Consider the following 115,343-nt stretch of genomic DNA (forward strand, 5'->3'; position numbering starts at 1 on the left):
CCCAAATGCTACACTTTATTACGCAGATTCCGGGGACAATGATCTCAGTTTTTCAGAGGCTATAGACAGCCTTGTAGCTGTAGGCAGTAACATTATTGTTGATGATGTCGGTCTTCTTGAGATTCCGTACTTCGAAGACGGGCGAAGTGCTGCACATCTTAAAGAAATTCTTATTCAACACCCTGATCTTCTCTACGTATCTGCGGCCGGAAACAATGGACAACTCCATTATCAGGGAATGTTTACCGATGCTGGTGGAGGGTTTAACTCATTTAATGGATCACCCGGAATTCCGATTGATATCAAGTCTGGAGGATTTTTCGGAACTATCCTTGAATGGGATGACTCCTATGAGCAGCGTGAAAATCCATATAGTCTGTATCTATATGACCGGCAGACAGGAGAAGAAATAGCGGTAAGTGAACGTACAGAAAGCGGAGAAAAACGCTCACTTGAAAAGTTATATTATCAGTACATCGGGGACAAACCATTAAATGCCGAGATAAGGGTGAAAAAGGCAGATGAGGCAGAACCCAAACTTCTGGAACTTATCCTGAAGACTGATAAAAACCTTGTATCTATTCCAGAAGAATACATGGTCTCTTCAGACTCAATAATCGGACAGGCAGCTATTGACGATGTGATATCAGTCGCAGCGGTTCCTGCCATTATGACACCAACCATAGAAAAATTTTCTTCCCAGGGTGAAGTTACCATCGCTCACCCATCATCTGAAGAGCGTAAAAAACCAGATATTACCGGAATTAACTCAGTAGATGTATCAGGAGCAGGAGGATTTTCAACACCCTTTACAGGTACAAGCGCAGCTGCTCCTCATATTGCCGGTCTTCTTGCCCTGGAATGGAGTCTCTTTCCCAAGACATCAGGTAAAGATATAAAAGAGGCCATGTTTGAGACAGCAACACCATTCGGACAGAAGGGATGGAATCCAGTGTACGGTTATGGCCTCCCTGACGCATTGAAGATGTATGACTATCTACTGAATGCCTCAATAACTGGTAATCAGACTCCAACAACTACTCCTTCATCAACTGTCACAGAATCTCCGTCTCCCACCCCTACACCAACAGAGGAGGAAGGAGCACCATTGGTAATCACGCATTCGGTTGAGATAACGAATCCCGGAGATTATTCACTTGGATCAGATATTCTTGATTCTTCAGGGACAATTATTAGAATCTCCTCATCAGATGTTACACTTGATGGATTCGGACACCAGATTGAAGGATTTGCAGTACAGTTCGGACTTGATACTCCTCCCATGCAACAGGGAATTGTGATAGAATCACCGGATAAGAGCAGGCTCAAAAATATCACAATTAGAAACCTTGCTGTGATGGGAACCTACCTGGGGATTGAAGCCAGGAATACAGACGCCCTCGTGATAGATACCTGTCGTCTTCCTTACAACTCAATCGGAATGATCCTTTCGGGTGTAACACAGGCAGAGATCAGGAAGAGTTCAATGAACGGGAATGCCCAGTATGGTATTATATTAGAAGGAGGAACCACAGACTCAGTCCTAAGTTCAAACGAATTGAAGAAGAACCTTGTCGGAATGGTTCTTGACGGTGTTATGGGAAATAGAATCACCGGGAACTCAGTAATCCTGAGTCATCAGGAAGGAATCCTGCTCAGGGGAGGCTCCACAACAAATACTATCGAGAAGAATACCTGTTCGGGGAACGGAAATGGAGGTATTGTTCTGAAATCTTCTCTGAAGAATTCGATCCTAAACAACACCTGTGAGCAGAACTCTCCACCCGGGATTTACCTGGAAGAGAGTTCTGAAAACATCATATCAGAAAATAACCTGACAGGAAATCTCAGAGGGATTAATCTCTATTACTCAGACACGAATACGATAACCGGTAATTCTATTTTCATGAACAAGATCACAGGGATCATGTTCCAGCCATCAGGGCGTAATATCATCAGTCAGAACAAGATTGTGGGAAATAATGGTGAAGGCATCCTCATTTCAGGCAGTGTCACACCTGAAAAAGTAAACCTAATCTCTGATAATTATCTTGAGAATGAAAATAATGTAAATATCCAGGAGGGTGGCAAGCCAAACTATGCATGGAACGGGAAAAAATCCGAAGGATCAAACATAGTTGGAGGACCTTATTTAGGAGGGAATGTCTGGGCATCATCTGATGGAAAGGGATATTCACAGACCTGTTCCGATATTGACGGAGACGGGTTGTGTGATGCTGCTTATGTTGTTTTACCCGATATTATAGATGAACTACCCCTAAAATATTCAGGGCCCTCCGTCACCCCTTCAGGCCCAATAAATACAGGAACCCAGACGAAACCTTTAAACGTTGAGGATCTGGTTACCGAAGGACTTACCCTCTTTGGAAAAGGGAAATATGCAGAGACCGCAGTCATAATGGACAAGGCAATCGAAAAGAACCCGACAAACTTCCTGGCATGGAGACTAAAAGTTCTTTCCCTTTCCAAAATGAAGATGGGTGATGAAGCCATAGCAACAATAAACAAGGCTTTGAATCTTTACCCAGATTCAATCATTCTATGGTACACCCTTGGCGACATCTACCTCCTTGATCTTACCGAATATGATAAGGCAATTCAGGCATATCAGAAAGCACTTACCATCGATAAAAATGATACGCATAGTCTGGTAAACCTTGCATTTGCAATCGATAAAACTGGTAGAAGTAATGAAGCACTAGAACTCTACCTACAGGCTGTCACCATCAATCCCTCACTCACAGATGCATGGGTAAAGGCAGGAAATATTGAGACACGCGCAAATCATTTCAACCAGGCCATTTTGTATTACGACAAAGCATTGAAATTGGATCCTGGAAATGCATTCACCTGGAACAACAAAGGATATGCCCTTTCCTTATCAGGAGACTATCAAGGAGCGGTTCAGGCATACCAAAATGCCATTCAGATTGATAATTCATATGAAGTTGCATGGACAAATCTTGGTAATGCATATGATGCGCTTGGAATGAAAAACGAGGCGAATGATGCCTTTTCACATACAAGAGTCTGATCATCAGACACATACATTTTTATATACATACTGATATTAACGGGTATGAAACGGTTGTGGGTATGTTTAGGAATTGCGATGATATTCATCGTATTGACTGCCAGTGGAGCATCTGCCGCATGGTGGTCACAGCAGGACAGTTATCAGTCATCATCTGGATGCGACTGGAACTTCTGGGGAGGAGGATGTTACCAGCAGCAGAGTGAATCCCATTCGTCTTCATCAGGAGGGGGGTGGGGTCCGAACTGGTTTGGAGGTGCATATTCGAATTATTTTAGTTCATACACACGGTCAAATTTCTGGACTGGCTGGTGGGCTAATGGCACCCAAATCGCTGATGTTTCCGGAGTATGGAAGACAGATCTGCTTGGAAACCTGACAGTTCGCCTAACTGGTGATGACATCATCCGTGCATCATACAAGGTGAAAGATAACAACGGATACATGCAGGGTAATTTCTCATCCAACAGTTCACCGGTTATGGATGGATTCTGGTGGGAGGCACCTGAATACAGACCACCATACCAGGCAGGTGCTGTTCAGATTACATTCGAAAACAGCACTGCTTTGACGGGTATCTTTGCATATGCTGACGGAACCTGGGGACCGTTCACCGGAACTAAAGTCAGAGCAAACCTGACTACTGAAGAGGATGATGTTCTCAAGGATATGCCACAGCTTGAATGGACCATTGATACCAGCCAGATCTCTGATAAGCGGGTGACTAATCCGGTTGACACCAACCCAATCAAAACCACCTAAATTCTTTTTTACAGATCAGATATTATATCAGCTCTATCAAAATCATTGTTAAAATCCATATTTTAAAGACTACTATACTCAACGCCATAGTAAATTATGAATGAAACTCCCTTATTCAAACATAAAGGGTTTCAGGATTAAATAGGTGCTAAATTAGAGATATTAAAAATTTGAGTTTCTGTCGCTGAGTATAGCAAGAATTAAACTGGTAAATAGCGCAGTATAGAAACCAGTTTTCTGATTAAATAGTTTTTACAAGATTAAGAAAACAAACGATATCAAATTGAATAAAATGAGAAATTCAAATATCTTTCTTATACAGAATCCCTGACTGTGCTGCCTCGCTGATGCCTCCGGTTGGAGTTGGTGTGGGTGTTGCTTTCTCACTCTCATCACAGATTCCATTCTTGTTACAATCCCTGCACAACCCATCTGGACATTCTGAGCATGGCACGAGACAGGGATCAGCTGCCTGGCTTTGACTGCTTTCAGAAGTGCCAGGTTCCGGACTCATGAATATCGTAGGAGATGGTGTCTGTTGCGGTTTACTAGTCGGCTTTGGAGTTATTGATGTCTGTAAAGTGGCAGGATCATAAACACCATTCTGGTTAATTGATATCTTTTCACCGGTTTTTATTGAATAAAAGACCACTTCAGCAGGATCATAGTAGTACTGCCGTAATAGTCGTGGGTTTACACCCGTTGTGTATTCACCGATAAGAAGCCAGCCTTTATCAGGAGAATAAAATTTCTTCAGGATCCGGTCAAATACCCACGATGTTTTAGAGAGTGGATCATAGTACACTCCATCCCGAACTCCCGGTTGCCATTGTTCAGGGATCTCATTTTTTAGCGATCCAGACGACTGGGCAGAGGAAGATCCAACAGAAGAAGAATCAGATGTACCTGTTGAAACAATATGAGTACTCGTTGAGAGTGAGAGACTCGAACTTATTGCAGGGTCTGAAGTACTTGAAGCAACGAGGCCGGTCAGACCTGGAATATTGCTGAATGGAAATGCGGTCACAACCGCACCAGCACAAATCAGGATGATGATGCCAGCAAGCATCATCACCATCTGTTTTTTTGTCATCAATGAACCCTCCACAGATACGAATAGTGCATAATACCGGTGGATAGTATTTAGATGTTAGGTGAAGATGTCAGAGATTGGATGGAGTGACTCTTCATTCGTATTACCGAAATTCTCATTCAAATCGCCCTAAAAAAAGTCCAGAAGAATACACCATGCGCCACAAACAAAAAGAAGACTAAATATTCCGATTTATTATAAAATAATGCCCTGTGCAGCAGGATTATAAAAATATTCCCTTATTTTAATCAAATAGTAATTTAATGCCAGATTCTATTGAATTTGAATGGTAAAGAGGAGGAACCTTTATACGGTGCTGCAGGCAACAGAAAGATGTAGATGAACTACCAGGTTCATTGAAAGTTCGAATAGAACGAGATGAATTTAATGTCAAAGAAGAACATGAAGAATGAGTCTGGAGCAAAGAATACCCAGTCTCCGGTTTCAGAACAGCAGGACGCAAAGTCAGCTTCAAATGCACCCAGTGCATCTAAAAACAGGCGCTGAACACCTGCAATAGTTTTCCACATTCACCAAATTTTTTTTTCACAATCCAATAACCTTCTTCTCTGTAAACCTTTATTCAGGCTTATCAAAACATAGAAGAAATTATAGGTTGAACCGTTCTCAAAAATAAAACAAGATACGGTTATCACTTTCAATAAAATGAAGATTATTTTGAAATAGGAATTGCCATCTGAATAGAGCCGGCAATCATTCCCAGAATATCAACACCGGCTTTGGCATCCTGCAATGATTTGTAAAAACCTGTTACTGTGATTACTTTTTTGTCAGTACTCATAATATAGATTCCAAGTGTTTTGTCTCCGCTTGTACCATAAACCATCACCCCACCGTTGTTAAGAAACTGTGGTTGATCACCATAGATCTGAGAAATTTTGGCCCCAAGCATAAATTTATCAAGGTACTGACGTGAGGCAGCAGGGTCAAGAATATGACCTGCCTGATTATTGCTTATCACTATAGAAACTCGAGATCTGGAATCACTTGGGTTGAATACATTGGTTATGGGTCCAATTGGAGTATCATCCATACGAATAGAATTGCCAGGAGGAATTTTCAATGAATAAACCGTAGATGAAGTGCTATTAATTGGTGCTTCATTGACTGACACCTCTTTCCATCCTGTATAATCAATGGCTAATACGGGACATATGAGGAGAAACACAGCACAAAGGAGTACCAGGATTCCAGATAGTAATTTCATAATAAACATTCCGATACTTGTTATTCTTCAATCCAGGGTTTTACCTCTTTCCATATCCAGAGGAAAAACTCGTAACTCGAAAATATATTAATTATTATTTTTTCTCAGCCACGGAGATTCCAATGGTAACTACAATACCTTCAACATCCCAGTCACGATCCAGCTGCCAGAGAGATGTATCCCGGGAGTTGTTGTCCTGATGAAGTGTAAGAGAGGTAGCCCTTACTTCTTTCCGGATGACTTCCTGCCACTCGCTGGTCAGAAGTTCATAGAGATGTGAATCCTGCACTATTGAATCAATTACAATCATCTCCTCAACATTCAGGTTCATCTGCTTTCGCATCTCCTGTATTCGACGAATGATCTCCCGGGTGTATCCTTCAGCTTCAAGATCAGCAGTCAGTGTAACATCTACAAAGACTGTTGCATCAGTCATACCAGCTGAGAAAATATTTTCTGGCATAACTTCGGTGAACATCACATGCTCCGAGGTGATTGCAATATCACCTTCCGGACCGACTATGGTAAATGATCCTTTTTCTGCGATCTGTTTTCGCATCTCATTTCCATCTGCCCCTTCGATTAAGGCCTTAACCTGAGGTCCAATCTTTCCAAAAGAAGGACCAATTTTCTTCATAATTGGTTCTGCTTTCCAGAGGATCTTATCGTACTGACCGGAAATTACCACGATCTCACGTGCATTAGCCCTCTGACAGGCCAGATCATACATGCTGTGGAATGCTTTTCCAACAATATCGTTGTGAGCAGCAACAGTGATGGTTCCCACAGGCCATCGGAGTTTTCTCTTTCCAGCCTGACGTGCATTTGCTACAGCCTCATCAAATGACCTGATAATGCCCATCCGGGTCTCTAAATCTACATCGATGAGCCTGTCTTCGCCTGCATACCAAGAAAGCATATGAATAGAGATTGGATCTCCTTCAAGTCTGAGGTTTCCATAAATATCTTCAGCAATGTGTGGGGCATATGGAGCAAGAAGTCTGCATATCGTCCGCATACAGTAGTAAATCGTTTCGTATGCGTACTTTTTGTCCAGTGAATCCTCTTCCTGCCACATACGTGGACGAACGATCTGCACATACCACCGGGAGAGATCTTCAAGAACAAAGTTCAGAAGCGACCTGCTCAGGCGGTGCAGATTATACTCTTTCATGTCAGCAGTAACCTGCTTTGCTAGAGTATTAATCCGCGAGATGATCCAGCGATCCTCGTCAGGCATCTCTCGCAGAGAGCGTGCAATGAAGTCGGGATTCCAGATCCCATCTTTGGAAGAGGGAGCAAAATCATCAAGGATCATATATGGGAGCGGGAACCGGTACACATTCCAGAGGATATTTACAGTCCGGTTCACTGTTGATAGATTTTCCCAGTTGAACTTGAGGTCTTCCCATGGTGCATTTGATGAGAGAAGATAGAGACGAAGTACATCCACACCGAATTTCTCAACAACCTCATCAGGACTTACCACGTTACCAAGACTCTTGCTCATCTTGCGGCCGTCGCCATCAAGCGAGAACCCATGCATGAGAACCTGCTTATAGGGAGATTTATTGAAGGCAATCGTTGAGGCTCCGAGTTGTGAATAAAACCACCCTCGGGTCTGATCCTGCCCTTCCAGAATAAAGTCAGCAGGCCAGAGTTTCTCAAACTCTTCAGTCTTTCCCGGATATCCGATGGTAGCCCACGAAGCCATTGCAGAATCAAACCAGACATCAAAGATATCCTCAACCCTGTGCATGGTCCCACCACAGGAACAGGGAATTGATATCTCATCAACATACGGCCTGTGAGGATCAGTGAGATTTGATCCGGCAGCCTTGTTCAGTTCTGCCATTGTTCCAAAGACCATCTGTTTCTTACATTCTGCACATTCCCAGACAGGTATCGGGATACCCCAGTACCGCTGTCTTGAGATGCACCAGTCACGGGCATCCGAGACAAAGTCATGGAATCTTGCACTTCCGGCCCAGTCAGGGTACCAGGTGGTAGACGCTATCTCTTTGAGCATCTGTTCTTTGATCTTTGGAATCGATATGAACCACTGTTCTGTTGCCCGGTAGATGATAGGAGTCTTGCATCGCCAGCAGTGACCATACCGGTGAGTGATCTTCTTACGTGCAAGAAGATAATCACCCAGGGCATCCACAATCTCATCGTTTGCGTCACGGACAAACTTCCCGGCAAAAAATCCACCATCATCTGTATAATGACCTGCTCCATCAACCGGACAGAAGATATCTAAGCCTTCCTGAACACCAAGAAGATAATCATCCCATCCATGACCGGGAGCGATGTGAACCATACCGGTATTGTCCATCTCAACAAAACCGGCCATGACAACACGGTGATCAATCTCTTTCTGTCTTGGGACCAGTTCTGCCAGGGGCGATGAGTATCTTGTGCCGGCTAGTTCTTTTCCGGTCTTCTTTTCAAGAATCGAAAAGTCCTGGTATTTTCCCTTCTTTAAAACATCTTCAGCAAGTGACTCAGCGATCCAGAGAAACTCAGTTTTACCTGCTTTCTGTGCAGAAACTCTGGCATATATAAAGTCCTTATCTACGGCAACCGCTACGTTCGCGGGAAGAGTCCATGGTGTCGTGGTCCAGATTACCAGGTATTCATCTGTTTTTCCGGTAATTGGGAATTTCACGAAGAGCGAGGGGTCCTGCTCATCCCAATATTCCACTTCAGAGTCCGCAATGGCAGTTTCACAACGAGGGCACCAGTTGACTACACGGTGTCCACGTTCTAAAAGGCCTTTCTCATGTGCTTTTTTAAGAGCCCACCAGGCTGCCTCAATATAGTCGGGGGTGATTGTCTGGTACGGGTTATCAAAGTCCATCCAGATACCAAGAGAGCGGAACTGCTCTGACATTGTATCTTTGTGAGAGATCGCAAACTGCTTGCATCGCTCAATAAACGTCTTGATACCGTAGGCTTCAATGTCTTTTTTGTTCTCAAAACCAAGTTCCTGCTCGACACGAACTTCAATAGGAAGTCCGTGCATGTCGTAACCAGCCCGGTCAGTAACATCATACCCAAGCATCCGATGATATCTGAGAATGCTGTCTTTGAGGATCTTATTCCAGGCAGTCCCCAGGTGAATGTTACCGGTTGTATACGGTGGACCATCCACAAAAAACCAGGGCTTTTTCCCTTTATTCTGATCTTTCACCCTGCTGTAAATCGAGTTCTTATTCCAGAATGAACGTACTGATGACTCGATCTCTTTTGCAACATAACTACTGGTGACTTCTCGCAAGGATACCCCTCAAAAATTCCTTTATTAATTGGACCTGACCATAGAAAGGTCTTTGCGGTCTCTTGTCTCTTTCAGAATAGAAAAATTAGAAAAATGGTTGATACAAAGAGGCGAGGGTAATGATTACCACCCGCCAGCTCCTCCTCCTCCAAATCCACCGCCGCCACCAAAGCCTCCTCCCCCGCCACTGAATCCGGATCCAGATGATGGCGGAGCATACGAAGTTACAGGCATAAATGCAGATGCAAATAACGCAGGAGCAAATATTGAGGAACCTGAAGAGGTTGAAAACTCTGGTAAGTTCACATCAAGATCCTTCATCGATCTGACTACACGGTCGCCTACTCCGAGTGCAGTTCCATATACGAGCCATTCACCCCACATAGAAATATCAGATGGTGCATAGCGTTTGATGAGAACTGCGTCAGACAGAAACGATCTAAACGAGTCCCAACGAAGTTTTTCTTGATACGTATCTCCTTTCCATCTCCCGAAAAGGGTTGCAGGAAAGAGCATACCCACAAGCCCCTGAAGAAATGCTGCTCCTGACAAAATGGTTGCATTAATTCCCAGGGATGCGTTGCTTCCTGCTATGGTAGTAAAAATTGAGAACAGGAACCAGATAACCGGAATTACCAGAAGTGGTACCAGGTATCCACGTCCATCCTCAATATAATGTGACTCGAGGTAAGAACTCGAGTAAGAAGTGAGTGATTTGAGTTCCTCCTGATAGGCAAGAAGGGTTGCCCGTACAGATGAATCTGAATTTGCCGCATCAGACATCGATGCCAGGGAACCGGTATCGATAACATTATCGGTTGCTATCCGCCTGAATACATTGAGAACAGTCTGTTCATATGCATCAGCAGATTGCTCTTTCAGAATTGTTATTGTCAAATCACTACTGTCAGGTTTCTGATCGATTCTAATGATCTTTTGCCTGTGCATATCAAGCAAAGTAGCATAAAGCCCTTCATTTCCGAATTCCTCAGGATCACCTTCAAAGATGAGATGCACCATCCATGGTTTTAGTGAAGGATCAGGGAGAGCACTGAGATGTTCAGGAACAACAAATGGTTTTTCTCTTCCTTTCAGGTAATAAATCAGGAGAAGAAGAATTGGGATGAAAATCAGAAGAAGGAGTGAAACCGTAAATGCAATATTGGGAGTAGAAGTAAGAATCGCAGAATACCAGGGATTTGCAGCATTGGTTTTCTCAAGTATATTCACCGATCCCAAATCACTGACTTTCCCATGAATCTGGTCTCCGGCACCACGTTCAAGAACTAACTCGAAACCGAGTGGTATGTCACTTAAAGCGCTCCCGGTAATGACAAATGAATTACCTGATTTTGTTACCTTCAATCCAGCAGGATGTGGAAATACTTCCTTAACCCGTTCTGCAGGGATAGTGATGGTAACAGACTGATACGCAACATGATCAGTTGCAAGATCAATGTTTATGTGGTCAGCATCTGAACCACGCTCAATCGGCGGAGTTATTAGCCAGGAATATGTAACAGGCCATGTTCCCGCAGAATAGTAATCAGGATCAAATGCTCCGGCTTCATTGGACAGGGCATGATTTTGAATGAGAGCCTGATAAGATTTATCTGCTCCATCCATGTGGACTACACCGGTATAATCCTTGAGATAAGAAAATGATCCATGAGGAACTGTAACACTGATTAATGAAACTGGTGCAATGACAGATGTTCCATAACTTACCGGGACGTTAAAGATCCTGTTCAGGCTCCGGTAGGCCTGATCTGTCTTGACAACATATTGATAAGACTCATTCAGACTCCCGTCATATGACCAGGAACAGTGGTAGTCAGATACAACAAGATCTCCCTGAATCAGTGTAGAGACAAAACCTCCGAGCCAGAATCCCACAATTCCAATAATTATGGCAGTGATTATCACAACTGCCAGCTGGCGAACTTCTCCCATTTCTTATTCTTCTCCCTCTTTGAAACGCCAGAAATAACATGAACCCCATTCCTGTTTTTCACCAGGCATCATTGAGATTAAAGTCTTTTCTGCATGATTACTACAGACCACTGACTGGCAGCACCCTAATATCTGCATTCCAATTGCAGGTTTTCCACAGACCTGACAAAAGGTGTTTTCCTGAATCATACCGTCCTTATGGAAAACTCAGTCTGTTCCGGCTATATATTTGACGGTCTTTAAAAAAAGAGAGAGAAAATTTCTGATAAAATCAGTCCAATGATTCTTCAGGGAAATATTCTTGTACAAATGTACTGATATCTTTGATAAACCCGGTTGCCTCTTCAGATGAACCGGTACTCCGGGCATATTCAACCATCATACATCGCTCCAGAATTGGAGCAATTATCTTAACATCCATACCGTGAGTTTTGGCGAGAGAGATGATCTCCTCTGTAGTATGAGAAGTTCCTGACCCTCTTGTTTGTGAGATAAAGAATCTGAGAGCCTGGCCGAAAAAGACGTAGGCATCCTTGATCCGATCTTCACTTATGGCCTTTTCAGCATTTATCAGGAGCTCTTCAGTTTTTGTTTTAACATCAACCGGTTCAACCAGAACAGGGAGATCTTCCTCAGGCTCGACACCTTGTTTCTGATAATACCGATACGCGGCCCAGCAACAAAGGCAGATCAAAAGGATGAGAAGAATAATTCCAATATACCAGCCTATCGGAGTCTCATCTTCTTTCTTCACCGTTACAGATTCAACAGTTCCATTTCTGATTATTGATGAAATAGTTGCATTTTTTCCATCTGGATTGTTATACTGTTCATTAATTACAGATTCATTGGGTGTTATGGTCTGTGTTCCACCCGTCTGATTATAGCCGACCTGCTGAAGGTTTTTCTTCTCTGCCTGGTACTTTGGGTCATTTGCTAATGTTGATGGAATTGGAAGAGATTCATTCGAACTTGCAGTCAGTTTTTCAAGTGAGCCATTCTGAATATCTCCTTCAAGAGAAACACCCTGGTTTTTATCATTTTGATACTGAGCTGATACAGATCCCGCACCTTTGCCTTCTGCAGAGATACTTCCATCTTTCTGCTGATACCCTGCATTCTTTAGATCCTGATTTACCTGACTCAGTAAGGGATCCTGATGCATCTTATCAGCAAGTTCCTGCTGATCTTTTTTATTCTGGCTTGTCTCTTGTGCTAACTGCTGCTGAAGAGCAGACGATTGTGCATTCATCTGATTATTCTGCAGTGTTTGTTGTGCATTTTGAGGCTGAGATCTGCTGCCTGATCCTGATGATGACATCCCCTTTCTGGATAGCATCTGTTGCATCATCTGCTGATTCTGCTGCTGTAATGCATTCATCTGCTGATCCATTTCATCAAAGGGATCAGAACTCTGACCCAGGCCTGCAGATTTCTCTTCACTCGTTGTTGAGGTCAGAGGAGAACCACTATTACCAGATTGCGATGACGTTGAGCCCTGTGAAGAGCCGGATGAACCCTGATTCTGTGATGTCTGATTGGAAATGAACTTCACGCTAAACGGCGGAAGAGCCGATACATAATCCTTACCACTGTCCCGGTAATGCATGTACAGGCTGACTTCAAATTCAGCCGGATCATCTGAACTCAATGTAATTGCATTTTGCGAACTGCCCGGACTTATTGGAAAAGATTGTGACTGAGAATTTGTCTGAGAGAAGGAGAATCCTTTCTGTGACTGTTTTCTTGTCAGAGTGTATTCAAGAGTTCCGACATTTGTCTTTGGAAATGAACTATCCACAACAAATGGAACCCGAGCTTCTTCTCCTGCCGGGAATGTATACTCACTCTGGCTAGTTTTAAGGGTGACATCATTTGCAAGGGCAGGATATATGGCAAAGGCAGCCAGGATGAGAATGGCTGCAAGTGTATACTTCATTGAATAATCCTCCTTCTTCCATATCTGAGCACAATCTCGGCCACCATGAGAATCATGGAAATAATAAAGAACCAATCCTTGATACTGGTTTCTTCTTTCTCACGCTTGATCTCTTTATTCAGATTGGAATATATTTCCGAGAGAGTTCCATCGTTAACCGATTTGTAGTATTTTCCTCCGGTGTCTGATGCAATCTTTTTAAGGGCATCTTCATCAAGATCTGCATATTGCGGGTTGCCAAACCAGTCATACCCGAGAACAACCGGTTTATCTGAACCGAGGCCGATGGTGAATACCTGGATTCCTTTGTCTTTTGCAAACTGTGTTGCCTGTTCAGGGGAGATAACTCCGGCATTATTCACTCCATCTGAAAGAAGAATAACTACCTTTTTTCGATTTGGAATCGATTCAGACATATCTATTGCAAGTGCAAGTCCATCTCCGATTGCGGTAGCTCCGTCTTTCTGTTCGATTGATTTTAATTTGGTGTATACCCGGTCCTTATCAGGAGAGAGATATGCAGCACTCGTTGCTCCTGATTCGAATGTTATGACACCAACATAATCTTTGTCATCGAGTTGGCGTATCAACTGCCCGGCTGAATTTTTAGCAGCCTCAAGCCTTGTAGGTTTGTAATCGGTAGCCTGCATACTGCCTGAATCATCCATGACCAGGATGACATTGACTCCCTCTTTGGCCTGTTCCAGAGGAATATGAGGATCTGCAAGTCCGATAATAACACAAGCCAGGGCAGCGAGACCAATCAAAAGAAGCACTCGCGGTCGTGCAGAACCCGATCTTCCGGCAAGAGCGGTCTTCATAAAACCGATATGCGAGAAGACCATCGCCTCCTGCTTTTTTCGTTTGGTTTCGCGGAGATACCAATAATATATTGCAGGTAATACTAGTAGCAAAATCAGCCATTCAGGATGATAAAAACCTGCCATTAGCGTACCCCCGCCATAGGACTGTCTGCAAAGAGCCGCTGCAGAGGGCTGAACCAGTCATCTGATGTCCGTACCTGCTCCATCGGAACATGGCATTTTTTAAATATTCCGGCAGTCCTTATTTCAGCCTCTTCAACAGCTCTCTGGTAATCTGCTCTGAACAGTTCATCAGAAGTATCGATGAGAATTTGTTCACCGGTTTCTGCATCCTCAAGTTCAATCAGACCGATATCTGGAAGATCTGACTCCCGGGGGTCTGATACCCTGATAGCATACACTTCATGATGCTGCCTGAGTTGACCAAGTTCACGCGAGAAATCTGACATATAAAAGTCAGATATAATAATAACAGAGGCCATTCTTCGGAGACGTGTCAGGATATGATGAAGTGCCGGTCTCAGATCTGAACCTGAGCTCTGCGGGGTATGGTTAATGACTTCGTGTATAAGATGGACGGCATGAGCCCTGCCGCTTCGAGCTGGAATAAAACGCTCCACCTTGTCGGTTACAATGATAAGACCTGCACGATCATGGTACCGAACAGCTGCAAATACGAGACTTGCATAAATCTCCAACATCATCCGATATTTACTGACCATGGTGCCGAAGGCGTGAGAACCTGAAAGATCAATAACAAAATAAAACGTTTGGTCTCTCTCTTCAGTAAATTCCTTGACATATGGAATTCCATATCTGGCAGTGACCTTCCAGTCAATTGCTCTGATATCATCACCGGGAATATATTCCCTGATCTCAGAGAATTCGATACCCTGTCCTTTAAAGAGGGAGATATGAACACCTGCTTTCTGTCCTGTCACCCTGGCACGTGTGATGAGATCAACCGACCGGATGAGCCTGACAAGTTCAACAGGATCTTCCCATGCTGGCATCTAATCTCTCTCCCTCATGGAACTGGAACACTCTTGAGAATCTGTGTAATTACAGAGTCTGTAGTGATTCCATCGGCCTCAGCCTGATATGTAAGAATGATCCGGTGCCGGAGAACTTCTGCTGCAATAGCCCTGACATCTTCTGGAACAACGTACCCACGTCCTCTTAAGAGGGCATGTGCCTTGGCACCAAGCACGAGAAAGATAGTTGCACGAGGTGATGCACCATATGCAATATAATCACTAAGCTGCAGACCATATCGGCCTGGACTTCGTGTTGCATCAACAAGTGAAGTTACATAATTCTTAATCTCAACATCTGCGTAAACCCGGGTAAGGAACTGTTGAATAGAGAGGATCGTATCAGCGGTGATGACAGCCTTTGGAATGATCTTAACCCCTTCTGTGAACCGGTCAAGAATCGTTACTTCTTCTGTTCGTGAAGGATATCCCATTATAATCTTGAACATGAACCTGTCCATTTGAGCTTCAGGAAGTGGATAGGTACCTTCATGCTCAATCGGGTTTTCGGTTGCAAGTACGAAAAACGGAGTTGGTAACTTGAATGTTTCTCCCTGTATCGTGACCTGACGTTCCTGCATGGCTTCAAGCAATGCTGACTGTACTTTTGGTGGTGCACGGTTGATCTCATCAGCAAGAACAAACTGGCTGAAAATTGGACCTTTTACAGTTGAAAACGAAGATGATTGTTGATTAAAAATTTTAGTTCCGGTAATATCAGCAGGAAGCAGATCCGGAGTGAACTGTATACGTGAAAATGAAGCATCGATAGCCTGAGCCAGAGTTTTAATGAGCAATGTTTTTGCAATTCCTGGAACTCCTTCAAGCAGAACATGACCATCAGCAACAAGTGAAATGACTAGACGATCTACGATATCATGTTGTCCGACTATTATTCGGGATATTTCATCCCTGAGAGGAGTGAGGAGGTCTGCGTATTGTTTCGCTTCTTTTGTAAGCGCAAGGATCTCTTCGTTCATGAATTCACCTGATATTCGATTTTGGTAGATTGATACCGATAGATTTGCAGGTAACTCTACAAAGTAAAGTTTGCATTACATATTGAAAACGTTTCCTAACATGCTGTACCGAATTTTCAAAAAAGAGTAGAAAAAATGTCTGAACAAAAAAGAGAGCGGTTATGATGAGTTGACAGCCATCGGTATAATACCGGTGGATCTGAGGTCAAGGACAACATCACTACCTGCAGTGAATGGATATGATTTAACCCACTGGCCGGTAGTCTGATCCTTCACTTCTGCAACATGCTCCTGTCCGGTTACTGCATCATAGATCTTGAAAGATATCGGTGAACCATCGGGAATATTACCCTGGACTGTAAGTTTTGTCTTATCACCGAATTTTCCGGGGACATTTACCTGGATTGGGTTGTTCTCCACTCCAATTTTCACACCACTCCCATCAGCAGTGATGAGAGAACCAGGTGCTACAGGCAAGCCATTGATCATAACAGTTCCAGACACTGTCATCGGAGTAGTTGGAACGGGAGGTTTCCCTCCGTCAGCCCGCAGTGATAGCCGGGTAAGTCCACCCTCGAAGTACGGGAATGAACTTGCCCAGTCTCCACCTGACTCAACATCCCTGACCTGTGCCTGGATTGCTTCATTGGATCCGGATGGTGTGACCCAGAAGGTAAGTGGTTGACCACCCTTCAGATCTCCCTGTGCAACGAGCCGCTGCAGTTTTTCAAATCCATATACACCGGGTGAGGTAACCGGAAGTGGGTTGCCTACATGTCCTTCGATGATATTGTCGCCTTTTACAGAGATGGTTGAACCGACAGGCAGCGGCTGGCCGTTGTAGGTAACCTCTCCGAAGAACTCATGTGGAAGGACCGGCATTGGTGGAATTCCTTCTCCACCTACACGAAGGTCAAGCCGGGTCTTTTCACCGCCACGGAATGGATATGAATCAGTCCAGTTTGCTTTTCCATAGAGGTCGTAACATTCTGCCTTAACGAAATCTGCTGATCCAGGAGTCTTCACCCAGAAGGTTACAGGCTCACCATTCTTGATGGTTCCCTGTACCTTCAGCGGATCCGGAATACCGTAATTTCCTACTTCAATTGTTGTTGATGGATTCCCTGCAATACCGGTCTCCACACCATTTCCACGTGCTTCGACTATGGTATTGCATGGTGCCTGGTCTCCGTCAACTGTAATGTGACCGTAGAACAGTGCTGGTTCTTTGGCTTCAGTGACAGTTACCAGATTCTGTTTACATGCCTTGGCTGATCCGAAGGCGTTGGATGCTTCCAGACATACGGTGTACGTTCCAGGTGTCTGGAATACATGAGTTGGATTCTGTTCAGCTGCAAACTGTCCGTCTCCAAAGTCCCATTTCCATGCTGTCGGGTTATTGGATGAGAGATCAGTGAAACAAACCGTCAGCGGAGCCTTACCGCTTACCGGAGAGGCTACGAAATCAGGTACAGGTGGCTTGCCTGCCGGATCGACATGGATGTACTGATATCGTATTTCTGTTGACCTGTCGTCACCTCTGATAGCAGTCAGCAGGACTGTGTAATCGCCAGGTTGTGTATAGACATGGTTCGGATTCTTATCAGTTCCATTGGTTCCGTCACCAAAGTTCCAGAGCCATGCTGTCGGGTTTCCAGTAGAGAGATCAGTAAATTTGACATTCAGCGGTGCAACACCTGCTGTTGGTTCACCCATGAATGCTGCCTTGAGTGGAACCGGTTTGTCAAGCACATGGATGTACTTCTCCTGTACCTTGGTGTTCTCACCAAATTCATTCTTGGCAGTCAGAGTTACGGTGTATTCACCGACTGACTGGTACACATGAACCGGATGCTGCTCTTCAGAGGTTGAACCATCACCAAAGTTCCACACCCATTTTGTCGGGTTACCGCCGGAAAGGTCAGTAAAGCTTACAGTGAGAGGTGCAATTCCGACTGTCGGAGAACCTCTGAACTGGGCGGTTGGCGGAGTGCCTGCTTTGGTCACATTGATGTAATCAGGAATTACCTTCCGGTCTGATCCTGCAATGTTTGTGACGACAAGTTCTACAGTGTACTTTCCTGGAGCATCATAGGTGTGTGTCGGATTCTTCTCTACTGAATCTTTTCCATCACCAAATTTCCAAGCCCATGTAGTCGGGTTGTTCTTGGAAAGATCTACAAAGGAGACCTTCAACGGAGCAGAACCGTTAGTCGGAGCTCCGGTAAAGTCAGCTATCGGACATGGAGTCGACTGGTTTGCAGTGATAAGATTTGGTTTTGTTATCTGATCTGAACCTGCAGTGTTGCTTACATTCAGAGTGACTGAATAAACACCTGGATTCGTGAAGACATGGGTTGGATTCTGCTGTGTTGCAGTCTGCCCATCTCCAAAGTCCCATCTCCATGCAGTTGGGTTATTCTTCGAAAGATCAGTGAAGTTCACCTGGAGTGGAGCATTCCCGGTGGTTGGGTTTGCATTGAAATCTGCCACCGGTTTTACAACATCAGGTAATGCATTGATGAACTGCGGCTTTTCTTTAGAGGAAGAACCAGCCTTGTTACTTGCTGTCAGGTTAACTGTGTAGGTTCCTGCAACAGTATATACATGGGTTGGATTCTGTTCCTGAGAACTGCCGCCATCTCCAAAGACCCATGACCATGCAGTTGGCTGATTGGTTGTAAGGTCATTGAAGACAACACTGAGCGGAATTACACCGGATTGTGGATTTGCATTAAAGTCAGCAACCGGTGGTTTTACCGGTTCACGGACTGTTATATAGTTTTCCTTTGTCTTCTTCTGACTGGACACAATGTTGGATGCAGTGAGTGAAACTGTGTAGACACCTGGTTTCTCATATACATGAACCGGGTTACGTTCAGTTGAGTTAGTGCCATCTCCGAACTCCCATGCCCAGGATGTTGGAATACCAAGTGAGGTATCATTGAACTGGACTGTCAGCGGAGCTTCTCCGTCTGTTGGGACACCGACAAAGTCGGTTACCGGGATCATGTCATGGTTGGATATAACTGCGACAAATGCATCACGGTCACCATCACCATAATTCTGTTGGTAAGGCCAGACCTTGGGGAAGTTTATTGAGGTGGTATATCCGGTCATATACGCATCTCCTTCACCAGTTACTGCAACCCCTCTGCCCTCATCAATATCTGACCCACCAAGATAGGTGCAGTACTCAATCTGACTAATAGTGGGGTTGAACTTGGTGAGCATCAAATCAGATTTTCCACCAAGCTTAGACTGGTATGCCAGAATGGTTGGAAGATCCGGGGAGTCAGAGGTTCCCACAATATAGATACTGTTAGAGGAGTCTTGTGCAACTGCACTAATGGAATCCACCATTGACCCTCCAAAGTACGTACTCTGGTTAAGAGAGGAACCATCTGGGGTCAGGGTGGCAATAAATCCATCCTGAAGTCCTTTAAGCTGTGGCTGAATCGGGTTTACTGTTGGGAAATCAGGAGACTTTGTTGAACCAACGACTGTAAGTGAGCCATCCGGATGTGCAATAATACCTTTTCCATCATCCCAGTTACTTCCTCCAAGATAGGTGGAATATGCTGCCGGATATTTTCCTTCAGGATCAAACTTGGTAACAAATGCGTTGAATGTTCCTTTCAGGGAGGACTGATATGGCTTAATTACCTGGAAGTTTGGTGATTCAGTCTGTCCAACAATACATGCGTATCCATTAGGATCAATGGTTACTGCACTACCGGCTTCCATCGCACTTCCCCCGATGAAGTTGGAATAGACAATCGAGTTACCTTCAGGAACCAGTTTGGTGATAAAAGCATCACTCATTCCACCGAACGGGGATAACTGGTACCGGTTTACAACAGGATAATCCCAGGATTTAGTCTCTCCGGTAATGAAAACATCTTTTTTATCATCTATTGCGAGACCATACGCAAAGTCATCAGATGTTCCACCAACATACGTGGAAAAAACAAGATTTTTACCACTTGGGTCAAGTTTGGCAACCCAGGCGTCATATCCACCAGATATCTTGTTTCTGAATGCATTCTTTACAGGGAAATCAGCAGAATTTGTACCACCGGCAATGTATGCATTACCTTCTTTATCAATGACAAGACCCGTTCCCTCATCTGTGCCACTGCCACCGATATAGGAGATGTATACGAGGTCGGTACCATCTGGATTGATCTTGATAATGAATGCATCCTTATCACCACCACCATAATATGGTTGGACACTGCCGGGTGCAAGTCCTTCAGCACTCATACCAGTGGCAATAGTCTGATTTTTTAGGTACTTCAGATGATCAGACCAGGTTGTTCCAATGAAATATGCATAACCGTCGTTATCTACAGCAATGCAATTACCCTGGTCTCTGCCATCTCCACCAAAGTATAATGAGTATCTCATCACCGGATCGATGACAAGTTCCTTTGATTTATCGTAGGACCCAAGTGTGAATGATACAGAATTATCTGATCCAATCTTGTATGAACAATTAACCTTGACTTTTGATCCGTTGATTTCCTGATAGGCAACAGGAGCCAGATCGACAATATCACGACCAGCGGTCTTGATGATAAGATCACCAGATTGATTCAGGCTGAGCGATTCCTGACCTGAGTACTGCAGTTTTATTACGGTCGGGTCTGCCCCTGCCTGAACTACATACTCGCTCTTTAGGTTTCCACCCTTTCCTGAAAGGTTAAGGGCAATACCCGGATAGAGTTCAGTATACTGGACACCGGTAGTCAGGTTTATTCCGTTTTTCCAGGCCGATGAATTAGTGCCGTAGTAATAGTTTGCGGTTCCGTTTATTGAATTCAGCCCAATAATCTTGGTGCTGTTATTAGCCCCGACAAGTTTTACCAGGACAGGTTGTACTGCCGTCGTGTTGTTGCCGGATGGGCTGAACTCAATTCCATCCTTGTATACAGTGATCACCTGTTCTGGTGACGACTGAGCCTGAAACGATACATTATCTTCGAATTGCCCTTCATTCGGAATGAACAAAATGGGCATCGAGGCAATAGTAGCCTCCCCTGCCGTTCTGTTTCCTCCTTCTGCCATGCCAACTACAGGGAGGATACCTGCAACCAGAAGAATGGTCAGAACGAGGCACCAAACTGGCTTAACATTCCCCATCATATGAATAACCCGCGTCAGAACATACGGTATACGCAGTTGTCTTAGTCAGATTCATCAAAGATTTCTCTGACATTCCCGCGATACTTAACCACTGGTTTTATCCGGCACATATATATAATTGTTGGAAATTATAGACGAGTTAGCCTCAGATTGAGATATCCCTATCCAAAATGCGTTATCAACAATAGAAAATATATTCTGGATTATAAAGTAGCGCAGATTTCACTTCTCGAACCTTCTATCCATCTTGAGAGGATAGATATTAATTTTCATTCCTGTAAGTCATTTTCAAAAAATGATATTTTTCATAATTTCACTAAGATATGTATCTGTTTAATGCCTATTAACTAAGAACTAATTCAAAATTCCTGTACCAAAGGTCGATATGTAATCCATGAATAATCCATCATATTCAATTTCAACATTAAATTCCTATAGCAGAGTGTTTGCACTGGAGATCCAGCAAACTGATCTTGTAATTCGGGGAAAAGAGAACAGGTCAGTAGAACTGGTCACCCCGTCAGGAGCACATATTGCAAAAATATACTGCTGTGGAGCCCTGACGGAGATAAATAAAAGTGGAAAGAACGGATGGATAATCAGAGTTGCTGACCCGACCGGGGTATTTGTTCTGTCAATCAAGGCAAGAACACCGGATTTAATCACTACATTGGATTCTCTATCTCCTCCAACATTTGTATCAGTTACTGCGACAATTGAAACCGACTCAACTCCGGGAGAAGGTGGTTTCAGGTTGGTTCTTGAAACAATCCACCAGTCAGACCGGCAGGCCCGGGACCAATGGATCTTAAGGACGTCACGTATCACTCTGGACAGACTGAAACGGGTTGCTGATCTTCTTGCAGGAGGAAGCCCTAGTGATGAAGAACGAAAGTTCATAACAAGATATGGGACGAGCCTAAGACAACTCAAAGTTCTCTCTGGAATTGTTGAACGTGCTACAAGCCAGGTCAAAATCCAGGAGGAGGAGATTGAAGAAGCAGATCCCAATCCTTCAACTGAGAAGAATACCTGTGAAACCGTGCTGCAACTCATCAAACAACATTCAGGGCCAAGAGGAATATCAATACAGGAATTGACTGGCTTTGCACAAAAGGAGAAAATTTCCGAGTCACTTTTGCTTGATACTATCCGGGCCCTGATTACTGAGGATGAATTATACCAGCCATCTTCGGGTTTTATAAAAATTCTCTGATGTAACTCATGGAAATTGAGTACTATCCATCCGGTCCAGCAATTCAGATAACAGGGGATCAGCGAATATTGATAGTAGCCGATCTACATATGGGCATTGAGTCTGATCTACTACTTCACGGAGTACACCTGCAAAGCAGAGGTGCTGAACGGATTGATCGACTGAATGCTCTTGTAAAAGATATTGCTCCAGATATTATCCTGCTGCTTGGTGATGTAAAACATCGGGTACCCGGGACCTCCTGGCAGGAGTTCCGTGAACTTCCATCACTCTTTTCTGATCTCCGAAAACACACAATAATTAAAGTAACTCCTGGAAATCACGATCCCGGAATTGAAGAATTTTTAAAGCCGGAAGAACTTCTTCCAAAAGAAGGTTCAATTCTTGATGGCATCGGGGTTATGCATGGACATACGCGTCCTGATTCATCTCTTGCAGGCCACCTGATTGTGGCTGGTCATCACCATCCGGTTGTATCATTATCTGATGAAGTGGGCATTGCCCTTAGATCTCCATGTTATGTCCTTGCTGAATTGCGCAACGAAGTATTTGAAAAACCACCATCCGAAGATCCTAAAACTCGTGTACTGATGGTACCTGCATTCAATGAATTCTCGGGGTACGGAATCGAGAAAACGTTCAGAAAACCATTCTCACCCATTTCACGAGCAGTGGTGATCGAGACTGCAGAGTGTCTTCTTGCTGATGGGACATATGGCGGTGACCTCTCTTCAATAATCAGGCATGAGCACACAGACTGTACTTGATCCACGAGTCGTCGCATGTATAGCGGAGCGTGGATTTGATGAATTCTCTGAAGTCCAGCAACGTGCGATACCAAAGGTGCTAGCCCGAGAACATCTGCTCCTTATTGCCCCTACAGGAACTGGTAAGACAGAAAGTGCAATGATTCCAGTATTCAACCAGATGCTTTCAGCTGGTGCTGGTGGAGGGAAGGGATTTACCACACTCTATATTACGCCACTCAGATCTTTGAACCGGGACATTCTTCGCAGAATGGAATGGTGGTGCAGCAGGCTCGGATTCACGGTAGGTGTGAGGCATGGAGATACCACCCAGAGTGAACGAAGGAAACAGACTCTTTCGCCCCCTGATCTTCTGGTGACAACACCTGAAACCCTTCAGGCTATCTACATGGGCAGGCGTCTTCGTGAGCATCTGAAACAGATACGATTTGTAATTCTTGACGAGATTCACGATCTCGCAGGGACAAAACGGGGAGCCCAGATGAGTATAGCTCTAGAACGCCTCGTACCATACGCAGGAGAATTTCAGCGCATCGGTCTCTCAGCAACGGTAGGAAATCCTGAAGAAGTAGCCCGGTTCATGACCGGCAGACGACCCTATACCATTGTTGAAGTTCCGGTCACAAAGCACCTCGCTATCACGGTAGAACTCACTGGTGAAAAGTTTGAGGATCAGGTAAAACTCATCAGAAAGCACATCAAAGAAGGTCCGCCAACACTTATTTTTGTCAATACACGTGCTACTGCTGAATCACTCGGGATGAACCTCCTCAAAGATGGCGGAATTGATGTGCATCACGGTTCTCTTTCACGAGACGTCAGGATAGAGGCTGAAGAACGTTTTAAGAATGGTGAAATCAGGGCACTCATCTGTACATCCTCAATGGAACTTGGAATCGATATCGGTCATGTTGATCATGTTATCCAGTTTGGTTCCCCCCGGGAGGTCAGCCGGCTGGTTCAGAGAGTCGGTAGGGCCGGACATCAGATTGGAAAGATATCCAGGGGCACCATCATTGCCAGTGGATTTGATGATCTTGCTGAGTCACTGGTGATCACAAGACGGGCTCTTGCCGGACAAGTCGAAGAAGTGGTCCCGACATACCAGGCCGGTGATGCAATTGCAAACCAGATAGCGGCGATGGCTGTTGAGTATGGAGAGATTTCAACAGATGATATCACCTCAATTCTTTCTGGCTCATCCATCTCTCTTGATGCCGAATCAATAGTCCCGGCAATAATTTCACAACTGGCAGAACATTACATCCTGAGACGGGATGGAACCAGGGTTATTACTACCGGCAGGGCTCGCAAGTACCTCTCCAATAATCTCTCGATGATCCCTGATGAACGGAAATTCCCGATCTATGATATGGTCTCAAGACGTACAGTCGGATCCCTCGATGAATCATTCGTTGTTACCTATCTACATACAGGTGCTGTGTTCATTGCCCGTGGTCATCTCTGGCGTGTTCTTGAGATGGAAGAAGGAAAGATCACTGTAGAACCCGCAAAAAGTGCAGAAGGGGAACTGCCATCTTGGGAAGGAGAGCAAATCCCAGTTCCCTTTGCGGTTGCACGTGAAGTTGGTGCTCTCAGACGAACCCGGCAATTTACCGATTACACATCAGATCAGGTAGTAACCAGATACGCAGAAGCATATCTTGTTGCAGTAGAGAATAACCGGGGTATCATTCCGACTGACGAGATTATTACCCTGGAGCAAATCCCAGAAGGTGTTGTCATTAATCTTTGTGCCGGTCACCAGACTAATGAAGCATTCGGCAGGGTTATTTCAATCCTAATTTCAGCACGTTGGGGGACAACCGTTGGAATTGAACTCGATGCATACCGGATCCTCCTGAGACTCCCAAGAGAGGTAGTTGCAGGTGATGTGCTGGAGATTATACATGGATTGGATCCAGAACATCTTCGGGCAATTCTGGAAGTTGCACTCAAACGAACATCTCTCTTTAAATGGAAACTCGTTCAGATCGCAAAAAAATTTGGAGCGATTGATGCTGATGCTGATTATGAACGTCTGAGTATGCACAGACTTGGGGAGCTCCTCTCAATGCCTGCAATCCAGGCTGAAACTTATCGTGAACTCTTCTCACGGTACATGGATGTAACTCACGCCACTGAGATCGTAAATGGTATAAAAGAAGGATCCATCACAATGGTACTTGGTCTGCCGAGCATGATCGGGGCTTCGGGGATCTTCTCTCATCGCGATCAAATTCCACCACCCACAGCTGATCAGGCTGTTATCGCCACAATAAAACACAGGCTGGCAAAACAGGAGGTGATTCTTGTCTGTATGAACTGTAGAAAATGGAAAGTCAGAACCATTGTTGACCGGGTTTCTGATCACCCGGTTTGTGGGCATTGTAATGCCAGACTTATAGCTGCACTCAAACCATACGAAGAGGAACAGTACAGCATAGCAAATAAAAAGACCAAAAATACCCAGGAGAAGGAGATAGAACGTCGTCTTATCAAAAACGCAAATATTGTGCTTTCGAGCGGGAAAAAGGCAGTTCTTGTTCTTGCAGCAAAAGGGGTCGGCCCTGATACAGCGTCTCGGATTCTGGCAACATGGACAGATGGTGATTCACTGTATCGTGAAATTTTAAAAGCCGAACGTAACTTTATTAGAACTCACAGATTCTGGCAATCATAAATAAAGAGAATAGAACCCGGCTTGCCGGTCACATTATGCTGCCAAGCTTCTGTTCAAGGAAGGCAAGTCCACGCTTGATGTCTTCCATGTTTTTCCCTCCAGTCAGAATGATCTTTCCAGAAGAAAAGAGCAGTGCAACGATCTTCGGATCTGCAATACGATAAACTAGACCCGGGAACTGCTCAGGTTCGTATTCGATATTTTCAAGGCTGAGGGTCATGACCACCTTGTTAAGATTGATCTTGTTGCCAATATCGTATGAACAGACGATGTTGGTTACGGCCACTCGTGGTTCATCATAACAGGCGATACCTGCCTCTTTCATCTTTCCGATGATTAATTTAAGTCCGACTTCAAGTGAATTATTATCTCTGATACCAGTCAGGACCACTTTTCCTGAAGAAAATATAAGTGAGGCAATCTTTGGGTTCTCCATCCGGTACACTGCCCCGGGGAAACGCTTTGTATTGAGTTCACAATTCTCGATATTATTGGAGATCACCTCAAGATCAATTGAATCAGCGATTGCCCCTGAAGCAACAATATTTTCGATCTTCAGGGATTCGTATTGTTTCTCTTCCATTGCAGATATGATGGGGTCTGACATATCATAATACTAATGGTGATTATCATCAAATGAAGCCCGTATTACTCGCCTTTCACAAAAAATGCAAACCTGGGATCTGGTGCGGATATTTATATCGATTCATATACTCATGTCCCATGATCCTTGTGTACAACATCCTGATAGTATCTTAAATACTCTCCACTAACGTATGGGAAGGTATGAAGCAGGAGATTGCACACCGGATGACCTCATATGAGGAAACGGTTCGTGATTTCAGGATTGATGTTCCTGAATTCTACAACTTCGGTTTTGATGTCATTGATCACTGGGCTGAAGTGGATCGTAACAAACTGGCAATGATATGGGTGAACCAGGAGGGCCAGGAAAAGAAGTATACCTTTCGTGATCTCCGTAACCTCTCTGTTGAAGCCGCCAATATCCTGATCAAATACGGGGTCAAAAAGGGAGACCATGTGATGCTCATGCTCCATCGTGTCCCTGAATGGTGGATATTTGTCATCGCTCTTATCAAACTCGGTGCAGTTGTTTGTCCATCACCCACAATGCTTACCGCAAAGGATCTCCAGTATCGTGTTAATGCCGGCAAGTTCAGCATGCTGATCACCGACATGGAAAATTCTGATAAAGTTGAGAAGATCTGCAGGTTCTGTCCCTCTCTCAAACACAGGATGCTGATTGACGGAGAACTTCCCAACTGGATTAGTTACCAGTACGAACTGCTATATCCGGCTCCGGTCTCCCGATCAGCTATAAGCATGCCATTTCAGCAGAAAACTCATTCTTCTGACCCGATGCTAATATATTTTACATCAGGAACTACAGGAGAGCCAAAGATGGTGCTTCATAATCATGGCTATCCTCTGGGTCACATCGTTACAGCACGTCTCTGGCAGGATCTCAACTCAAACGATCTCCACTTCACCTCATCAGATACCGGATGGGCAAAGTGTGCCTGGGGAAAAATTTTCGGTCAGTGGATAGAAGGTGCCTGCCTCTTTATCTATGATGCAAGGGGCAAGTTCAAAGCAACCGAACTGTTACCTCTGATTGAAAAATATGAGATAACAACCTTCTGCTGTCCGCCAACCATCTACCGGATGCTCATCATTGCTGATCTTGCGAAATATGATCTCAGATCCCTGAGGCACTGTGTGTCAGCAGGTGAGCCTTTGAATCCTGAAGTCATTCGAATCTGGAAAGAAGAGACCGGACTGCCTATCTATGAGGGATATGGACAAAGCGAGACATGTGCATGTATAGCAACATTTCCCTGTATATTGCACAAACCCGGGTCCATGGGTAAGCCATCTCCAGGATGGCAAATAGAACTTCATGATGATGACGGCAAACCAGTAGAACCTGGAGTTGAGGGAAGAATCGCAATTGGCCTTAATCCTCGTCCGGTTGGACTCGTGACAGAATACCTTGATAATCCTGACGCCAACGCGGAGTCATTTCAAAATGGGTTCTACTACACCGGTGACAAAGCATACATGGATGATGACGGGTATTACTGGTTTGTCGGGCGTAATGATGATGTTATCAAAAGTTCAGGGTATCGTATCGGCCCATTTGAAGTGGAAAGTGCACTCCAGGAACATCCTGCAGTACAGGAGTCGGCAGTAGTTGGATCTCCTGATCCGCTCAGGGGAATGCTGGTCAAGGCATTTATTGTCCTCAAACCTGGATATGAACCATCTGATCAGCTTACAAAAGATATCCAGAAGCATGTTAAGCGCGTGACGGCCCCATACAAATATCCCCGACTTATCGAATTTATGGAAGAGTTACCCAAAACTCTGTCCGGAAAGATCAAGCGTGCAGAGCTTCGGGACAAAGAAATGAAGCGATATCAGGAGTCACAATAAATCAGACTCCAATTTTCATATCCATCATGTATTACAAAAGATATAATAAAGGGAAGAGCACACCTGTAATGGCGCGAGGATCTCCGAGCCAGGTCAAAGGAGCTAGGTTCAGGGCCTAGTCGAGAAGTCGTTCGCCGGTTCAAATCCGGCTCCTCGCATCGTCCTTTTTTTATTAATTTTTAATATAAACGATGTTTTTCCTAAATACATTTAGAAAAAACTAACAACAATGCTGATCAACGAGAATCAAAGTAACACTTACAAAAAAGAGACAAAAAAATTAGATATATTTGTTCCGCTTTAACCAGTCTCGCTGAGGTGGAGTATAGCGGTATGAGATATCGCATTTGTCGTCCTGGAAACTCCATGGAGTTATGATAACAATATCTCCTTCTCTAATCCAGGCTCGTTTCTTGATCTTTCCCTTGATCCTGCCCATGCGGGTAACCCCGTCAAAACACCGGATCCTGATGTGGTTTGCCCCCATCATCAATTCTGCAAGACCAAACTGTTCTCGATTATTTTTTTTCGGCAATCGAACACGGATAGTCTCAACAGTCCCATCAGGGCGCTCATAATTCATGCTCCCTGAGTCGGGTGTATCACTTGTTCCAGGGGGGTTTTCTATAGGACTAATCCAACCAACTCCAGAATGATGATATATATCTGTGGCTATGTGCATTTAATATATCTGATTAGAATAATGGTTTTCACTATGATCAATCCCTGATTGTTCCTAAGATCAGAGAACTTATTGGATTTGAACAGAGATGATCATATACGTAGAATCAGAGGAAAAAATGCATTCCCAATTCAGTTTTCAACAACTTATTCTGATAAGCCTGCTTTTTATCATGAGTATTATCACAACCTGCTCTGCAGTGGATGTCAATTCATCGGGTATGGTGAATACTGTTGCCAATAATACCCAGAACAATCCGTTGGGTTCACCCTACATTTCACTAGTGCCGGAATCAACAAGTGTTGAAGTTGGTGATTCAATCGTCCTGCACGGGGTGATCGACAAGGCAATTCTCGGATTGAACCCTGGCAATGCAATACTTATCATAAAAACACCACAAAAAAGCAAATTTAATGCATTTACACAGGTACCAGTAAATAATAATGGCTCTTTCACATATTCTGTTCAGACTGATGTCACAGGTACCTGGACAGTATCAGTAAGGTACAGTGATGAGATCAGTGCATTAACTGATATTACAGTCTCGCCTCGCGCTATCTCTCTCTCCACAATAAATACCCTGAATTCATATGGTGCACCGGTAAGTGTGGGGGAAGAAGTAAATATGTTTGGATTTTTACGAGATTCAAAAGGGAAAGGAATTCCGGAGCGACAGGTAAAATACATAGTAGCCATACCTCCGTATGGATGTGACTTCTGCTCAGAAGATGAAGACTCAGATTACCTGATCTGGGAGACCTATGGTACTGCTACTACTGATTCTTCTGGAAAATATTCTATCTCAATCACTCCACATGACCGAGGAGAGTATAAGGTCAAAACATATTTCGGCGGAGATGAGGGATATCAGAGTTCAACCAGTGACATCAGGCGTATAAGGGTTAACTGATTTTGGGATTTAAAAAAAATCCTTTTTTTAATCATGGCATAACCTCATATCTGCCTGATTCAAATCATCTGCTATGAGGGTTCCTTCCAGGTTTTTGATATACCTTTCTTGTCTTGCGCTATACTTTTGTACCGCATTGATCGTTATCGAGACTGATAAAGGGGGAGAACCAATCTATACGATTCTTCGCATTGCCGGGCTATGGGGTTATATTTCATTATCCGGAGCAGTGATCATGAATCTCTTCAAACCTGATCTAAAAAGGATCTTGGGGAGACCATTTTTACAACTCCATCATCTGTTTGCAATATCCGGATTGCTACTTGTTACTCTGCACCCGGTCCTTTTTATTATTCTTTCAGGAGATCCTTCGTCCATTATTCCAGTTCTCTCGTCACCATTTCTTTTCTTTGTAAATGGCGGAAGGGTAGCGATTATTATTGTCTATTTTGCTTTTCTGGCAGGGCTTTTCAGATTGAAGATTGGTACCAGATGGAAAGTTATTCATCGCCTTGTATATCCGGCCCTACTTTTAGCCATCATTCACGCAAACCTTATTGGATCTACATTCCAAAATCCAATAATCCGGATAATCTGTAACGGTCTTGCTGTTGCAATTATCATTACCAGCATACTCAAAATGTTCAAACACCATAAAAAACACAAGATGGAAGCAAACAGAAGAATATCATAGTAAATTATCCCAAAATTTTCCAAGTCCACTTTAAAATAGGCATTATCAAATAATAATTTCAGAATCGCTATACATCCTGACATCATATAATTAACATGGATATCAGGGATTTCAGACTTGAGCGGTATATGGCACAACATGAATTTTCAGCGCCATTTCTACTCTGCTCTTCTGATTGCGAAACCTTGTCAATTCAGGATCTGTTAACGTTCGAAGATCAATCTTATGAGAACTTTTTAAACCTCAAACTCGGGTACACGGAGGCTCCAGGATCACCAGAACTCCGAGAAGAAATTTCCGCATGGTATAATGCAATCGATTCTAATGATGTGATTGTCACATCAGGGGCTGAGGAAACGATATTCATTGCAATGCATGTTTTACTCAGATCCGGAGATCATGTTATCGTCCAGATGCCAGCTTATCAGTCCCTACATGAAATTCCAAAGTCTATTGGATGTCATGTTTCTCCTTGGCATATGGTCGAAAAAAACGGGGCGTGGCATCTGGACCTCGAAATTCTGCACGATCTAATTACACCCAACACAAAGGTATTGGTGATAAACTCCCCTCATAATCCAACAGGGTACCAATTCTCTGCATCTGACTGGGCAGAAATCGAAAAGATATGCTCAGATCACTCAATATTTATCATATCTGACGAGGTCTACCGTGGAATAGAACATAATCCAGATACAGCACTAAACCCGATGGCAGATATGAGTGAGTCAGCCCTATCCATAGGAGTAATGTCAAAATCACTCGGTCTTGCAGGTTTGCGAATTGGATGGGTAGCTTCACAGAATGAAGAATTCAGAAAAAAATTTCAGGCCTTTAAAGATTACACAACAATATGTAACAGCGGCCCTTCGGAGTATCTTGCCAGGTTAGCATTAAAGTACAAGGATCAGATTATCAAGAATAATCTTTCGATCATCCATGAAAATATGGATATCCTTCACACATTTTTCAAGAGTTACGCTGACCAGGTTACCTGGTCAGCTCCTATTGCCGGGTCCACGGCATTTCCCAGGTTGGTATCAGACACACCTGTCGAAACCTTTTGTGATAAGGTCCGGAAGGATACGGGAGTACTCCTGCTTCCCGGGACAGTGTTCCATGTTGAAACACCCCACTTCAGATTAGGATATGGAAGAAAAAACATGCCTGATATTTTAGGCAGGTTTGAACAGTATCTACAATCCCGGATCTAATTTATATGAGATCGATATATCCCACAGATTTAATCAAGGTGCAGGGTCAAATAAGTTTAATCGAAGAGACCTAATCATGTCGGTAGAAATCCTAGTTGTTGATGATGAACCTGCTCTCAACGAGCTTTTTGTTATCGGCCTGAAAAAATACGGGTTTTCTACAGAGGGAGTACTCGGAGGCAGAGAATGTCTGGATCTACTCAAAGATGAATACAGGCCTGACCTAATTCTACTCGATATGATGATGGAACCTATGGATGGATGGGAAACTCTCCATCATATCAAGGCAGACCCGGATTTTCGTAAGATTCCGGTAATCATGCAGACCGGAAAAAACCTGACTTTTAAAGAAGCTGAACAATTTTCATACTATATTGAGGATTACATCATGAAGCCGATTACCCCCAAGCGTTGTGTCGACATTATTAATGAAATCCTTGAAAAGCAACGAATAATACAGGCACTTATAGATAAAGCACATGCGAAGGGATGCTCTGAAAGTGAGATTGATCACTTTGTTACAATTCATCGTGCCAATGATGTGTCAGGAAGGCTAATGCATCTACTTGAAGATCGATATGGTTCATCTACAGGTGAACAGGATCCTGATTCATACGGGCCTGAAGATTTCCAGATTTTTAGATCAAAAATCAAAGCAGAATATGATCTTCTCATTCAGAATATGGGCATTAATACCTGATTTCCTTTCAGGAAAATGCCCTTTTTTAAAGACCAGCAGCCTTAAAAATCATGGTGATGGTTTTGTGGGACTATCCAGATTACAGGATTCAAGGATTGCCCCAACAGTTCTGAATGCATCCTGAAGATCCTGATAATTTGGAATATGTGCTTCCCCAAGCATATCAATAGCTGACTTCATAGAGTCACCTCCGAGAAGACATCCAACCACCATGCTATGAGTAAACCTGGAGAGTCTGATCATCTCATGAGCAAGGTTTTTAGGATCCATCATAGCCACCGGTGCAGTGATTACTACAGCAATATCCCAGAGATGTTGGTACTTAATCATTACATCAAATACTCGGGCAAAACGTGAAGCATTACTATCCCCGAGGAGATCAACCGGATTTTTATGAGACCAGGAATCAGGGAGAATACTATTGAGTTCTTCAATAACCTGATCAGACAGTGTGATCATCTCCATCGCACTCTTTTCTGCATAGTCTGAAGCAAGTACTCCAAATCCTCCTGCGTTGGTGAGGATGATCGTTCTTTTCCCTTTGGGATAACCTTCAGAAACCACAAGACGGGCAATATCAAAGGCCTCCGCGAGAGAATAGGCAGGGATCACCCCACTCTGCTTAAAAGCTGCAATGTATGTTTCATAACTCCCTGCAAGGGATCCGGTATGCGACGAAGCAGCTTCACGACCTCTTACTGAAGAACCAGACTTAAGTGCGATCACCGGTTTTCTTCCCCTCATATTTTTGGCATATGCCAAAAATGCATGCCCGTCACGGATCTCCTCGACATACAGGATAACAGCATAGGTATGTGGGTCCTGATCAAGAACCTGCAAATACTCTAAAAATCCCATGTCGGTCTGGTTTCCTACACTAATGACAGATGAAAAACCTATGCGGCGGGAAATTGACCAGTCTAGAACCGTTGTAATGATGGCACCACTTTGAGAAATGAATCCAATTTGGCCAGAAAGTGGAGACTGTACATCAAAAGTTGCATTCAGGTCCAGTGGCGGGATAATGATACCCAAACAGTTCGGACCGACTATCCTTATTCCTGTCTCTCTGGCTACCTTAAGCAGTTCTTCTTCAAGTTCTCTTCCTGCATCACCGGTCTCTTTGAATCCGGCAGTCAGGATCACTGCAGATTTTACTCCCTTCTCTCCTGCTTCTTTAACAATATCAGGAACTGTTACTGCAGGGGTTGCAATAACCACCATCTCAACAGGGCTCGGAATAGAACTAATGGTAGGATAGACTTTTTTACCAAGAATATCACCAGCGTTCGGATTGACCGGGTAGAGTTCGCCCTGGAAGTTCAGAAGATTACGAAAGACAGCATATCCGACCTTCCCCGGAGTTCGTGATGCTCCAACTACTGCAATAGAGGAAGGATGGAGAAGGTCCGGAACCGGTGAAAGAATCTGTGGAGTGACCTGGGGTTTTTCAGGTGTAGATTTTATAAATATCCGGGCGTCTACTGCACATGCACCATTATCCCAGAGGACAAGCGGGTTGATATCAAATTCAACTATTCTTTCATCTTCAAGAAATAATCTGCCAATCTTTTCCAGTATATCCACGAGGGTCTGCTCATCAAGAGGTTTATGCCCACGATAACCAGATATCAGCCGGTATCCAGCCATCTCATGGATCATGGCTCTGTATTCAGGTGCGTCTACAGGCAGAACTCTCATTGAGAAATCATGAAGGAGTTCGACAAAAATTCCACCCATCCCCACAGTGAGTACCTTACCGAATGCTGAATCTATTTTTCCTCCGATGAGCAGTTCGGTTCCTGATTTCATTTCCTGTTCGACAAGATACCCGCTAATTACTGCTTGAGAATCATATGTAGCAACCTTTTGATCAATATCCAGAAGGGCTTCAACAAGTGCCTCATGACTGGCAATATGCAGAACTACTCCCCCTGCGTCTGTTTTATGGATAATTTGTCCAGAGACAACCTTTACAACAACGGGAAATCCGATGTCTTCAGCAGCAACTGCTGCCTCCTCATGGGTGGTCACAAACCGGTATGCCGGAACCGGAATACCATACCTGGTGAGTAGTTCGTACCCATCCTTTTCAGTAAGCAGCCGCCTATCCATTGTATCTCCTGCGTATGTGTCAGCATAGGCAACTCAATCAGATAAGCGTTGTGTGAAAAAATAAGATTCAGATATTCTGAAGAAGAGCTTGAAAAATTCCCTTACGAAGAACTTCTCTTGTAACTGGCAGATCCGTGGAGACAGGAGTGAGACTACCCAGTGATTTTGAATTGATGAAAAATTCTGATGAACCTGGTGCGATATCAGCGCTGATGGTATTATTGAAGAAGATCATTTCAACGCCTGATACAGCAAGATCACTGGAAAGGGTATGAATACATTCTTCAATCTCTTTCACTTTCTCTTCGGGAGTGTCTTTGTGGCGCCATTCAATCTTTAACGTTATCTTCTCAATACTACCGCCACACCCTGTGCAGGATTCACATTTATCCGGTGTACACCCGGCTTCGGCCTGTTCCATTATAGTCACCTGAATTTACTCATAGTAGTGTATGGCATTACATTTTGAAATTGTTCTCTATTCCAATCCAACGCTTTTCAAAATATACTATAGAATTTTTCCAGGTTCTGTTCTATAATCGTATTGCATTGCGTTATCAGGATGAAACGTCACTTATTTTTTTCGATAAGTGAGGGAATTTTGATAATGGTGATCCATCATCATGATGACGATAAGAAAAAGGGGGTTTTGTGTGCAACCTTCAGCCGGGCTTGGATGGATCAGGTATGTATATTGGGGGGGTTTTGGAGTTCTGATTCTGGTGACTTGTGCGCCCCGGCTTTGGGCTTTGCACAAGTATTCCTCACACTGAAGGATATTTGAACTTTACAGAAACAGGGCGAAAGTATTTTTCAATTTTATACATATTTCAGAATAAATTGCATGAAAGCCTCAATTTTAATTTAATCTCAAATTTTAATACATAAATAACATTCATCACTTTCGTCCTAAAAATTAAGTTAAAATTTAGCGAAGAAAAAAACCGGTTTTCACCCGTAAAGATAATTGGTTTCTCCCGGTGATCTTATCTGACAAACATCATGGAAAATCAGATTATCGCCCATCTTGACATGGATTCATTCTATGCTTCTGTTGAGATCCGTGATGATCCCTCTCTTACAGGACAACCGGTCGTAGTTGGCTCTGATCCTCAGGAGGGAAAAGGACGCGGTGTGATCAGCACATGCTCATATGAAGCACGAAGATATGGTCTCCATTCAGGGATGCCGATATCTCAGGCATGGCAACTCTGCCCCCATGCCGTATATATTCGTCCAAGTGGAAAATACAGCATTGTTTCTGCTCGAATTATGGAAATCCTGCAGTATTATACGCAACATCTTGAACAGGTTAGTATAGATGAAGCATATCTTGATTTTTCTGACTGTGGTTCCTATGATCAAGCAGAAGAACGAGCTTTTTTTATTAAAAAAGTTTTACAGGAACATGAAGGGTTGAGTTGTTCAATAGGGATTGCACCGGCCCGTTCCTACGCAAAAATTGCATCAGACCTACAGAAACCTAATGGCTTGACCATCATCCGACCAGATAATCTAAAAAAAATAATATCCTCTCTTACTGTCGATAAGATTCCAGGGATCGGAAAAAAGTCATACGCACTGCTACAATCGCGTAAATTATCTACATTTAAAGATCTTGCTGAAGCAGACATTCAACTTCTTCAGGAAATTTTTGGAGCATGGGCAGTGCGAGTTCAGGATATTGCATCTGGCAATGATATCTCCGGACTTAAGGATCAGGGACCACGTCAATCCATCGGGAGGGAGACAACCTTTGCCGAAGATACTACTGATCCGGATCTGATATCAACAACCCTCGATGATTTGGCACGGTCACTTCATGCAGAACTGCTTAGAGTTCACGCACGAACAAGGACAGTAGGTATTCGTATACGATACACAGGTTTTGTTACATACACCAGATCAGTCTCGCTATCCCATGCTGATGATAATCTGGCGTCAATCATGAAAGCTGCACATTCATTGATTGAAGAGTGTTGGGAAGGAAAACCAGTACGTCTGATCGGGATAAGACTCTCTGGTCTCGTGTATCATGATCCTAAACAGTGTACTCTGGATCAATTCTTCAGTTAAAAAACGTACAATACAAACTGGAAAAATCAGGGGTAAAAGTACTGGATCGCAAACGCGACCATGTACGTCAAGACCCCGAATATCACCTGGGGGATAGTGTAACGCTTAAAGACAGTCTTCACATCATCCCCAGTTGTCCGGTGAAGCAGCCAGAAATAGGGATCTGTAACAAAGCAGATGACTCCTGCTCCTGCGATGATCATCAGGAAAAGTGCCAACGGGTTCATCATCGGAGGAATACCAGTACTGGCAATTATCTGCGCGGTAAGTATCGAGGTGACGATACGGGATCCCTGGGCAGTCTGAATGAGAGCTGCCATTACAAAGGGAATCAAAATGAGCGGAACATTTTGTGCAAGCACTACCAGTGAATCCTGGGCAAATGTACTCTGGGTGATCACATATCCAAGTGCTCCGGCCCCGCAGATGTCAAAAATTACAACTCCTGCATGCTTTGCTCCGGATACAAATCCCGTCCATCTGTTTTCAGGTAGTGCTACCATTACAGCAGCAATCATTCCTGCAAACATAATGAACTGAACCAGTGTGAAATGCGAGAGATGAAGAAGAAATAGACCGACCGGTATTGCAGCAAATATTACCAGAAATGGCACCCAAGCCTTTGGATGAAATTTACCAGTGCAAAGACCCGAATCAATCTCACATCCGGGTTGTACATACTTTTGATCTGAATAACCACTCTCCTCAAGCCCCCATTCAGCACCTTCTGACCCTTCTGATATGATTTCGGATTCGGCCTTTTCAGTTTTCCCAGGAATCAGTGAACTTGGCTGAATATCCGATATTTGCTCTGTTACTTTAGGGGCCCTCCATTTGGTCCACCAAATCAGAAGACCCAGAAAAATCACCGAGAGGGTGATCGTTACCATGTCAAAAGTTAATGGGGTGAGGTGTTTAGGTCCAAAAGTGTCAAAGAGCGGAAAAGTGACTGGAGTAGGATAGACAAATGCTACACCAAGTGTACTACCTAGAGCTACCAGATACATAAGGCTAGACTGGCGCTTTTTATCAGGAGCTAAGTGAGAAAGCACTGGCTGGAGAATCATGTAAGCTGTGATCGGACAAGTTGAAGGAACAGCGATAATATATCCAGCAAATCCAGAAAGTGAGAGCGGGCTTTTAAGGACTTTTCTGATATCTGAAACGATCTGTTGAATATAACCCTGTTCAACAAGATATTTTGCGATAACTGAACCAGCAAGAATTGGTATTCCCAGACTATTAAAAACACTTGCGCAGCCTGTTGCAACCTGTGTAAAAACCGCATCGGGATTCCCACCAACTGCAAATCCGAATGCCACCGCACCACCAACAAGGGTGATAAAAGGAGGTACACGGAATTTTATCCCTATCACAGAGATAAGAATGATAATGATGAAAAATATCTGCAGGGTGTACATTGAATAATATCACTCCTGATATAATATCAAATACCGTTCAGAATGAAATCCGACCACCATACGCTTGAAGAAGCAATTTATATAATTATTAGGAGGTTGTTTCCGGATAAACAGGTGCGCAGAGAACAGGGAGGCTTACAGAGAAGAAACGAAAGAGTTGATAAATCCAAGAAGAAAAGAATACTACATAATGATGGGGGGTCAATTTGAGAAGGGGCGGTGGGTGGAAGAACCTACACAACAGGCATCTGCTACGGGATCACCGGATGATCTTACAGAAAGGCTTAGTCAAGCAAAGGCTTCATTTGGGAAAGGTTTAGATGAGCTTCTCTCAGTCGGCAAGGAACTACTGACAACTCAGGAAGGCCGAAAGCATATTGGCAGAAGTATGGATCAGACAGGTGCTGAGATCATGGGAACCCTTGAGGAGACTGCCAGAAAGGCAACAGAATACATCTCTAGCGTTCTCGAACAGAAACGCAAAGACTGAAATAACACAATACAAAACGCCATCTGCAGGCTTTCATAATACATTCATGCCTAAATGGTTAGATACCGGATCACAACTTCTTAATCTGGATTATATTGCCAAATTTCAGGTTATAGAGATGACCCGGGAAGTAAAGGGTCAGGTCATCGTGGAAAAGGCTGTACTGAAGGCCATGATGAAAGACGGGGAACAAATAAACATTGCAGCATTTAAGAACCGGATGGATGCGGTGACATGGATGAGAACCAGACTCCGTAACAGTGAAGAAAAAGTGATCCAGGTTCGATAATTACTACCATTTCTCATATTCTCTAGCAGAACGAGATAATCATCAGTGTTTTATTTGTTTTTTGGCTACCTTTGGGCAAAATTTATCTGCCTTAACTGTGAGTGAGATTGCATGAGTAAATCCATTTATGTACCTCTGGATGTACCAAAAGATCAACAGAAAACCTATACCAGCAATTTTAAAACTATTACCCATGAATCAGGAAGGCTCATGCTCTTTGCCGGGGATCAGAAGATTGAGCACCTGAACGCAGATTTTTTTGGTGATGGAATTCATAAAGACGACAACGATCCCGAGCATCTCTTTCGTATAGCTGCAAAAGCTAAGATCGGATGTTTTGCAACTCAACTCGGACTTATTGCGCGATATGGTGCAGACTATCCCGATGTTCCCTATCTTGTCAAAATTAATTCTAAAACCAATCTGGTTGGTACATCACAACAGGAACCGTCATCAGGCCTTTTAAACACTGTAGAACAAGTAGTCAGATTTAGAAAAAGCAGCGGTTTAAAAATTGGCGGGATCGGTTATACAATATATCTTGGATCAGAGGCTGAATCAGAGATGCTGTCAGCAGCTGCTAACGCAATCTTTGAAGCACACCAAAACGGTCTCGTAACTGTGCTATGGATATATCCAAGAGGAAAAGCAGTCAAGGATGAGAAAGATCCACACCTTATTGCAGGTGCCGCAGGTGTTGCAGCATGTCTAGGTTCTGATTTTGTGAAAGTAAACCCACCAAAGAAAGAGGGGGCATCATCTGTTGAACTGATGAAGGAAGCAACTCTGGCAGCAGGAAGAACCAAAGTAGTCTGTGCGGGAGGTTCAAGCGTTGATGGAGAAATTTTCCTGAAACAACTCTGGGAACAGATCCACATCGGTGGTTGTGCTGGTAATGCAACCGGACGGAACATCCATCAAAAAAGCCTTGATGAAGCCGTCAGGATGTGTAATGCAATCTATGCAATCACCGTTCAGGATGCATCAATTGAAGAAGCAGTAAAAATATACGAAAAAAAGTGAAGAGCAATCTCTAACCTTACATCTGATTTTTTTAATTTTTACGATTATTTGTTACTTTTTCTTTTAGCGGGGTTATTTCCCAATCTTCATTAAAATCTCTTCAAGTGACGGATATTTTGATTCAATACGCTCTACTACTCCACCATTATTAGAAATATCAGAGGTAAGGGCATTAAGATCAGGAACAGACCGGACTGTTGACATCCAGAGATTTCCACTTTTTTCAGTTCCAACAGGCAATGTCAAGGGACTTTCTCCAAGAAGATGGAACCATACCTCATATCTAATTGAACCAAACTGCTCTCTAAGTTCTGGCATGGTCCCTCTGATAACAACATCTCCCTGCTTTAATATCATTACCAGATCGCAGATCTCTTCAACCTGATTGAGATTGTGTGCAGATAGGATGATAGTCTTACCGCGATTCCGCAGATCTTTAAGGTATTCAATGATGAACCGACTGGTCATCGGGTCAAGACCAGAACCAGGCTCATCATAAACAAGGATTGCAGGATCATGAATAAGGGTTCGTGCAATTGCAACCTTTCTCTTCATGCCTTTGGATAAATTTCCAATCCGTTTCCCATCAGGATTTAATGATAATTGGGCAAGTAATATACCGGCACGGGAATCTACTGTCTCCCGATCTAGTCCGTAAATCTCCCCAAAAAAGCGAAGGTAATCTGGAACCGTCATGGTTTCATAAAGGCGTGATTCTTCAGGAAGATAGCCGAGCTGGCACTTGACCTGCATGGGATCGGAAAGAACATCAACACCACCGATGGTAAGGCTCCCTGAATCAGGCTTAATGAGGCCTGAAAGAATCTTGAGTAGGGTGGTTTTTCCTGCACCGTTATGCCCGATAATTCCCAGGATTTGCCCTTCCTCACAGGTAAAGGATACATCGTGAAGCACAGTTGCCTCACCATACTTCCTGGAGAGATGTGACGCATTGATCATGCTTCCTTTTCCTGTACTCTGCATTCCATAAAAGATACACGACCTAGAGGACTCATGATTGATATATGGTGGCGTTCAATTCTCACCATTATGCAGATGCTGCATCAGCTTTTTACCATCTCACGGTGGGAGGTCAAACGTTTCTTCACCACTATGAGCAGGGATCTGCTCCCTATTTCGGTAATACTCCTGATTCTCCTCGTCCTGGTGAGTGGATTTGCTGCACAACGCGGGATGCATCTGCAGGATGGACTGTATAGGATTGGGATTGACAGCCCAACATATCTTGAAATTATTGGAAATGATCCCAGATATACAGTTTATGATACGAGTAATCTTTATGGAGTGACCCCGCAGAAAGCAGGTACTGATCTAAAGATCCAAACAGGGACGATTCTTCGAACACCTGGAGAGAAAGGTAAAGCTGCTCAAAAAAGTTTTGAACGCGATTACCAAGCATACTCTGATAGGATATATCAACAACAAAAAGATCTTTTTGCCGCATATCCTCTCTGGATTCAAAATGAGTACGTTTCAAGTGAACTCAACTTTCTAGCAACGCAGACCGGACAGCAGATCGGTATTCCCGGGCAGGCATATAATGAGGCTCCAGAACCAGATCTTCCGGTTGAGGAAGTTACACCACCGGTCTCATCAGTTCCGGTAGATTCGGAAGAACTGCGGATGAGCCTCGCTGAACAGATGAGAAATGACCAGGAGCAGGTGAGTAGATATACGGGAATTTTTTCAAAGGCTGACACTACGCAGATTCCCTATAAAGTTCCCTCTCTCCTCTCTCCTCCACTTCCATTTGATACCATCATCTTCATTTTTGTCTTCATTTTTCCGCTATACTTCACATCTCAATTCTTCATGATGAGTATCATGAACGAGCGCACCCTGAGGCAGGGAGAAGCACTTATTGCCGCCCCAATTAAACCGGAAATCCTTATTTTTGGAAAAATGTTGCCATATGCCATCGGTATGATCCTATTAGCATCTGCAATCCTGTTTGCAGTTCATACAGATATCATAGCTATCCTGCCACTCATTCCTGTTATCTTATTCTTTCTCGCATTTGCTCTCTTTATTGGAATGGTATCCCGCAGTTTTAAAGAACTCTCATTCATCTCTATCTTCTTCTCAACAATTGCTACCTCATATCTTTTCTTTCCAAGCCTCTTTGCAAATGTTCACATTGTAAGCCTTCTTTCACCGGTCACTCTTGTTGTATATGTAATCCAGGGAACCGGTTACACACTAATGGAGTATCTGTATGCGACTTCTCTCTTCTACCTGACAAGTTTCATTATCTTTGGTATCTGTATAAAAAATTTCAGAGAAGAGCAACTATTTACAGAATCCAGTATGGTTTCAAAGGTAAGGCTCTATCTTGCCGGACTGATACAACCCCGTCACTGGTGGTTCTCACTTTTTATTATCGGGTTGATCAGTATACCTTTCGTTCTCATGGCCCAGATGATGTACCTGGTTCTCTTCTTTAACCTCCCAATGCCTTTTTCATTAATTTTGATAATGTTGCTTGCTGCTTTTACTGAAGAGATGGCAAAAGGGGCTGGAATTATAGCACTTATCACTGCAATGCCAGGATTTCTAAATGCACGTATACTAGTGATTGCCTCAGCCCTCATTGCATTAGGGTTTCTTGTTGGAGAAAAATTACTCCTTTTTGTTACCATTTCGCAAATATCAGATTCCGTTTTTGGTGCAGCCCTGTTCCTGAGCATCGGAATGCTCTGGATGCCATTCCTTTTGCATACAGTTGGAGTCTGTATAACCGGAGCTTTGGTTCTATACAAAGGGCCAAAAGCGTTGCCATTTGGTCTAGCCCTTGCCACAGCAGTGCATCTTACCTATAATCTGTATATGCTCAGGGGGTGGCTTTGGTGAATGTTCATAGGGTCTTGACAATTACAAAAAAAGAACTCCGCGGACTTGCAAATGAGAAAACTATCCTGTTAGCAATCCTTCTTCAACTCTTTATAGCACTCTTCTCATCGTTTCTAATGGTAGGTCTCTCTGCAATGTATGACCCAACCACATATGGAAGTATTTCCGGAGTAAAATACGGAGTAGGAGTGGTTGGAAATGATACAATCCTGAAAGGGTTACTTGATGAAAATCCATCATTTAAATCATATCAAATGAATCTTTCAGTGGCACTTGGGGCACTTAAGGAGAGAAAACTTGCAGCAGTAATCTGGACATCAGAAACTCCCCCGGAAAGTGTGGACCCTGTCAGCCTAACACTTTATACGATAAAAAATGATATTCAGTCAGCGGTTATCGAGGTAAAAATCAAGGAAGTATTTCTAAAATATGAGGACATCCTTCGAGATGTAAGAAGTGACCGTATTACGAAGCATCCCGTTACTATAACCTCGGCAAGACCTGTAAACTCAAACACTTTTTACGAATTTATTTATGCCCTGTTGATACCTCTCCTTCTTTTCATGCCTGCCATCATATCAGCAGGACTGGTTATAGATCTCATAACTGAAGAATACCAGCAACAGACAATTGATACCCTGCGTACTACCCCTGCTTCCATGAATGAGATCATATGGGGAAAGATAAGTGCCTGCATTCTTCTAGTACCGATGGAAGCAGGTCTTTGGCTTGTGCTACTAATACTGAACAGAATAAGAATCGGATCTCTTCCAGAAATCCTTCTGCAGGTTATCTTTGCCTCCTCTGCCCTCATTCTGGTCGCTGCTCTTCTGGCACTTTATTACCAGGACCGAACAAAATCACAATTTATCTTCTCAACAGCAGCTGTTATTCTTCTTCTGCTCACACTTGCATTTCCAGGAAATCCTCTCAATATTATTGCTCAACTTGCCTCTGAATCACCAGCTCCGCTCTTCTGGCCAGTTCTTTTCGTTTTTATCTGTTTCTGTATAATATTGACTCTGTTAATACGCGTAACCGTACGAAAGGCAACAGAAACATCGTAGGTTATAAACAAAACCTTTCATTTTTCGATAAGTTGATGCCTGATTTATCGCATATACCATACAGTGGCTGATACATATTCATCATCTGGTTGGGCAGATCTTATCAGGGGAAGTTCACAGGGTAGGGAACTTGCCGGGTTCTGGCGTCGTTTTGCGGCATCAATCATTGATCTGATAATTCTTTGTATAATCAATGGTGTTGCCGCGGCATATCTTGGCCTTGGTGAAGGTTGGAGAATGCTCATGATGATTATTCGAAGGCAGGCAATCGTGTCAGATGATGGAATTCCTACAACATCACTTGTTCCAATGCCGGTGGCAACATGTATTCTGGTTCTCTTTATCCTTATTCCATGGATCTATTTCGCCTCTCTCGAATCTTCACGAAACCAGGCTACACTAGGTAAGATGGCATGCAGGGTAGTCGTGTCTGACCTGCACGGAAAACCGGTCACATTCGCAAGGGCCACATTACGACATTTTTCTAAATTTATTTCTGGAATCTTGGTATTTACAGGATTTCTCTGTATTGGATATACAAAATACCACCAGGGTCTTCATGATGTAGTCGCAGCAACACTTGTGTGGTACCAGCGTGAAACAGTAGAATAATTCCGATAGCATAAAAATATAAGAAAAATGAAAGCCTCACACTGGATTGATCCCTCATACTTTCTTGATAAAACATTATCGTTTCAAGATTGATTGCCTTGAATAGACTACAGACTGCTCTAATACGCGTGTTTGTAGTATTTCAGAAACCGAAAAAATGCAAACCTGATATTAAGGGATTAGGATTTCCATGACAAATACTGTAGTCAAAGAAATTCAAAAAAGGGAATACAAATATTTACAATTTTTTTAAACTTTCGATGAATTCGTCGCAGCAGATACATTAATCGAACCATTGATCAGATGCTCATCAAATTCTGACTCGTTGGTTTTACTGTGGGCAATCAGGTTTGAATCAAAATCTGATGTGTTTATTTTGCTGTGGGCTATCAAATTTGAATCAAAATCAGAAGTATTCACTGAAGCATTAATCAGATGATTATCAAAATCTGATGTGTTGATCTTACTATGAGCAATAAGATCTGAATCAAATCCAGAAGAATTAATAGTACTGTCAGCGATCAGTTGCCTGTCAAATTCAGAAGTATTGAGCCCAACATCAGCATATACACAGACTATCCCTAGGACCAGAATAACCCCCGCACAGATACATTTTTCAACCAATCTCATAACCATATTATCTCTTTCTCGAAGGACAAAAGGCTATTGATATAACAGGATAAATCTGACAGAATCAGAAATTACACGAAATTATCAATTTCTTTACTCATCAGAGAATAAGCATATCGAATAATCTGTCAAGGGGTAAGAATTGCATCATATTCGATGTATTTAATCTCAACAACATTGAAGAACATAAAGTGGCACAAAGGTTTGATGCGAGGGAAGGGATTCGAACCCTTGAATTCCTGCGAAACCGGATCTTAAGTCCGGCCCATTTGGCCTGGCTTTGGTACCCTCGCTTCCATCATTGCAGTAATTAAATACAGACTACCAGCGCCACAGAAATGCTGTCTGTCAGATATGCCTTACCTTATACTCTTTGAAACTATTTAATTATCAGTCTCTTTTGTCATGTTCTTCATCACTAATTGCCCCATATTAAGCAACCCAGGTTCACATTGAGATCACTATCTTCCTGGTTTGTCCGAATATACTATATATTGTTCATCCTCCACCTTGACAAGACAGATGGAACTACGAGGCTGGGTCGAACTCGACGGAATTGTTCTTTCAACCGATGAAATCTCATCTATACTAAATGAGGAACCTGAAAAGATATCTTCATTTGGAGGAGAATTCTTCCTGAAATGGAATTCCTGTAGTGCACGTGATCATTATGGGATTATTCCAGGAGATTGTCCCGCAGGGGAAGTCTGGTGCAATGGGAGGAAGATCAGGACCATTGAACCAGAATCACGATCTTTGGATCTCCACGCCGCAATCGTTGATTCAATCAAGATGAGATCCAAAGAAGGTGTGACCGCTTTATCCGGGGGAGTTGACTCAGCACTTGTTGCTGCCCTTGCACAAAAACCCTGTATCTCTGTTGGTGTTCAGGATTCACACGACCTGAAACGGGCTGCAATAGTAGCAGGAGAATTAAATCTCCCACTTGAGATCAGAACTGTCACCCCCGGTGAGATAGAAGAAACCCTTCCAAAGGTAATGAAAATCCTCAAAGATCCAACACCGGTTGATCTCGCCATTGCAACTACCCTTTTCTTTGTTTCCGAGACAGCCCACGATCAAGGTTACGAGAGAATTCTAACGGGTCAGGGAGCTGATGAGGTCTTTGGCGGGTACTCAAGATATCTTGGGAAGAATGAAGAGGAACTTATCAATACTTTTTCTACAGATTTTTCATCTCTGTCCAGACAGGGTATACGTGATCAGACTATTGCCGGGTATCACGATACCTGGCTCTCGATGCCATATCTAGACATCAGAGTAGTATGCGCTGCATCAACTATTCCTGTGACAGAGAAGGTCAGTGAGGGAATTAGAAAAAGACCTCTCAGAGAGATTGCAGCCAAATATCTCTCATCTGATACCGCATATTATGAGAAAAAAGCTATGCAATATGGAACAGGGATCTGGAAAGAAATAAAACGTCTTGCAAGGCAGAACGGTTATCAGAACTCAGTTTCAGATTACATGCACCATATCAGGAAGGCATAAATATCCATGGTAAATTCAGAAGACGTCAGAAAGATTGCTAAACTTGCCGACATCGGAGTTGATGACGGCGAAATTGAAGAGTTTACATCCCAGTGCTCAGAAATTCTCACATACTTCGAGATGCTTGATACCCTCCCTCAGGGAAAAGGAGTAGATCGTGGTCTCATCAATATTTTCAGAGAAGATGAGGTCACAGATTCTTTGAGCCAGGAAGAAGCACTCAAAAATGCAAAGGAAACCGAAAACGGTTATTTCAAGGCACCGAGGGTGATGTAATATGTCAAAAAAACTCACCTTCTCAATTTCTGATACCATCAATGCCTTCATCACCACCATTCCGGAAATTGAATACACTGACGGGAATCTGAGCGGAACAACCGTAGCAATAAAAGACAATATTTCAACGAAAGGAATAGAGACAACCTGCGCCTCAAAAATTTTGAGAGGATATATCCCACCCTATGATGCTCATGTAGTATCGCTTCTTAAATCAGCAGGAGCTGCCATCGTAGGCAAGACAAATATGGATGAATTTGGGATGGGCACAACGACTGAGAATAGTGCCTTTGGTCCCACACTCAACCCATGTGACAATAACAGGGTACCTGGCGGTTCATCAGGAGGCTCTGCAGCAGCGATAGCGGCCGGGTACTGTGATATGGCACTAGGTTCAGATACTGGTGGTTCAATCAGGTGTCCAGCTGCGTTTTGTGGAATAGTCGGCCTGAAACCAAGTTATGGAAGAGTCTCCCGGTACGGACTTATTGCATATGCAAATTCTCTTGAACAGATTGGCCCAATGGCAAAGGATGTCACCGGAGTATCACGTCTCTTCTCAGTAATTGCCGGACATGACAAACGGGATTCAACCTCGGTAGACAGACCTTACACCCATACACCGGACCCTTCAATCAAAGGTCTTCGTATCGGTCTTCCATCCGAGTTTTTTGGTGAAGGAGTCGATCCTAAAGTTGCTGATACGGTCAAACAGGCAATATCTACTCTCGAAAAAGCCGGTGCAGAGGCTGTACCCTGCTCCATGCCATCTATGAGTCATGCCCTGGCGGCCTACTATGTTATCTGTACCAGTGAAGCCTCGTCAAACCTTGCACGATTTGATGGGATTAGATATGGTCCGGGTGGAGATCTTCGAAAGAGTTGGCATGAAGAATTTTCTGATAGAAGACAGGAACGGTTTGGAAAGGAAGTTAGAAGAAGAATAATTCTTGGAACTTTTTCTCTCGCAGCCGGATACTTTGGAAGATATTACCAGAAGGCACAGACCGCCAGACAGATGGTTCGTGATGATTTTACAAGGCTATTCAAGGAAGTGGATCTTGTTGCAGGTCCAACGATGCCATCTATCGCTTTCAAACTAAAAGAAAAGTCAGACCCTCTGCAAATGTACCTTTCAGATATTCTGACTGTGCCAGCGAATCTTGCGGGCGTTCCAGCCATATCAGTACCCTGTGGAAAGGTTGATGGTATGCCTGTTGGACTCCAGCTCATTGGAAAGCACTTCGAGGACGAGAAAGTTATTGATGCTGCATTTGCATACGAGCAGGAGGCAGCCTGATGGAACACGAAGATGTAATTATTGGTCTTGAGATTCATTGTCAGCTCAATACTAAGTCCAAACTCTTCTGTGGTTGTTCAACTGACTTCAGAGATGACGAACCGAATACACATACTTGTCCGGTATGTCTCGGACTGCCTGGAAGCATGCCAGTTGTCAATAAAAAAGTCATCGAATTTGCGATGAGAGTTGCAAAGGCTTTGAACTGTACCGTTTTAAAGGAATGCGATTTTTCCCGGAAAAACTACTTTTACCCTGATCTCAACAAAGCATACCAAATCACCCAGTACGATCGCCCACTTGCCGAGTGGGGAAAACTCATGATAGAGGGTGAAGACGGAGAGCGAGATATCAGGATCACCAGAATACATGTAGAAGAAGATCCGGGTCGGTCAGTTCATATGGGGACTACTGACCGGGGAAAATATACCCTTATTGACTACAACCGTGCAGGTATCCCACTCATAGAAATCGTCACCGAACCTGATCTCAGATCACCCAAGGAAGCACGGCGGTTCCTCAACAAACTTCGAGCAACACTTGAATATCTGAATGTTTTTGACAGTGAAAAGGAGGGATCTCTCAGAGTTGATGCCAACATTTCACTCAAGGGGTCTGGAAGAGTGGAAGTCAAAAACATTTCCTCATATAAAGGAGTGGAGAAGGCTCTCACTTTTGAGATTACACGGCAGCGTAACGTGATTCGCAGAGGTCAGGTTGTGGCACGGGAAACACGACATTTTCTGGAGGCCCGGGGAGTCACCACATCATCACGAAGTAAAGAGGAGGAGAATGATTACCGGTATTTCCCTGAACCTGATCTCATGCCGATGCAGGTTTCTGACTGGGTGGATGGAATAAAACTTCCTGAACTACCGGATGCAAGGCGTGAGAGATTCATGCAACAGTATGGCTGTTCTCTTGAGCATGCACGTACTCTTACCGGAGGGCTCAAGTTAGCAGAATTCTATGAGGGGGTTGCAAAGACTGATGCAGGTCTTGCAGCAACATGGACTGCCGATTACCTGCTTGGAGAACTCAACTATCGTGACTTTTCTATTGATGTCATGCCTCCGGCACATTTCATAGATCTCATTACTCTTCTGAAATCTGATACAATCACAGATAAGAGCGGTGTTGAAATCCTTCGAACAATTCTGGACCAGATTAAAGCCGGAGAAAAACCGGAGATGCCTACAAAAATTGTAGCACGCCTTGGTCTTGCAAAAACCGGAGGGGATGAGATATCCACAATGGTCAGGGAAGTAATAGCAGAGAACCCTCAGCCTGTTGCTGACTATCATGCAGGAAAAGGTCCTGCTCTGAACTTTTTAGTGGGTCAGGTTATGAAGAAGTGTCGTGGACGTGCAGATCCAGGTCACTTAAATGTACTTCTCAGAGAAGAACTTGACAAGTTGCAGGGCGTGGAATAAACAAAGGATTGGGATATCAATATGCATCTAATCATCGCGGAAAAGAATATTGTTGCGAATCGTATCGCACAGATACTTGCCGGCAAAGAGAAGATATCCCAGAAAAAAGAGGGAGGTGTCAATCTTTACCAGTTTGGAGATACGGCCACAATCGGACTTCGTGGTCATGTGGTGGAGATCGATTTTGTGGAAGGATACACAAACTGGCGATCAGAGACCCATCCTCCCCGTTCTCTCATAGATGCCGGTGTTCTTAAACGACCAACCGAACCAGCGATTGTAAAACTTGTCCAAAAATTATCAAAGAAAGCTGACCGGGTTACGATTGCTACTGATTTTGATACTGAAGGAGAACTTATTGGAAAAGAGGCATTTGAACTCGTCCGTGCGGTCAACCAGAAGGTCAAAGTGGATCGTGCCCGGTTTTCTGCCATCACTCCTGAAGAGATCAATCATGCCTTTTCAAATGCCTCTGATATTGATTTCGATCTGGCAGCAGCAGGAGAGGCCAGGCAGATTGTAGACCTGCTCTGGGGTGCTTCACTAACCCGGTTCATCAGTCTTGCTGCACGACGGGGAGGAAACAATATCCTTTCTGTAGGAAGAGTACAGAGCCCCACTCTCGCCATGATCGTAGATAGGGAACGTGAGATAGAATCTTTTATTCCCGAACCTTACTGGGAACTTTCCCTTGACACAGAAAAGGATGGGGAGACTTTCAGTGCACGCCATATCAACGGAAAGTTCACAGATAAAGAGCAGGCAGATACAGCATATGCTGCGACGAAAAAACCCCTGAAGGTGACCGATGTCAAAGAAGGAACGAGAGCTGACAAAGCACCAACACCATTTGACACCACCGGATTTATCGTCGCAGCCGCACGACTCGGGCTTTCTGCAGCAAATGCAATGCGCATTGCTGAAGACCTTTACATGAATGGATACATCTCGTATCCAAGAACTGATAACACAATATATCCCCCATCTCTGAACCTGGAATCCATTCTTGATACCCTTTCCAAGACTCAATTCAAAAAAGAGGTAGACTGGGTCAGAAAGAACAGACGTAAAACACCTACACAGGGAAAGAAATCTTCTACTGATCATCCTCCTATCCATCCGGCAGGGGCTGCTACACCAGAGCAACTTGGTGAAAACTGGAAGGTGTATGAACTGGTAGTACGCCGGTTCCTTGCAACACTTTCCCCTGATGCAGAATGGATGACGATGAAGATCAACCTCACTGCATCCAAAGAAGGATACACTTCAACAGGAAGCAGGCTCAAGGAAGCCGGTTGGAGAACGGTATACACGTACTCTGATGCCAAGGATTCTATTCTGCCAGTCGTAAAACCCGGAGAGGAACTTCCAATCAAGAATGTAAATCTTGAAGAGAAACAGACTCAGCCTCCACCGCGATACTCCCAAAGCAAACTTATCCAGGTAATGGAAGAACTTGGACTTGGAACAAAGTCCACCAGGCATGAGGTTATCCAGAAACTTGTTGGCAGGAAGTACATCGAAGGAAACCCGCTCAGGCCGACTCTCGTTGGAAGAGCGGTTACTGAGTCACTCGAAGGACACGCTTCTGAGATTACGAGTCCTGAAATGACCAGTACTCTTGAATCCGCGATGGAGGATATCAAGGTTAAGAAGCAGTCACGAGACCTGGTCGTCACTGATTCCAGGGTCATGCTGCATAAGGTCTTTGATGCGCTTGAGCCCAACAGTGAACTTATCGGTAGAGAGATTATGGATCAGACCGATGAGGAACTGACTATTGGTCCATGTCCGATATGCGGGAAAGACCTTCGTATCAGGCGTAAAGGTGTCTCTCAATTTATTGGCTGTACTGGATATCCGGACTGTACTTTCAATATCAGTCTCCCAAGTTCCATGTGGGGAGGTGCCGTCAGAACCAAGGCAGTCTGCGAGATCCATAATCTCAATCACATCAGTCTCATTGCCAAGGGATCGCGTCCCTGGGAGATGGGCTGTCCACTTTGCCAGCTCATCACTCAGCAAAAGGACATCTTTGCAATGATTCCTTCTATGACAGAAAAGATCAGAGAGGATCTTTTGTCAGCAAAAATTTACTCTGCTTTTGAACTTGGAAAAATGGATCCAGAAGCTCTTATGAAAGCAATAGGAGTCACAAAAAAGGCAGCAGAGCAACTTATCAAAGAGACTCTCGATGTGATGGCACTCCTAAAAAAGCGTTCAGAATGCAAAAAATTCATGAAGCAGTTCGTCCCGCCAAAACGGGGACGTAGTCACACCAAGGTGATGTCTTCATTCACAGCTTCCGGAATAAACAGTATTGATGATCTCTCAAAAGTCTGTGTTGAAGATCTCAAGAAAGCAGGGCTGACAGAAGAAGAAGCAAACACACTCAAAGCCGAAGCAGTTCTTCTTACAAGTAAAAACCAACTCAAAGAGATCGGAGTACCAACCACCTCCCTGCGGAAATACCAGGAAGCAGGGTTTATTGGACCTGAGGATCTTTTAGGATCACATCCTGCTTACATCAGCCTGAAATCAGGTGTTTCAATCGATACAGTAAGTAAACACGTTGCACTGGTTGCACAATATCTCAATAAAGAACAACCTGTAAAAATTACAAAGAAACATCTTGAAAAAGGTCGTGAAGAACTTCTCAGTCTAAAGGGTATTAGTGAACCTGTGCTTGAGCAATTATACTGTGCGGGAATCATTGACCTCAAATCACTTAGTACTGCAAATCCTGATAAGGCTGCAAAAATTTGCGGACTTTCAAAAGAGAAGATAAAACAGTTCAAGGCAGCAGTCCCTGTCTGAACTGCAATCTATTTCCCTTCTTACGGCGAGTCTTAAGAAGAATCCGAGGCTGGACCAGTTATGTATACAAAATGGAAGACCTGGGCTCATGTTACCAAACTCGATCCAGATAAGAACCTGAACGAGGATCAGCTGGCAGAGATAGCCACAAGTGGCACTGATGCCCTGATGCTCTCAGGAACCCTGAATATTACAAAAGAGAACATGCAGGAGCTTCGGGATCAGGTCAGGGAATATGGGCTTCCCCTGGTAGTTGAACCAGCCGGTCCTGAAGCTGTTATCGCAGAGGGGATTGATCTTCTCTATATTGCCAGCGTGATGAACACCAATCAGGCACAATGGATTGTTGGCAAACACAAAGAATGGGCCCTCCACAATAAAGTCCAATGGGACAGGGTCATTCAGGAAGCATACATTGTTCTCAACCCGAATTCATCTGTCGCGAAAGTAACAGGATCAGACTGTTCAATAGGAGCTCAGGAAGTTGCAGCTTATGCTGAAGTAGCTGACCATTTCTTCCAGTTTCCTGTTGTCTACATCGAATATAGTGGAACGTATGGTAACCCTGAAATTGTGAAAGCTGCAGCAGAAGCAATAGACAATGCTGTTCTCTACTATGGTGGAGGAATCGATTCAGGTGAGAAGGCAGCAGAGATGGCTCAATATGCTGATACTATCGTTGTTGGAAATGCAGTCTATGACAAAGGTGTCCAGACCCTGATAGAGACAGTTCAGGCTATTCAGTAATTTTTTTTAATGCCACGTATTAGGATTGTTCTGGTAGAACCTCTCTATGAGGGAAATGTCGGTTTTTCAGCACGGGTGATGAAAAACTTTGGATTTACTGATCTTGTTCTCATCAATCCATGTCCTCTTGGCATTGATGCATTTGCACGGGCATCACATGCAAAGGATGTCTTAGAGCAGGCTGTGGTTACAGATCTGGAAGATATTTTTGCTACGAGTAATATGATTATTGCAACTACCGGCGCTCTCTCTCATTCTGCGTGCCATCCTATAAGGATGCCATTTTACTCTCCTAAAGAACTGCGTGAGATGATATCAGATACTGAAGGAACCATATCCATACTCTTTGGAAGAGAAAACTGGGGACTCAACAACGAAGAAGTCAGAAGATCAGATATAATCTGCACTATTCCAACTTCAGATATCTATCCGATTGTCAATCTCTCACATGCGGTTGGAATTCTCTGCTATGAATTAGCGAATATTTCAAAAGGGGAAATCGCCCTTGCATCTCCTGAAGAAATGACACATCTGTATTCACATATCGATGAATATCTTGATCTCGTGGATCACCCACGATTCAAACGCGAATCCACAATGACCCTGATACGCCGGATTCTTGGAAGGTGTAATCTGACGTGGAGAGAAGCTACAACTATCCATGGACTTCTTCGAAGATCAGAATGGAGATTTGTTCCAAAAGATCATGACGATGGATGCCAGGATAGCAATAGAAAGACAGACAGTAAATACGATCCAGACGATACCGATAGTAATGATCCTTGTTGACTGGCAGATCGTTGATCGCATCAGGCGGGGCTTTATCACCGTTGATCCCTACAAACCTGAACTTGTTCAGCCAAATTCTCTGGACATTAGGTTAGGTAACCATTTTGCATGGTATGAAACCTGTGACGATGTTATTGACCCTTTTGACTGTGACTCTGTCACGAGTAAAACACAGGAGATGACAGCAGAGAGCATAGTTCTCCATCCGGGTCAGTTTATTCTTGCGGAGACTATGGAACTTATCGAACTGCCGGATAATATTGTTGCCAGTATTGAAGGAAAGAGTAGTATCGCAAGACTTGGAGTTGAACTTCATCAGACCGGAGGCTGGATTGACGCAGGTTTCAGGGGCAGCATTACTCTGGAGATGTGTAACGTAAATCATCGCCCGGTCAGACTTCATGCAGGAATGTCAATTGGTCAACTTGTGTTTTACAGCACAGAACGGGCTGAATGTCCATATAATTCAAAGCATGATGCAAAATACATGAACCAGCGCCAGGCCACCCTTTCACGATATTACGAAAACAAACAATAGGCTGTGTTTTATTGCCAATGAGCGCCAATAGATTCGGGTATTGATTCCGGAGAATAATTCATGCGCCTTCTTTTGATACATTCAGATCATATTGAATACGAAGCGAAGAAAAAGACAAAATTCGCTGAGGACCCTTGTAATCCATCTGATTCGTTTGATGAATCCCTCGTTGCGTTCTGCGCAGTAGAGGCACCAGACGAGGATGGAATTGAAGATGTTGTAACTCAGGCTGTTGCATCCATTGAAGAGATGTCAGGTCAGACCAAATGCAGGAGAGTAATGGTATACCCATATGCTCATCTGAGCAGCGATCTCTCTTCACCTGACATTGCAGTAGAAGCACTCAAAGCATTAGAGACTTCTCTTGCTGAAGCAGGCTTTGAGGTAAAACGTGCCCCATTCGGCTGGTACAAATCTTTCACTGTTTCATGCAAAGGTCATCCACTTTCAGAGCTTTCACGTACACTCACCCCGTCAGAAGATGTTGTCAAGGTGGAGAAATCTCCGGTCACCCACAAATTCTTTGTGATGACTCCTGACGGTTCCACACATGATTATCAGAAATTTGTTGATGATTCACCATTTGGCTGTTTGATCAAGAAAGAGACTGGCATTCCTGTACCAGCGGGAGGAGAGCCAATTCATGTCGATCTGATGAGAACAAAGGAGTTCGTGGATTATGAACCGGTCTCCGATGTTGGTCACCTCAGATGGATGCCACGTGGGAAACTTGTCCGTGATCTTCTTGCAGACTATGCACTTGCAATGGTTCTTGAACATGGTGCAAGTCCGGTAGAAACGCCTGTGATGTATGACCTTGCTGACAAGGCAATCTATGAACATGCAGACAAGTTTGGAGAGAGGCAATACCGGTTCAAGAGCGGTAACCGCAACATGATGCTCAGGTTTGCAGCATGCTTTGGAATGTTTACCATCATGCGGAACATGCACATCTCACCAAACAATCTTCCAATGAAGATGTATGAGCTCTCCACCTATTCATTCCGACATGAACAGAAGGGAGAGGTCATCGGTCTGAAAAGATTACGTGCTTTTACCATGCCTGATATGCATTCCCTTTGTAAGGACATGTCAGATGCCCTTCAGTGCTTTGAAGAGCAGCTTGCAATGGGATGGCAGACCGGAGTAGACTTTGGTACTCAGCTTGTAGCTGTGTTCAGGTGTACTGAAGAATTCTACAAAAACAATGAAGCATGGATCAAAAAGATTGTTGCCCAGTCAAAGGTCCCGGTTTTGATTGAGACACTCTCAGATCGTGTTCACTACTGGATTGCAAAGATAGATCTTGCTGCAATTGATGGACAGCAGCGACCAATCGAAAACCCGACCGTTCAGATTGATGTGGAAAGTTCACGGAGATTTGGAATCAAGTATCATCTCAATGATGGAACCGAGGTTTTTCCACCGATTCTTCACTGTTCACCTACCGGATCTGTTGAGCGTGTCTTTTGCGCAATTCTTGAAAATACCGCAAACCAGAAAGTTGCCCACCTTCCAACCTGGTTATCTCCAACCCAGGTACGGGTAATTCCGGTTGCAGAACGCCATGGACAGGCTGCTGAAAAAATAGCAAATACACTCACAGCAGCACGGATCAGAGCAGATTACGACAACCGGGAAGAATCAGTCGGGAAGAAAGTCAGAGAAGCAGGAATGGACTGGGTTCCTTACGTAGTAGTTATTGGTGACAGCGAAGCAGAGTCCGGAAACCTTACCGTTACTGTAAGGATGAAGTCTGAACCCAATAAACCGTTCAAGATCACCTGCACAGTTGATGAACTCATAAAGACTGTTCAGGATGAAATTTCCGGAAAACCTTACCGGCCTTTATATACCCAGAAATTACTATCCATGCAACCCCGATACATCTAACTCTTTTTTTCCGGGTGAGAAATATCCAAAATAGTATCCATCAGATAAATCCTTGATTACTTTCTGAAAAGATCACAAAAAAAGAAAATTCTGAAATCAGTGGATATTTAAACTACCGAACTTATTTTCTCATTCTCAAGATCCTCTACCCAGCGGTATACCATATGCTGCAGAACGATCCCAACTAATGCACAGACGAGTCCACCTATCGCTCCCTGGATGATATACGCAACACCAACATCAGGAGTTACCGGAAAGTTTCTAAGATTCAAGCTGGAGAGAATGTAGCTCGCTCCCCCAAATACAAGCACACCGATGGAACTTAAAAAGAAAGAAAAAATCACTGCTCGATTAAGAGATTCCCTTTCATACATGAAACTATCAATGATAGTTCCCAGTGATGTTGTGATTGCTGCTAGGGTAAACCAGAGAACAGCACTCCATATAAAGATCATTACCATTGGAAAGATGCCTGATCCGTCCCAATAGATAGCAAGGGATGAACTACCTTCCATTACCCCGATAACAGCGAAGAGCATGGCTCCGATATAGGTAACAAATGAGAAACGCCCACGGTACAGGGTCGAACGCATATCGGTAACCTGGGTACGCATGAAATCGTCCAGAGAAAATCCTTTGTACAGAAGATACCCCCCGATACCTGCTGCTATTATTATTGTAGCCACTTCCGGTTTGCTTAACGCATAGGATACAGCATACAGAAGGAGAGTAAGACCTGGAAGGACGAGAACCAGTTTTGAGATCTTTGGATCGCTCAGAAGTTTCTTGAGTATGTAAAAGGTTCCTTCTAGGTTTGGCATCTGGCTGACAACTACCCTTTGAATTGATGAGATTCGGATTTTTCCCTGAATAATTGGAAGAACATACTCATCTTCACCTCCATCAGTTACCAGAATGCACTGATCAGCCCCGCAGGAAGCGACAACCTCACCAACAAGTTTTGCAATTTTCCGGTCTCCTTCAATAAATCTGAAATGATTCCCCCCGATAACTGCGATCTCCGGGTTTTCCCCCTCTTCCCGGAGCCGGTCATACGTTGAGATCGTCTGGAAAATTGCATTGACATCAGAGTCTTCAGGATCAGCAAGAGCAAGCTTTACTGCAGCGTCAAGACATGCTGTTCTGCCAATCACCGGGCTCTCTATCGATGCCTTAAACCCGATATCGTCATCACGATCGATATTGAGTACTAGAGTTCGAGAAGATCCCATGAGGAGTTTTTCGTAGTATTGGTATTAATGGGTTCCTTTCTTTGAAAGGTGACCAAAAATCTTTGAATGAATATTGATAATATGATATCTTAAAAAAGGACTTCACATTTAAACGATAACTATCAGAATAAATTGAAAAAAAACTGAAAAGAGAGTCTGAATCAGACCAGTTTGGACCGCTGAAGGAGGAGCAGATCCTCGGTTGTGAGTTTCTCTCCTGCTTTGAACAAAGAGAAGACCTGTTCTGCTTCCTTGCGGACTTCCTTCTGTTCCTTTGTAGTCTTGGTCTTCTTGGTCTTCTTGCGCAGACCGCCGATTACCTTATCGTAGTCACGCAGTTCCTTCTGGCAGGAGATGAAGAGCTTGTGTTCGTTATCAGCTGCTTCCTGGGCCTCAACAAACTGTTTGTGTGCTGCATCAGCCTGCTCACGTGAAGAATCAGCCTTGCGGTAGCATTCGACCATCAGGTCGTGGTGCTTCTGAGCATCCTCTGCAAGCACAGTGACTCTCTCATGAATCTCTGATGCCTGACGGCGGTACTCCTTTGCAAGAGTTATTTTCTCCTTTACTTCCTTATTCTGTTCGATCTCAGCTTCCTGATCACGGAGTTGTTCCTTTAACAGCTTGATCTTTTCGATCAATTCACGCTCTTTCTCAGTCGTGAAGACTTCAGTCTGCTGCCTGAACTCCATATGTTCAATCTGCTTGTGCAGCTCCTTGATGCCACGGCTTTTGATACCACCGTGATCCTTTTTAAAGGAGTCTATGTCAGCAAAAAGAACATTTGCCTTCTCATTCAGCTCGTTGCGCTGATCCTTAAGATCCTGTACTTCCTTGTTAAACTGATCACGCAGTTCCTTGTGCTTCTGCGCTTCTTCAACAAACTCGCGGGTCTGATTGTTCAGAGTGTTTCGCTCTCTGGCAAACTGGCTTGCCTGCGCGTTAAACTCGTTCCGCTTGTTTTTATGATCTTCAGAACCATCGATGGTTCCTTTTCTTTTGTCAATCAGTTCGTTCAACATCTTTCACCAATCCTCGCTGAAAAAAGGCACGCCTGGTATCCCAATACCATGATAAAGGTGTGACACTACGCGAGAACAATACGGAGTACAAGATGGAGTAGGTGCGATAGTGATCAGAATCAGAATTACTGCCCGCATCAGAGATGTGATCTTGATGACAAATCCGTGCAGACGATTAAAAAGCATTTCTTCTGTTCGACAACGGTTCTTGTTCGCAACACGATCCACGTATATTCGACTCCCAATTCCAGAAGGCCCCGGGAGGTGAGACCTTCGTATCGTTCTTCGTGAAGGGAACCTCAGTGACCTTCTATCATTAAGAGAACTCTATATGCATTAAGAGTTTCGTAAAATCTGCAAGGAGAAGAGTTAGGAAGTAGATGAAAAAGTATTGTGAGGATCTTGGCAGACTGTTAATACTCTTTCTTATTTAAAGTAGAAGATATCGGGACCGCTTGCAAGATCACATGCTGCAGATGGCATACGTGGCTTAATCCGGCCAACGTCTGGTGTTTTGGGTGCACGAATCTTTTGATCCATCTCTTCGAGCCTTACACGGTATGGGTGCTTCGGTTGTGCGATGGCATCTCCATTCTTAACACCGGTCATGATAGCAAGCACGCGAACCTTACCTTCCATATCATTGCGGATTCTTGCTCCCCAGATGACATCCGCATGGGGATCAAGTTCATAGGTCAGGGACGATGCAATCTCTTCAGACTCTATCAATGTCAGATCACTGCCACCGGTGATATGGATAAGTGCACCAGTAGCGCCACGGTAATCAATATCGAGCATCGGATTTGAAAGACACTCACGAACAACACTTTCAGCCTTGTTCTGTTGTTTTGACTCACCGACAAGCATTGTTGCGACGCCACCCTTACTCATTATTGCCCTGACATCTGCATAGTCTATGTTTATCAGGGATGGTTCGGTGATTGTTTCAGTGATACCTTTGACAGTCTCTCCGATCAACTGATCCATAACAGAGAAGGACTGAGCCAGCGGGAGATTTGGAACAAAACTCTTGAGCCTGTTATTGTCAAGCAGAATGACAGAGTCACAGGACTTTGCCATGGCTTCAAGTCCGTCTTCAGCTCTTATCAGACGTGCTTTCTCAACATCGAATGGGTAACTGACCATACCAACAACGATTGCACCCTGATCTTTTGCAATCTGGGCCACAACTGGCGCTGATCCGGTACCGGTACCTCCTCCCATACCAGCGGTGATAAAACAGAGATCAACAGACTCGAGGAGAGTTTCAAGGGTCGGACGTGCCATCTCAGCAGCTTTTCTTCCGACATCCGGATATCCACCTGCTCCCAGACCCTTGGTAAGGCTCTTTCCGATCAAAATCCGCTTGTCAGACTGGATCATGTCCAGATGCTGTTTATCGGTATTGATCGCAATAGTCTCGGCTCCTGAAACCCCCATGTTATGAAGCCGGTTGATCGTATTGTTCCCTGCACCTCCACAACCTATGATGACAATTCTTGGCTGCCCGTCAAAATCATCTTCATAGTTCTGCATGGAACATTTCATTTCCTTCTCGCGTTCGGAATTTATTACCGCGGCATTAATGATACTCTGCATACTTAAATCCCCCTCAATCTAAAATGACAGTTGATCACTGTCTGAGAGAATGCGGTTAGCCCGCTTCTCGATGAGCTCTCGAACGGCATCTCTGATGGCTTCAGAGATGGTGGGAAACTCACCGGCATCCACCATCTTCTCAAGCACGCTGATCTGCTGCTCTGGTAGTCTGATGGTGATACGTTGCATGGTTGTTACCCTCAGTGATCTGACATTTGTCAGTCACATGTCGGCTTAACGTCAGACATATGGGCGACACCAGTCAGACACAACGAGATACACTTACTAGTATTCATAGATATTTAAATTTTACTTTTTGATTTTGGTTAAAAATCCCATACCTGTATATCTGGTTACAACCAGAGATCTGCAGATAGTGGCAATCAGATTCCCTTGTTTGAATAAGGCAGTTCATGGCGGCAAAGGCGTAGAAATCAAATCACACGAAAAAAAGCAAATATTTGATTATAGTACCAGCCTGAATCCAATGCCCCCAAAATTAACCTGGGATGTTTCCATTGATGCAATACGAGACTACCCTGATGATCAATATACACATCTCAAGGAAACGATTGCACATCACCATGGTCGAAAACCTGAAGAAATATGTGTAGGAAATGGCTCTGCTGAGGTGATACGGACTCTCTGCCATACCATGCTCAATGCGGGCAGCGTTGTAGAGGTTTCTCCCCATACTTTTTCAGAGTATGCGCTTTCCTCAAAACTCGCAGGGGCAGAAGTAACCGAAAAAAGATCGGCGCGAGTTGATCTGTCATTCGTATGTAATCCTGACAACCCTTCTGGCGTTCTGACACCACGGGATGAAATTTTAGAGCGATTAAATGATATAAAAGGGAGAGGGGGAATTCTTTGTGTTGATGAGGCATTCATCGATTTAGCTGATCCTCACGAGAGCGTATCAGACATACAGGATTGTGGCCTTTTTGTTCTTTGTTCCCTCACAAAGTCCTTCTCGATGGCAGGCGTCAGGTTTGGTTACGGAATTGGAGATCCGGATCTTATTGCGGCAATGGAAGTCATGCGACCACCCTGGACGATAAATGCATTTGCTGAAGCGATGGCACTTCAGGCATTTGACCTCTTCAAGGATCTTGAACTCTCGCGGGCATACATAGCAGAAGAACGTGCAAGAATTTGCAAAGAGGCAATCAGACTTGGCCTTAATCCCTCCCAGGCATCTGCCAATTATGTTCTCCTGGATATAGGGAGCGACAGTAAAGAATTCACCACCGCAATGTTCAATCAGGGGATTCTTGTCCGGGACTGTAGATCATTTGGCTTTCCAACATGTATCAGAGTAGCAATCAGAGATCACGAAACAAATAACCGACTCCTGGAGGCTCTATCTATTTGCTTGCGTTGATTATGGCAGGGGGAAGGGGAAGTCGGCTTCAAATGGGGGAAAAAGGACTTGTCCGGCTTTGTGACAGACCATTGATCGATTATGTCATAACTGCTCTGGAGGATGCGGGAGTTGAACAAGTGGTAGTGACAACACCCTCCACCCCATATACTGCCAATTACTGCAGAGTCAGGGGAATCGATCAGGTTTGCACGGAAGGCAAAGGATATGTTGAAGATATTATTGAAGCAGTGAATATCCTGAATGAAATAGGCCCAATTCTGATAGTTTGTGCTGATATTCCAGGTCTGACGAGTGATCATGTCAATTATATTCTATCCGGCTATAAAACCGGAGGAAAGCCTGCCTGTTCAGTCTGGATTCCTGCTCATTTGTTTGAAAAGCAGGGTTGTATTACCCAATTTACCCAGGAAACTTCCGGCATTCAGGCAGCTCCTGCTGGGATTAACATACTCCTCGGAGAATCCATAGAACAGGAACAGGAAGAACATTGTATTCTGATTGAAGATCCGGCACTCACGTACAATGTCAACACCCGGTCTGAACTAAAAGCAGCAGAAGAATTTTTTTCACATTTATAACAACTGATTTTAATTTTTCTCTCGTAATGACCGAATCATGATAAGCCCGCAGAGCAAAGATCTTTCATGAGTTTCTCCCGTGAGATTGAACTCGACGGGCATATTATCGATTCAGGAATCGTAGAGAATGTCCTTGACACCATCCTAGATATGGGTGGCGATTTTGAGTTCCTGGTATTTGAAGTTGGGAAGAAAAAGACTGATAAAAGTTATGCCAAAATTCGTATCAGTTCTGATAATTGCGACAAACTGGATGGAATTGTAAGCCGGTTGCACCGGCATGGTGCTCGTCTGGTGGAGGTTGCAGAAGTAAGTCTTGTTCCTGCAGAAGGCGAACGGATAGTCCCAAAAGGATTCTATTCAACAACAAATTATCCTACAGAAATCAAGTATTCCGGAGGATGGATCCAGGTTGAGAAGATCGAAATGGACTGTCTCATTGTGGTCAACCCGGATGAAAAACGGGCCATCTGCACACCAATGGATAAACTCAGGCAGGGCGATCTTGTTGTTATGGGAGAACTCGGAGTAAAAGTGTATCCTCCAGAGCGATCCCGTGACCACAATGAATTTGAATTCATGGGAGGAGGAGTATCATCAGAACGCCCAACCGAGACAATAATAGCCAAAATTGCTAAAGAGATGGTGGAACTTCATCAGCGGGGAGGAAAAGTAGCACTTGTTGGTGGTCCTGCCATTATTCACACCGGTGCGGCTGGTGCCTGTGCTGCATTAGTGCGTGAAGGATACATCAATGTTCTCTTTGCTGGCAATGCTCTTGCCACTCATGATATAGAGTACAGTTTATACGGAACTTCCCTTGGCATGAACATCAAGACAGGGGACCTAGTTTCTGCCGGCCACAAAAACCACCTGTACGCAATAAGTGAAGTTATGAGAGCCGGATCCATCCGTGCAGCAGTGGAGACCGGAGTTGTCCGATCAGGTATCATGTATGAATGCATCAAAAACAATGTTCCTTTCGTCCTGGCAGGATCAATCCGTGATGATGGGCCATTACCGGATGTAATTTCTGATGCTCGGATAGCACAGGATGAGATGCGGAAATATGTTCCAGATATCGGCATGGTGCTGATGGTTGCAACCATGCTTCATTCAATAGCAGTCGGAAACTGCCTGCCAGCATATGTCAGAACAATCTGTGTTGACATCAACCCTTCAACAGTCACGAAACTGATGGACCGGGGAACCATGCAGGCAATTGGAATAGTAAGTGATGCCGGAGCATTCATTCCGATGCTTCTCAGACAGATCAGGTTAATGACCGGTCAGTCGGAAGAATAAAAAGTTGTTTTTATCCAGTCAGAGGCATGGCATAAGGATGTTCATGTTCCATAATGAACTCCCATTCTTTTTTACACCCACATGACATTTCAAGGACTGAACGGATAAGTTCCTGATCTCCATTGAGATTATATTCGCGAATAGCATCAAGAATCATCTGATCACAGGTCCCGCAATTATGTGCTCCCCGTTTCTGTCCTCCTCCAAGTGGATCACATGTGATATGGACCGGAGCATCTGCTAAAACCTTAGCAACACTCCAAAGGTATGGTGGCCTGTATGAACCCTGACGCCAGAGTCGTTCAACGAGAGTATGGCGCTGAACAGAACAGGGATTCATTGATATTAGATCAGTATAGGGCAGGATCTCTTTTATCGAAGATACCATATCCTCGTATGCTTCACGTTCAGAGACATATGCGGGTTTATAGAGAAGATATGTCTTTACAAGCCCGCCTGCCCGCCTGATATCTTCTGCTGCAGTAATATACTGTGAAAAGGAAAGACCCTTATCAATACACTTTTCTCTGATAAGATCAGATGAAGTCTCAAGCCCGATTGCAATGATAAGGCCTCCCTGTCCGGATTCATTCTTTAACAAATCCACATAGGATGCAACCTTTTCATAATCCACATAATCCCCACGGCATTCTACTGTTAGAGTTCTACCCTTGCATAGATCAGCGATTCGTTCTCTAACAACAGGTGGGACCTCCTGATCATCAAAAAAAGTTCCCGAAGTATAGATCTTTACAAGTTTTGGATCATGTTCAGCGATGTTTGTAGCAAGAACTTCAATCTGCTCAATCATGGCACCTATCAGTTCTTGCACTGTCAGATCATGGTACCGTTCATGCCGGTACTGACACATCAGGCACCGGTTCCAGGAACATCCGCCTGATCGAAGGATAACAGTAACACTATTCAGAATTTCATCTAGAACACGGTCTGAGCCGGTCCATAACGCTATTGGAGTATTCTTCTGCTCTTTTTTCATAGAAAGAACCGATTAAGTTGTATTACTCCCGATCAAAACCGGAAAGTTATTACTCATACTATGTAAAGACCAACAATATATTAGGTCGTGCCGGTGAAATATATTCAGCTAATCATTTTGGAGGCGATTAGGACGTGATTCCCCGGCATTTTTACATAATATCAGTAGTATTTCTTGTTCTGGTCCTTTTCGGGACCAGCACTGTATCTGCATATTATCTCACTCTAGACGCTCCTGGAGAAGTGAGAGTAGGGCAGCCTATAACAGTAACTGGATCAACAAATGTCCCCCCACCCGATAAAATAGATGTGGTTCTTTCATTGTCATCGAATATTCCTGTAGAAAAGGATCGCAAATCAGTAGCAATTACAGATAAGGGTGATACCAGTTTTAATGTTACATTTCAAACAACCGGATATGAAAAAGGCAACTATAAAGTGGAAGCCCTTTCTCAAACCCTGCGGGATTTTTCAGCAGGGTCACGAAACCTGAGGGTTGTAAAACTTACAGATCGGTCTGACATTGTAAGGTTCTCTTCTCCGATGTTTCAGGATTTTGATGGTACTCTCAAGATTGAAACAAGGATACAGGGATACGAGGATAACGCAATCCAAATTCAGGTTCAGAAAGATAATACAACAGTGTTCGGTCCAGAATCAGTTCCTGTCAGCCGCGGGTTGATGAAGTATGAACTTCCAATCAAGGAACCTGGAACATATGTAATTACATTCAATGATTCGAAGGGATTCATTGGGACATACCCCGTGCAGGTTGGAGATGAAAAAACGGCTGTCACAGCAACACCAACTACAGAAGAGACAGAGGTACCCACAGTTCATCAAACAGAAAAAGCAACAGAGGCAAAAGTAAACCACACACCTACAACTCCTCAAGCTGAAAAGACTAAGAGTGTTGCTTCTCCTATTTCAGCAGAAACTACAATTCCTGATAATAAGTCAAGCGATAAACCGATTCCAATAGAAGGGATCAGTACAACTGCACCAGCATCACGTGATTCACCCGCATACATTCTGGTTACAGTAAAGCAGGCACCTGTCACAATATCAACATCCTCTGATGATGACTGGGTTTTGGAATATAAATTGAACCAGGGCTCAGCATCCGTAAAAGTAAACGATAAAGGAAGTGGATCACCTGAACAGGTGAAAATTACTGAATCTACACCGGAGATCTACCTTAAGGTATATCCCTACAGTTACAAGTCAACCGGTGATGTAACCATTACAGCCAGTAATGCAGAAACGGTTGGGCTCTCTGACAAGGCTGCACAGGCTTTTGGCGCTCCCCCGAGATATGGAAATACCGGAACCCAGGAAGAGAAGAAATCACCAGCTCCTCTTGCAGGGGTTGTCTTAGGTCTCATCAGCGCTGCCTGGTTATTGCGGCGGAAGTAAAATTTCTTTCCTTTTCTTTCTTATCTTTCAGCGTGAGAGTTTTTTTTGCAAATACAATAGGTCATTTTATTGCATTTCATGGTTTTTTTCTTTAAGTATTAGAATACCTTTTTAAGAGTGAACTGCGACCTACTAGAGGGAGCCGAGGTAGTCTAGTCCGGGAAGGCGGTGGTCTTGAAAACCACTGGTGTTTCACCTCAAGAGTTCAAATCTCTTCCTCGGCGTTTTAGTTCTTTTTTGGATAACTATGAGAATGAGATATCCTGTTTTCGAGGATCTTAATAGAACCGCAGGATATTAATTTTCTTATATTTCTATCAAAATTCAGCAACACCCACTACATATTTACCGGTATCTGCTGAACTCCCTGTATGAGGATTATTTTTTTTCTGATAATGGCAGCCAGTCTTTTATGTTCACCTTCATTGGCAGTTGACACATCGAACTGGATTAATGTAACATCTAATGCTGGATTTACATTTCAGATGCCATCATACTGGGCAAATGATCCCATGGGCCAGACCACGGAAGTAATCAGGACTGATAAAAGTGATGCAGTCCTGCTCATATCATATGAACCGTTTAATGTTACTGGCACTGATATTGCAGAAAAAGATTTGAAACAGCATATCGAGAATGAAATGGCCAATGTAAAAGTAAACAAAGTTGATACTATTGAAATTGAAAACCACAACATCACCGCGTCTGGAAATACATTAACCGGGACTATAATTACTGCCAGAGAGGAATTTTTAGATGATCATGTCAGACGATGGATCTGCGAATTCACTGATGAAAATGCGGTAACAAAATATAAAAATACCTTATTAACGATTATAAACAGCACCAAATTTAATTAAAAAAGAATTTTTTTTATTGATTCATCCCAGCGCTTAATTCATCAAGAAGTATCGCTTTGTCAAAGACCTCCAGAGCCTCGTCATATCTCTTGAGAAAATTTAAAGTATAACCTTTGTTGGTCCAGGCATCACTATATTCAGGATCTAACTCAATAGCCCGGTTACAGGATTCAAGTGCTTCGTTATATCGCTCCAGGCAATTTAACACATTTCCCTTGTTATTCCAGGCATCACTATAATCCGGGTTTATTGAAATTGATTTTTCACAAGCCTCAAGTGCTTCTTCATACCGGTCCAGATTAAAAAGACAGGACGATTTGTTATTCCATGCAATGAAATTTCCAGGATTCAGATGGATTGCCTTATTATCAACCTCAAGAGCCTCCTCATATTTCCCAAGAAGGAATAATATCATTCCTTTATCTGCCCAGAGATCTGAGTTGTCAGGCTCATCTTGTATAGTATTATTGTATTCCTGAAGCATCTCTTCATATTTTTCCAGTTCTCCTAAGATCTCTTTTTTCCTGCTTAAGAATTTAGAATCCATCTTTGAAAACGAGAACTTATCCATAAAGTAAGTTAGACAAAGAGAAGATTATTTTTTCCTTTTTGTATGGTAAAAAAATTCATGTATCATGCTATCAACTATTCCGGCCAGAGAAACACAATATAAAAAAATCATCTACTAATGCACTGCCTCAAATGCCGGTACAGCACATTTCTATAGGATAGTTATGCAGTACACGTTTGCATCCCGGATGGAGAATACCCCCCGGTCATTCATCAGGGAGATCCTCAAAGTGACACAGAAACCTGAAATTATCTCCTTTGCCGGAGGTTTGCCAAACCCTGAACTGTTTCCAGTGCAGGAACTGGCAGCGACTGCAGAGAAAGTCATTGCTGAGGAGGGAACTGCTGCACTACAGTATGCAACAACTGAAGGTCATCCCCCACTTCGTCAATGGATAGCAGATCGATACAAAAAACGTCTCGGCATAGAAATCTCTCCTAATGAAATTCTGATTACCAATGGATCCCAGCAATGTCTTGATCTGATTGGAAAGATTTTCATCAACAAGGGGAGTAACGTTGCAATTGAACGACCCGGGTATCTTGGTGCTATTCAGGCTTTTTCAATGTACGAACCGAACTTTTCCACGATATCACTTACATCAGAAGGTCCTGACATTAATGAGCTTGAAAGAGTGCTAACCCGCGACAAACCTTGTTTCTTCTATGGTGTTCCAAACTCTCAAAATCCTTCAGGAATTACATGGTCAAGAGAGAACCGAAAAGCAGTAGCTGAAACCCTTGAAAGATTCAGCACCATTTTCGTCGAAGATGATGCATACGGCGAACTCAAATTCAGGGGAAAACAGATGCCTTCCATAAAAGAGCTGATTCCAGATCTTACCGTAATGACGGGGTCATTCTCAAAGATTATTGCACCCGGTATGCGTATGGGATGGATCTGTGCACCAAAACAAATCCTCGAACAGGCAGTTACTGTAAAACAGGGTACAGATTTGCATTCAAACATTCTGAGCCAGAGAATTATTTCCCGGTTCCTTGCTGATTTTCCCGTAGATGCTCATATTTCCCGGATATCTGAGGCGTATTCAAACCAGTGCGACTGTATGTTATCTGCGATAAAGGCAGAATTTCCAGAAGGGGTAACCTGCACCAGGCCAGACGGAGGAATGTTTATCTGGGCAACTCTTCCTGAAGGATATTCCTCTATGGAATTATTCGAACGTGCGATAAAACAGGATGTGGCAATCCTTCCAGGTATCCCATTTTATACAGATGGCGGAGGACTGGATACAGTCAGGCTGAACTTCTCTAACTCAACTCCAGAACGTATCGAAGAAGGGATCTATCGCCTGGGTCAGGTACTCAAAGAATATCTTAAGGAAACTCCAAATCATCACGCAGCATAAAGATGGTTTTAAACCAGGACAGGTTTCAATCAGAACCTGCCTCTATGCGATACCGGGTTAATCCCTTTGACTTTTTTTCTGATCTTCTCTCATTGTTTTCAGACCAGATGATCCATTTAGTGGTCATGCTTGAAGGGCAAATCCACCCGGAGTCTCTTATAAGGGCTGCTAATTTGGCAATTAAAGCAGAACCTGTTGTCGGGTGCCGACTTGTCCAGGAAGATGACAAACTCTTTTGGGAAAAGATTCCTCAAATCAGGAATGAAGACTTTTTTTTTCAAATCGAAGATTCAAACCCGGTTTCTCGTCTTCAAAAAGTCCTGTCATATAAGATAGATCCATACCAGGGTCCCATGATCAGGATAAACCTTATTAAAAACACTGAAAACACAGGTGATATTCTCGTCATCAATGCCAATCATGCCTCTATGGATGGGAAAGGCATGAAAGATTTTGCAAGCCTGCTTTTCTCATTTTACCGGGGAGAGAGAACCGGGTGTGCATTTCATACAGAACCAGGATCAGTCAGTCAGAGAATTTTGCCAGATCTTTCATCACGTATTTCAAATCGGGAAAATACGAACTCTGATGGGGTGGATTGGTCAGATAAATTCTCAGTTCCTGCTCATTCAATGCATTGCGAAAAGCAGGTTTTTTCAGTTCTCTGTTTAAGCAGGGAACGTGTCAAAATTATTCATGAAGTCAGAAAGAAATGGAACGTTACTCTCAATGATCTGATGCTGGCAGCTGTGGGAGCGGTATGTTCCGGATTGACTCAATGGAGATTAAGAGACATTCACCTTCTCACTACCATTGACCTGCGAAGATACCTGAATCAGGTTCCTCAACGAACAGTTTTTAATTATTCAACGGCTTTCGAAGTCGCCATCCCGGTATTTCATGATGAATCACTTATGGAAACTTCTCTTCGTGCTCATGAAATAATGGATCAGATAAAAAAAAATAATCCTGGAATCGAGGGTGCAATAGAGGCAGAAGATCTATACAATGCAGGCTGCGTTAAAGCAAGATATGAGATGCAAAAACAATGGGATGAAGTTCGCATTAAAGGAAAGAGATCTCCTCTGTTTACCAATACCGGAATCATACATCCCGGAGATCTTGATCCAGGAATTCCGGTATCTCGTGCATTTCTTCTTCCCACACACAACCTTCCACCGGGATTTAGTTTTGCAATCTCATCTTTTGGTGATGTGATGACATTATCTTCCAGTTATGGATTGCCTGCATTTGATTCTGATATGGTTCGGGAACTCTATACTTCTCTTGATAAAATAATCCCAGGATATGATTCAGATCCCGGGGCATATATGACAATGTGACAGTGCAGTAAACCGGAAAAATTATAATTTATTCTTTCATCTGAGGGATAAGATCTGCAGTTAAAAGAACCTGTGCATACACACCCGATAACGCTGAAAGGAAGGACATGTGTACATATTTTGCAGGTACTGTCTCCCCTCCCCAGATCAGATCTCGTGTCGCACAGGCATCAGAAGCTAACTTGCACTGATACCCAAGATCAGCTGCTGCCCTGACAGTTGCATCTACACACATATGGGTCATCATGCCTCCAATTACAAGGTTTTCTATACCGGCCTTTGTAAGAATTTCCTGAAGATTTGTTTCCCTGAAACTGTTAGGGTAATTTTTCTGAACAACGATCTCTCCGGGCAAGGGTTTTACACAATTATGAATCATTACTCCCTGAGTTTCAGGGATGAAAAAGGGAGCATCCGGCATTGTTGACAGATGCTGAACATGAATTATTAAAATTCCATTTTGCCGTGCAGCATTAAGCAGACTACCTGCATTTTTCCCGGCATTTTCTGCACCAACCAATTCCATCTTTCCGCCTGGAAAGTAATCATTTTGAATATCAATAAGAATGAGTGCTGATTTCATGACTGTACCTCTGTTTTCCTGATGAGCAAATGACGCCGAAGATAAAATCCGAACCGTTCATAAAATCTGAATGACTGCTCATTACCTTCACATACCCGTACACGGCATTCGCTTACATCCATTTTTTTAAACCAGGTGAGTGCATTTTTCATAAATGTCGTTCCGATACCAAGAGAGCGGTATTCCGGAAGGACAAAGATAGATTCAATTTCTCCGTATGCTCCCGGAGAAGCTGAACTCACACAAAACCCAATATATGGCCCAGTACTGTTGACCTGCGCCAGGTGAACTAAAATCTCCCTGGCGGCATTGGTTTGCAAAATGTCATCACAACGCTCTGAGAATGGCCTGGCTGAGAGTTGATCTCTGAAATACCGGGCATTGCATACATGGTGAGTTCTCAGATGATTCCATAATTCTTCAATATATGGCAGGCCATCCTTGCCAAACTCCTTATAGGTGATATCGATTTGATCAAAACAACTTGATGCCTGGCCTTTGTCTGAGCCATCCCGATGTACTATTTCCGGTCTGAACGCTGGCACGCATATCGCGAGATATTCGGCTCCTTTTGGAGAACTATACTGAACCCACTCTCCTGCCTGAACTATCACTGCCTGTCCGCTTTCAACATCTACAGATCCGGTTCTGGTTAAAACAGTAAGTGTTCCCTTAAGGACGAGCGAATATTCATCAAACTCAGGAGTCTGGCCTGGTTCAGCCCATCCTGGCGGGCTCTTCATCATAGCGATGCTGACCTGGTCTGTTCCGGATACTTCCCTTCCAATAAATTCTGCGATGGTTTTCGGGGGAGAACCTGCTGCCGGAATCAGCCGGGGTGCGCCGATAACCCTGACCATACAATCAGGTTAGCTGATATCCGGGAAAAATGGGATCCCAACTGGACAAAAAACAGGAGGGCAGCCTTGAGAACCTGACTCTGTCCCGGGTGAGACTGCGGTGATCTTTACCTGCCCAAGGACCACAATAAAGGGTAACACATGGCAATCGATCAGATACCAATTGGGAGATTTTCTCTCATCAGTCATCTTTCACTTAAAGCACTCAGGATTTATGATAGAAAGGGACTACTAGTTCCCGCTGTTAAAGACCGGATTACAGGCTACCGGAGTTATACTGTTTCACAAATAGGAACCGGAGTGGTTATACGAACCCTCTCCTTGCTTGGATTCAGTCTTGAAGAAATCGCACTGATCTTAAGAGCAAAAGAATCAGGGGATGATGAGAAAGTCCATAGCCTTATTGCAAAGCGACGGGCAGAGATTGGAATTGAGATTGACAGGTTACAAAAAATAGAAGAGATTCTTCGTCATCAGGAGATCTCTCTGGAATTGATACCAATGAGTTGCACTGAACCGGTAATCAAGGATATCACCCCTATCAGAGTGATGAGCATTCGTGAAAAAGGGAGATATGAGGAAGTGTGTTCACGCCTGATCAATGAACTTTGTTCTGTCCTGGCAACTGAAAATTCTGGTCAGACCGGGCTTCGCATAGCAGGTCCGCCTATGAGTATCTATCATGATGGTGAATACAGGGAATCTGATGCAGACATTGAGGTTGCATTTCCAATTTTAGGGAGAATCAGTAAAGATACCAGCACAGGATCAGATCGTATCAACACATCAACCCTGAGTGGAGGACGGTTTCTTTCGCTTATTTACAAAGGACCATACATGGGAATCCATGAGGGATGGTCACGGGCATATGCATTTGCAACAGAAAATGGAATATCTCTGGGAATTCCAGGGAGAGAGTTGTATTTGAATGATCCCTGTGAGATCCCTCAAGAAGAATTAATCACTGAAATCCAGGTCCCGATAATTGGAGAAATTGAACTTCCCTGATATTCAGGGATGTTCAATCTTTTCAGAAGCACGTTTTCCATATGGACATGCATACAGGCACATGCCACACACTGCCTCTTTTCCCTGTGCTCGAAGGGATGCAAAAAACAGATCACATTTTCCTGCATCATATCTGATATCACGTGGATCTTCTTCTCTGAATGATTCTCCAGTGAAAGCATGAACAGGACAGGCATCTACACATTCATGACATAAGCCGCACCGTTCTTTGATGGGAGTTCCAGTCGGGGTAAGTGGTGCATTGGTGAGGATGCTCCCCCATCTGACCCTTGGTCCTGCTGATTCAGTGATCAGAAGACAACTCTTTCCTATCCATCCTAATCCCGCACAATGCGCCGCCAGTTTATGTGAAAAAAATGCTGATATCTTTTCATTATTTGTCCGCGTGGATGCAGGGACTGGGAAAGCTGCGTATCCTTCTTCCTGAATTCTCCCAGCCAATTGTGAGACCAGAATATCAAGTCTATTGTTTATCACATTATAGGCATAATGCCGGTACAGGAGTAATCCGGATTCTGACTTTTCTGGAAGTAAGTCAACAACCGGATGAACTAGGTTCATACCAACGGAAATTGCGATGGGGTACATGGCAATCTCATCACCACCCTGTTCACGGATTGCTTCGTGAGCATGATGAAGATCAGCAACCCCGTAATGATTTACCCCCGCCTGTCCGGCAATCTGGCGGAGTGCCTCGTCAAGAGACATGAGTACCTGTAATACACCCTGGCAGATACGTATGTCGATATGATATGACTATTTTTGATAAGGTAATACAAAAAATTTGATTAAAATTGTATACAGATACAATGAAAAAGAAAACCATTTATTAATTGGCCGACGCATCTTGAGATATGGCTGATACAATTGATGCATCAGAAGCAGAGGTTCTTGCCTGTGCTGGAACATTCCCATGGTGGAGTGTGCTGCTCTGGGGAATTTGTGCAGTAATTATTGGAATATTATTTCTGACAACCCCGGTGATCACGACAATTGCAATGATTACCATGATCGGAGCATGGTGGTTTGTTGGAGGGATTTTCTCACTTATCAGCCTTACAGCTGATCGATCTCACCTGGCTCTTAAAGTCATTACTGCAATATTAAGCCTCATTGCAGGTCTTGTAATTCTCGCATATCCGCTCTTTAGCACACTCGTTATTCTTCCGTTTTTTGTGATGATCATTGCAATCTGGGGTATACTTATCGGAGGAACACAACTGTTTCACGGATACTCTGCCAAAGATTGGGGATCCGCAGCGCTTGGTCTGCTCAGTGTAATTTTTGGTATCCTACTTCTGGTTTATCCACTTCAGGCAGCCTTATCTCTTCCGTTTGTTGCAGGAATTTTTGCCCTTATCGGAGGAATATCTGCAATCATTGGTTCAATCAGCCTGAAAAAGATGCAGGCATCTTAATAACTTTTTTTTAAGGAATAAATCCACCTGAATACGCATCAGGCAGGGTCCGTTGAATGAGTGTCGAGGCTCCGGCAGGTGGTTTGATCTCCAGGGTAAATGAACCGCCAGCCATCGGCCCGGTCATTGATGCAGCATTTAGATCCAACATAATCCGTGTATTTCCTCCGGGAGAGAGAAGACCACTATTTGGATGAACATAGGACATTGGAACTTCTCCACCTACACCACTATTCCGGACATAATAATAGATCATTTTTGAAAGGTCAACAGCTTCTCCTGTTTCAGGAACAGTCAGGCTGAAGCTCAAAGAGACAAGTCCGTTAGTGCCTGAATATGATCCTCTGATGAGTCCGTCTGTGATCACAGTAGAGGTGCTCTGTTTGACTCCTGCATATGTCACTTCCTGAAACCGCTGGGTAGCAAAAAAACCGGTGCTCATCATCACATATGCAAAGACAGCAGCTACTACAACAAATGCAATCAGGATTACCGCTGCTTCAAGTCCAGAAAACCCCGGATCTTTTCTCATATTGAGTGCAGATGTTTAATCATACCGGTAAATAGTATTATCCAATCTGACAGGGACAATCATTTCAGTTCAGGGAATGCTCCTGTAAAAAAAAGATGCTCATCATCCTGGACATAAGGAAGTTTCTCACATTCAGGTATTTTTTTACTCCAGTGAAAGTTCAGAAATTTATATACCCTGATGAGTGTATCATCATTAATCTGATTCCCGGGGTTGAAGATTTTCAAGGAACATATTCATCCCGGGCGTGAGGTGTAACATGGGACAGACAGAGCAATCAAATAATACAATGATAATTGCAGAAATTACTGCAAATCCTGCCCCGCTTGGACTGCTCGGATTTGGAATGACAACAGTCCTTCTCAACCTGCATAATGCCGGATATTTTACTCTGGGATCTATGATTCTTGCGATGGGGCTTGCATATGGAGGAGCCGCACAGATCATCGCAGGAATCATGGAATGGAAAAAGAATAACACGTTTGGCACGACAGCGTTTACTTCATACGGATTATTCTGGATCTCTTTGGTAGTTCTATTAATTCTGCCAAAGATGGGATTAGCTGATGGAACTGGAGGCAGTACTGCCATGGCAGCATACCTAGCGATGTGGGGTATTTTTACTGCGTTTATGTTTGTTGGAACTCTTCGGGCTAACAGGGCCCTTCAGTTTATCTTCGCATCACTGACTATACTGTTCTTCCTGCTTGCTATCGGAGATATCACAGGAATTGAAACAATTACCCGTATCGCAGGATATGAGGGAATCATCTGTGGGTTCTCTGCGATATATGCAGGACTTGCACAGGTCATTAATGAAGCACATAACCGGACAATTCTTCCTATCTGGCCGGTTTAACCTCTCTTTTTTAAAAAATTATCGACAGGGTCATAACAGAAAAAATGTTACGCGATGAACTTCTCAAGCAGACAGAGAGCCTCTAGATCCCGTTTCCCACCACATCGTTTTACGAGACTAACATGATGATCAATCATCTGTTTCAAAACTGGATCCCGGGTCAGGATATATCGTGTTCCATGTACGGCAGCTTCAATTATACTATTTCTGCCCCTGTTGATTGGAACAAGATCTGACTGGGCAAGTTTTGTTTCTATTGGTTCAAGACTGATCAATAGTTTCTGTTCTGTCTTCTGATCGATTGTTGCCCGGTATACGACCCAGGATAATGAAGATGAGATCCTGTACACCGGTCTGCCTGCAACATTCATTTCGATGAACTCTTCGGGACTTAGATCTGAAAAAGCAGCCCTGACAAAAAATACCGGATCATGCATGATATTTGCAACAACCAGACCTGATTCTTCAATCAGTGATGCCGTATGACTTGTCCTGAATACAGCCATCATGATCCGGTTATCCCGGCAGATTACCCCAATTGGTGCTGCATGCAGTCCGACTGTTGCAATGATCTCGTTTATTCCTTCCTGCATCGGCCAGAAAGGTGATGAATTCACAGATCCCACTCCCATCCTTCAATAAGTGCTACAAAGAGACCTGCGATCATGATATCTGCAAGAGAACCCGGATTTATACTCTCCCTGATACAGTACTCATCAAAATCGCTATGAGATATCTGACCGGCAAGAACCTGAATTGCCTGATCGCGAACCTGGCAGGATCTATCATATCCAAACTTTTTGGCAATGAATGTATCAGGTTCTTCAGCAAGAAGCCAGAGAAATACTGATGAAACTGCTTCTCTTCCCCGCCCATCCTCTTTCAGAAGGTCAGCAGTTTTGCGGGTAAGAGCAAAGCCCCCGGTCCATTCCCGGGCCACCATATCCTGAGGAGCGGAATGGGCCATCACATCAAACAGCGTCATCCCACGTTCTCTGAGTTTTTCTGCGACTGAGGGATCATGTATGTCAAGTTCATCAGAGTCATGAACCCTGACTGCTGTGTGGGCAAAGGCATCATAAAAGAGAATTGCATCTTCAATTGAAGTTTCCTTAATGCATTCACATGCCCCCTCAATCCCTTTGCCTATTATTAACGGTATAAGGAGAATGAATGCACCAAAATGGGTATTTCCTCCCCGGTGACGCCCGGTAAGAAGAGTAGCCTGCCGAATCAGTTCACCTATCGTTCCATCTCTCTTTTCTGCTCTTTCAAATGCTGTCCGACAAAATAGAGAAGAAAAAAGAAAATGCTCAAGCCAGGTATCAGGATAATCGTGACCCCTGTCAACATTTCCCGGTTTTGTCATGGCACAGACCTCAAGCATCATTGCCATCTGTGCCTTTTCAGTCAGGGTGAGAGGTGGGATGCCCATACAACCTCAGGAGAAGATCTTGTTCATAATCTTTCTAGCAAGGTCACGTTTTTGCTGCATATAGATTGAACGCTTGATTCCTGACTGTTTTAAAGTGCTATCCCTGAACATACAGGGGGTCGTATCTTTGCAGCAGTATGCAAGGCTGCCAAAACAAGTACTGGTTCCAGCTTCCAGAATTGTATCTTTCACTCCTTCCATCTTCATTGCAACAAATTCCTGTGGAGAGATCTTTAGTTTCTCGAGTGCAGGAAGTAGTGGACAGGGTTTGACCGGCATACAGCAGAAGGCAAGAGATCTGATATCTCCTCCACGACAGAGTTGCTTTGGAGAATTATACCATCCATGCTCACGGGTAAACTGTGCCAGAGCCTGACTAATTCCGGAAAGGGTCTTTTCGTCAGACCTGCGGGCAAGAGATACCATGTCTGCACCATGAGCAAAGTAGTCTTTTGCCTTTTCAAAGTCAGTTACACCGTTATTAGCAATCAGAAAAACCGGACAAACATTTCTGATCTCACGAATCTTTGCCGGTCCAAAATCCATCAGATCTACATGGATAATATCTGCTCCAGCCTTCCAGAGAAGTTTTGCAAGTTCTGCATCGTTTGGTGCAACCCCGGCACGAATCTTCACAGATACCGTAACTCCGGTAATCTTTAATGCCTGGACATAGGAGAGCAACTTTTGAGGATGAGTAAGCAGGAATTCACCACATCCTGCATCAATCATGGCCTGTTGTCTGCAATGTGCATCTATCTCATAGAGTGCACGATCTCCGATATTTTTGGAAAGAGTTACCAGAGAATCTACCTCTGAAGCACGGATATTTATTCCTGGTATTACTCCGGCTGCTGCTACGAGTTCGATCTGCGCTGATATTTCTGCAATTGGATCTCTTGGAAGAAACTCTTCCCGTCCCTGATGGGAGAGTTCCCTGGCAGCTGATATTGTTGCTTCATCTATTGCATACCCGCCAATGAATCCAATTCCGACATGTGCTGCTCTGTCCCTGATATAAGCACCATCGGTTACCCCTGCCATGGATGCAATTGCGACAGGAATGGAAACCTGCCTTTCGCCTATCCAGAGGTCATATATATTATCCATTCAATTCCTCGATTCTTTGCCTTTATCCATCAACTTTTAAACAGTTAAAGTTGGCCTGAACATTGAGTTACATCAGACATCATGAACCTGATCGAAATGAACTGTTAGTGCCTTTATGTACTTACCTTCGAATAGCTCATACACATTTGATAACTATTTTATTGATTGCAGTGTTACCTTAGCGTAATGGGAAAGGTAGGCATTCTTCTAGTAGGTCATGGAAGCAGAAAGGAATATAATAAGAACCTTTTAACAAAAACTGCTTCTCTGATTGCCGAACGTCATCCAAATTACATTGTGAAATGTGGATTTATGGAGTTTAACGAACCATCAATTCCTGATTCACTTGAACTGTTTAGGAGTGAAGATATCGACTCTATTGCAGTCGTCCCACTTTTCCTTGCACGGGGTGTTCACATCGATGAGGATATCCCGGAGATTCTGAAGCTGAAAGACGGAGAGAAGAAGGGAACATTCAAACTGCAATCTCGTGAAATTCCTCTTGTATACGCTGACCCAATTGGTCCAAACCCACTTCTCGCTGATCTGATGGCAGAGAATGCCAGTCAGGCACTTTCTATTCTCTAAACTTTTTTATGAATATTTTAATCCTTGACACCATTCATGGCGGGATTATACTAGGTGATGCCCTGCGTGATATGGGTCATGATGTGGATCTTGTTGATGTATACAGAGGGGATCTTACATGTCAGGGAAGTATTTCCGGTGAAACTGCGTTATCAAAAACCTATGATCTGTTGATTCACCCGGTCCATCTGGATCCCGCTCACCCAATTTTGAGATCAACCCCCTGTCCATCTATCACTCACCATGAAGCGGTCAGATGGATTATCAGATCAAAACCCAGGAGAAATTTTTCACAATCCCATGACTGGATTGAAGTTTCAGGGGCAAGAGGAAAAACAACAACTGCGACAGCCCTTGCATCCATTATGCAGGGAAATGGAATCCTTCATTCATCAAGGGGAACCTATCGGTACCCGAGTGAGGAATATATCACCAGGATGAGTATAACTCCTGCTTCTCTCATTCCGGTCTCCGATCTTTTAATAGAAAATGACTGGTGCATTGCTGAAATTTCACTTGGGTTTACCGGGATTAGTGGTTTGGCAATTCTGACATCAGATGAAGATTACCAGGTCGCTGCAGGAAAACTGAGTGCTCGAACACTCAAGCATCTGAGTGCACTTTCATGCAAAAAAGTCCTGGTGGCACCGGACGTATCCTTTGTTCATGATTCAGTAATCAATGCTGGCGATCTCACCAGGGTTTGTGGAACAACATGTATGTACTCCTTTAACGGGATCGAAGGGTCGTATGAAAATCTCCTCTTAACCCTGGAAGGATACCGGGTCCCACTGCAGCTGGCAACAGCAGCTGCGCTCATTTTGGGGTACAATCCGGATAAACTTGAAAATTTTGCATCACTCCCCGGCCGGATGAAGATCGAAAAAAGTGATGGGAGAATGATCATAGATAATGCCAGCACCGGGGCATGCCTGAAGACTACCTGTGATGCTATATCCCTGCTCAGAAATTCACACGATGAAAATTTTCAATACATATTGATCATAGGTCAGGAAGCACGAGCTGTGTGTGAAAATTTTTCTGATGAGGAGATCATCGGTGTGATCACCAAAGAACATCCAGACCAGGTCATCCTTGTAGCTGGCGATGACCGTATGGATACCAGTACAATATCAGATGCATGTAAAAAACAGTCAATCCCAATGACAATATCACATTCAATACCTGAAGGAATACATATTGCAAAACAGATTCCTTCCTGCCCAATCGTTGTATCAGTAAAAACCTGGAGGTAATTTATGAAATATATGCAGCCACGACCGAGTTCAATTGTAGCAGCCTTGTATACAGCCCGGGATCTGGGCGTCACCGTCTCAATTCTTCATGGCCCTTCGGGTTGCTCGTTTAAACATGCACGCCTCCTTGAAGAGGATGGAATGAAAGTCCTGACAACTTCATTATCTGAAAATGAGTTTGTCTTCGGAGGACAGGATCGGCTTATTGAAGTTCTCAAATATGCTGAAAAAGAGTTCAAGCCATCCAGAATGGCGGTGGTGGGAACATGTGTCTCTCTGATAATTGGTGAAGATCTTGAGGCTGCCATAGAGATGGCTGACCTCGCCACTGAGACTATTGCAGTAGACATTCATGCAGGTTTTGCTGAAAATATTGATGGTGTTATTGCCACTCTTGAACCGGCAAACCGGGCAGGATGGATAAGCGATGAAGAACTTTCAAGGCAGAAGGATCTTCTGAAAAAAGCAAATGAGGTAGAACGGCTACGTGGGGCAGCGATGAAGAGTTATATCGAGCCATCACGGGGAGACCTGAAACATGTTGCTGCAATGAGGCTCATGGACCTTGTTCGTGAAGGGAAATCCGGGGTTGCCATAATGAATGCCAAGAAAGAGACGGCATACATGTTTGCAGATATTCTCCTCGGTCTTCATGATGCTGCCCCTGATGCTCATGTCATCTATTCAGCAAATCTCGAGATGAAGGGTCTGCCAAAAGTGCAGCGGGATGCTGAGAGAATATCCACCGAACTCACAAGCAGGGGTCTTTCTTTCACATCACAGGGTGCACTTGACGAGTACGGAGCAACAGGAGATCACCTGGGGTCATGGATACAGAATATCAAACCTGATTTTGCTTTGATTGTGGGAGTTCCTCACGCAATCCCGGCCCATTACCTTGATGGGATCGAATGTTTCTCTGTAACCAACGGCCCACGTCAGGTAGGACCACTCAAAGAACAGGGTCATGCCCATGTAATGGTTGAAGTTGATCTGCATCCCCGGACTCTCGGGGTTACTTCGATTGTGGAAAGTGAATTCGGAGCAGTGCTCCGGAGTCTTGTATGAAGACGTTTCTGATATCAGGTGACAGATCGGGAGCAGGAAAAACCAGTATATCTGTTGCACTGGCGGCACTTCTCTCTAAAAAATACAACGTCCAGTGCTTCAAGGTTGGGATGGACTATATTGATCCATCCTACCTTTCAGCGGTTACCGGAAGACATTGTCTGAACCTGGACTCCTTTGTACTGACGCCTGAAGAAAACAGGGAGATCTTTTCTCATGCCTGCTCAGTGATGAAAACTGATATTGCCCTGATTGAAGGAGTCAGAGGACTATATGAAGGGGCTGAGTCACTATCAGATATCGGATCAACGGCATCAATTGCAAAACTTTTGAATATCCCGGTAATCCTTGTCATTGATGCCCGGAGCATTACGAGAAGTGCAGCAGCATTACTCAAAGGGTTCACAGCATTTGACCCTGAGATAACCATAGCAGGGGTAATTCTCAATAATGTCAGGGGCGAGAGCCACATCAGAAAAGCAACCGAAGCGATTGAGCATTACTGTGAAGTTCCTGTTATCGGGGCAATACCTCGTCTTGATAACCCGCCTTTGAAAATGCGTCATCTTGGACTCGTACCATTTCTGGAAGGATCTCCGGACAGGGAATTTCTCACCCAGATTAACGAAATGATAGAATCTGTCGGAAAGCAGATTAATATCAATGCACTGCTTGAACTTGCTGATGAGCGGGAAAATCCCCCATATACGGGCACAATATTTGTTCACCCTGAAAGAAAGGATATCAAAATCGGGGTTGCACTTGATGGTGCTTTCAATTTTTATTATGGAGATATTTTTGCAATCCTTGAATCGAGCGGTGCAGAAATAGTTCCATTTTCACCAATTCATGATTCATTCCCTGATGTTGACGGGATAATTATTGGTGGAGGATATCCCGAATACTTTGGAAAAGATCTTGAAAAGAATATCAACATGAGAGAGGGAATCAAGGCTGCATCATTAAAGGGTATGCCCATATATGGTGAATGCGGAGGCCTGATGTTTCTGTGCGATTCCATCCGGTTTACGAGTGACTGGAATGATCTCTCTGCTGGTGACGAATTCCAGATGTGCGGTGTTTTTCCCGGAGTCTCATCAATTCCTTCCAGGCGGATAGTCAGGTACGTGATTGGAACAAGTTCTGAAAAAACTCCCTTTGGTGCTCACCAGTTCAAAGGCCATGAGTTCCATTATTCAGATGTGCAAATGATTGGTGATGTGCAGTATGGATATCATCTGGAGAGAGGAGTCGGGATAAACGGATCATTGGATGGCGTATTTTCTCAAAATACTCTTGGATCATATACTCATCTCCACCCGGTTGCTTCTCGAAATATGTTTGCTGATTTTTGTTCGCTCTGTCGTGAGTGGAAAAAAAGCAGGCTCTGATCTTTTTTTGATTTCAGGGAAATACATAAAGATATATTTTTGGCTGAATACTTCCAGAGTTCTATGCCATGCAGCTCTATATCGATGGGGAATTTTATTCCCGCGAAGATGCAAAAATATCTCCTTTTGATCACGGTTTTCTCTACGGTGACGGAGTTTTCGAGGGTATAAGAGCATACTCCGGAAGAGTCTTCAGATTATCAGAACACCTGGACCGCCTGTACGATTCTGCCAAAACGATTGATCTCCAGATTCCCCTCTCCAAGGAGGAGATGACTGAGGCAATTCTGGAGACCTGCAGAAAAAACAATCTGAAAGATGCATACATTCGTCCGCTAGTATCACGTGGAGTAGGAGACCTTGGGCTTGATCCCAGAAAGTGTGAGAAACCAACTGTAGTTGTCTTTGCTGTAGAATGGGGTGCAATGTATGGCGACCTCTATGAGAAAGGACTCAAAGCAATTTCAGTCTCCATCAGGCGCAATCCTGCCGAATCACTGCCACCAAACGTGAAAAGTCTGAATTATCTGAACAACATTCTCGCCAAGATTGAGGCTAACTACAAAGGTGGAGATGAAGCGATCTTTTTTGATACAAACGGGTATGTTTCAGAAGGATCAGGTGACAACATCTTTGTTGTGAAAAATGGATCAATCAGCACTCCACCAACGATCAACAATCTGCGTGGGATCACCCGGCTCGTGGGTATAGAGATCGCCAATGAACTTGGAATCAACATTTCTGAAAGAAATATGGGGTATTATGACCTGTATTCTGCTGATGAAGTGTTCGTAACAGGAACTGCTGCAGAAATTGCTCCGATCACTCTTATCGATGGCAGGGTTATCGGTAATGGAAAACCAGGGGCAATTACCCGGCAGATGATGGAAAAATTCAAAATTGTTGTACAGAATGAAGGTACTCCAATCTATTGAGTATTTGGATAGACATAATATTTATATATCCATAATACCTACATTTAGAGGCACGCGCTGATATAGTGTAGACCGGCCAATCATTTCGGCCTTTCACGCCGAGGACTGGGGTTCGAATCCCCATATCAGCATCTTGTTTTCCAACCGTCTGTTAATTCTTCTTTGATATTATTCTGAATTTTAAACTCTGTGCAGTGCGCTTATTTTCGGGTTTAAAAGGCAATTTGATATGACTGATTTTGTTAATTTTATCAAAAGAAAAATATGCCATTATAGGCTTTAATTTTATAAAATTTCGAAAATTTATCGATTTATATCAGGCCGCTATTTAAAAGGTCAGATAACATGATATTTAATATGCCTCACATAGGAAAACAGGGATAGCGACAGGATATGATGAGGGGTTTAATTCAACGATTTACCTTTATTTTTATGAGATATTGCGATATATCCGGCATTTTTGCTTAAATCTCCTGCATCGTGGTTTTCCATGAGTTGATGATATTACCAAATATATCTCAATTTCTTGTTCAGAATGGTGATGCCATCCCCTGGCAGGATCCGGTGATCATTTCTGGATGTGTGAGACCTGGTATTCCCAGCTCTGTGAACCAGAGATGAGAACATGATCAAACTCCTGGCTGTGGACCGTTCTCCAGTTTTCCGGAGTATCTTTTGCCCACTGCACCGCTAGCTGATGAACTGTCTGGCCTGTGACCGGTATTCCCGGGTGAGGAGGCTGGCATATGGAGGGTCAACATGAGACTTTCCCGGAGGCCGACTATTGAAATCTGTTTCACGAAACGGTGCCCATATCTCAAGTTCGTGCAGTGTTCAGTCCAGAGGAATCGGATCTGTGAATTATCCGGGAAAGGGATTGGGTATCTCCGGGTCTGTCCACTGAGGAGGAGCATGCATCTTATTGAGGTTCTCCGGTTGATTCGGAAAGAACACCAGATCTCCCGGAGTCGGAAGAATTTCCGGCGTATTATCGGAGGAACCGGGCCAGGATATTTCAGAAGAGGAGAGAGAGGAGTGATCAACGGGTAAAGAACTCCAGGTATTCTTCAGGGGTTAATTCGGCTGTCCGGATTAACTTACGAAGTAATCCAGGTCCGAGTTCTTTGCCTGAGTGAACGGGTATCGAAAGATGAACAGGACTGCCTTCTTTGATCAGGATGTAATGGCTACCTTCGATATGGTTTACCATCCATCCGGCCCGTTTGAATGCAGCGACGTGGAGATCTCCTGATGCCCGGGGTAATTTAGGCATGAGAGGTTTCAGGGATCTCAAGTGAGAATGAGAAGTTATCTTGAGTATTATTCAGGAGGGTGCATGTGGCGGTCTTTATGCGACTGGTGATACATCCAGCAATAGCCTCGTTGATAGACTCAAGAGCTTCTTCGAGGGTATCACCTTCAGAAAGGCAGCCTGGAAGTTCAGGGCATTCCATGACGAAATGCCCTTCTTCATCTTTTTCACAGAGGATTGTTAGTTTCATAGTAGTCAGGATGATTATGAATTATTTTGTAGTATCTTACTTGCAAGGTAATAAACATCTTTGGCTGAAGAAGTAGGTTCGAGTATCCGTACGATGGATAAGGCAGGGAATGAAGGAGGGTACCCACTCCGTTAAACGACAGGAGAGCACTAGGGATCTTCGGATCTGCCCGCTCGAGGAGGTTTATGTAGCGAAGTGATGCGGGTCGGCTGGTCCGAAGTGAATACCAGGTCTTCCGGCACCGAAAGAATTCCAAGGCTTATTATCACCGGAACGGGACCCGGATCCTACAGAAGAGGAGAGAGAAGCGGTTTCTGTGGTATTGCGGATCGGAGGCTGCAATTGCCTGACCTGGAGGGGTTCTTCCCCTCCAGATGTGTGTCGTGGGAAAGTTTGCGGTTGTTCGTGAGCGTTCGTGTCGTTCGTTGGAGAAGGCCGGACGGTTCCGGGTTGAAGAAGAGAAGGTTGTGAAATACCTGTATGGAATTGGGTCGTTTCAGATCGGAAGAGCCCAAGTGATCCCAGTTCTTCTCCGGTTAGGGGATGAGGTGATCCGGGACCAGGATGGGGGAGCAGTCGGGATGATGAGCCTGTCCGGGAGTGGGAAAGGGTTGAAGATGGTTATCCGGGAACGGTTGTATGTTGTTCCGGTCCGGAGGGTGAAGCGGGTCCTGGAGGGGAAGAAGAAGAAAGGGGCGGTGTTTGAGGTGAAATAATTAATTAATGAGGAAGGTTGTAATGACTAAAAAATTATGACAACACATCATTAAATAATTCGATGAGGTCCAATATTTCGTATTTTTCTTGAGAGTTTAATATTTCACTATTAATTATCGATTGGTTGAAACTGTTGATTATATACGATTTTTCTCTGTGAACTGTTAAATCGTGAAGCAATTTTACAAGTAAAACATTTCGTGAATCTATATCCTCAGGTTTTTGCCATAATAATTCTGTGAATTGTATTCCTATTCTAGTTGAAGAATCGATATCAGATTTCCCTTCTTTCAAGCACTCAAGAACTTCAATAAATGGAGTTTTCATTTCCCATTGGGCTAATTCCGCGGCTTTCAAAAGAAGATATGAGTTCACACTTGTATAGAAATAATGACGCAAAATAAGTTGAATTGAAAATTTTTCAAGTTGTTCAGACGTAACCATACTACTTGAAAACAGGTCCATTAATAGAATCTGTGTCCAAACGCACGAGGAGGAGAATAGTTGTTTTGCAATCGCTTGAAGTAGTCCATCATCTGAAAAAAGAATATTGTTTGGTTGAGATGCAACAAGAATTGTATCGATAGAAGCCACTCCAAAAAGATTATTATATTCCTCTTTCTTTGTTGATTTTAGATCCAAGGCCGGATAACAAGGGATTATATCACAATTTAATCGGACCCATTCCAACAATTTCTCTAGGTTCTCTCTCGCCATTTTTATCTGGTCAGAACTTGTTGGTACATAACCGAGATTATCTTCAATTTGGAATAACGTCATATATCCTTGCGCTTTTTGGCCTCCATAGCTCAGAATAACACTATGAATCAAATCTAATGTACTTTGTGTAATCCCAAATTTTCCGAATTTTTTAACAATAATATCCCCGATACCAAGAGAATGCACACTATAAAGGGCGATAGGATCTATTATGAGTTTACAATTGAGGTTTAGGTTTTTTATTGCTTCGTCTCTTTCATTTGCATTCCCTGAACTACAGAAAATCCCGAGCGTAGAATCATTAGAGAGGTACTCACAAACAGAGAATATATCTCTCCTAATTCCCTCTGCAACGGCAGCAATGGTCAATTGTCGCTTTTTATAATAATCAAAAATTGGACTTGTATGTTGTTGATTCAGGCTCACCATCTTCTTGAGATTCAGAATATCCTCAGATACAAGTTTTCCATCAGGTCCTGTTCCGAATGGAATACGATAAATTCCTGGACTATTTGGGAATAATTGGTTGAAACTATTTGTACTTTCTTGAAAGGCGTAAATATATTTGCTGAGAATACTTGTAATCTGGATTTTGTTTTCGACGAATGGAGTTTTTTGTAAGGATATTGATTCCCCTTCACTTTTCCCTAATAGTTGTTTTCCGAGATCACTATCCATCCTCAATTCATATTTTTCAGGATCCTTTAGGGATGTGTCACATATTATGTACTGTGAAGTTTTTCCAAAATGATCTATTAATTGAACAGCAGAATCAATTTCGACAGTAGATGGATTTGTTAATATTGGTAACCGGTCTTCAATATTCAAAATTAAATGTATATAATCGAGGTGCGCATCTGGGCTGTGATAGTATTTATTTCTGAGATCATAAGCCAATTTGATTGCATCATCAAACATTCCCATTGAATAGTACAAATGAGCTAATTTAGCACCTACTCCATAAGCAAGATTCTCTTTTAGTGGCGGGTTTTTTAAAAAATCGAGGACTTTTTCGGTATTATCCGAACGAAAATTAACTATTGCCTCGTTTAATTTCATTTCATAATCTTGTGGGTGGAGTTTGAGGTATTGTGCACAAACATTTGCAGCTTGAACCAGATCACCAATTTTATGGTAAATTGCTAGTTCAATTTTTGAAGAATGTAGATGTGGTCCATAGGTTGCATGTAAAGAGCGGCATAATTCTAATGTACGTTTATGATTGCCGCTGAGATAATAAGCGTCAATAAGCTTTTGGGTGAACGGTGTATTTTGCGTTGGATCGATGACACTCTCATAAATTGCCGTGGCGTCATCGAAATGACCTGATTTCAAGAAAATATCGGCAATTTCTAATTTCTGTAAGCCTGGAATTGATTCTGAATATAAATCCTTTATTTTTTGAATAAATAACTCAATATTATCATTTTCTTCAATGAATTGTAAAACATTTACGAGTTCGACTAAATTCGCAATATCATTTTCATTTCTCTCATGTTGAGATTGAACGATAGATTTAGCTTCAGAGTAAAACTCTTTTCCTTTGTCAATATAAAAAGCGATTAAAAAGTGATAAAGAACTCTTTCTTGTTCTTTAGATCTGCTCTCTTGGAGGAAATCAGTTATTTTTTTGATACCCTCGTCGAATTTATTCTGCTTCCGTAAAGAATTCAAGTATATCCATAACGCACCAGGCGTTGAAGTATCCCATAGAACTTGTTTTAACAAAGATTCTGCGACTATAAAATCTCCGAACTCAAACTCTAAAAGACCTTTTAAGTGAATATAACTTGGATTTTTTGGATCAAAATCATACGCTTCGTTAATATCTTTTAAGGATTCATAGATTAGACCAAGAATTCTTTTTGCAACGCCTCTTTCCGCAATCCACGATGAATGTAATTTTTGAAGATTGGGATCTACTGAGATGCGGGACCATACTTCGTCAAAAAGAGAAATAGATTTCATCAATAATTGACGAGGCTCATCGGATAATTGCAGACCATCAAGCGTCTTCTCATTACTTTTAACACCATTTAAGAGGGATGAGGCAAGTAATCCTTTTATATTTAAATCTTCCTTTTGCTCTGCATTTGTGAGTGCTATTTCGAGCCATTTTGAAGATTCGACGAAATTTCCATGATTATAATAAATATGCCCTAAAGTTTCTGCAACATCTTGAGTATTGATTACTTCTTGTGGAAGGGATAGCAATATTGTATCAATTGATTCACTTTGGATTCTCGATTGAATAATAATCGAATAGGCACGTGCACTCAATGGATTCTTTTGCAGTACCATATGTGCGTATTCCAGGGCTTTTTCGTAATTTTGATTTAATAAATATCCAAAGGCAACATTTCCGAGGGCTTTTTCACTATTTGGATTATATTGCAAGGCTTGGATCAGTAATTTTCCACCATCTGAAAAATTTAACAGTTGAATATTTGCAACAGCTTCATTCGTTAGTATTCGATATTTTACTTCATTTGAGGATCTTACAGATGTTCTTTCTTTTAGTGAATTGAGAAGGGAAAGAGCAGTTGATGGGTTATACTCATCGAGTAACTTTTTTATAGTGTTTAATTCCGCATTATATTCGGTACTAAGTAGTTCATCGGTAAAATCAGGTGAGGATAATTGTGTATTTTCATAAGATAGACTTTGAATTTCCTTCGGGGTTTGACCTGAAAAATGCGATGGCTGTGTTCTACTTGTTGAAACACGGGTGAAAATTTCCAAATTTTCCCCTATACTCTTCTTTAGTACACCATAATTTGCTAATATCTCGATCGCAAAAGCACTCGCATTTTTAGCTGCATCTTCCTGTGAACCTGATGCGTCGGACTTCGATTTATCTTCAATTAAATCGGATATCCCACGTATCAATAGCGCATCTATTTCTCGATGATCTGCTGCAACTTGTAAGAATCCCAAACCTTCCATCTCGACTGCAAGAGCATCACCATAATTGTCCTTGATTTCTTTATATTCCTTTGATTCTTTTGATGCAATTACCTTCTCACCCGCGACGATTGCACCCGGGAAAGCCTTAGGTGGGTTCTGCTGAAGTGAAAGGTTTAGTCTTTCAACCCATTTTCCCTCACGTACAATTAGTCGAGAAAGATGTGCCATAAAATTATTCGGAGAGTATACCTCAGGTCTTGGATGAAACCCAACTTCTGCTTTTCCAGATTCATAACCGTAAACTTTTGTTGATGAGACAACATCGCCAATTGCCACATCCTTCAGTCCACCAGCAACACCTACAAAAAGAACAATATGTGGATTCAATGTCGCAAGAGCTCGTTCAGTTTCCTTGGCTGCTGAAATATTGTGAGCCCCAGTTTCAACTAAAATCACTTCCCATTCAAAACTATTCAATGTAATTAAGCCTGTCTCGTATATTGATCCATCTGGATGAGTTCTTTTGTTTGGATTAGTTAAATATGACAGAACTGCATTATATTCAAGTCCGAGTGCAGTAAGAATCACAGCTCGGTAACGAAAAGGAACTGCTTCTTGAATAAATTCGGAACCGGTACCTGATTCTAGTGTCATATCACCATCCTAAATAAATATAAAATCTGTTTTCCTGGTTGAAATTTATTTTTTTAACTTTTTAATCTTCCCGCAAAAATTAAGATATGTGGCTGTTGAGATGAATCATATGATCCTGTTGATCAGCTAAGAAGACTCCATTCTACAAAGCACCATTGTCTTTATTCTAAAAATTATCTATTTTCCTACTTCCTATAAAAATTTTGATAATAAATATCAAAACGATTAGCCGATTTTTTTGAAAACTTGAGCTTAGGGTTTAACCGAAAAGGGAATCAGGTATCTCCGGTTCTGTTCGCTGGAGGAGGCTAATACAACTTGATGATGCCTTTCAGCATGTTTGGAGTGAATACCAAGTCTTCCGGCAAAGAAAGTTCACGGGCGTATTATTACCGGAACCGGAATCAGATCCTGCAGAGAAGGAGAGAGAAGCGGTTTCTGGGGTTTTGCGTTCCGGAGGCTGCAATTGCCTGACCTGGAGGGGGTCTTCACCTCCGAAGGTTTGTCATGGATAGATTTGCTGTTGTTCGTGAAAGTTTGTTCCGTTCGCTGGAGAAGGAGGGCCGGTTCCGAATTGAAGAGGAGAATTTTGTGATATACCTGGACGGGATTGGATCATTTCAGATCGGGAGAGCCCAGGTGATCCTGGTTCTTATCCGGTTAGGCGATGAGGTGAACCGGGATATGGATGGGGAAGTAGTCGGTGTGATGAGCCTGTCAGAGAGTGGAAAGGGAGTGAAGATGGTTATTCGGGAGCGGTTGTATGTTGCTCCTGTCAGGAGGGTGAAGCGGGTATTGGAGGGGAAGGAGAAGAAGGGGGCGTTGTTCGGGATAAAAACATAAGATATTCTCTTTTTAAATACAATTAGTATTTGTGATAGTTATTGGCTGAAATCCAATCAGATCTAACTGAGAAAAAAAGCATTTCAATAACGGATTTTATTGAGAATAATCATCGATTGATAACAATAATCGGAGTTTTTGGAGGGTTATCTTCATTTTCTCTTAATTTTAATAATTATTACCTTACTTTTTCTTCACTCTCTATTTTTTTACTCCTTTGTAATGAATTATGGTTTGCCTTTCCCAAAAATGAAATCGCTACGATGCGGATGTCCCTATTTGAAGGATTTTTTGTAATGTTTGTTTTATCTATATTTTGGTTACATTATATCCTTTACATTAGGGACAAATGATTCTTTGTTACAGCTTATTTTTGTAGGCACCTTCATTTTTATTCCTATTTTTTATTTTGTAATTCATATCGGGAAGGATTTTCAAATATACAAAAAGATTCGCTTAATATCTCAAAAAAGTCTATTCTTTTCACCAATAGTTAGATCACTAGCATTTTTTATTTTATTAGAAATTGCAATTCTTATCACAATTTTAATAATCTGGCTATATCAAAACTACTTACATTAACTGTTTTAATTAGAAGCCTTCAAAAAAACTTTTATGGATAATTATAGAACCATTGCTCTAATCTTAGATGTTATATAAAAATTTGAGATTATGAATTACTTATTTTTTTTTTATTTTACCAAGTATCGGACTTTTCATAGAATCAATCGCGTCAATTAACTCTTCGTATCTAATTTCAATATTGTTTATTAGTTGCTTTTTCATTTCAGAAAACTCTTTAGGTTCATCTATACGTCTATATGGTTCAGATGAAATTAATTCGAGAAAGTTGTTGATTGACTGACGAATTTGATTATTTGTGTGATTTCTGTTATTTTTAATATTTTTCCAGAATTCATCATAATCATAATTAATTTTGGGATTTGTCATATGGTTTGGGTGTCCATGTCTAAAAAACCAAATATTTTCCTTATTGTTGTAAATAGGCGCAACTATTTTCTCCATCTCCTCATGTAAATCAGATAATTGGTCTTTTACTCTGATTGCATGAGCATACCACCAAGTGACAATGATTAAACCTATTGTTAAAATAGAGTAAACGAATGTGGAAATTGCACCGATAAAAGTCCAAAATGATGTATCGTCGATCATAGTTTAGTAATTTTTCTTAAAGCTGGATTAATCTTATTAATTAATTGTCGCTTTTGTCGCTCCATTCATTCATCCACCCTCTCTTCTCCCCCGGTTTCAGTTCCCGGTTCAACCATTTATATACTCCCGCCGATTTCTATTCAGCCATGAGAGATCACAGCAGGGGATTCGAACATGGCAGATTTCACACAGACTGCAACGGTGAAGACCGCCGTCAGGGAGCTTGCAGTTTCCATAGACAGTATGGCAGCCTTCACCTCAACGAGGGCGACATCCTGACCAATAACCCCAGGATGTACGTCTTATGAACAGGCCGGAGTTACCCTTCCGGGAGTCTCGAAGGCATCCGAGCCTTAGGGAAAGGTCATCTACGAGAATAACGAGGCAAAGACTGTCGGGTCCATCAGCATCAAGGCTCCGACACCGTCAGCCTATCTCTGATATCAGCACCATCGTTGCCACCACCACCCTGAATACCGCAATGGGAGGCACTCCATCCCATGACCGCCCACAGGGCTTCTTCAGCTGCACCCATGTGCCATCACACCAATAGGGAACTTACTCGGTACGGTTTGCCCGTGATTCCGTCACCCTCTCATTTTATGAGGCTGATGCGATCGCTGCACTCGTATAACCAAAAATAATACCCACTTTTTTCCCTTTCCGAGGTATGGGAGTGAATTGGATATACGTAATAGCCGGAGCAATCTGCCTCTTTATCGGATGACAGTTCTCTCAGGCTGATATGACGAGAGCCTCCATCAGTTGTGAAGCGGGCTTTGCTGCCCGGATCATTCATCGGACTGAACCAGTCGTACAGTCAATATCTCTTCACTAATGACTAAGATATCCAAATTAATTTGCGGAGTGAACAGATGTAAGGAGTGACATGTTTCAGGGAAAACACATTTCCACGATTCTTCTTTCTCTAGAAATGATCTCAAACACTACCACGGAATATGACATCTGCTGATATTATCTGTAAAACTCAAAAGAGAATCCAGTATATCTGACCATAAACAAATTCAAACCTGGTATATTAGGGTTTTTCCATTCCGGACATCGTAAATACTAACAAATACTAAAATGAGATAAATTAGTATAAGTAATATTCATGCTTCTTTTTACTTCAGGTTATCATGAAAAATCTTCCTGAAAAACCGCCTGACATAATGGACTTTCCACATATCAATACGGTGGTATCACGGTATTTTACTGATGAATCCTTCAGAATATCAGTGGACGGGTTCAATGACCGTTATCTCTACTGGGATGAATTGAAATACCGGATATCAGATAACCAGGAACGGCTGGATACCTGGGTGGCGATGAAAGTCTTTCGATCTCAGAGGATGGAAGAGATAGCCTATGCTCAACTCAACCTGCAATATCTCATACTACCAGAAATAATGAGAAGCCTTCACTCCTTTGATCGATATCTCTCCGGAACCATTCAAATTCATAATCGATCCCTCACTCTGGACAAACGGTATATCGTGTCTTCTCTCATTGAAGAAGCGATAGCATCCAGCATTCTCGAAGGAGCGGTGACCACCCGTAGAGAAGCGAAGGAAATGCTGGAGCAAAAAAAGAAGCCGAAGAATTCCGGAGAACAGATGGTTCTCAATAATTATGAGACCCTCCAAATGATTATCCGCAAAAAAGGTGACCCTCTCACCCCTGAATTACTTCTTGAAATACAACACACAGTGACAAAAGGGACCATCAAACCAGAAGATGTTGGCCATTTCAGAACATCTAATGACATTAATGTGGTTGATGCAGCATCTGGAACTGTGTATCATATTCCCCCGCCACATACTGAGATTCCCATCCTTATTTTTGCATTATGCGAGTTCATCAATAATGATGATGAAGAGCGATTCATTCATCCGATAATTAAAGGGATAATTCTGCATTTTCTGATTGGATACATTCACCCCTTTAATGATGGAAACGGAAGAACCGCACGAAGCCTCTTTTATTGGTATACCTTATCCCGTGAGTACTGGATGATCGAATATCTCTCAATATCCCGGAGTATTCTCAGATCTAAAAGAAAATATGCATTAGCATACATTCACTCAGAATATGATCAAAATGATCTGACCTACTTCATCAAATATCAGATCGAATGCATAAAAGAAGCCTTAGCTGAACTGATAGCCTACCTTGAGGAGAGGCAAAACTCTCAAAAGAAAGCCCATGAGATGATCCGCATATACCACGATCTCAATCACCGGCAGGCAGAGATACTGATGGAGATGATGGATCATCAGGGACAGGATTTTACGATTCATCAGATTGCAGAAAAATTTAATGTTGTGTATCAGACCGCCAGAACCGATCTTATGCATCTGGAATCCCACGGGTACATTACTGTGACAAAGCGAGGGAAGGGATATTATTACTTTGTCACCGAGAGTAATCTGAAAACTATTACTGACCTTTCAGTTCGGTAATCGGTCACAATTTCCCTGTTCACCTGGATTATCTTCGACCATAAAAAACCGGACAGGCCAGTCGCGGATCATTTCAATAACCAATTCCTCTTTCTTTATCCCAAAATATGAATTCTTCGGATATTCGATTGGAATGAGAAAAAAATTCGTAGGATTAAATTTCAATTCTCTTTACAGTACCGGATAATAATACTCCCCTTTCTCCACTCCGGACACAAAAGTATCTGCATACTCCTTGAGAACATCATCAGGATAAATATCCTTAAACAAAGACGGATGCAGGGCTTTAGCCACATATATAAGACCAGCCGGGCTCCTGGGACCATAGGCAAGATCTCCATTCAAAGCATACACCTGATTGTTCTTAACAGCTGACAGAGTTTCAAATCCTGACCGATGTAAAATACCATCCCTGACCTGTTCCAGAGTTTTATCTGGTTTCAACGAGACTGCCTTGATTATCACATCAGGATTCTGACTCAGGACCCATTCAGCGGTAACCTTAGGCCATTGCTCACCAAGGCTGGCTGCGATGTTCTTTCCCCTGGCTACATCGAGTTCCTGATCTACACCGCTCCCCTTTCCATTTGCTGAATAATCTGAATACCCTTCAATATACACAGAAGGAATCTGATCAGGTGCCAGATTTGCGACACGTGAACTGACAAGATTCTGCCATTTATCTTTGAATTTCACATACACATCAGCACGATCAGAAGCTCCAAGGAGAGTTCCCAGTGCTTTAACATCATGATCAAGAGTATTGATCCTATAACAGTCAAGGTAAGTCAGATTGATCCCTGCATTAAGGAACTGGTCACTGTTTTTTGGCTTGGAACTCGAATAACTAATCACTGCATCCGGTTTTAACTCAAGAACCTTTTCAAAATTTGGTGTCTGCCAGTTTCCCACACTGACTGCATTAGGAATATGAGCCATCAGAGCAGTATCTGACATAACACTGTCAGCAAGACCAATTATCTTTTCACCAGCTCCAAGTGCAACCACCATCTCAGCAGAATCACTATTCAGACAGACTAATTTCTCAGCCGGACCTGGAAAAGTGAGTTGGTTCCCTTCTGAGTCAGTAAATAAGATTTCTGCAGAACAAATAGCAACGATACAACTGAATAAAACAATAAGAATAATAAAATTAGGTAATACAAATTTAGGATTCATATGAATTCCTAAATACAATTCTTCATGCTCATATGACTTAAAGTTTTACTTTTCTAAAAACGTGCACAGACAGACCAAGAACCAGGATACACAGAAGAGACAGAATTGTCAATTGAAATACCGGAATTGTTCCTGCCTGTATGAACCTGATTCCATCAATTGCAAAACTGAGTGGATTGACATGAGCCACTGGCTGCAACCAGGCAGGCATCTGATCATAGGGCATCATTGCTGATGATGTAAAAAAGATCGGCATTGAGATCATGGCATTTACGGCAGCATACTGATCATGATCCCCGACATGAATTGCGAGAGTGGTTGCACAAGAGGAAAGGAGGGCTCCGAAGATAAAGAGAATAAAATAGGTAAATACCAACTGCACAGGAGAATAGATCCGTGCACCAAGAAGGAACGCAATACAGAGAATAATCGTTGACTGTATCAGCCCCCGGATTGTTATGACCAGAATTTTTCCAAAAAGAATAGACTCCCGGGGAGGAGGCAAAGCTAAAAACTTATTGAAAAATCCGAGCATTCGATCCATTATGAGAAGCCCTCCACCTGCAAGTGAGGCTGACAGGATTGTCATTGCCAGGATACCGGGAGTTACAAAGTCGATGTAATGATCAGTGAACCGTATTGGAAGAGCAAGCCCGACAAAAATCAGCCATGCAGCTGGCATAACCATAGCTGAGATAAATCCCCATCTCCCTCTAAACCACCGGATCAGGTCTCGTTTGCAGTATACAAGAATTGGATTCATCCCCGCCTCCCGGTGACATTTCTAAACCTGCTCAGATTAAACGGAGATGTATCTTCAGTAGTACCAACTAAATGGAGAAATACATCATCAAGTGATGGCCTTCGAACTGACATTGAAAGAACCTGAATCCCCTGTTCAGTAAAGGCATCTTTTATAAGAGGAAGAGCAAAATCGCCATGTTCTGCATAAAAAATTAATTCATCAGATTCGGCTTTGGCAAACTTGACTCCTGGTACATGTATTGGTGAATATTGTCCGAAGATAGAGATGGTTACAACATCCTGCGAGATCAGAGCTTTCAGATTTGTGGGAGAATCTACAGCCTTGATAACTCCTTTATCCATAATTGCTACCCTGTCGCAGTATCGGTCAGCTTCATCCATGTAATGGGTAGTAACAAAAATGCTCATCCCGTTGCTTTTAAGAGACCTGATATGTTCCCATATTTTTTTTCTTGCAGCAACATCAAGTCCGACAGTTGGCTCATCCAAAAAAAGCACTTTTGGATCATGCACAAGGGCTTGAGCCAGTTCAAGTCTGCGTCTCATCCCACCAGAATATACCTTGGCAAACTCATCAGCCCGGTCAGAAAGTTCAAGAACCTGGAGAACCTTTTCTGTCTTCTCTGCAGGATTTCTAACGCCATAGAGTTCAGCAAACATCAAAACATTTTCCCTGCCTGTTAATCTGACATCAACTGCCATATCCTGGGGAACATAACTGAGTGATTCACGAACGGCTCTGGGAAATCGCTGAATATCATACCCGCAGATTTCAGCAGTACCCAAGCTTGGTGCAAGAAGAGTTGTAAGCATGAGAATTGTTGTTGTCTTTCCTGACCCGTTTGGCCCAAGTATACCAAAGATCTCATTCCCAACCGAGAGATTCATGTTGTTTACAGCACAGAGATCTCCATAATTTTTTGTCAGATCCCGGATCTCAATGCGGTTTTTTATGAGATCACCCTTTGCAATCTGTTCGTTTTCTTTTGTTGCTGCCATTCGTCACCTCCAATACTCACAATATTCAGACAATTTTGTTATCAGACTATGAGGGCTGAATTTACATTATTCCAGATCGGGAGAACATATCTCCCGGATTCTGTATTCACAAACTGCATTGGCACACCATAGACTGAAATTATATTCTCTTCAGTCATGACTTCTTCAGCAGTACCAAGAGCTACAATGTGTCCTTTATCAATCAGCATGACCCGGTCAGCATAATGGTAGGCAAAGTTCAGGTCATGCACTGCGACAAGGATGGATTTCGTATGTTGTTCTGATAATTCCCGGATCATTGAAAAAACATCAATCTGATATTTAATATCAAGAGCACTGGTTGGTTCGTCAAATAGGAAAATATCCGGGTTCTGAGCAATAGTCCGTGCAATAAATACCCGCTGTCGTTCACCACCCGAGAGTTCTGTCAGCATCTTTTCTGCCATAGGAGAGATAGCGAGGCGATCCATTGCTGCCTGGACCACATCGAGATCATGCTGAGATAATGACCATTCAACATGTGGTCTTCTTCCAAGAATGACTGCTTCAAGTACGGTTGCAGAAGTAAGATACTGAAAGTCCTGCGGAACGTACCCGATGATTTTTGCAATCGTGTGCTTAGAATAATCTGAAATATTCTTCGTATCAAGAAAAACAGAACCACTATTCTGGCTGATGATTCCTGCAAGAGTTTTAATGAGAGTACTTTTCCCAGACCCGTTTGGTCCAATGATACAGAGTACTTCACCAGGAGAAAGATCAAAGGAGATTGATTTCAATATATCAGTCTTTCCAAATCTCACAGACAAATCCCTGACTTCAAGTATCATGTTCCCCATCAGGTGATCACCCGGTGCTGTCCCCGGAGAATGAGAATCATAAAAAAGATCCCTCCAACGACATACATGATTACCCCTACCGGGATCTCTATCGGATCCATAACAGTTCTGGCTGCAGTGTCTGATATCAAAAGGATCAGAGCACCGAGCAGTGCAGAACAAGGAATCAGATACCGGTTGTCGTTGCCGATTAGCATTCTGCCGATATGTGGGCACATTAATCCAATGAACCCGATTATCCCGGTAAATGCGAGACAGGCAGATGATGTAAGAGTAGCAACAAAGAGGCCCACAAGCCTGAGACGATTGACGTGTACTCCAAGGTTTTTAGCAACATCATCTCCTGCTGCAAGTGTATTGAGATCCCATGCCCGGGATTCAAGATATAGAAAACAGATCAGGGTAATGGGAGCAACAATACACACAGCTCCCCAGTTAGCTCCCCACATGCCTCCCATGAGCCAGAGGGTGATCTCACGAAGTTTTTCATCTTTGGTAAGATACTTGAGGATCATCACTCCTGCAGTGAAGATATATCCAATGACTACTCCTGACAAAATCAGTGTCGCACTAGAGGAGCCTTTCATCCGCGATATGGCGTAAATAAGAAGTATTGAGAACCATCCAAGCAGGAACGCTGATATGATAATTGAACCATTCTGGTACTGGACTGGGATAAAAGGGAAGAGAGAAGATCCAAATACAATAGCCATCGCAGCTCCAAAAGAAGCTGCTGAAGAGAGTCCCAGAGTAAAAGGACTTACAAGAGGATTTTTGAGAAGTGCCTGCATCACACAACCTGCCACAGCAAGACTGATTCCGGTGACGATTGAAAGCAGAATCCGTGGTAATCTGAAATCTATGACAACTATCTTTTCAGACTGTGTTGTAGCAAGAGATGCAGGATTGGCAATCATCTGATACAGGATGGAAAAAATTCGCTCAAAGGGCAGATGATATGAACCGGCACTCATGGCATACATACATGACAGGAAGAGAAGGATGAGAAGTGAAATGATAATCATCCACTTTTTTGTTTTTTCTGAGTGGTAGATCTGTTTCAAAGCAGTATTACTATAGTTCATTTCTAAGCTCTGCTGAAAAGTATCATCATATGAATGAAAGAAATGATCTATTTATTGTTACGATTTTTATTATATTGATGTTTTTTTAAATAAAATTGTTAGCATAGGATGAAATCATAATGAAAAATGTATCTCAATAAAATATTAGAAACATTTTTGCATCCATTAAATATTTTGTTTAGTTAAATACTACATTTGAAATTATCAATATTTTTTTTCAAACCAAATCGTAATAATTAGTATGCATTGAAAAATTACATCTGAAAATATTCATACTAGTTATTACATAATTGTAAATGTACTACTGTAATGAGTTTTGATTCTTTGAGGTGGAGTACAACCAGAAGGAAAGAAACATGCATTCGATCCAACCATGTTGAAGGAGTAGTGACCCTTCAACAGAGACGGGGTAATTACTTCATTACAGAAACCATCTCCCTCGCCTTAAAATACGACCAACTGACTACACGATGACTTTACTGTTTTTTCAGCATATGAGAACTACCCCTGCTCTTCCATGAAAATATTACCGATATAAGGTCACCTTTTAATTTGAAAGAATCATTATTGCCCGGCTCTAATCCTTGGAAGTACTTTTCCATATACGAAAGATCTGATCGGTCCAAAACGCCTATCCGGGAAGCATAATCACGGACAATCTCATCTAAGCTCATATTCTCTTCAACCGATGATTCGCGAAAAACTGTAGCATCTGCAAAGATACCCATTTCATAAAGGATTTGATAAAGAACGTCAGCTTTTGGACCGGGTGAATACTTTTTATCATGATAATGAGGCCACAGGTCACGAATTGTCTGCTCCCAGGGAGTAACACCGGCAAACCAGATCAAAAAAATTCTCCCATTACAAACCTTCTCCATCTTTAAGATTGCCTCTGAAATATCAGGCATGCCAAGCGAATAACATGCAATTACCGTATCATAGGGTCCGGAGATCTCATCAGGAACTACATGTTCCCATCGTGATCTAACAATCTCAATATTTGTCACCCCAAATTCAGCTGCATTCTCAGCAAGTAATGCACTCATCCCATAGGCTGGTTCAATAGCTGTTACATGACAGCCCGACCGGGCAAGAGGGAGAGTAATCGCACCGGGCCCACTTCCGATATCAAGGACTTTTGAGGGCTGATATGGTAAGATAGCCGAGAGTATAGAATCATATCTGGTTTTATTCCTCTGGGTTTGTATCCAAAACTCCCTGGCTTTGTCTATTGAATTCCAAACGCTGGCACAATCACCGTTTCCCCGGGTGATAATGTTGTTGATCATCGTTTCTTTCCAAATCTCTGACCAGGAGATTGAATTCGTATCCAAAATATTATAAAATGAAGCGTTACTAATTGCCATAAACCACAATAAAATAATATCATTTTTTAATTATTAACACATAGTATTCATGATGAAGAGACACGTTCGTCTTATGACAGTGAAAGCAGGAATGATTTTATTCCTATTACTCACGATGACGACATGCTGCATGGCAGCGGAAGAGAAGACATTACGGATTGCTACATTAAATGAGATTAAATCACCCTCATTTCTGGGAGATTATTCAACCGGACTTTTTAACCATATCTCAAACCCCCCTCTTATGCAGATGGACAGTAGTGGAAAAATTATAGGTCTTCTTGCTGATTCATTTGATGTATCATCTGATAATACAAAATGGACTTTTAATTTGAAACCTAACCAGTATTGGAGTGACGGAAAACCAGTAACCGGAGAGGACGTAGCATTTTCGATAAATATGTATGGTAAGAGTATTCCTAGTGCCGGCTGGATCGGAGAAACACTAAAAGATACTCAGGTAGACGGAAACAAAGTCACGTTTACGTTCAACAAACCCTACACAAACCTGGATAGAGAGTTTACATCATACTCCATAATGCCAAAGCACATCTGGGAATCAATCGACAATCCTGTAAATTTTACTAGTAACGGCCCATATGTCGGATGCGGTCCATTTTACGTGGACAAAATTGACCTCAACGCAGGGAAACTCATTTTCAAAAAGAATCCCAGTTGGAAAGGAAATGCTCCATATTACGACCAGGTAGAGATCAGCTGGTTTAAGAATGCTGACGCTGCAGCAAAAGCCCTTGAATCAGGAGCAATGGATACCTACTGGAAATATGCAGATGCCTACCCATATTCGGCTGTTGACTCACTTAAGGCCACAGGGAAATTTGATATCCTTGAAACTCCGACCAGCGGAATGACATTCCTTGGATTTAACCTGAAAAATGAACCACTGAGTGATGTAAACTTCAGAAAAGCTATTGCTGAATCCATAAACTATCCTGAATTTGTCCAGGTGTCCACTCTTGGACATGGCAGCATTCCAAACAGCGGGTTTGTTCCTCCGGCAATGGATGGATATGTCGACACACAGGCCATGCAGTACAATCCAGAGGATGCAAAAAAGATTCTTCAGGAAGCAGGATACAAGGATTCAGATGGAAATGGTATCATAGAAGGCCCTGATGGAAAGGATACCGTCCTGGAACTTTTAATCAGGAATAGTTTCTCTCGTGAAGCAGAACTGCTCAAAGAATACCTTAATGCAGTAGGAATCGGTACAGACATAAAATCTGTTGAAGACAACACCTGGTTTGATCTTAAGGATAATTACAAGTATGATATCACGCTGACCCGGACAACTCCCTGGGGTATGCTTATGCATGCCGGATGGGCGACCGGGTATTTTGACAGCAGAAGAACCGGACAGGGCGTTCTCCATACTGTAGATGACAAGAAATTCCTTGATCTCTGTGATAACATCCTCGCCACCACAGATAAATCAAAATTAAAAGAGTACGCAAAGGAAGTTCAGAACTATTATGCAGAAAACCTGCCAGGCATCCCCTTGTACTGGAAAAATGACGTAACTCCGTATAACAAAGACATTACCGGATGGTATTCCAGCCCGCTATACGGAATAATGAATGAATTCACGTTTACCGGTGTTAAACCGGTTGCCTGAAGACCTACCTTTTTTTTATGTCTGACCATTCTGCTTTGTATATTCTTATTGTACGAAAAAGCATACGATATCTTCTCTCCCTTGTCCTGGTTGTGTGTATTGTCTTTTTTATCCCAAGGTGTATGCCCGGAGACCCGGTCCGCAATCTTGTTGGCGATGACGTCTGGCTTTCTGCTGAAACAATTGAAAAAATCCGCAGCGATATGGGACTAAATCTTTCATTATCAGAGCAATTTGTCAGATATATTCAAAATCTCGGAACATTCAATCTTGGATTCTCGTACCAGTTGCATGCACCAGTCATAGATCTTCTCGCTGCCAGAATTCCATGGACAGTGCTCCTTATCGGAACTGCTGCCATCGCCGGAGCGATCACAGGTATTCTCATCGGTGCAGTTGTCGGATGGAACCAGGATACATGGTGGGCGAAGATTATCACTGCTATATCATTCTTAATCTCTTCAGTTCCGCCTTACCTGCTCGCATTATTATTTCTGGCAGTATTTTCCTTTCAATTTAAGTTATTTCCGTTCAAAGGACTCTATGATACTCCTGATCCTCTGAGTATTATATACCATCTTACTCTTCCCATCACGGTCCTGACCCTTTTTTATGGTTCCAGAAATCTCGTTATCATGCGGGGATCAGTATTGAGTGAGAAGGATCTTCTCTATCCGCAATGTGCACGTTCGTTTGGTATCCCCTCATCAGGAATACTCTGGAGACAGGTTACAAAGAATGCGATAATTCCGGTGATAACATTGATCGGTCTCGATTTTGGATTTCTCTTTTCCGGAGCATTGTTCATTGAGATCGTCTTCTCACTACAGGGGATGGGAAGTCTCATCTATGATGCAATTTTACTCAGGGACATTCCAGTATTAACAGGTTCATTTCTCATTATCTCAATTCTGGTAATTATTGCAAATTTTTCTGTAGACATTCTTACCGCAATCATAGATCCACGGGTCAGGATAATTGGATCATGAAATTTTCAATTTATCAGGGATATGAAAAATATCTGCAGCCCGGTGTTATATGGGCTGTAATTATCCTCGGATTATTCCTACTCTGTGCAATTTTTCCTGCTGCTATTTCAGGAAATGAAAATTCCAAACGGTATAAACCATTTCTTTACCCAACATCAGATCATATCCTTGGAACTGATGATGTCGGACACGATATCTTCTCGGTTGTTGTTTATTCAGCCAGAGTCTCTCTGATAATCGCATTTTCAGCAGGATTTATTTCAGTGATGATAGGACTAGTCATCGGACTTGCTGCAGGCTATTTTTCAGGAATCATTGATGATCTGCTGATGGGTCTGACCGATCTCGTGCTCATCGTTCCAAAAATTCCGGTAATCATTCTTATCGCCGCAATAACAAGACCAAGCATTCTGCTCCTCATTCTTGTTCTCGGTTTTTTATCCTGGGAAACCACAGCACGAATGGTGAGATCCCGTGTCATGCAGGTGACCGGTTCAGGATTTATTCTTTCATCAAAAACGTTTGGGTTTTCTCCCGGATGGATCATGACACGGGATATTGTTCCTGTACTCTACCCGGTAATTCTCCCAAAATTAATGATTGTTGTTGCCGGGGCATTAATTTCTGAAGCATCCCTGTCATTTCTCGGATTATCAGATCCCACTATGAATAGCTGGGGAAAAATGATTGCTGATGCATTCTCTCATGGAGGATTTATCAGAAATATGTGGTGGTGGTATGGACCTCCGGCGATTTGCATTATTCTGATGATACTCGCATGTGTCAGAATCGGATCGATATGGGAGACAAAACAGACTGAGAGGGCCTTTGATTGAAGAACAAAAAAATTCTGCAGGTTGAGAAATTATCAGTCTGGTTCAGGTCCGGGGAATGTGAAGTCTGTGCAGTATCAGATTTTTCTTTAACTCTTGCAGAGGGAGAGACAGTTGCAATAATTGGTGAATCAGGATGTGGAAAGTCGGTTGCAGCACACGCAATTATGAGAATTCTTCCATCTTCTTCCAGGATAGACGGTAACATTTTCATCAATGATATTTGTATTACACAATTAACAGAAGAAGAGATGGAGAGGATTCGCGGAGATCATATTGCAATTCTCTTTCAGAGTCCTGACAGATCACTCAACCCCCTTTACATGATCAAAAGACAGGTTGCTGAACCTTTGAAAATTCATAACAAACCTGCAGACAAGCAAACGATTGAGACAATTCTGCGTCAGGCAGGGTGTAATCATTCTGATATTATCAGCAAGTATCCATGCCAGTGTTCAGGGGGAATGAATCAGCGGGCTCTTCTTGCGATTGTATCAGGTTTGAACTCCGGGATAGTTATTATGGATGAACCAACGAAAGGGCTTGATTATGACAGAGTAAAAGATGTTCAGCAGTCCCTTGAAGAAATTAAATCAGATATGAGAGGAATTATTCTTATCTCTCATGATATTTCTTTTGTCAGAAGCCTCTCAACAAGAATAATGGTGATGTATGCTGGAGAAGTGATTGAATCTGGCTTGACATCAGATATCCTTACTCAGCCCATGCACCCGTATACTCGATCCCTTCTCATGAGTCTTCCAGAACATGGGTTTGTTCCGATTCCCGGTATGGCACCGGCACTTTCAGAAATCCCAGCCGGATGCAGATTTTCTCCACGATGCACCATGAGTGATGAACCCTGTAATCATTTCCATCCTGACCTTGTCAGATACAAAGAGAGAGAGGTCAGATGCCACCGGTATTGATTGAGACAAATCATGTGCATAAAACATACCGTCAAAGCCTGCTTGGAAGATCGCAGGCTATTTTATCTCATTGTTGTATTCAGATCTATGAAGGAGAATCTGTTGGTCTGATGGGACCATCAGGTTCTGGAAAAACTACACTCGGTAAAATTCTTGCGGGAATCGAACGCCCGGATAAAGGAGATGTGAGTTTCCGGGGAAACAATATTCACTCAGCAAACCAGGAGATTTGGTCTGATTACCGGAGATCGGTTCAGATGCTCTTTCAGGATCCTCAAGGAACATTTCACCCATTCAGAACGATAGGTCAATCAATTGAATGTGTTGCCGATCTCCTTGGCTACTCTTCTTCTGATTACAACAACTGCATCACGTCACTCTGTGAAAAAGTTGGCATTCATCCTGAAGTTCTCTCCCGGTATCCTGATCAGATATCTGGAGGACAAGCACAACGACTGGCTCTCGCAAGAATTCTTCTTTCAAGGCCCAGGCTAATAATTCTTGATGAACCAACTTCAGGACTCGATATTTCGGTGCAGGCACAGATTCTTCATCTTCTCAGAGAGTTTCAGAATCGTGAAAAGATAGCATATCTCCTGATATCTCATGATCCGGCGGTTGTCGGGTTTTTATCAAACCGTCAGTATCTCATTCGAAATGGAATAGTATCTGAAATCTCTCTGAATACCCCTGAAGTAAGAAATACGACTATAAATTAGACCTTTTTTAATAATATCGCCATTTTAAACCGGATTAAAAACATCATCATATTCAAACGAGGTTTCATAATCTTGCATCAATCCGACTAATTGTATGTATCAGATAGGAGAGGTGATAAAGAGCCCTTATAAAATCGAAATTCATGGCTATCTTTTGAAATAAAGGATAATATAAGCATATCAATGATTGGATTTCAGATCCCCTAACTGAATTTACAAATTGGGCCTTATTTAAAAAAATAAGGCCATATTAGGAAAATTGGTTTTTCAAACTCATATGATATTCATCAACCAGGATCATGTAATTAAAAGATACATCCAGTATTTTTTTATAATGAACTCGCATATTATAAAAAACAAAAGATATGCTCAGCAAATAAAAATTCCATCAGTAATATCAACAATAATATGATAGCGAATGTTTAAAGAATTATTATTACCTCACAGCCAATAACCGGAAAACGAGTCCCGATATTACCCTAATCAAGTAATAAAATCCGCCAATACGAAATAAATCACATTTGTTACTTAGTTTTTAGGAATTTATCCCAAAACGAAATTTGAACTTTAGTTAACATAGAAATTTCAGCCTTTTTTAGATTTTTTCGGATAAAAAAATAGAGCAAACTGACAATTATTAACCAATTAAATATCCAAAAATATTAGGTGACATTATGCATTTAAAAATAAACCTGCCACTTATCTCCTTGTGCCTATTCATGTTGATTATGGTTTTTTCAGGAGTTCAAGTAACCGCTGATGAACCCGGACTTGTTATTGTTGAGAAAAACAAAGACACATCAGAGATCCTTTCAAAAACCGAGTACTCATTTGCTGATATCAATACTTCAATGACATCTATTGGTGCACCCGGGGGAATACTATTGAGCTTCCAGGGGCCAACATTTGATCCCTCGAACCTCTGGGATCCTGAAGCATCATTAAACATTGATAACCTAAAAACAAAAGTTATTGGTGTCCCGGTAAAGGAGATTCTCGATAAAGCAAACTATTCAGGCAAAATCATTAATGTTACCTTTGTAGCTGAAGATGGCTTTCAAAAAACATTGCCGTCAGAAAATATAATCAATCCTCCCAAAGATCAAGGTTTACCAATTTTAGCATACTGGTATGCAGATCAAGGACTCCTCCCTGAGGACAACGGATACCGACTTTACTTTACCGCCCCTGACGGTTTATACGGAAATACAGATATGAAGAATACACTTCCTGAATCATATCAGCATTACTTCTACAATTCTGCAGATAAAATCCTATATCCATCAGCAAAAGGAATGTCAGTAGCAAAGATTGCTGAGATAGATCTCCAGATGGACAAATAAACAATTTATTCAAAACATCATGAGAAATCTGAAACTCTTATTTTTTGAAAAAAGATTAAGAGGTATTTTTTTTACAAGGGATCTGGCATTCCAGTAATATTTGAATTCTCCCCGGTCAGTTCGTTAATGAAAGCGGCTGCTTCCTGAGGATGAGCTGCATTAGCAGGGATACATGCTGCGTACACAAGAGGAGATCCAATTCTGGTAAGATTAACAGATGAGAAACGTTGAAAGTTGAGATCAACAACGGCAGTTTTGTAAAAATCCGAGAATTCAGGATTTCCAAGATTTAACTCATCATTAAGTCTGATATATGGCAGATCTGCTCCTTCTGCGACACATCTGTATTCAAATGCATAATCTACTCCTCCTGTTTTTAGCAATGACAGAAGGAAGATACTTCCATCTCTGATCGACACTTTCTGACCAGAGGGTTTCATTACATCAGGTAGGATCACCCATGTTGAATTCTCTTTTCTCTCAACTGGAATTTCAGGAGTAAAATGACCTGTAAATACCTGATCAAGGATATTGGTAGAGCCATAATACCGATCAGCTAGAGCCAGTACCATAATGGAGCGATAACCTGCTGCATCAAGAACGGGATTTGCCACACCTATTCGTACATCTGGCTTTTTGAGAATTTCATACCAGTTTTGACGGTTTATCTCACCTGCATACCTGCTTTGATTTGTGAATGCAAGTACCATCTCAGTCCTGCCAAACGGAATATCCATATCAGTCCAGTTTTTTCCTGTTCCTGGCATTGTCTGGTACATTAAAAGTGGTATAAGCGACTCGTCTGCAACCAGAACTACGTCAAATGATCGGCTCAGATCAGTAACCTGCCTGATGGCCTGAATACTTCCATGACCTTCTATCAGGATATCACATTGCGGGTACTTTTGTTCAAATCTTTTTTCTATCTCTTCCAAAGGAAGAAGAAGACTTCCGGCAGCAACTACTCTGACAGGATATTTCTTTTCTTTTTGTTCGAAACATCCAGATGCGAAGACCAGCATCAAAATGAGAATGATGATAAAAATCAGGATGTATCCTACTGATGGAGTTCTACCCGTGAAACCCATTTAACCCATCCACTTCCTTCAGTTATTACTCCTGCATGGTCAGTCAGAAGAGCAAACCGGACAGGACCGCCATCATCTTGACTGAGAGATTTCCCATCCTGCTCATACATCAATACAGGGGTGATCTTCTGATTATGAATTTCGCTCAGATTTTCATCAAAGGTAATATATCCATCTCCTGATACCTGGCCGGACTCAAGCACCCAAAGATATTCATCAGATCCATATAGGTACACCCGACTGTTTTCATTTGATTTACCCATTGTTTGTACTATGTTTGATAAAGGAACGCCGGTTCCAACGAATGGACCGTATTTTATCCCGGTTGTGGATACCAGATAGCCATTACCAGTATAAACGGGCATTTTTTTAAGATCTGCAAGCGAAAGATGACTTTCCTTTCCATCACATGAAAGAGTGAGATTCCAGCCTTTAAATTGTGTATCTCCATCACCTTGTTGTGTCATGCATCCTGAGAAGAGTACCATGACCATAATCATCAGGAGCATGAATAATGAAGTGATTAATTTCATAGTTTTCTTCTCATATCCCATGACATAAGTAAGATCAGACCCGAAAAAACCAGGGGAATGAACGAAATTCCAGCTTTTTGGGTTGGTATAGGAGAAGGAGTGTCCTTAATTGGAGCCGACTTATCCCCGCTAAAACCTCCCCGGTATATCCGGACTTCGTTCACCCATTTCGGAGATAATCCACTTGTTGAGGGGTAAAGTCCTGAGTAAAAGTACTGGGCCTGTGCTGGCAGAGTAACATTCATGTCAGCATTTCCATACACATGTTTTCCAGTATCCGGGTTTTCCGGTGAACAGAAAACAACCCGCATTCCCGTATAATAATCAGGAACATACCCAGTCCCCTGACGCTCACCTCCACCACTTTCTGCCCCGTTATACCAAGCAATTGTAAGAGATCCGGCACGAGCACCTGGATTCTCAATGAAGTCAGATGAAAACTGGATATGATATCCATCTGCAGCTTTAATCATTACCTCATCACCTTCTTTGAGACCCCCAAAAATATGGCAGATATCACGGACCGCAGTTCCTTTGATAGCTCCCATATCCCGTAGATTAACAGATTCATTCGGATTCCAGGGGTCTCCCTGAAACACCGGACCCTGATGATAATAATGAGTTGTTCCATCTCCCATCACCGGAAGGTTGTGTTCCATCCATTGGTAATCAAGAACACGGTGCTCAATTGTCGTGTTGTTTTCAATGACTGAAACCACAAGTGAGGTTGTGGGAGCAGCAAGACCAGGTAGTACAGTAATTGAAATTAAAAGCAGGAAATATGCCAGAAGCCGCTGGATATCAGAGAACTGAAGAGATTTATCCCAGTTGTCAGTACTCAGTTTTAAAGATGTCCTTTTCACGTTATCGTTCCCCTATTATTCATGTTTTATCGTTTTCACAATCTTCCCGTTCATCAGGAGGATTTTATGAGTACCTAGATTATTCGATTCACTTATATCGTGGGTGACATGTATGATCGTAAGGCCACCCTGTTCAAAGAGGTCACGGATATCATCCCATAATTCTTTTTTTGCCTGAAGATCAAGAGCACTAGCAGGCTCATCTAAAAGAAGAAGTTTAGGTTTTACCACCAGGGCTCTCGCTATAGCGACCCGCTGTTTCTCCCCTCCGGACAAAGTTAATGGATTTCGATCGAGAAGAGAGTCAATACCCAGTTTCCGGGAAATATCCAGTACGATATTATGAATATCAGAATGGCGTCTGATCGCAAGACCATATCCGATATTTTTTGCTACCGTCATGTGAGGAAATAACGAATAGTCCTGAAATACAATGCCAATCCCTCTTTTTTCTGGAGAAAAATATGTTATATCCATTCCATTCTGAATTATTTTTCCTGAACATGGCTGATAAAATCCGGCAATTGTCTCAAGAAATAGAGTTTTTCCAGAACCCGACGGGCCAGAGATGATACACCATGCATCATCAGGAAGAGTAAACGAATCGATCACAAGTTCAAATTGCCCGGCATGAACAACCAGATTGGATATCGCAATCATTGTACCTCGTTAAGAATTCTGCCACTAATGATGCGGATTAAAATAAAGATCAAAAATGAGAAGAAAACCATTACACATGCAACTGCAGTCGCAGCATACAGCCCACCGGTATTAAATCGCTGATAAATAAGCGTGGATATGATCATAGGGTGATAGGCAATCATGATCACGGCTGCAAATTCACTTACTCCCCGACCCCATGCCATAAGTCCTCCGGTGAGGAGGTGGCGTGTAGTAAGAGGAAGAGTTATGTGAAGAAATGCCATCCCAGGAGTGGCTCCAAGAGATCGGGCTACATTTTCGAGCCGAACAGGGATATGGCTAAATCCTTCCCTGACTGTATTCACATAATATGGAATGGATACAAAAAACATTGCAATAACAATCCCTGAAAAGGTCTCCTCAAACCTGATATCAACAAGTAAAGCAGGCTGACCGATTAATCCCTGATGCATAAAAAGGAGATATATGATAATTCCCGCCACGGTATGTGGAATAATGAGTGGCAGATCAATCAACCCTTCAATGAATTTTTTTGCGACAAAAGACTTCCTTGCAAGGATATACGCAAGAGGTGTTCCAAGGATTGATAAGAGTAAGGTTGCCATTGCAGAAGCGCTGAGGGTGAGAACCAGCGAATCAACAACTGATGGATCAATTACAGTTTCGACAAATGCTTCTGGATTTGAAATCTGGAGTCCGGTTAGGACGCAAAGCCCGAGAATAATTAGAAGAACAGGAACAGAACCAATTAGTATGCAGGATGTTGTGAAGAGATCCGGACGATTCATACGATCGAGCTCCACATTTCATCTGCCCTTTCCTAGATGTAAAAAATTAGAATTTAAAAATTACCAAACATCTTAGTTCAGAGGTTTGAGTTCTATCTTGCTGACTCCCAATACCGGCTCTGACACTGATGAGCCAGTAAGAATCAGCGGCCATGATGGATCATCTTTTGAGAGATGAGCACCATCAACAGTGGATGCTATAATGTATTTGTCGTTTCTTTTTGCATCAGTACTATCAATGACTTTGGTAGTTCCGTCCTTTCCTGTGATAATTATCTGATACCCATTATCAGCTAAACTTTCATTGTAGGCATTATTCGAATGTTGATCAGCATCATCTACAAATCCGGCAAGGAACCAGAGAGGCATACCTTTCCAGATCTTCCCATCATGATCTGTATATGATGCAGAATGATTCGAGCCAAACTGACAAACAAGAGCAGAATCAAAATATCCACTTGAAATATTGGTTTCAACTCCGCCTAAGGCTGATCCATCAAGATCTAGTTTCCATGCTGACTCAGGGACACTAAAAACCTGTATCTCATCAATATATTTTGATGCCAGACCTGCTGCAGATGGATACTGGACTCCGCCTTCCCAGTAATAATGCCAGTAATTGGAATCCATGGTATCATGCATATCCCAGTTTGAAAAAGTCTGATCATCTCCACCAGTGAAGAATAGTTGATATCCGTCTTTGAATTCTGGAACATTCTTTCCATCTTTATTCCATGCAATAAACGGTTCACCAGCTTTTTTAATTGCATCAGGGTTTGGATATACAGATGAATAACCAAGTTTCGTCTCGTATCCATCAGATGCAACAAGTTTTACCGATGTACCAGGCTCCATTCCGCCAACAAGGTCAACTAGATCTTTTATCAGGGTTCCTTTTACTGCAGATTTGATTTTAAACCCACCTGGGAATGAAAGGTTGCTATCCCATATGTCCTTGGGATTGTTGGTAATTCCTTCGTACCGGAATTCTTTCTTCCCATCTCCTATTACTGGAAGGTTCTTTTCCATCCATTGATAATCAACAGTTGTTTCATTGAGGACTGATTTACCATCCTGGGCATACAAGACAACGTGGACCTTCGGGATAGATGAAGAAGTGGTATTCAGATTTTCGGTTGATTTGGCCGATTCTTTTGGCTCTTCCAATAAGGAGGGAAGTCCGGTTAATTGTATCTCAACAATATTGCCAACAGAATTGCCTCCCGTGATATTTGGACCAACGAGTTTGAGCGGATACGAAGGTTTTTCTCCCTCTTTTGCAAGAGGTTTTCCATTCACCTGGTTTGCAATAATTACATCATCAGAAGTTCCTATGTCAGTAGTAGAAAATTCTCTGGTAAAACCGTCACCTGCTTTAACTATGATAGTGTATCCGGAATCAAAAGCGGTCTGGTTGAATCCTGATTTCCCATGCGAGACATTATCATCTACCCATCCGAGAAGTCGCCAGACAGGAAGACCAGTATACTCATTTCCGTCTTTATCTTTCCATGATCCAGAGTGACAGGAAGCAGCTTCTTCAAAGAATGATTGGTTTATTGTATCACTAATCGCCCCGTTCAAATGAAGTGACCAGGATCCATAAGAATCATTCCCGGAGGCCATTTGTTGCGAAATAACAGGGGCTTTATCCAGAGATTTTTTTTCTGAAGAAGGTTTAACAGAGTCAGTATTTGATCCTGAATTGGAAAACTTCAGAGATGCAATAGCAGTAGCAGAGGTTATGGGACTCTTTCCATAATAAAAGACTACAGTATCATCATCTGTCACTTTTTTTATGTTGAGTCCTTCAGTCTCCGGATTTGCATAATCATTAAGGACAACACCATTTATTTCGCATACCCAGGTGTTGCCAGATCCTTTATTGTATTCATACGAACCAATTCCATCAAGAAGCAGTATACCTTTATCCTGATATTTCTTATCAGAAACTTTCAATGAAAGATCTGGTACTGAAGCAAGGAGACCCAGAGGGGTGTTATCTGCAATATCATACGTTTTATTGGATACATATGAGGTAATTCCAACCGGGTTGTCAGAAATGACAAATGGTCCGTCATATAGAATTTCACTGCTGCTGACACTTACAGGTATCAGAAGGAGTGAAATTAGTAAGATTAAATTAATACAATTAATATTTAATTTTTTACAACAATCTAACATTTTGATTTACTCCCCATTACACCATTTAATCTTCCAAATACCTTCTAGAATTGAATGTGTTAACATAAATCATATGCGAAATGTAATTGTAAATTGATTGTTATACCAATTGATTACCAATTGCAAGGAATAATAGTACAGTAAAGTTACCTAAATTAACAATTCAGATTTAGATTCTTATCAAAGAAAATAAAGGATCTACAGTAATCCTAATTTTTACCATAGATGCATCACAAAATTCAACTAATTCAGGCATATTTGAATTTGGATTCATGCTTCTTATATCACTGACTCATATTCTGCTGATAAACCTAATTGTAACACTATAGATATCATCGAAAGCCAGAAGGTTTCCTGCTGAATATAGTTGTTGTGATTGATTGTGAATAAAGCGAAATCCGAGAAATTATAGCAATGTGGTATTTATTAAATACACCAGTACATTCAAAAAAGATTAGAAATACTCCAATTCAGAGTATTTCATTGAACATAATTACTCGGTAAATATATTCTTGTAGATTGAGTCGGTTCCAGTTGCTTCAAGCCGTGCACGCTCTGTTTTCTCCTCTGCAAGTGCATGGATTGGCGGAGTCATGTCTTTTCCCGGAACATGTCCGAACATCTTCTCGATCTCTACCTGCTGAGCGTGCATAAAGAGTGCATTTCTGATATCCATTGCACAGAATTCTTCACACTGACCACAGTTGATACAGGAATCTGAGATATGAGCAAATCTGATCAGATGGAACATGAAGCCTGGAGGAACCTGACCCGGAGTGATGTACCAGGATTTCTTGGTAGAACACTCAACAAAGTAGCAGATCGGACAGTTATCGATACATGAAAAGCACTTGATACATTTTGAGCTCTCATGCATGATCGTCTTCAACCGGTCCTTACCGGATCCAAGAGCTTCAAAGTCCAGGTGTCTCCACTCGTCACCGAGTTTAAGCATTGCCTTCTCGGCTTTTCCCCTGATTTCAATACCCTTTGGATCAGGAGTTGCAGTTTCGATTGCACTACCGGACTGGGCAGCTGATGCCAGGTTTGCACCCTTCTCTGAGCAGAAGTCAATAAAAGTTGCCTTTCCTGCCTTGTCACCCATATCTATCCTGTTACCACATGCAAGATCTACTCCGCGTGGAACTTTCATCTTACAGCGACGATAGTTGGATCTCCGTCCGTATTCTTCTTCTTCAAGTTCATCGACCTTGATGCCCTTGTGTCCGCCTTCGTACTCGATGATGAACTGACCCTTGTTGGTCTCTTCTTTGTGTACCAGGTTCGGGTCGACACCAAACTTCTCATAGATCATCTTCCTTGCTGCAACCAGGCTGACTGATCATCCGCAGTTGACACCAATCATGATGACATTATCAAGATTGATCTATTCCTCTTTGCGAGCTCGTAGAAAGCCATGACAGCACAGCCTTTGCAGGTGACTGCGATCTTCATGTTATTGACACCGTCAAAGTACTTCTTCAGGATCTTTGGAAGAAGCAGCGTTCCACAATGTAGTGAACCTGCCATGGATGCTATTTCTGCCGGATCGGTAATGAATGCAGGAACTGCATCATACACATCCTATCCCTTCTTTATTGCGAAAACTGCATCAACAGTTTTGCTCTCAAGAGCATGCTTCAGGAGTGCAGTAACGGCTCTACCACACTCTCCTTTCTTTATGATATCTGCATCTTTTGCCCATGCATAGAGTATATCGCCGTTTGGTACCATCTTCAGGCCTCCTGGATCTTCTCAATTTTTACAGCAAAAGCTTTTTACTCATGAATCTTAGCGATTAAGTCAAGGGCATTGATAGTAAGCATATTTGCTGCACATTCCACAAGGTGGAACAGGATAAACATGACATCCTTCTTGATGGTGTCAGTGACACGAGATGTAATCTGGATCTCTCCAGGGCGACTGATTGCTTTACCATTTCACCGCTTTTAGTGACTTGAGCCTTGGCATCTTCATCATTGATCTCAACCCATCCGATAGGCTCTTCTCGTTCAAGATTTTCAGACCTGCGGGTCATGGTTCCGGTGTGCCAGTACTAGATGCACCGAACGGTAGTCAGCAGAAGGGGGAATTCTGCATCAGGTCTCTCAGTCTAATATTTAACCGAGATTCCTGACATGATTCCTTTTCCATTAGGTGTTCCAAAGCGCTCAATGGAAGTACCAGAGTTCCCGGGTGTTTAGTGGTCGGGCATGGCCAGTGGAGTGCTTCAGGTTTTTGAGATGCTCGTTGGTCATTCCCCCATAAGACGGAGTGAGTGTTGACATCTCAGTGAA

The 115,343-nt window shown here is 42.8% G+C and carries 100 protein-coding genes, 4 tRNA genes and 1 pseudogene (1 of these 105 running past the window's edge); 55 read left to right on the forward strand and 50 right to left on the reverse strand.

The features are described 5' to 3' along the window. Window positions 1-3,055 carry the 3' portion of a NosD domain-containing protein gene (locus DK846_RS04330; protein ID WP_181391621.1) on the forward strand. 191 nt of this gene lie to the left of the window's left edge, so the window shows 3,055 of its 3,246 coding nt (coding positions 192-3,246); its start codon lies off the left edge, out of view; it ends in the stop codon at window positions 3,053-3,055. A gap of 45 nt (window positions 3,056-3,100) precedes the next feature. Further along, on the forward strand, window positions 3,101-3,817 hold the full coding sequence (locus DK846_RS04335) for a hypothetical protein (protein ID WP_109967662.1): 717 nt from the start codon (window positions 3,101-3,103) through the stop codon (window positions 3,815-3,817). Window positions 3,818-4,118: 301 nt separating this feature from the next. On the opposite strand, the gene DK846_RS04340 is transcribed toward DK846_RS04335, so the two are convergent. The 10 genes from DK846_RS04340 to DK846_RS18110 form a co-directional block, all read right to left on the reverse strand. Next, entirely contained in the window at window positions 4,119-4,910 is a 792-nt protein-coding gene (locus DK846_RS04340; protein ID WP_109967663.1) for a hypothetical protein, read from the reverse strand. Between the two features lie 673 nt (window positions 4,911-5,583). Continuing rightward, window positions 5,584-6,138, reverse strand: coding sequence for a hypothetical protein (locus tag DK846_RS04345; RefSeq protein WP_146201121.1), 555 nt, complete (start codon window positions 6,136-6,138; stop codon window positions 5,584-5,586). A gap of 94 nt (window positions 6,139-6,232) precedes the next feature. Then, window positions 6,233-9,421, reverse strand: a complete 3,189-nt coding sequence (ileS, locus tag DK846_RS04350) for an isoleucine--tRNA ligase (protein WP_109967665.1) — start codon at window positions 9,419-9,421, stop codon at window positions 6,233-6,235. Window positions 9,422-9,544: 123 nt separating this feature from the next. After that, window positions 9,545-11,374 carry a DUF2207 domain-containing protein gene (locus DK846_RS04355; protein ID WP_109967666.1) on the reverse strand — a complete coding sequence of 610 codons (1,830 nt, stop codon included), beginning with the start codon at window positions 11,372-11,374 and terminating at the stop codon, window positions 9,545-9,547. A gap of 3 nt (window positions 11,375-11,377) precedes the next feature. Then, complete coding sequence (locus DK846_RS04360; protein ID WP_109967667.1) at window positions 11,378-11,563, reverse strand: hypothetical protein; 186 nt, start codon at window positions 11,561-11,563, stop codon at window positions 11,378-11,380. 82 nt (window positions 11,564-11,645) lie between these two features. After that, window positions 11,646-13,313 (reverse strand): hypothetical protein, encoded by a 1,668-nt coding sequence (locus tag DK846_RS04365; protein WP_109967668.1) that lies wholly within the window; start codon window positions 13,311-13,313, stop codon window positions 11,646-11,648. Then, window positions 13,310-14,260 carry a vWA domain-containing protein gene (locus DK846_RS04370; protein WP_109967669.1) on the reverse strand — a complete coding sequence of 317 codons (951 nt, stop codon included), beginning with the start codon at window positions 14,258-14,260 and terminating at the stop codon, window positions 13,310-13,312. The genes DK846_RS04365 and DK846_RS04370 overlap by 4 nt, the downstream gene beginning before the upstream one ends. Further along, entirely contained in the window at window positions 14,260-15,150 is an 891-nt protein-coding gene (locus tag DK846_RS04375; RefSeq protein WP_109967670.1) for a DUF58 domain-containing protein, read from the reverse strand. Before DK846_RS04375 ends, DK846_RS04370 begins: the two co-directional genes overlap by 1 nt. A 14-nt stretch (window positions 15,151-15,164) precedes the next feature. Beyond that, complete coding sequence (locus DK846_RS04380) at window positions 15,165-16,151, reverse strand: AAA family ATPase (protein ID WP_109967671.1); 987 nt, start codon at window positions 16,149-16,151, stop codon at window positions 15,165-15,167. Between the two features lie 159 nt (window positions 16,152-16,310). Next, the gene (locus DK846_RS18110) at window positions 16,311-21,299 is read right to left on the reverse strand and encodes a PKD domain-containing protein (RefSeq protein WP_109967672.1); all 4,989 of its coding nucleotides are present in this window, start codon (window positions 21,297-21,299) and stop codon (window positions 16,311-16,313) included. 394 nt (window positions 21,300-21,693) lie between these two features. On the opposite strand from DK846_RS18110, the gene DK846_RS04390 reads away from it, so the two are divergent. Genes DK846_RS04390 through DK846_RS04400 form a run of 3 tightly spaced genes read left to right on the forward strand, consistent with a single transcriptional unit; the run spans window position 21,694 to window position 25,965 of the window. Beyond that, complete coding sequence (locus tag DK846_RS04390; RefSeq protein ID WP_109967673.1) at window positions 21,694-22,515, forward strand: hypothetical protein; 822 nt, start codon at window positions 21,694-21,696, stop codon at window positions 22,513-22,515. 8 nt (window positions 22,516-22,523) lie between these two features. Continuing rightward, window positions 22,524-23,282, forward strand: coding sequence for a metallophosphoesterase (locus DK846_RS04395; RefSeq protein WP_109967674.1), 759 nt, complete (start codon window positions 22,524-22,526; stop codon window positions 23,280-23,282). Beyond that, on the forward strand, window positions 23,260-25,965 hold the full coding sequence (locus tag DK846_RS04400) for a DEAD/DEAH box helicase (protein ID WP_109967675.1): 2,706 nt from the start codon (window positions 23,260-23,262) through the stop codon (window positions 25,963-25,965). The genes DK846_RS04395 and DK846_RS04400 overlap by 23 nt, the downstream gene beginning before the upstream one ends. Window positions 25,966-25,993: 28 nt before the next feature. On the opposite strand, the gene DK846_RS04405 is transcribed toward DK846_RS04400, so the two are convergent. Continuing rightward, window positions 25,994-26,548 (reverse strand): TATA-box-binding protein, encoded by a 555-nt coding sequence (locus DK846_RS04405; protein WP_109967811.1) that lies wholly within the window; start codon window positions 26,546-26,548, stop codon window positions 25,994-25,996. Window positions 26,549-26,751: 203 nt separating this feature from the next. Between DK846_RS04405 and DK846_RS04410 the strand changes: the two genes are divergently transcribed. Next, window positions 26,752-28,422 carry an AMP-binding protein gene (locus DK846_RS04410; protein WP_109967676.1) on the forward strand — a complete coding sequence of 557 codons (1,671 nt, stop codon included), beginning with the start codon at window positions 26,752-26,754 and terminating at the stop codon, window positions 28,420-28,422. A gap of 73 nt (window positions 28,423-28,495) precedes the next feature. Next, window positions 28,496-28,580, forward strand: a tRNA-Leu gene (locus DK846_RS04415). 122 nt (window positions 28,581-28,702) lie between these two features. On the opposite strand, the gene eif1A is transcribed toward DK846_RS04415, so the two are convergent. Further along, a complete protein-coding gene (eif1A, locus tag DK846_RS04420; RefSeq protein ID WP_245926458.1) occupies window positions 28,703-29,005 on the reverse strand; it encodes a translation initiation factor eIF-1A in 303 nt (100 codons plus the stop codon). Window positions 29,006-29,222: 217 nt separating this feature from the next. On the opposite strand from eif1A, the gene DK846_RS04425 reads away from it, so the two are divergent. The 4 genes from DK846_RS04425 (at window position 29,223) to DK846_RS04440 (ending at window position 32,622) form a co-directional block, all read left to right on the forward strand. Beyond that, a complete protein-coding gene (locus tag DK846_RS04425; protein ID WP_146201122.1) occupies window positions 29,223-30,014 on the forward strand; it encodes a hypothetical protein in 792 nt (263 codons plus the stop codon). Between the two features lie 94 nt (window positions 30,015-30,108). Then, window positions 30,109-30,708: a ferric reductase-like transmembrane domain-containing protein gene (locus tag DK846_RS04430; RefSeq protein WP_146201123.1), complete on the forward strand. Its 600-nt coding sequence runs from the start codon at window positions 30,109-30,111 to the stop codon at window positions 30,706-30,708. A gap of 95 nt (window positions 30,709-30,803) precedes the next feature. Beyond that, the gene (locus tag DK846_RS04435) at window positions 30,804-31,922 is read left to right on the forward strand and encodes an aminotransferase class I/II-fold pyridoxal phosphate-dependent enzyme (RefSeq protein WP_109967680.1); all 1,119 of its coding nucleotides are present in this window, start codon (window positions 30,804-30,806) and stop codon (window positions 31,920-31,922) included. A gap of 76 nt (window positions 31,923-31,998) precedes the next feature. Continuing rightward, window positions 31,999-32,622, forward strand: coding sequence for a response regulator (locus tag DK846_RS04440; RefSeq protein WP_109967681.1), 624 nt, complete (start codon window positions 31,999-32,001; stop codon window positions 32,620-32,622). A 48-nt stretch (window positions 32,623-32,670) separates the two neighbouring features. Here DK846_RS04440 and DK846_RS04445 read toward each other — a convergent pair whose 3' ends face one another. Further along, a complete protein-coding gene (locus DK846_RS04445) occupies window positions 32,671-34,737 on the reverse strand; it encodes an acetate--CoA ligase family protein (protein WP_109967682.1) in 2,067 nt (688 codons plus the stop codon). Window positions 34,738-34,804: 67 nt separating this feature from the next. After that, window positions 34,805-35,158 carry a hypothetical protein gene (locus DK846_RS04450; protein ID WP_109967683.1) on the reverse strand — a complete coding sequence of 118 codons (354 nt, stop codon included), beginning with the start codon at window positions 35,156-35,158 and terminating at the stop codon, window positions 34,805-34,807. Window positions 35,159-35,739: 581 nt separating this feature from the next. Between DK846_RS04450 and dinB the strand changes: the two genes are divergently transcribed. After that, a complete protein-coding gene (gene dinB / locus DK846_RS04455) occupies window positions 35,740-36,813 on the forward strand; it encodes a DNA polymerase IV (RefSeq protein ID WP_109967684.1) in 1,074 nt (357 codons plus the stop codon). Window positions 36,814-36,839: 26 nt separating this feature from the next. On the opposite strand, the gene DK846_RS04460 is transcribed toward dinB, so the two are convergent. Beyond that, window positions 36,840-38,234, reverse strand: a complete 1,395-nt coding sequence (locus DK846_RS04460; RefSeq protein WP_109967685.1) for a GntP family permease — start codon at window positions 38,232-38,234, stop codon at window positions 36,840-36,842. A 190-nt stretch (window positions 38,235-38,424) separates the two neighbouring features. Between DK846_RS04460 and DK846_RS04465 the strand changes: the two genes are divergently transcribed. The 3 genes from DK846_RS04465 (at window position 38,425) to DK846_RS04475 (ending at window position 40,036) form a co-directional block, all read left to right on the forward strand. Then, entirely contained in the window at window positions 38,425-38,724 is a 300-nt protein-coding gene (locus DK846_RS04465) for a hypothetical protein (protein ID WP_146201124.1), read from the forward strand. A 46-nt stretch (window positions 38,725-38,770) separates the two neighbouring features. Continuing rightward, window positions 38,771-39,013, forward strand: a complete 243-nt coding sequence (locus tag DK846_RS04470; protein ID WP_109967687.1) for a hypothetical protein — start codon at window positions 38,771-38,773, stop codon at window positions 39,011-39,013. Between the two features lie 111 nt (window positions 39,014-39,124). After that, window positions 39,125-40,036 carry a beta/alpha barrel domain-containing protein gene (locus tag DK846_RS04475; protein ID WP_109967688.1) on the forward strand — a complete coding sequence of 304 codons (912 nt, stop codon included), beginning with the start codon at window positions 39,125-39,127 and terminating at the stop codon, window positions 40,034-40,036. Window positions 40,037-40,108: 72 nt separating this feature from the next. Here DK846_RS04475 and DK846_RS04480 read toward each other — a convergent pair whose 3' ends face one another. Continuing rightward, window positions 40,109-41,020 (reverse strand): ABC transporter ATP-binding protein, encoded by a 912-nt coding sequence (locus DK846_RS04480; RefSeq protein ID WP_342769643.1) that lies wholly within the window; start codon window positions 41,018-41,020, stop codon window positions 40,109-40,111. Window positions 41,021-41,050: 30 nt separating this feature from the next. On the opposite strand from DK846_RS04480, the gene DK846_RS04485 reads away from it, so the two are divergent. The 3 genes from DK846_RS04485 to DK846_RS04495 all read left to right on the forward strand — a co-directional run bounded on the left by DK846_RS04485 (window position 41,051) and on the right by DK846_RS04495 (window position 44,586). Further along, window positions 41,051-42,907: an ABC transporter permease gene (locus DK846_RS04485; protein ID WP_245926459.1), complete on the forward strand. Its 1,857-nt coding sequence runs from the start codon at window positions 41,051-41,053 to the stop codon at window positions 42,905-42,907. After that, window positions 42,904-43,974, forward strand: a complete 1,071-nt coding sequence (locus DK846_RS04490) for an ABC transporter permease subunit (RefSeq protein WP_245926460.1) — start codon at window positions 42,904-42,906, stop codon at window positions 43,972-43,974. The genes DK846_RS04485 and DK846_RS04490 overlap by 4 nt, the downstream gene beginning before the upstream one ends. A gap of 63 nt (window positions 43,975-44,037) precedes the next feature. Then, the gene (locus DK846_RS04495) at window positions 44,038-44,586 is read left to right on the forward strand and encodes an RDD family protein (protein ID WP_181391622.1); all 549 of its coding nucleotides are present in this window, start codon (window positions 44,038-44,040) and stop codon (window positions 44,584-44,586) included. Window positions 44,587-44,835: 249 nt separating this feature from the next. On the opposite strand, the gene DK846_RS04500 is transcribed toward DK846_RS04495, so the two are convergent. Further along, window positions 44,836-45,216, reverse strand: a complete 381-nt coding sequence (locus DK846_RS04500; protein WP_146201125.1) for a hypothetical protein — start codon at window positions 45,214-45,216, stop codon at window positions 44,836-44,838. A 208-nt stretch (window positions 45,217-45,424) separates the two neighbouring features. Next, window positions 45,425-45,509 (reverse strand) — tRNA-Leu (locus tag DK846_RS04505). Window positions 45,510-45,738: 229 nt separating this feature from the next. Between DK846_RS04505 and DK846_RS04510 the strand changes: the two genes are divergently transcribed. The 9 genes from DK846_RS04510 to DK846_RS04550 are packed head-to-tail and all read left to right on the forward strand — an operon-like array spanning window position 45,739 to window position 56,521. After that, on the forward strand, window positions 45,739-46,728 hold the full coding sequence (locus DK846_RS04510) for an asparagine synthase C-terminal domain-containing protein (protein WP_109967691.1): 990 nt from the start codon (window positions 45,739-45,741) through the stop codon (window positions 46,726-46,728). 6 nt (window positions 46,729-46,734) lie between these two features. Further along, on the forward strand, window positions 46,735-47,004 hold the full coding sequence (gatC, locus tag DK846_RS04515) for an Asp-tRNA(Asn)/Glu-tRNA(Gln) amidotransferase subunit GatC (RefSeq protein WP_109967692.1): 270 nt from the start codon (window positions 46,735-46,737) through the stop codon (window positions 47,002-47,004). Window position 47,005: 1 nt separating this feature from the next. Continuing rightward, entirely contained in the window at window positions 47,006-48,304 is a 1,299-nt protein-coding gene (gene gatA, locus DK846_RS04520; protein ID WP_109967693.1) for an Asp-tRNA(Asn)/Glu-tRNA(Gln) amidotransferase subunit GatA, read from the forward strand. Then, the gene (gene gatB, locus DK846_RS04525; protein ID WP_109967694.1) at window positions 48,304-49,737 is read left to right on the forward strand and encodes an Asp-tRNA(Asn)/Glu-tRNA(Gln) amidotransferase subunit GatB; all 1,434 of its coding nucleotides are present in this window, start codon (window positions 48,304-48,306) and stop codon (window positions 49,735-49,737) included. The genes gatA and gatB overlap by 1 nt, the downstream gene beginning before the upstream one ends. 21 nt (window positions 49,738-49,758) lie before the next feature. Continuing rightward, window positions 49,759-52,554, forward strand: a complete 2,796-nt coding sequence (locus DK846_RS04530) for a DNA topoisomerase I (protein ID WP_109967695.1) — start codon at window positions 49,759-49,761, stop codon at window positions 52,552-52,554. Between the two features lie 60 nt (window positions 52,555-52,614). Then, window positions 52,615-53,301, forward strand: a complete 687-nt coding sequence (locus tag DK846_RS04535; protein ID WP_109967696.1) for a phosphoglycerol geranylgeranyltransferase — start codon at window positions 52,615-52,617, stop codon at window positions 53,299-53,301. Window positions 53,302-53,310: 9 nt separating this feature from the next. Next, window positions 53,311-54,090, forward strand: coding sequence for an RNA methyltransferase (locus tag DK846_RS04540; protein ID WP_109967697.1), 780 nt, complete (start codon window positions 53,311-53,313; stop codon window positions 54,088-54,090). Next, window positions 54,077-54,628, forward strand: a complete 552-nt coding sequence (gene dcd, locus DK846_RS04545; RefSeq protein WP_109967698.1) for a dCTP deaminase — start codon at window positions 54,077-54,079, stop codon at window positions 54,626-54,628. Before DK846_RS04540 ends, dcd begins: the two co-directional genes overlap by 14 nt. Window positions 54,629-54,688: 60 nt before the next feature. After that, window positions 54,689-56,521 carry a threonine--tRNA ligase gene (locus tag DK846_RS04550; RefSeq protein ID WP_109967699.1) on the forward strand — a complete coding sequence of 611 codons (1,833 nt, stop codon included), beginning with the start codon at window positions 54,689-54,691 and terminating at the stop codon, window positions 56,519-56,521. A gap of 107 nt (window positions 56,522-56,628) precedes the next feature. Here DK846_RS04550 and DK846_RS04555 read toward each other — a convergent pair whose 3' ends face one another. From DK846_RS04555 to DK846_RS04570, 4 genes are all read right to left on the reverse strand, one after another. Beyond that, a complete protein-coding gene (locus DK846_RS04555) occupies window positions 56,629-57,753 on the reverse strand; it encodes a DUF373 family protein (protein ID WP_109967700.1) in 1,125 nt (374 codons plus the stop codon). 161 nt (window positions 57,754-57,914) lie between these two features. Beyond that, window positions 57,915-58,775 carry a coiled-coil protein gene (locus DK846_RS04560; RefSeq protein ID WP_109967701.1) on the reverse strand — a complete coding sequence of 287 codons (861 nt, stop codon included), beginning with the start codon at window positions 58,773-58,775 and terminating at the stop codon, window positions 57,915-57,917. A 426-nt stretch (window positions 58,776-59,201) separates the two neighbouring features. Further along, window positions 59,202-60,374 (reverse strand): cell division protein FtsZ, encoded by a 1,173-nt coding sequence (gene ftsZ / locus DK846_RS04565; protein ID WP_109967702.1) that lies wholly within the window; start codon window positions 60,372-60,374, stop codon window positions 59,202-59,204. Window positions 60,375-60,392: 18 nt separating this feature from the next. Beyond that, the gene (locus DK846_RS04570) at window positions 60,393-60,563 is read right to left on the reverse strand and encodes a ribbon-helix-helix domain-containing protein (RefSeq protein ID WP_109967703.1); all 171 of its coding nucleotides are present in this window, start codon (window positions 60,561-60,563) and stop codon (window positions 60,393-60,395) included. A 187-nt stretch (window positions 60,564-60,750) separates the two neighbouring features. Here DK846_RS04570 and DK846_RS04575 point away from each other — a divergent pair, with 187 nt between their 5' ends. The 3 genes from DK846_RS04575 to DK846_RS04585 all read left to right on the forward strand — a co-directional run bounded on the left by DK846_RS04575 (window position 60,751) and on the right by DK846_RS04585 (window position 63,644). Further along, on the forward strand, window positions 60,751-61,758 hold the full coding sequence (locus DK846_RS04575) for a pyridoxal phosphate-dependent aminotransferase (RefSeq protein WP_146201126.1): 1,008 nt from the start codon (window positions 60,751-60,753) through the stop codon (window positions 61,756-61,758). Between the two features lie 2 nt (window positions 61,759-61,760). Continuing rightward, on the forward strand, window positions 61,761-62,339 hold the full coding sequence (locus tag DK846_RS04580; RefSeq protein ID WP_109967705.1) for an NTP transferase domain-containing protein: 579 nt from the start codon (window positions 61,761-61,763) through the stop codon (window positions 62,337-62,339). 66 nt (window positions 62,340-62,405) lie between these two features. Then, complete coding sequence (locus DK846_RS04585; RefSeq protein ID WP_109967706.1) at window positions 62,406-63,644, forward strand: ornithine cyclodeaminase, nickel-pincer nucleotide-dependent; 1,239 nt, start codon at window positions 62,406-62,408, stop codon at window positions 63,642-63,644. A 10-nt stretch (window positions 63,645-63,654) separates the two neighbouring features. Here DK846_RS04585 and DK846_RS04590 read toward each other — a convergent pair whose 3' ends face one another. Then, complete coding sequence (locus tag DK846_RS04590; RefSeq protein WP_109967707.1) at window positions 63,655-64,641, reverse strand: archaeosine biosynthesis radical SAM protein RaSEA; 987 nt, start codon at window positions 64,639-64,641, stop codon at window positions 63,655-63,657. Between the two features lie 134 nt (window positions 64,642-64,775). Between DK846_RS04590 and DK846_RS04595 the strand changes: the two genes are divergently transcribed. The 3 genes from DK846_RS04595 to DK846_RS04605 all read left to right on the forward strand — a co-directional run bounded on the left by DK846_RS04595 (window position 64,776) and on the right by DK846_RS04605 (window position 66,916). Beyond that, window positions 64,776-66,056 (forward strand): hypothetical protein, encoded by a 1,281-nt coding sequence (locus DK846_RS04595; protein ID WP_109967708.1) that lies wholly within the window; start codon window positions 64,776-64,778, stop codon window positions 66,054-66,056. A gap of 141 nt (window positions 66,057-66,197) precedes the next feature. Then, window positions 66,198-66,280: transfer RNA gene (locus tag DK846_RS04600), tRNA-Ser, on the forward strand. 171 nt (window positions 66,281-66,451) lie between these two features. After that, window positions 66,452-66,916, forward strand: a complete 465-nt coding sequence (locus DK846_RS04605; protein ID WP_146201127.1) for a hypothetical protein — start codon at window positions 66,452-66,454, stop codon at window positions 66,914-66,916. A 13-nt stretch (window positions 66,917-66,929) separates the two neighbouring features. Here the strand turns inward: DK846_RS04605 and DK846_RS04610 are convergent, their stop codons facing one another. Further along, window positions 66,930-67,463, reverse strand: coding sequence for a tetratricopeptide repeat protein (locus DK846_RS04610; RefSeq protein WP_181391623.1), 534 nt, complete (start codon window positions 67,461-67,463; stop codon window positions 66,930-66,932). A gap of 187 nt (window positions 67,464-67,650) precedes the next feature. On the opposite strand from DK846_RS04610, the gene DK846_RS04615 reads away from it, so the two are divergent. Together DK846_RS04615 and DK846_RS04620 are read left to right on the forward strand one after the other, a co-directional pair. Beyond that, on the forward strand, window positions 67,651-68,856 hold the full coding sequence (locus DK846_RS04615; protein ID WP_109967711.1) for an aminotransferase-like domain-containing protein: 1,206 nt from the start codon (window positions 67,651-67,653) through the stop codon (window positions 68,854-68,856). Between the two features lie 44 nt (window positions 68,857-68,900). Continuing rightward, window positions 68,901-70,199, forward strand: a complete 1,299-nt coding sequence (locus tag DK846_RS04620; RefSeq protein WP_146201128.1) for a hypothetical protein — start codon at window positions 68,901-68,903, stop codon at window positions 70,197-70,199. A 28-nt stretch (window positions 70,200-70,227) separates the two neighbouring features. On the opposite strand, the gene DK846_RS04625 is transcribed toward DK846_RS04620, so the two are convergent. Together DK846_RS04625 and DK846_RS04630 are read right to left on the reverse strand one after the other, a co-directional pair. Further along, window positions 70,228-70,782 (reverse strand): cysteine hydrolase family protein, encoded by a 555-nt coding sequence (locus tag DK846_RS04625; protein ID WP_109967713.1) that lies wholly within the window; start codon window positions 70,780-70,782, stop codon window positions 70,228-70,230. Beyond that, a complete protein-coding gene (locus tag DK846_RS04630) occupies window positions 70,779-71,642 on the reverse strand; it encodes a GNAT family N-acetyltransferase (RefSeq protein ID WP_109967714.1) in 864 nt (287 codons plus the stop codon). Before DK846_RS04630 ends, DK846_RS04625 begins: the two co-directional genes overlap by 4 nt. Before the next feature lie 141 nt (window positions 71,643-71,783). Here DK846_RS04630 and DK846_RS04635 point away from each other — a divergent pair, with 141 nt between their 5' ends. Then, the gene (locus tag DK846_RS04635; protein ID WP_109967715.1) at window positions 71,784-72,650 is read left to right on the forward strand and encodes a MerR family transcriptional regulator; all 867 of its coding nucleotides are present in this window, start codon (window positions 71,784-71,786) and stop codon (window positions 72,648-72,650) included. Window positions 72,651-72,653: 3 nt separating this feature from the next. Here DK846_RS04635 and DK846_RS04640 read toward each other — a convergent pair whose 3' ends face one another. Beyond that, a complete protein-coding gene (locus DK846_RS04640) occupies window positions 72,654-73,379 on the reverse strand; it encodes a 4Fe-4S double cluster binding domain-containing protein (protein WP_109967716.1) in 726 nt (241 codons plus the stop codon). Between the two features lie 146 nt (window positions 73,380-73,525). Here DK846_RS04640 and DK846_RS04645 point away from each other — a divergent pair, with 146 nt between their 5' ends. Next, complete coding sequence (locus DK846_RS04645) at window positions 73,526-74,089, forward strand: HdeD family acid-resistance protein (RefSeq protein ID WP_109967717.1); 564 nt, start codon at window positions 73,526-73,528, stop codon at window positions 74,087-74,089. Window positions 74,090-74,099: 10 nt separating this feature from the next. On the opposite strand, the gene DK846_RS04650 is transcribed toward DK846_RS04645, so the two are convergent. Continuing rightward, entirely contained in the window at window positions 74,100-74,621 is a 522-nt protein-coding gene (locus DK846_RS04650) for an archaellin/type IV pilin N-terminal domain-containing protein (RefSeq protein ID WP_109967718.1), read from the reverse strand. Window positions 74,622-74,880: 259 nt separating this feature from the next. Here DK846_RS04650 and DK846_RS04655 point away from each other — a divergent pair, with 259 nt between their 5' ends. Continuing rightward, window positions 74,881-75,480, forward strand: coding sequence for an acetate uptake transporter (locus DK846_RS04655; RefSeq protein WP_109967719.1), 600 nt, complete (start codon window positions 74,881-74,883; stop codon window positions 75,478-75,480). 47 nt (window positions 75,481-75,527) lie between these two features. On the opposite strand, the gene DK846_RS04660 is transcribed toward DK846_RS04655, so the two are convergent. The 3 genes from DK846_RS04660 to DK846_RS04670 are packed head-to-tail and all read right to left on the reverse strand — an operon-like array spanning window position 75,528 to window position 78,025. Beyond that, entirely contained in the window at window positions 75,528-76,097 is a 570-nt protein-coding gene (locus DK846_RS04660; protein WP_181391624.1) for a DUF447 domain-containing protein, read from the reverse strand. After that, window positions 76,094-76,915 carry a triphosphoribosyl-dephospho-CoA synthase gene (locus DK846_RS04665; protein ID WP_109967721.1) on the reverse strand — a complete coding sequence of 274 codons (822 nt, stop codon included), beginning with the start codon at window positions 76,913-76,915 and terminating at the stop codon, window positions 76,094-76,096. The genes DK846_RS04660 and DK846_RS04665 overlap by 4 nt, the downstream gene beginning before the upstream one ends. Before the next feature lie 6 nt (window positions 76,916-76,921). After that, window positions 76,922-78,025, reverse strand: coding sequence for a methanogenesis marker 9 domain-containing protein (locus DK846_RS04670; protein ID WP_109967722.1), 1,104 nt, complete (start codon window positions 78,023-78,025; stop codon window positions 76,922-76,924). Between the two features lie 186 nt (window positions 78,026-78,211). Here DK846_RS04670 and cfbA point away from each other — a divergent pair, with 186 nt between their 5' ends. The 6 genes from cfbA (at window position 78,212) to DK846_RS04700 (ending at window position 83,394) form a co-directional block, all read left to right on the forward strand. Beyond that, the gene (gene cfbA / locus DK846_RS04675; protein WP_109967723.1) at window positions 78,212-78,613 is read left to right on the forward strand and encodes a sirohydrochlorin nickelochelatase; all 402 of its coding nucleotides are present in this window, start codon (window positions 78,212-78,214) and stop codon (window positions 78,611-78,613) included. An 8-nt stretch (window positions 78,614-78,621) separates the two neighbouring features. Next, window positions 78,622-79,869, forward strand: coding sequence for a coenzyme F430 synthase (cfbE, locus tag DK846_RS04680; RefSeq protein WP_109967724.1), 1,248 nt, complete (start codon window positions 78,622-78,624; stop codon window positions 79,867-79,869). A gap of 3 nt (window positions 79,870-79,872) precedes the next feature. Further along, window positions 79,873-80,937 carry a Ni-sirohydrochlorin a,c-diamide reductive cyclase catalytic subunit gene (gene cfbD / locus DK846_RS04685; protein ID WP_109967725.1) on the forward strand — a complete coding sequence of 355 codons (1,065 nt, stop codon included), beginning with the start codon at window positions 79,873-79,875 and terminating at the stop codon, window positions 80,935-80,937. Beyond that, entirely contained in the window at window positions 80,934-82,328 is a 1,395-nt protein-coding gene (cfbB, locus tag DK846_RS04690; protein ID WP_109967726.1) for a Ni-sirohydrochlorin a,c-diamide synthase, read from the forward strand. The genes cfbD and cfbB overlap by 4 nt, the downstream gene beginning before the upstream one ends. A 68-nt stretch (window positions 82,329-82,396) precedes the next feature. Next, complete coding sequence (ilvE, locus tag DK846_RS04695) at window positions 82,397-83,263, forward strand: branched-chain-amino-acid transaminase (RefSeq protein ID WP_109967727.1); 867 nt, start codon at window positions 82,397-82,399, stop codon at window positions 83,261-83,263. 56 nt (window positions 83,264-83,319) lie between these two features. Next, window positions 83,320-83,394: transfer RNA gene (locus DK846_RS04700), tRNA-Glu, on the forward strand. Between the two features lie 498 nt (window positions 83,395-83,892). Here the strand turns inward: DK846_RS04700 and DK846_RS18115 are convergent. Further along, the gene (locus DK846_RS18115; protein WP_281269810.1) at window positions 83,893-84,024 is read right to left on the reverse strand and encodes a hypothetical protein; all 132 of its coding nucleotides are present in this window, start codon (window positions 84,022-84,024) and stop codon (window positions 83,893-83,895) included. Between DK846_RS18115 and DK846_RS17410 the strand changes: the two genes are divergently transcribed. Next, window positions 84,023-84,313, forward strand: a complete 291-nt coding sequence (locus DK846_RS17410; RefSeq protein WP_146201129.1) for a hypothetical protein — start codon at window positions 84,023-84,025, stop codon at window positions 84,311-84,313. The two genes, DK846_RS18115 and DK846_RS17410, sit on opposite strands and share 2 nt — an antisense overlap. Here the strand turns inward: DK846_RS17410 and DK846_RS04710 are convergent. Together DK846_RS04710 and DK846_RS04715 are read right to left on the reverse strand one after the other, a co-directional pair. Then, window positions 84,303-84,536 (reverse strand): type II toxin-antitoxin system HicA family toxin, encoded by a 234-nt coding sequence (locus DK846_RS04710; protein ID WP_109967729.1) that lies wholly within the window; start codon window positions 84,534-84,536, stop codon window positions 84,303-84,305. The genes DK846_RS17410 and DK846_RS04710 overlap by 11 nt on opposite strands. Beyond that, a complete protein-coding gene (locus DK846_RS04715; protein WP_109967730.1) occupies window positions 84,529-84,765 on the reverse strand; it encodes a type II toxin-antitoxin system HicB family antitoxin in 237 nt (78 codons plus the stop codon). The genes DK846_RS04710 and DK846_RS04715 overlap by 8 nt, the downstream gene beginning before the upstream one ends. Window positions 84,766-85,139: 374 nt before the next feature. On the opposite strand from DK846_RS04715, the gene DK846_RS04720 reads away from it, so the two are divergent. Continuing rightward, window positions 85,140-85,481, forward strand: a complete 342-nt coding sequence (locus DK846_RS04720) for a hypothetical protein (RefSeq protein ID WP_109967731.1) — start codon at window positions 85,140-85,142, stop codon at window positions 85,479-85,481. Window positions 85,482-85,515: 34 nt separating this feature from the next. On the opposite strand, the gene DK846_RS04725 is transcribed toward DK846_RS04720, so the two are convergent. Next, complete coding sequence (locus DK846_RS04725; protein ID WP_109967732.1) at window positions 85,516-89,763, reverse strand: phosphorylase family protein; 4,248 nt, start codon at window positions 89,761-89,763, stop codon at window positions 85,516-85,518. Between the two features lie 321 nt (window positions 89,764-90,084). Between DK846_RS04725 and DK846_RS17595 the strand changes: the two genes are divergently transcribed. Together DK846_RS17595 and DK846_RS04730 are read left to right on the forward strand one after the other, a co-directional pair. After that, entirely contained in the window at window positions 90,085-90,237 is a 153-nt protein-coding gene (locus DK846_RS17595) for a hypothetical protein (RefSeq protein ID WP_181391625.1), read from the forward strand. 33 nt (window positions 90,238-90,270) lie between these two features. Continuing rightward, window positions 90,271-90,606, forward strand: a complete 336-nt coding sequence (locus tag DK846_RS04730; protein WP_109967733.1) for a hypothetical protein — start codon at window positions 90,271-90,273, stop codon at window positions 90,604-90,606. Window positions 90,607-91,287: 681 nt separating this feature from the next. Here DK846_RS04730 and DK846_RS04735 read toward each other — a convergent pair. Then, entirely contained in the window at window positions 91,288-91,779 is a 492-nt protein-coding gene (locus tag DK846_RS04735) for a hypothetical protein (protein ID WP_109967734.1), read from the reverse strand. Between the two features lie 1,139 nt (window positions 91,780-92,918). On the opposite strand from DK846_RS04735, the gene DK846_RS04740 reads away from it, so the two are divergent. Next, entirely contained in the window at window positions 92,919-94,241 is a 1,323-nt protein-coding gene (locus DK846_RS04740) for a Fic family protein (RefSeq protein ID WP_109967735.1), read from the forward strand. Window positions 94,242-94,412: 171 nt separating this feature from the next. Here DK846_RS04740 and DK846_RS04745 read toward each other — a convergent pair whose 3' ends face one another. From DK846_RS04745 to DK846_RS04770, 6 genes are all read right to left on the reverse strand, one after another. After that, window positions 94,413-95,420 (reverse strand): ABC transporter substrate-binding protein, encoded by a 1,008-nt coding sequence (locus DK846_RS04745; protein ID WP_109967736.1) that lies wholly within the window; start codon window positions 95,418-95,420, stop codon window positions 94,413-94,415. Between the two features lie 37 nt (window positions 95,421-95,457). Beyond that, window positions 95,458-96,183, reverse strand: a complete 726-nt coding sequence (locus DK846_RS04750; protein WP_109967737.1) for an ABC transporter permease — start codon at window positions 96,181-96,183, stop codon at window positions 95,458-95,460. Then, on the reverse strand, window positions 96,180-97,184 hold the full coding sequence (locus DK846_RS04755; RefSeq protein WP_109967738.1) for an ATP-binding cassette domain-containing protein: 1,005 nt from the start codon (window positions 97,182-97,184) through the stop codon (window positions 96,180-96,182). The genes DK846_RS04750 and DK846_RS04755 overlap by 4 nt, the downstream gene beginning before the upstream one ends. A 41-nt stretch (window positions 97,185-97,225) precedes the next feature. Then, window positions 97,226-98,023: an ABC transporter ATP-binding protein gene (locus DK846_RS04760; RefSeq protein WP_245926461.1), complete on the reverse strand. Its 798-nt coding sequence runs from the start codon at window positions 98,021-98,023 to the stop codon at window positions 97,226-97,228. Next, window positions 98,023-99,108, reverse strand: a complete 1,086-nt coding sequence (locus tag DK846_RS04765; protein ID WP_109967739.1) for a FecCD family ABC transporter permease — start codon at window positions 99,106-99,108, stop codon at window positions 98,023-98,025. The genes DK846_RS04760 and DK846_RS04765 overlap by 1 nt, the downstream gene beginning before the upstream one ends. 476 nt (window positions 99,109-99,584) lie before the next feature. Further along, window positions 99,585-100,478: a class I SAM-dependent methyltransferase gene (locus tag DK846_RS04770; RefSeq protein ID WP_109967740.1), complete on the reverse strand. Its 894-nt coding sequence runs from the start codon at window positions 100,476-100,478 to the stop codon at window positions 99,585-99,587. 49 nt (window positions 100,479-100,527) lie between these two features. Between DK846_RS04770 and DK846_RS04775 the strand changes: the two genes are divergently transcribed. From DK846_RS04775 to DK846_RS04800, 6 genes are all read left to right on the forward strand, one after another. After that, window positions 100,528-102,114: an ABC transporter substrate-binding protein gene (locus DK846_RS04775; RefSeq protein ID WP_245926462.1), complete on the forward strand. Its 1,587-nt coding sequence runs from the start codon at window positions 100,528-100,530 to the stop codon at window positions 102,112-102,114. A gap of 17 nt (window positions 102,115-102,131) precedes the next feature. Beyond that, on the forward strand, window positions 102,132-103,103 hold the full coding sequence (locus DK846_RS04780; protein WP_109967742.1) for an ABC transporter permease: 972 nt from the start codon (window positions 102,132-102,134) through the stop codon (window positions 103,101-103,103). Continuing rightward, window positions 103,100-103,939 carry an ABC transporter permease gene (locus DK846_RS04785; RefSeq protein WP_109967743.1) on the forward strand — a complete coding sequence of 280 codons (840 nt, stop codon included), beginning with the start codon at window positions 103,100-103,102 and terminating at the stop codon, window positions 103,937-103,939. Before DK846_RS04780 ends, DK846_RS04785 begins: the two co-directional genes overlap by 4 nt. Further along, window positions 103,936-104,865: an ABC transporter ATP-binding protein gene (locus DK846_RS04790; RefSeq protein WP_109967744.1), complete on the forward strand. Its 930-nt coding sequence runs from the start codon at window positions 103,936-103,938 to the stop codon at window positions 104,863-104,865. Before DK846_RS04785 ends, DK846_RS04790 begins: the two co-directional genes overlap by 4 nt. Further along, a complete protein-coding gene (locus DK846_RS04795) occupies window positions 104,850-105,584 on the forward strand; it encodes an ABC transporter ATP-binding protein (protein WP_109967745.1) in 735 nt (244 codons plus the stop codon). Before DK846_RS04790 ends, DK846_RS04795 begins: the two co-directional genes overlap by 16 nt. 728 nt (window positions 105,585-106,312) lie before the next feature. Next, the gene (locus DK846_RS04800; RefSeq protein WP_109967746.1) at window positions 106,313-106,927 is read left to right on the forward strand and encodes a hypothetical protein; all 615 of its coding nucleotides are present in this window, start codon (window positions 106,313-106,315) and stop codon (window positions 106,925-106,927) included. Window positions 106,928-106,998: 71 nt separating this feature from the next. Here DK846_RS04800 and wtpA read toward each other — a convergent pair whose 3' ends face one another. The 8 genes and pseudogenes from wtpA to DK846_RS17415 all read right to left on the reverse strand — a co-directional run bounded on the left by wtpA (window position 106,999) and on the right by DK846_RS17415 (window position 115,084). After that, window positions 106,999-108,015 (reverse strand): tungstate ABC transporter substrate-binding protein WtpA, encoded by a 1,017-nt coding sequence (gene wtpA / locus DK846_RS04805; RefSeq protein WP_109967747.1) that lies wholly within the window; start codon window positions 108,013-108,015, stop codon window positions 106,999-107,001. Further along, window positions 107,985-108,548: a molybdopterin-dependent oxidoreductase gene (locus DK846_RS04810; RefSeq protein WP_181391626.1), complete on the reverse strand. Its 564-nt coding sequence runs from the start codon at window positions 108,546-108,548 to the stop codon at window positions 107,985-107,987. The genes wtpA and DK846_RS04810 overlap by 31 nt, the downstream gene beginning before the upstream one ends. Then, window positions 108,545-109,411 (reverse strand): argininosuccinate synthase, encoded by an 867-nt coding sequence (locus DK846_RS04815; RefSeq protein WP_109967749.1) that lies wholly within the window; start codon window positions 109,409-109,411, stop codon window positions 108,545-108,547. The genes DK846_RS04810 and DK846_RS04815 overlap by 4 nt, the downstream gene beginning before the upstream one ends. A gap of 15 nt (window positions 109,412-109,426) precedes the next feature. After that, window positions 109,427-110,071, reverse strand: coding sequence for an ATP-binding cassette domain-containing protein (locus DK846_RS04820; protein ID WP_109967750.1), 645 nt, complete (start codon window positions 110,069-110,071; stop codon window positions 109,427-109,429). Beyond that, on the reverse strand, window positions 110,068-110,877 hold the full coding sequence (locus DK846_RS04825) for an ABC transporter permease (protein WP_245926463.1): 810 nt from the start codon (window positions 110,875-110,877) through the stop codon (window positions 110,068-110,070). The genes DK846_RS04820 and DK846_RS04825 overlap by 4 nt, the downstream gene beginning before the upstream one ends. A 57-nt stretch (window positions 110,878-110,934) precedes the next feature. Beyond that, complete coding sequence (locus DK846_RS04830) at window positions 110,935-113,046, reverse strand: molybdopterin-binding protein (RefSeq protein WP_109967752.1); 2,112 nt, start codon at window positions 113,044-113,046, stop codon at window positions 110,935-110,937. A 493-nt stretch (window positions 113,047-113,539) separates the two neighbouring features. Next, window positions 113,540-114,780 (reverse strand): annotated as a pseudogene (locus DK846_RS04835) (Coenzyme F420 hydrogenase/dehydrogenase, beta subunit C-terminal domain). 64 nt (window positions 114,781-114,844) lie between these two features. Continuing rightward, window positions 114,845-115,084 (reverse strand): hypothetical protein, encoded by a 240-nt coding sequence (locus DK846_RS17415; RefSeq protein WP_146201130.1) that lies wholly within the window; start codon window positions 115,082-115,084, stop codon window positions 114,845-114,847. Between the last annotated feature and the right edge of the window lie 259 nt (window positions 115,085-115,343).

The organism is Methanospirillum lacunae (assembly GCF_003173355.1).
GTDB classification, from domain to species: domain Archaea; phylum Halobacteriota; class Methanomicrobia; order Methanomicrobiales; family Methanospirillaceae; genus Methanospirillum; species Methanospirillum lacunae.

Bases quoted from the DNA above. Each gene is read 5' to 3' on its own strand.
- DK846_RS04335 (WP_109967662.1), top strand. From the start codon at position 3,101: ATGAAACGGTTGTGGGTATGTTTAGGAATTGCGATGATATTCATCGTA.
- DK846_RS04340 (WP_109967663.1), bottom strand. From the start codon at position 4,910: ATGACAAAAAAACAGATGGTGATGATGCTTGCTGGCATCATCATCCTG.
- DK846_RS04345 (WP_146201121.1), bottom strand. From the start codon at position 6,138: ATGAAATTACTATCTGGAATCCTGGTACTCCTTTGTGCTGTGTTTCTC.
- DK846_RS04355 (WP_109967666.1), bottom strand. From the start codon at position 11,374: ATGGGAGAAGTTCGCCAGCTGGCAGTTGTGATAATCACTGCCATAATT.
- DK846_RS04360 (WP_109967667.1), bottom strand. From the start codon at position 11,563: ATGATTCAGGAAAACACCTTTTGTCAGGTCTGTGGAAAACCTGCAATT.
- DK846_RS04365 (WP_109967668.1), bottom strand. From the start codon at position 13,313: ATGAAGTATACACTTGCAGCCATTCTCATCCTGGCTGCCTTTGCCATA.
- DK846_RS04370 (WP_109967669.1), bottom strand. From the start codon at position 14,260: ATGGCAGGTTTTTATCATCCTGAATGGCTGATTTTGCTACTAGTATTA.
- DK846_RS04375 (WP_109967670.1), bottom strand. From the start codon at position 15,150: ATGCCAGCATGGGAAGATCCTGTTGAACTTGTCAGGCTCATCCGGTCG.
- DK846_RS04380 (WP_109967671.1), bottom strand. From the start codon at position 16,151: ATGAACGAAGAGATCCTTGCGCTTACAAAAGAAGCGAAACAATACGCA.
- DK846_RS18110 (WP_109967672.1), bottom strand. From the start codon at position 21,299: ATGATGGGGAATGTTAAGCCAGTTTGGTGCCTCGTTCTGACCATTCTT.
- DK846_RS04390 (WP_109967673.1), top strand. From the start codon at position 21,694: ATGAATAATCCATCATATTCAATTTCAACATTAAATTCCTATAGCAGA.
- DK846_RS04395 (WP_109967674.1), top strand. From the start codon at position 22,524: ATGGAAATTGAGTACTATCCATCCGGTCCAGCAATTCAGATAACAGGG.
- DK846_RS04400 (WP_109967675.1), top strand. From the start codon at position 23,260: ATGAGCACACAGACTGTACTTGATCCACGAGTCGTCGCATGTATAGCG.
- DK846_RS04405 (WP_109967811.1), bottom strand. From the start codon at position 26,548: ATGGAAGAGAAACAATACGAATCCCTGAAGATCGAAAATATTGTTGCT.
- DK846_RS04410 (WP_109967676.1), top strand. From the start codon at position 26,752: ATGAAGCAGGAGATTGCACACCGGATGACCTCATATGAGGAAACGGTT.
- eif1A (WP_245926458.1), bottom strand. From the start codon at position 29,005: ATGAATTATGAGCGCCCTGATGGGACTGTTGAGACTATCCGTGTTCGA.
- DK846_RS04425 (WP_146201122.1), top strand. From the start codon at position 29,223: ATGCATTCCCAATTCAGTTTTCAACAACTTATTCTGATAAGCCTGCTT.
- DK846_RS04435 (WP_109967680.1), top strand. From the start codon at position 30,804: ATGGATATCAGGGATTTCAGACTTGAGCGGTATATGGCACAACATGAA.
- DK846_RS04440 (WP_109967681.1), top strand. From the start codon at position 31,999: ATGTCGGTAGAAATCCTAGTTGTTGATGATGAACCTGCTCTCAACGAG.
- DK846_RS04445 (WP_109967682.1), bottom strand. From the start codon at position 34,737: ATGGATAGGCGGCTGCTTACTGAAAAGGATGGGTACGAACTACTCACC.
- DK846_RS04450 (WP_109967683.1), bottom strand. From the start codon at position 35,158: ATGGAACAGGCCGAAGCCGGGTGTACACCGGATAAATGTGAATCCTGC.
- dinB (WP_109967684.1), top strand. From the start codon at position 35,740: ATGGAAAATCAGATTATCGCCCATCTTGACATGGATTCATTCTATGCT.
- DK846_RS04460 (WP_109967685.1), bottom strand. From the start codon at position 38,234: ATGTACACCCTGCAGATATTTTTCATCATTATCATTCTTATCTCTGTG.
- DK846_RS04465 (WP_146201124.1), top strand. From the start codon at position 38,425: ATGATGGGGGGTCAATTTGAGAAGGGGCGGTGGGTGGAAGAACCTACA.
- DK846_RS04470 (WP_109967687.1), top strand. From the start codon at position 38,771: ATGCCTAAATGGTTAGATACCGGATCACAACTTCTTAATCTGGATTAT.
- DK846_RS04475 (WP_109967688.1), top strand. From the start codon at position 39,125: ATGAGTAAATCCATTTATGTACCTCTGGATGTACCAAAAGATCAACAG.
- DK846_RS04480 (WP_342769643.1), bottom strand. From the start codon at position 41,020: ATGCAGAGTACAGGAAAAGGAAGCATGATCAATGCGTCACATCTCTCC.
- DK846_RS04485 (WP_245926459.1), top strand. From the start codon at position 41,051: ATGATTGATATATGGTGGCGTTCAATTCTCACCATTATGCAGATGCTG.
- DK846_RS04500 (WP_146201125.1), bottom strand. From the start codon at position 45,216: ATGAGATTGGTTGAAAAATGTATCTGTGCGGGGGTTATTCTGGTCCTA.
- DK846_RS04510 (WP_109967691.1), top strand. From the start codon at position 45,739: ATGGAACTACGAGGCTGGGTCGAACTCGACGGAATTGTTCTTTCAACC.
- gatC (WP_109967692.1), top strand. From the start codon at position 46,735: ATGGTAAATTCAGAAGACGTCAGAAAGATTGCTAAACTTGCCGACATC.
- gatA (WP_109967693.1), top strand. From the start codon at position 47,006: ATGTCAAAAAAACTCACCTTCTCAATTTCTGATACCATCAATGCCTTC.
- gatB (WP_109967694.1), top strand. From the start codon at position 48,304: ATGGAACACGAAGATGTAATTATTGGTCTTGAGATTCATTGTCAGCTC.
- DK846_RS04530 (WP_109967695.1), top strand. From the start codon at position 49,759: ATGCATCTAATCATCGCGGAAAAGAATATTGTTGCGAATCGTATCGCA.
- DK846_RS04535 (WP_109967696.1), top strand. From the start codon at position 52,615: ATGTATACAAAATGGAAGACCTGGGCTCATGTTACCAAACTCGATCCA.
- DK846_RS04540 (WP_109967697.1), top strand. From the start codon at position 53,311: ATGCCACGTATTAGGATTGTTCTGGTAGAACCTCTCTATGAGGGAAAT.
- dcd (WP_109967698.1), top strand. From the start codon at position 54,077: ATGATCCTTGTTGACTGGCAGATCGTTGATCGCATCAGGCGGGGCTTT.
- DK846_RS04550 (WP_109967699.1), top strand. From the start codon at position 54,689: ATGCGCCTTCTTTTGATACATTCAGATCATATTGAATACGAAGCGAAG.
- DK846_RS04555 (WP_109967700.1), bottom strand. From the start codon at position 57,753: ATGGGATCTTCTCGAACTCTAGTACTCAATATCGATCGTGATGACGAT.
- DK846_RS04560 (WP_109967701.1), bottom strand. From the start codon at position 58,775: ATGTTGAACGAACTGATTGACAAAAGAAAAGGAACCATCGATGGTTCT.
- ftsZ (WP_109967702.1), bottom strand. From the start codon at position 60,374: ATGCAGAGTATCATTAATGCCGCGGTAATAAATTCCGAACGCGAGAAG.
- DK846_RS04570 (WP_109967703.1), bottom strand. From the start codon at position 60,563: ATGCAACGTATCACCATCAGACTACCAGAGCAGCAGATCAGCGTGCTT.
- DK846_RS04580 (WP_109967705.1), top strand. From the start codon at position 61,761: ATGGCAGGGGGAAGGGGAAGTCGGCTTCAAATGGGGGAAAAAGGACTT.
- DK846_RS04585 (WP_109967706.1), top strand. From the start codon at position 62,406: ATGAGTTTCTCCCGTGAGATTGAACTCGACGGGCATATTATCGATTCA.
- DK846_RS04590 (WP_109967707.1), bottom strand. From the start codon at position 64,641: ATGAAAAAAGAGCAGAAGAATACTCCAATAGCGTTATGGACCGGCTCA.
- DK846_RS04605 (WP_146201127.1), top strand. From the start codon at position 66,452: ATGGCAGCCAGTCTTTTATGTTCACCTTCATTGGCAGTTGACACATCG.
- DK846_RS04610 (WP_181391623.1), bottom strand. From the start codon at position 67,463: ATGGATTCTAAATTCTTAAGCAGGAAAAAAGAGATCTTAGGAGAACTG.
- DK846_RS04615 (WP_109967711.1), top strand. From the start codon at position 67,651: ATGCAGTACACGTTTGCATCCCGGATGGAGAATACCCCCCGGTCATTC.
- DK846_RS04620 (WP_146201128.1), top strand. From the start codon at position 68,901: ATGCGATACCGGGTTAATCCCTTTGACTTTTTTTCTGATCTTCTCTCA.
- DK846_RS04625 (WP_109967713.1), bottom strand. From the start codon at position 70,782: ATGAAATCAGCACTCATTCTTATTGATATTCAAAATGATTACTTTCCA.
- DK846_RS04630 (WP_109967714.1), bottom strand. From the start codon at position 71,642: ATGGTCAGGGTTATCGGCGCACCCCGGCTGATTCCGGCAGCAGGTTCT.
- DK846_RS04635 (WP_109967715.1), top strand. From the start codon at position 71,784: ATGGCAATCGATCAGATACCAATTGGGAGATTTTCTCTCATCAGTCAT.
- DK846_RS04640 (WP_109967716.1), bottom strand. From the start codon at position 73,379: ATGTCTCTTGACGAGGCACTCCGCCAGATTGCCGGACAGGCGGGGGTA.
- DK846_RS04645 (WP_109967717.1), top strand. From the start codon at position 73,526: ATGGCTGATACAATTGATGCATCAGAAGCAGAGGTTCTTGCCTGTGCT.
- DK846_RS04650 (WP_109967718.1), bottom strand. From the start codon at position 74,621: ATGAGAAAAGATCCGGGGTTTTCTGGACTTGAAGCAGCGGTAATCCTG.
- DK846_RS04655 (WP_109967719.1), top strand. From the start codon at position 74,881: ATGGGACAGACAGAGCAATCAAATAATACAATGATAATTGCAGAAATT.
- DK846_RS04665 (WP_109967721.1), bottom strand. From the start codon at position 76,915: ATGGGCATCCCACCTCTCACCCTGACTGAAAAGGCACAGATGGCAATG.
- DK846_RS04670 (WP_109967722.1), bottom strand. From the start codon at position 78,025: ATGGATAATATATATGACCTCTGGATAGGCGAAAGGCAGGTTTCCATT.
- cfbA (WP_109967723.1), top strand. From the start codon at position 78,212: ATGGGAAAGGTAGGCATTCTTCTAGTAGGTCATGGAAGCAGAAAGGAA.
- cfbE (WP_109967724.1), top strand. From the start codon at position 78,622: ATGAATATTTTAATCCTTGACACCATTCATGGCGGGATTATACTAGGT.
- cfbD (WP_109967725.1), top strand. From the start codon at position 79,873: ATGAAATATATGCAGCCACGACCGAGTTCAATTGTAGCAGCCTTGTAT.
- cfbB (WP_109967726.1), top strand. From the start codon at position 80,934: ATGAAGACGTTTCTGATATCAGGTGACAGATCGGGAGCAGGAAAAACC.
- ilvE (WP_109967727.1), top strand. From the start codon at position 82,397: ATGCAGCTCTATATCGATGGGGAATTTTATTCCCGCGAAGATGCAAAA.
- DK846_RS17410 (WP_146201129.1), top strand. From the start codon at position 84,023: ATGAGACTTTCCCGGAGGCCGACTATTGAAATCTGTTTCACGAAACGG.
- DK846_RS18115 (WP_281269810.1), bottom strand. From the start codon at position 84,024: ATGTTGACCCTCCATATGCCAGCCTCCTCACCCGGGAATACCGGTCAC.
- DK846_RS04710 (WP_109967729.1), bottom strand. From the start codon at position 84,536: ATGCCTAAATTACCCCGGGCATCAGGAGATCTCCACGTCGCTGCATTC.
- DK846_RS04715 (WP_109967730.1), bottom strand. From the start codon at position 84,765: ATGAAACTAACAATCCTCTGTGAAAAAGATGAAGAAGGGCATTTCGTC.
- DK846_RS04720 (WP_109967731.1), top strand. From the start codon at position 85,140: ATGTGTGTCGTGGGAAAGTTTGCGGTTGTTCGTGAGCGTTCGTGTCGT.
- DK846_RS04725 (WP_109967732.1), bottom strand. From the start codon at position 89,763: ATGACACTAGAATCAGGTACCGGTTCCGAATTTATTCAAGAAGCAGTT.
- DK846_RS17595 (WP_181391625.1), top strand. From the start codon at position 90,085: ATGATGCCTTTCAGCATGTTTGGAGTGAATACCAAGTCTTCCGGCAAA.
- DK846_RS04730 (WP_109967733.1), top strand. From the start codon at position 90,271: ATGGATAGATTTGCTGTTGTTCGTGAAAGTTTGTTCCGTTCGCTGGAG.
- DK846_RS04735 (WP_109967734.1), bottom strand. From the start codon at position 91,779: ATGATCGACGATACATCATTTTGGACTTTTATCGGTGCAATTTCCACA.
- DK846_RS04740 (WP_109967735.1), top strand. From the start codon at position 92,919: ATGAAAAATCTTCCTGAAAAACCGCCTGACATAATGGACTTTCCACAT.
- DK846_RS04745 (WP_109967736.1), bottom strand. From the start codon at position 95,420: ATGAATCCTAAATTTGTATTACCTAATTTTATTATTCTTATTGTTTTA.
- DK846_RS04750 (WP_109967737.1), bottom strand. From the start codon at position 96,183: ATGAATCCAATTCTTGTATACTGCAAACGAGACCTGATCCGGTGGTTT.
- DK846_RS04755 (WP_109967738.1), bottom strand. From the start codon at position 97,184: ATGGCAGCAACAAAAGAAAACGAACAGATTGCAAAGGGTGATCTCATA.
- DK846_RS04760 (WP_245926461.1), bottom strand. From the start codon at position 98,023: ATGGGGAACATGATACTTGAAGTCAGGGATTTGTCTGTGAGATTTGGA.
- DK846_RS04765 (WP_109967739.1), bottom strand. From the start codon at position 99,108: ATGAACTATAGTAATACTGCTTTGAAACAGATCTACCACTCAGAAAAA.
- DK846_RS04770 (WP_109967740.1), bottom strand. From the start codon at position 100,478: ATGGCAATTAGTAACGCTTCATTTTATAATATTTTGGATACGAATTCA.
- DK846_RS04775 (WP_245926462.1), top strand. From the start codon at position 100,528: ATGATGAAGAGACACGTTCGTCTTATGACAGTGAAAGCAGGAATGATT.
- DK846_RS04780 (WP_109967742.1), top strand. From the start codon at position 102,132: ATGTCTGACCATTCTGCTTTGTATATTCTTATTGTACGAAAAAGCATA.
- DK846_RS04785 (WP_109967743.1), top strand. From the start codon at position 103,100: ATGAAATTTTCAATTTATCAGGGATATGAAAAATATCTGCAGCCCGGT.
- DK846_RS04795 (WP_109967745.1), top strand. From the start codon at position 104,850: ATGCCACCGGTATTGATTGAGACAAATCATGTGCATAAAACATACCGT.
- DK846_RS04800 (WP_109967746.1), top strand. From the start codon at position 106,313: ATGGTTTTTTCAGGAGTTCAAGTAACCGCTGATGAACCCGGACTTGTT.
- wtpA (WP_109967747.1), bottom strand. From the start codon at position 108,015: ATGGGTTTCACGGGTAGAACTCCATCAGTAGGATACATCCTGATTTTT.
- DK846_RS04810 (WP_181391626.1), bottom strand. From the start codon at position 108,548: ATGAAATTAATCACTTCATTATTCATGCTCCTGATGATTATGGTCATG.
- DK846_RS04820 (WP_109967750.1), bottom strand. From the start codon at position 110,071: ATGATTGCGATATCCAATCTGGTTGTTCATGCCGGGCAATTTGAACTT.
- DK846_RS04830 (WP_109967752.1), bottom strand. From the start codon at position 113,046: ATGTTAGATTGTTGTAAAAAATTAAATATTAATTGTATTAATTTAATC.
- DK846_RS17415 (WP_146201130.1), bottom strand. From the start codon at position 115,084: ATGACCCGCAGGTCTGAAAATCTTGAACGAGAAGAGCCTATCGGATGG.